Source organism: Paenibacillus sp. 23TSA30-6 (genome assembly GCF_014858585.1).
Lineage (GTDB): Bacteria > Bacillota > Bacilli > Paenibacillales > Paenibacillaceae > Paenibacillus.
Window position 1 is genome coordinate 1 of sequence record NZ_SLTL01000021.1, and the last position, 102,190, is coordinate 102,190.

101 protein-coding genes, 1 tRNA gene, 4 pseudogenes and 1 CRISPR repeat array are annotated in these 102,190 nt (G+C 47.3%); of the genes and pseudogenes, 37 read left to right on the forward strand and 69 right to left on the reverse strand.

The genetic code is table 11. From position 1 onward, the window contains the following. Positions 1 to 393 precede the first annotated feature (393 nt). The 13 genes from E0698_RS18150 to E0698_RS18210 all read right to left on the reverse strand — a co-directional run bounded on the left by E0698_RS18150 (position 394) and on the right by E0698_RS18210 (position 13,492). Positions 394 to 537: a hypothetical protein gene (locus E0698_RS18150; protein ID WP_192512466.1), complete on the reverse strand. Its 144-nt coding sequence runs from the start codon at positions 535 to 537 to the stop codon at positions 394 to 396. Positions 538 to 789: 252 nt separating this feature from the next. Further along, positions 790 to 1,254: a contact-dependent growth inhibition system immunity protein gene (locus E0698_RS18155; protein WP_192512467.1), complete on the reverse strand. Its 465-nt coding sequence runs from the start codon at positions 1,252 to 1,254 to the stop codon at positions 790 to 792. Between the two features lie 14 nt (positions 1,255 to 1,268). Continuing rightward, on the reverse strand, positions 1,269 to 4,322 hold the full coding sequence (locus E0698_RS18160; RefSeq protein WP_192512468.1) for a phage baseplate assembly protein V: 3,054 nt from the start codon (positions 4,320 to 4,322) through the stop codon (positions 1,269 to 1,271). Positions 4,323 to 4,369: 47 nt separating this feature from the next. Beyond that, a complete protein-coding gene (locus tag E0698_RS18165) occupies positions 4,370 to 4,804 on the reverse strand; it encodes a DUF4280 domain-containing protein (protein WP_192512469.1) in 435 nt (144 codons plus the stop codon). A gap of 30 nt (positions 4,805 to 4,834) precedes the next feature. Next, the gene (locus tag E0698_RS18170) at positions 4,835 to 6,259 is read right to left on the reverse strand and encodes a phage baseplate assembly protein V (protein WP_192512470.1); all 1,425 of its coding nucleotides are present in this window, start codon (positions 6,257 to 6,259) and stop codon (positions 4,835 to 4,837) included. Continuing rightward, entirely contained in the window at positions 6,256 to 6,915 is a 660-nt protein-coding gene (locus E0698_RS18175) for a hypothetical protein (RefSeq protein WP_192512471.1), read from the reverse strand. Before E0698_RS18175 ends, E0698_RS18170 begins: the two co-directional genes overlap by 4 nt. Before the next feature lie 22 nt (positions 6,916 to 6,937). Further along, a complete protein-coding gene (locus tag E0698_RS18180) occupies positions 6,938 to 7,486 on the reverse strand; it encodes a hypothetical protein (RefSeq protein WP_202894964.1) in 549 nt (182 codons plus the stop codon). Between the two features lie 30 nt (positions 7,487 to 7,516). Then, the gene (locus tag E0698_RS18185; protein ID WP_192512473.1) at positions 7,517 to 8,650 is read right to left on the reverse strand and encodes a pentapeptide repeat-containing protein; all 1,134 of its coding nucleotides are present in this window, start codon (positions 8,648 to 8,650) and stop codon (positions 7,517 to 7,519) included. A 524-nt stretch (positions 8,651 to 9,174) separates the two neighbouring features. Continuing rightward, positions 9,175 to 10,503: an ABC transporter permease gene (locus E0698_RS18190; RefSeq protein WP_192512474.1), complete on the reverse strand. Its 1,329-nt coding sequence runs from the start codon at positions 10,501 to 10,503 to the stop codon at positions 9,175 to 9,177. Further along, the gene (locus E0698_RS18195; protein ID WP_134911343.1) at positions 10,496 to 11,398 is read right to left on the reverse strand and encodes an ABC transporter ATP-binding protein; all 903 of its coding nucleotides are present in this window, start codon (positions 11,396 to 11,398) and stop codon (positions 10,496 to 10,498) included. Before E0698_RS18195 ends, E0698_RS18190 begins: the two co-directional genes overlap by 8 nt. Next, positions 11,395 to 12,303 (reverse strand): ATP-binding cassette domain-containing protein, encoded by a 909-nt coding sequence (locus tag E0698_RS18200; RefSeq protein ID WP_238354063.1) that lies wholly within the window; start codon positions 12,301 to 12,303, stop codon positions 11,395 to 11,397. The genes E0698_RS18195 and E0698_RS18200 overlap by 4 nt, the downstream gene beginning before the upstream one ends. Before the next feature lie 26 nt (positions 12,304 to 12,329). Further along, positions 12,330 to 12,731, reverse strand: coding sequence for a GntR family transcriptional regulator (locus E0698_RS18205; protein WP_192512476.1), 402 nt, complete (start codon positions 12,729 to 12,731; stop codon positions 12,330 to 12,332). 41 nt (positions 12,732 to 12,772) lie between these two features. Next, the gene (locus E0698_RS18210; protein ID WP_192512540.1) at positions 12,773 to 13,492 is read right to left on the reverse strand and encodes a hypothetical protein; all 720 of its coding nucleotides are present in this window, start codon (positions 13,490 to 13,492) and stop codon (positions 12,773 to 12,775) included. A 235-nt stretch (positions 13,493 to 13,727) separates the two neighbouring features. Here E0698_RS18210 and E0698_RS18215 point away from each other — a divergent pair, with 235 nt between their 5' ends. Continuing rightward, positions 13,728 to 13,955 (forward strand): DUF1858 domain-containing protein, encoded by a 228-nt coding sequence (locus tag E0698_RS18215; protein ID WP_192512477.1) that lies wholly within the window; start codon positions 13,728 to 13,730, stop codon positions 13,953 to 13,955. A 14-nt stretch (positions 13,956 to 13,969) separates the two neighbouring features. Further along, positions 13,970 to 15,229, forward strand: a complete 1,260-nt coding sequence (locus E0698_RS18220) for a DUF438 domain-containing protein (protein ID WP_134911348.1) — start codon at positions 13,970 to 13,972, stop codon at positions 15,227 to 15,229. Between the two features lie 116 nt (positions 15,230 to 15,345). Here the strand turns inward: E0698_RS18220 and E0698_RS18225 are convergent, their stop codons facing one another. Next, positions 15,346 to 15,855, reverse strand: a complete 510-nt coding sequence (locus E0698_RS18225) for a GNAT family N-acetyltransferase (RefSeq protein WP_192512478.1) — start codon at positions 15,853 to 15,855, stop codon at positions 15,346 to 15,348. A gap of 145 nt (positions 15,856 to 16,000) precedes the next feature. On the opposite strand from E0698_RS18225, the gene E0698_RS18230 reads away from it, so the two are divergent. After that, positions 16,001 to 17,287: a hypothetical protein gene (locus tag E0698_RS18230; protein ID WP_192512479.1), complete on the forward strand. Its 1,287-nt coding sequence runs from the start codon at positions 16,001 to 16,003 to the stop codon at positions 17,285 to 17,287. Positions 17,288 to 17,357: 70 nt separating this feature from the next. Here E0698_RS18230 and map read toward each other — a convergent pair whose 3' ends face one another. Both map and E0698_RS18240 read right to left on the reverse strand, forming a co-directional pair. Continuing rightward, positions 17,358 to 18,140, reverse strand: a complete 783-nt coding sequence (gene map, locus E0698_RS18235) for a type I methionyl aminopeptidase (protein WP_337916344.1) — start codon at positions 18,138 to 18,140, stop codon at positions 17,358 to 17,360. A 105-nt stretch (positions 18,141 to 18,245) separates the two neighbouring features. Then, entirely contained in the window at positions 18,246 to 18,434 is a 189-nt protein-coding gene (locus E0698_RS18240) for a hypothetical protein (RefSeq protein ID WP_007428354.1), read from the reverse strand. A 421-nt stretch (positions 18,435 to 18,855) separates the two neighbouring features. On the opposite strand from E0698_RS18240, the gene E0698_RS18245 reads away from it, so the two are divergent. The 3 genes from E0698_RS18245 to E0698_RS18255 all read left to right on the forward strand — a co-directional run bounded on the left by E0698_RS18245 (position 18,856) and on the right by E0698_RS18255 (position 21,060). Continuing rightward, on the forward strand, positions 18,856 to 20,031 hold the full coding sequence (locus E0698_RS18245) for an MGDG synthase family glycosyltransferase (protein ID WP_134911352.1): 1,176 nt from the start codon (positions 18,856 to 18,858) through the stop codon (positions 20,029 to 20,031). A 30-nt stretch (positions 20,032 to 20,061) separates the two neighbouring features. Beyond that, positions 20,062 to 20,343, forward strand: coding sequence for a hypothetical protein (locus E0698_RS18250; RefSeq protein WP_044649310.1), 282 nt, complete (start codon positions 20,062 to 20,064; stop codon positions 20,341 to 20,343). Between the two features lie 378 nt (positions 20,344 to 20,721). Next, the gene (locus E0698_RS18255) at positions 20,722 to 21,060 is read left to right on the forward strand and encodes a DUF4870 domain-containing protein (protein WP_044649309.1); all 339 of its coding nucleotides are present in this window, start codon (positions 20,722 to 20,724) and stop codon (positions 21,058 to 21,060) included. 317 nt (positions 21,061 to 21,377) lie between these two features. Here the strand turns inward: E0698_RS18255 and E0698_RS18260 are convergent, their stop codons facing one another. Both E0698_RS18260 and E0698_RS18265 read right to left on the reverse strand, forming a co-directional pair. Further along, entirely contained in the window at positions 21,378 to 21,539 is a 162-nt protein-coding gene (locus E0698_RS18260) for a hypothetical protein (protein ID WP_192512480.1), read from the reverse strand. Further along, the gene (locus E0698_RS18265) at positions 21,514 to 22,938 is read right to left on the reverse strand and encodes a DNA-binding protein (protein ID WP_192512481.1); all 1,425 of its coding nucleotides are present in this window, start codon (positions 22,936 to 22,938) and stop codon (positions 21,514 to 21,516) included. The genes E0698_RS18260 and E0698_RS18265 overlap by 26 nt, the downstream gene beginning before the upstream one ends. A gap of 352 nt (positions 22,939 to 23,290) precedes the next feature. Between E0698_RS18265 and E0698_RS18270 the strand changes: the two genes are divergently transcribed. Beyond that, the gene (locus tag E0698_RS18270; RefSeq protein ID WP_192512482.1) at positions 23,291 to 23,734 is read left to right on the forward strand and encodes a hypothetical protein; all 444 of its coding nucleotides are present in this window, start codon (positions 23,291 to 23,293) and stop codon (positions 23,732 to 23,734) included. A gap of 87 nt (positions 23,735 to 23,821) precedes the next feature. Then, positions 23,822 to 24,241 (forward strand): hypothetical protein, encoded by a 420-nt coding sequence (locus tag E0698_RS18275; protein ID WP_192512483.1) that lies wholly within the window; start codon positions 23,822 to 23,824, stop codon positions 24,239 to 24,241. Between the two features lie 86 nt (positions 24,242 to 24,327). Here the strand turns inward: E0698_RS18275 and E0698_RS18280 are convergent, their stop codons facing one another. Together E0698_RS18280 and E0698_RS18285 are read right to left on the reverse strand one after the other, a co-directional pair. Next, positions 24,328 to 25,257: a sigma-70 family RNA polymerase sigma factor gene (locus tag E0698_RS18280; protein WP_192512484.1), complete on the reverse strand. Its 930-nt coding sequence runs from the start codon at positions 25,255 to 25,257 to the stop codon at positions 24,328 to 24,330. A 19-nt stretch (positions 25,258 to 25,276) separates the two neighbouring features. Continuing rightward, positions 25,277 to 25,720: a carboxymuconolactone decarboxylase family protein gene (locus E0698_RS18285; protein ID WP_192512485.1), complete on the reverse strand. Its 444-nt coding sequence runs from the start codon at positions 25,718 to 25,720 to the stop codon at positions 25,277 to 25,279. Positions 25,721 to 25,871: 151 nt separating this feature from the next. Here E0698_RS18285 and mscL point away from each other — a divergent pair, with 151 nt between their 5' ends. Continuing rightward, positions 25,872 to 26,366 (forward strand): large conductance mechanosensitive channel protein MscL, encoded by a 495-nt coding sequence (mscL, locus tag E0698_RS18290; protein ID WP_192512486.1) that lies wholly within the window; start codon positions 25,872 to 25,874, stop codon positions 26,364 to 26,366. 93 nt (positions 26,367 to 26,459) lie between these two features. Here mscL and E0698_RS18295 read toward each other — a convergent pair whose 3' ends face one another. Both E0698_RS18295 and E0698_RS18300 read right to left on the reverse strand, forming a co-directional pair. Then, positions 26,460 to 27,161: a histidine phosphatase family protein gene (locus E0698_RS18295; protein ID WP_192512487.1), complete on the reverse strand. Its 702-nt coding sequence runs from the start codon at positions 27,159 to 27,161 to the stop codon at positions 26,460 to 26,462. Positions 27,162 to 27,209: 48 nt separating this feature from the next. Then, entirely contained in the window at positions 27,210 to 27,503 is a 294-nt protein-coding gene (locus tag E0698_RS18300; RefSeq protein ID WP_025682722.1) for a hypothetical protein, read from the reverse strand. A 173-nt stretch (positions 27,504 to 27,676) separates the two neighbouring features. Between E0698_RS18300 and E0698_RS18305 the strand changes: the two genes are divergently transcribed. Beyond that, a complete protein-coding gene (locus tag E0698_RS18305; protein ID WP_192512488.1) occupies positions 27,677 to 28,309 on the forward strand; it encodes an NUDIX hydrolase in 633 nt (210 codons plus the stop codon). A gap of 8 nt (positions 28,310 to 28,317) precedes the next feature. On the opposite strand, the gene E0698_RS18310 is transcribed toward E0698_RS18305, so the two are convergent. Together E0698_RS18310 and E0698_RS18315 are read right to left on the reverse strand one after the other, a co-directional pair. Next, on the reverse strand, positions 28,318 to 29,106 hold the full coding sequence (locus E0698_RS18310) for a TrmB family transcriptional regulator (RefSeq protein WP_192512542.1): 789 nt from the start codon (positions 29,104 to 29,106) through the stop codon (positions 28,318 to 28,320). A gap of 65 nt (positions 29,107 to 29,171) precedes the next feature. Continuing rightward, complete coding sequence (locus E0698_RS18315) at positions 29,172 to 30,026, reverse strand: zinc ribbon domain-containing protein (RefSeq protein ID WP_192512489.1); 855 nt, start codon at positions 30,024 to 30,026, stop codon at positions 29,172 to 29,174. 309 nt (positions 30,027 to 30,335) lie between these two features. On the opposite strand from E0698_RS18315, the gene E0698_RS18320 reads away from it, so the two are divergent. From E0698_RS18320 to E0698_RS27035, 3 genes are all read left to right on the forward strand, one after another. Continuing rightward, entirely contained in the window at positions 30,336 to 32,765 is a 2,430-nt protein-coding gene (locus E0698_RS18320; protein WP_192512490.1) for a UvrD-helicase domain-containing protein, read from the forward strand. 290 nt (positions 32,766 to 33,055) lie between these two features. Beyond that, on the forward strand, positions 33,056 to 33,244 hold the full coding sequence (locus E0698_RS27030; protein ID WP_238354058.1) for a hypothetical protein: 189 nt from the start codon (positions 33,056 to 33,058) through the stop codon (positions 33,242 to 33,244). Beyond that, positions 33,241 to 33,561: a hypothetical protein gene (locus E0698_RS27035; protein WP_238354059.1), complete on the forward strand. Its 321-nt coding sequence runs from the start codon at positions 33,241 to 33,243 to the stop codon at positions 33,559 to 33,561. Before E0698_RS27030 ends, E0698_RS27035 begins: the two co-directional genes overlap by 4 nt. 260 nt (positions 33,562 to 33,821) lie before the next feature. Here E0698_RS27035 and E0698_RS18330 read toward each other — a convergent pair whose 3' ends face one another. From E0698_RS18330 to E0698_RS18340, 3 genes are read right to left on the reverse strand one after another with little or no spacing between them, the layout of a single operon-like run. Continuing rightward, complete coding sequence (locus tag E0698_RS18330) at positions 33,822 to 34,703, reverse strand: MetQ/NlpA family ABC transporter substrate-binding protein (protein ID WP_192512491.1); 882 nt, start codon at positions 34,701 to 34,703, stop codon at positions 33,822 to 33,824. A 22-nt stretch (positions 34,704 to 34,725) separates the two neighbouring features. Next, entirely contained in the window at positions 34,726 to 35,496 is a 771-nt protein-coding gene (locus E0698_RS18335; protein ID WP_192512492.1) for an SDR family NAD(P)-dependent oxidoreductase, read from the reverse strand. A 5-nt stretch (positions 35,497 to 35,501) separates the two neighbouring features. Then, on the reverse strand, positions 35,502 to 35,963 hold the full coding sequence (locus E0698_RS18340; protein ID WP_025685885.1) for an S-ribosylhomocysteine lyase: 462 nt from the start codon (positions 35,961 to 35,963) through the stop codon (positions 35,502 to 35,504). 276 nt (positions 35,964 to 36,239) lie between these two features. On the opposite strand from E0698_RS18340, the gene E0698_RS18345 reads away from it, so the two are divergent. Next, a complete protein-coding gene (locus tag E0698_RS18345) occupies positions 36,240 to 37,034 on the forward strand; it encodes a GTP pyrophosphokinase family protein (RefSeq protein WP_192512493.1) in 795 nt (264 codons plus the stop codon). Positions 37,035 to 37,201: 167 nt separating this feature from the next. Here the strand turns inward: E0698_RS18345 and thrS are convergent, their stop codons facing one another. Beyond that, positions 37,202 to 39,115 (reverse strand): threonine--tRNA ligase, encoded by a 1,914-nt coding sequence (thrS, locus tag E0698_RS18350; RefSeq protein WP_192512494.1) that lies wholly within the window; start codon positions 39,113 to 39,115, stop codon positions 37,202 to 37,204. Positions 39,116 to 39,401: 286 nt separating this feature from the next. Between thrS and E0698_RS18355 the strand changes: the two genes are divergently transcribed. Then, positions 39,402 to 40,079 (forward strand): TetR/AcrR family transcriptional regulator, encoded by a 678-nt coding sequence (locus tag E0698_RS18355; RefSeq protein ID WP_238354060.1) that lies wholly within the window; start codon positions 39,402 to 39,404, stop codon positions 40,077 to 40,079. A gap of 12 nt (positions 40,080 to 40,091) precedes the next feature. Further along, complete coding sequence (locus E0698_RS18360; protein ID WP_192512495.1) at positions 40,092 to 40,421, forward strand: DUF3995 domain-containing protein; 330 nt, start codon at positions 40,092 to 40,094, stop codon at positions 40,419 to 40,421. Between the two features lie 2 nt (positions 40,422 to 40,423). On the opposite strand, the gene E0698_RS18365 is transcribed toward E0698_RS18360, so the two are convergent. Beyond that, a complete protein-coding gene (locus E0698_RS18365) occupies positions 40,424 to 41,575 on the reverse strand; it encodes a glycosyltransferase family 2 protein (RefSeq protein ID WP_192512496.1) in 1,152 nt (383 codons plus the stop codon). A gap of 181 nt (positions 41,576 to 41,756) precedes the next feature. After that, positions 41,757 to 42,179, reverse strand: a complete 423-nt coding sequence (locus tag E0698_RS18370; protein WP_192512497.1) for a MarR family winged helix-turn-helix transcriptional regulator — start codon at positions 42,177 to 42,179, stop codon at positions 41,757 to 41,759. A gap of 164 nt (positions 42,180 to 42,343) precedes the next feature. On the opposite strand from E0698_RS18370, the gene E0698_RS18375 reads away from it, so the two are divergent. Both E0698_RS18375 and E0698_RS18380 read left to right on the forward strand, forming a co-directional pair. Then, complete coding sequence (locus tag E0698_RS18375; RefSeq protein WP_192512498.1) at positions 42,344 to 43,813, forward strand: MFS transporter; 1,470 nt, start codon at positions 42,344 to 42,346, stop codon at positions 43,811 to 43,813. A gap of 139 nt (positions 43,814 to 43,952) precedes the next feature. Next, complete coding sequence (locus tag E0698_RS18380) at positions 43,953 to 44,453, forward strand: NAD(+) diphosphatase (protein WP_192512499.1); 501 nt, start codon at positions 43,953 to 43,955, stop codon at positions 44,451 to 44,453. Between the two features lie 105 nt (positions 44,454 to 44,558). Here the strand turns inward: E0698_RS18380 and E0698_RS18385 are convergent, their stop codons facing one another. The 9 genes from E0698_RS18385 to E0698_RS18425 all read right to left on the reverse strand — a co-directional run bounded on the left by E0698_RS18385 (position 44,559) and on the right by E0698_RS18425 (position 54,934). Continuing rightward, positions 44,559 to 45,635, reverse strand: a complete 1,077-nt coding sequence (locus E0698_RS18385; RefSeq protein ID WP_192512500.1) for a Gfo/Idh/MocA family protein — start codon at positions 45,633 to 45,635, stop codon at positions 44,559 to 44,561. Positions 45,636 to 45,864: 229 nt separating this feature from the next. After that, positions 45,865 to 46,278 carry a DUF350 domain-containing protein gene (locus E0698_RS18390; protein ID WP_025685894.1) on the reverse strand — a complete coding sequence of 138 codons (414 nt, stop codon included), beginning with the start codon at positions 46,276 to 46,278 and terminating at the stop codon, positions 45,865 to 45,867. Between the two features lie 229 nt (positions 46,279 to 46,507). After that, complete coding sequence (locus tag E0698_RS18395) at positions 46,508 to 47,908, reverse strand: glutathionylspermidine synthase family protein (RefSeq protein ID WP_192512501.1); 1,401 nt, start codon at positions 47,906 to 47,908, stop codon at positions 46,508 to 46,510. Between the two features lies 1 nt (position 47,909). Further along, entirely contained in the window at positions 47,910 to 48,239 is a 330-nt protein-coding gene (locus E0698_RS18400; RefSeq protein WP_192512543.1) for a hypothetical protein, read from the reverse strand. Next, on the reverse strand, positions 48,239 to 48,646 hold the full coding sequence (locus E0698_RS18405) for a hypothetical protein (RefSeq protein WP_202894971.1): 408 nt from the start codon (positions 48,644 to 48,646) through the stop codon (positions 48,239 to 48,241). The genes E0698_RS18400 and E0698_RS18405 overlap by 1 nt, the downstream gene beginning before the upstream one ends. 247 nt (positions 48,647 to 48,893) lie before the next feature. Further along, a complete protein-coding gene (locus E0698_RS18410) occupies positions 48,894 to 49,805 on the reverse strand; it encodes a M15 family metallopeptidase (RefSeq protein WP_192512502.1) in 912 nt (303 codons plus the stop codon). Between the two features lie 148 nt (positions 49,806 to 49,953). Next, positions 49,954 to 50,670: a phosphoribosylglycinamide synthetase gene (locus E0698_RS18415; protein ID WP_192512503.1), complete on the reverse strand. Its 717-nt coding sequence runs from the start codon at positions 50,668 to 50,670 to the stop codon at positions 49,954 to 49,956. Positions 50,671 to 50,690: 20 nt separating this feature from the next. Next, on the reverse strand, positions 50,691 to 53,816 hold the full coding sequence (locus E0698_RS18420) for a DEAD/DEAH box helicase (RefSeq protein ID WP_192512504.1): 3,126 nt from the start codon (positions 53,814 to 53,816) through the stop codon (positions 50,691 to 50,693). A gap of 179 nt (positions 53,817 to 53,995) precedes the next feature. Next, entirely contained in the window at positions 53,996 to 54,934 is a 939-nt protein-coding gene (locus tag E0698_RS18425; RefSeq protein ID WP_192512505.1) for a helix-turn-helix transcriptional regulator, read from the reverse strand. A gap of 104 nt (positions 54,935 to 55,038) precedes the next feature. Between E0698_RS18425 and E0698_RS18430 the strand changes: the two genes are divergently transcribed. Continuing rightward, positions 55,039 to 55,581 carry a dihydrofolate reductase family protein gene (locus E0698_RS18430; protein WP_192512506.1) on the forward strand — a complete coding sequence of 181 codons (543 nt, stop codon included), beginning with the start codon at positions 55,039 to 55,041 and terminating at the stop codon, positions 55,579 to 55,581. An 82-nt stretch (positions 55,582 to 55,663) separates the two neighbouring features. Here E0698_RS18430 and E0698_RS18435 read toward each other — a convergent pair whose 3' ends face one another. The 3 genes from E0698_RS18435 to E0698_RS18445 are packed head-to-tail and all read right to left on the reverse strand — an operon-like array spanning position 55,664 to position 58,730. Next, positions 55,664 to 56,962, reverse strand: a complete 1,299-nt coding sequence (locus E0698_RS18435) for an ABC transporter substrate-binding protein (protein ID WP_192512507.1) — start codon at positions 56,960 to 56,962, stop codon at positions 55,664 to 55,666. Between the two features lie 49 nt (positions 56,963 to 57,011). Then, the gene (locus tag E0698_RS18440) at positions 57,012 to 57,848 is read right to left on the reverse strand and encodes a carbohydrate ABC transporter permease (RefSeq protein WP_192512508.1); all 837 of its coding nucleotides are present in this window, start codon (positions 57,846 to 57,848) and stop codon (positions 57,012 to 57,014) included. Continuing rightward, positions 57,849 to 58,730, reverse strand: a complete 882-nt coding sequence (locus tag E0698_RS18445) for a carbohydrate ABC transporter permease (RefSeq protein WP_192512509.1) — start codon at positions 58,728 to 58,730, stop codon at positions 57,849 to 57,851. It abuts the gene before it with no gap. 208 nt (positions 58,731 to 58,938) lie between these two features. On the opposite strand from E0698_RS18445, the gene E0698_RS18450 reads away from it, so the two are divergent. Continuing rightward, on the forward strand, positions 58,939 to 60,753 hold the full coding sequence (locus E0698_RS18450) for a sensor histidine kinase (RefSeq protein ID WP_192512510.1): 1,815 nt from the start codon (positions 58,939 to 58,941) through the stop codon (positions 60,751 to 60,753). A 6-nt stretch (positions 60,754 to 60,759) separates the two neighbouring features. Then, the gene (locus E0698_RS18455) at positions 60,760 to 62,421 is read left to right on the forward strand and encodes a response regulator (RefSeq protein WP_192512511.1); all 1,662 of its coding nucleotides are present in this window, start codon (positions 60,760 to 60,762) and stop codon (positions 62,419 to 62,421) included. Here E0698_RS18455 and E0698_RS18460 read toward each other — a convergent pair. From E0698_RS18460 to E0698_RS18470, 3 genes are all read right to left on the reverse strand, one after another. After that, entirely contained in the window at positions 62,351 to 62,938 is a 588-nt protein-coding gene (locus tag E0698_RS18460) for a GNAT family N-acetyltransferase (RefSeq protein ID WP_134911380.1), read from the reverse strand. The two genes, E0698_RS18455 and E0698_RS18460, sit on opposite strands and share 71 nt — an antisense overlap. A gap of 110 nt (positions 62,939 to 63,048) precedes the next feature. Continuing rightward, positions 63,049 to 64,173, reverse strand: a complete 1,125-nt coding sequence (locus E0698_RS18465) for an NADH-dependent flavin oxidoreductase (protein WP_134911381.1) — start codon at positions 64,171 to 64,173, stop codon at positions 63,049 to 63,051. 246 nt (positions 64,174 to 64,419) lie between these two features. Next, positions 64,420 to 65,367, reverse strand: a complete 948-nt coding sequence (locus tag E0698_RS18470; protein ID WP_192512512.1) for a bile acid:sodium symporter family protein — start codon at positions 65,365 to 65,367, stop codon at positions 64,420 to 64,422. Positions 65,368 to 65,576: 209 nt separating this feature from the next. Here E0698_RS18470 and E0698_RS18475 point away from each other — a divergent pair, with 209 nt between their 5' ends. Next, positions 65,577 to 66,332, forward strand: coding sequence for a tryptophan-rich sensory protein (locus E0698_RS18475; RefSeq protein WP_192512513.1), 756 nt, complete (start codon positions 65,577 to 65,579; stop codon positions 66,330 to 66,332). A gap of 89 nt (positions 66,333 to 66,421) precedes the next feature. Here E0698_RS18475 and E0698_RS18480 read toward each other — a convergent pair whose 3' ends face one another. The 4 genes from E0698_RS18480 to E0698_RS18495 form a co-directional block, all read right to left on the reverse strand. Next, positions 66,422 to 66,802, reverse strand: coding sequence for a RidA family protein (locus tag E0698_RS18480; protein WP_134911383.1), 381 nt, complete (start codon positions 66,800 to 66,802; stop codon positions 66,422 to 66,424). A gap of 134 nt (positions 66,803 to 66,936) precedes the next feature. Further along, complete coding sequence (locus tag E0698_RS18485) at positions 66,937 to 67,656, reverse strand: NAD(P)H-binding protein (RefSeq protein ID WP_192512514.1); 720 nt, start codon at positions 67,654 to 67,656, stop codon at positions 66,937 to 66,939. Positions 67,657 to 67,710: 54 nt separating this feature from the next. Next, on the reverse strand, positions 67,711 to 69,156 hold the full coding sequence (locus tag E0698_RS18490) for an ATP-binding protein (protein WP_192512515.1): 1,446 nt from the start codon (positions 69,154 to 69,156) through the stop codon (positions 67,711 to 67,713). 174 nt (positions 69,157 to 69,330) lie between these two features. After that, on the reverse strand, positions 69,331 to 70,833 hold the full coding sequence (locus tag E0698_RS18495) for an HD-GYP domain-containing protein (RefSeq protein ID WP_192512516.1): 1,503 nt from the start codon (positions 70,831 to 70,833) through the stop codon (positions 69,331 to 69,333). A 381-nt stretch (positions 70,834 to 71,214) separates the two neighbouring features. On the opposite strand from E0698_RS18495, the gene E0698_RS18500 reads away from it, so the two are divergent. Continuing rightward, positions 71,215 to 71,460, forward strand: a complete 246-nt coding sequence (locus E0698_RS18500) for a hypothetical protein (RefSeq protein ID WP_192512545.1) — start codon at positions 71,215 to 71,217, stop codon at positions 71,458 to 71,460. 105 nt (positions 71,461 to 71,565) lie between these two features. Here the strand turns inward: E0698_RS18500 and E0698_RS18505 are convergent, their stop codons facing one another. The 3 genes from E0698_RS18505 to E0698_RS18510 all read right to left on the reverse strand — a co-directional run bounded on the left by E0698_RS18505 (position 71,566) and on the right by E0698_RS18510 (position 72,734). Beyond that, positions 71,566 to 71,874: a hypothetical protein gene (locus E0698_RS18505; protein WP_192512517.1), complete on the reverse strand. Its 309-nt coding sequence runs from the start codon at positions 71,872 to 71,874 to the stop codon at positions 71,566 to 71,568. Positions 71,875 to 71,977: 103 nt separating this feature from the next. Next, entirely contained in the window at positions 71,978 to 72,100 is a 123-nt protein-coding gene (locus E0698_RS27355) for a hypothetical protein (RefSeq protein ID WP_262384859.1), read from the reverse strand. Positions 72,101 to 72,440: 340 nt separating this feature from the next. Beyond that, a complete protein-coding gene (locus E0698_RS18510) occupies positions 72,441 to 72,734 on the reverse strand; it encodes a hypothetical protein (RefSeq protein ID WP_192512518.1) in 294 nt (97 codons plus the stop codon). Between the two features lie 169 nt (positions 72,735 to 72,903). On the opposite strand from E0698_RS18510, the gene E0698_RS18515 reads away from it, so the two are divergent. Then, the gene (locus E0698_RS18515) at positions 72,904 to 73,281 is read left to right on the forward strand and encodes a VOC family protein (protein ID WP_134911390.1); all 378 of its coding nucleotides are present in this window, start codon (positions 72,904 to 72,906) and stop codon (positions 73,279 to 73,281) included. A gap of 214 nt (positions 73,282 to 73,495) precedes the next feature. Here the strand turns inward: E0698_RS18515 and E0698_RS18520 are convergent, their stop codons facing one another. Beyond that, positions 73,496 to 74,788 carry a homocysteine synthase gene (locus E0698_RS18520; protein WP_149096015.1) on the reverse strand — a complete coding sequence of 431 codons (1,293 nt, stop codon included), beginning with the start codon at positions 74,786 to 74,788 and terminating at the stop codon, positions 73,496 to 73,498. Between the two features lie 152 nt (positions 74,789 to 74,940). After that, a complete protein-coding gene (locus tag E0698_RS18525; RefSeq protein ID WP_192512519.1) occupies positions 74,941 to 75,579 on the reverse strand; it encodes a flavin reductase family protein in 639 nt (212 codons plus the stop codon). 98 nt (positions 75,580 to 75,677) lie between these two features. Between E0698_RS18525 and E0698_RS18530 the strand changes: the two genes are divergently transcribed. Beyond that, positions 75,678 to 76,385, forward strand: a complete 708-nt coding sequence (locus E0698_RS18530) for an ArsR/SmtB family transcription factor (RefSeq protein WP_192512520.1) — start codon at positions 75,678 to 75,680, stop codon at positions 76,383 to 76,385. A gap of 4 nt (positions 76,386 to 76,389) precedes the next feature. Here the strand turns inward: E0698_RS18530 and E0698_RS18535 are convergent, their stop codons facing one another. The 3 genes from E0698_RS18535 to E0698_RS18545 all read right to left on the reverse strand — a co-directional run bounded on the left by E0698_RS18535 (position 76,390) and on the right by E0698_RS18545 (position 77,908). Continuing rightward, complete coding sequence (locus E0698_RS18535; protein WP_192512521.1) at positions 76,390 to 76,572, reverse strand: hypothetical protein; 183 nt, start codon at positions 76,570 to 76,572, stop codon at positions 76,390 to 76,392. A 20-nt stretch (positions 76,573 to 76,592) separates the two neighbouring features. Beyond that, positions 76,593 to 76,898 carry a hypothetical protein gene (locus E0698_RS18540; RefSeq protein ID WP_192512522.1) on the reverse strand — a complete coding sequence of 102 codons (306 nt, stop codon included), beginning with the start codon at positions 76,896 to 76,898 and terminating at the stop codon, positions 76,593 to 76,595. 194 nt (positions 76,899 to 77,092) lie between these two features. After that, entirely contained in the window at positions 77,093 to 77,908 is an 816-nt protein-coding gene (locus E0698_RS18545; RefSeq protein ID WP_192512523.1) for a DUF2935 domain-containing protein, read from the reverse strand. A gap of 189 nt (positions 77,909 to 78,097) precedes the next feature. Here E0698_RS18545 and E0698_RS18550 point away from each other — a divergent pair. After that, positions 78,098 to 78,731 (forward strand): annotated as a pseudogene (locus tag E0698_RS18550) (acetylglutamate kinase). Positions 78,732 to 79,050: 319 nt separating this feature from the next. Here the strand turns inward: E0698_RS18550 and E0698_RS18555 are convergent. Both E0698_RS18555 and E0698_RS18560 read right to left on the reverse strand, forming a co-directional pair. Further along, the gene (locus E0698_RS18555) at positions 79,051 to 79,236 is read right to left on the reverse strand and encodes a hypothetical protein (RefSeq protein WP_238354061.1); all 186 of its coding nucleotides are present in this window, start codon (positions 79,234 to 79,236) and stop codon (positions 79,051 to 79,053) included. Between the two features lie 90 nt (positions 79,237 to 79,326). Then, a complete protein-coding gene (locus E0698_RS18560; protein ID WP_192512525.1) occupies positions 79,327 to 79,701 on the reverse strand; it encodes a hypothetical protein in 375 nt (124 codons plus the stop codon). A 482-nt stretch (positions 79,702 to 80,183) separates the two neighbouring features. Here E0698_RS18560 and E0698_RS18565 point away from each other — a divergent pair, with 482 nt between their 5' ends. The 4 genes and pseudogenes from E0698_RS18565 to E0698_RS18580 all read left to right on the forward strand — a co-directional run. Continuing rightward, a complete protein-coding gene (locus E0698_RS18565; RefSeq protein WP_192512526.1) occupies positions 80,184 to 80,429 on the forward strand; it encodes a helix-turn-helix domain-containing protein in 246 nt (81 codons plus the stop codon). 432 nt (positions 80,430 to 80,861) lie between these two features. Further along, a pseudogene (locus E0698_RS18570) lies at positions 80,862 to 81,840 on the forward strand (SPRY domain-containing protein). Between the two features lie 451 nt (positions 81,841 to 82,291). Further along, positions 82,292 to 82,942 carry a hypothetical protein gene (locus E0698_RS18575; protein ID WP_192512527.1) on the forward strand — a complete coding sequence of 217 codons (651 nt, stop codon included), beginning with the start codon at positions 82,292 to 82,294 and terminating at the stop codon, positions 82,940 to 82,942. Positions 82,943 to 83,104: 162 nt separating this feature from the next. Then, a pseudogene (locus E0698_RS18580) lies at positions 83,105 to 83,317 on the forward strand (SPRY domain-containing protein); the annotation flags it as partial. A 157-nt stretch (positions 83,318 to 83,474) separates the two neighbouring features. On the opposite strand, the gene E0698_RS18585 reads toward E0698_RS18580, so the two are convergent. Together E0698_RS18585 and E0698_RS18590 are read right to left on the reverse strand one after the other, a co-directional pair. Further along, a tRNA-Thr gene (locus tag E0698_RS18585) sits at positions 83,475 to 83,546 on the reverse strand. A gap of 73 nt (positions 83,547 to 83,619) precedes the next feature. After that, positions 83,620 to 83,967, reverse strand: coding sequence for an MTH1187 family thiamine-binding protein (locus E0698_RS18590; RefSeq protein ID WP_192512528.1), 348 nt, complete (start codon positions 83,965 to 83,967; stop codon positions 83,620 to 83,622). Positions 83,968 to 84,496: 529 nt separating this feature from the next. Here E0698_RS18590 and E0698_RS18595 point away from each other — a divergent pair. The 4 genes from E0698_RS18595 to E0698_RS18610 all read left to right on the forward strand — a co-directional run bounded on the left by E0698_RS18595 (position 84,497) and on the right by E0698_RS18610 (position 89,668). Continuing rightward, the gene (locus E0698_RS18595) at positions 84,497 to 86,830 is read left to right on the forward strand and encodes a ribonucleoside-diphosphate reductase subunit alpha (protein ID WP_192512529.1); all 2,334 of its coding nucleotides are present in this window, start codon (positions 84,497 to 84,499) and stop codon (positions 86,828 to 86,830) included. Positions 86,831 to 86,851: 21 nt separating this feature from the next. Beyond that, positions 86,852 to 87,883, forward strand: a complete 1,032-nt coding sequence (locus tag E0698_RS18600; RefSeq protein ID WP_134911418.1) for a ribonucleotide-diphosphate reductase subunit beta — start codon at positions 86,852 to 86,854, stop codon at positions 87,881 to 87,883. Positions 87,884 to 88,162: 279 nt separating this feature from the next. Next, complete coding sequence (locus E0698_RS18605) at positions 88,163 to 89,437, forward strand: oligosaccharide MFS transporter (protein ID WP_192512530.1); 1,275 nt, start codon at positions 88,163 to 88,165, stop codon at positions 89,435 to 89,437. 90 nt (positions 89,438 to 89,527) lie between these two features. Then, positions 89,528 to 89,668: a hypothetical protein gene (locus tag E0698_RS18610; protein ID WP_192512546.1), complete on the forward strand. Its 141-nt coding sequence runs from the start codon at positions 89,528 to 89,530 to the stop codon at positions 89,666 to 89,668. A 236-nt stretch (positions 89,669 to 89,904) separates the two neighbouring features. On the opposite strand, the gene E0698_RS18615 is transcribed toward E0698_RS18610, so the two are convergent. Then, positions 89,905 to 90,741 (reverse strand): HAD hydrolase-like protein, encoded by an 837-nt coding sequence (locus tag E0698_RS18615; RefSeq protein WP_192512531.1) that lies wholly within the window; start codon positions 90,739 to 90,741, stop codon positions 89,905 to 89,907. A gap of 177 nt (positions 90,742 to 90,918) precedes the next feature. Between E0698_RS18615 and E0698_RS18620 the strand changes: the two genes are divergently transcribed. Further along, positions 90,919 to 91,428, forward strand: coding sequence for a hypothetical protein (locus E0698_RS18620; RefSeq protein ID WP_192512532.1), 510 nt, complete (start codon positions 90,919 to 90,921; stop codon positions 91,426 to 91,428). Here E0698_RS18620 and E0698_RS18625 read toward each other — a convergent pair. The 3 genes from E0698_RS18625 to E0698_RS18635 all read right to left on the reverse strand — a co-directional run bounded on the left by E0698_RS18625 (position 91,412) and on the right by E0698_RS18635 (position 94,362). Further along, positions 91,412 to 93,160 (reverse strand): NAD(P)H-hydrate dehydratase, encoded by a 1,749-nt coding sequence (locus tag E0698_RS18625; protein WP_192512533.1) that lies wholly within the window; start codon positions 93,158 to 93,160, stop codon positions 91,412 to 91,414. The genes E0698_RS18620 and E0698_RS18625 overlap by 17 nt on opposite strands. A 33-nt stretch (positions 93,161 to 93,193) precedes the next feature. Beyond that, complete coding sequence (locus E0698_RS18630) at positions 93,194 to 93,826, reverse strand: NAD(P)-dependent oxidoreductase (RefSeq protein WP_192512534.1); 633 nt, start codon at positions 93,824 to 93,826, stop codon at positions 93,194 to 93,196. A 62-nt stretch (positions 93,827 to 93,888) separates the two neighbouring features. Further along, complete coding sequence (locus tag E0698_RS18635; protein ID WP_192512535.1) at positions 93,889 to 94,362, reverse strand: GNAT family N-acetyltransferase; 474 nt, start codon at positions 94,360 to 94,362, stop codon at positions 93,889 to 93,891. A 144-nt stretch (positions 94,363 to 94,506) separates the two neighbouring features. Between E0698_RS18635 and E0698_RS18640 the strand changes: the two genes are divergently transcribed. Both E0698_RS18640 and E0698_RS18645 read left to right on the forward strand, forming a co-directional pair. After that, entirely contained in the window at positions 94,507 to 95,475 is a 969-nt protein-coding gene (locus tag E0698_RS18640) for a flagellar FliJ family protein (protein WP_192512536.1), read from the forward strand. Between the two features lie 273 nt (positions 95,476 to 95,748). Then, the gene (locus E0698_RS18645) at positions 95,749 to 96,705 is read left to right on the forward strand and encodes an ArsR/SmtB family transcription factor (protein ID WP_192512537.1); all 957 of its coding nucleotides are present in this window, start codon (positions 95,749 to 95,751) and stop codon (positions 96,703 to 96,705) included. 122 nt (positions 96,706 to 96,827) lie between these two features. Here E0698_RS18645 and E0698_RS18650 read toward each other — a convergent pair whose 3' ends face one another. The 4 genes and pseudogenes from E0698_RS18650 to E0698_RS18665 all read right to left on the reverse strand — a co-directional run bounded on the left by E0698_RS18650 (position 96,828) and on the right by E0698_RS18665 (position 100,820). Next, on the reverse strand, positions 96,828 to 97,886 hold the full coding sequence (locus E0698_RS18650) for a lactonase family protein (RefSeq protein ID WP_192512538.1): 1,059 nt from the start codon (positions 97,884 to 97,886) through the stop codon (positions 96,828 to 96,830). A 222-nt stretch (positions 97,887 to 98,108) separates the two neighbouring features. After that, a complete protein-coding gene (locus tag E0698_RS18655; RefSeq protein ID WP_134911426.1) occupies positions 98,109 to 99,308 on the reverse strand; it encodes an MFS transporter in 1,200 nt (399 codons plus the stop codon). A 500-nt stretch (positions 99,309 to 99,808) separates the two neighbouring features. Further along, positions 99,809 to 100,303: an SRPBCC family protein gene (locus E0698_RS18660; RefSeq protein ID WP_192512539.1), complete on the reverse strand. Its 495-nt coding sequence runs from the start codon at positions 100,301 to 100,303 to the stop codon at positions 99,809 to 99,811. 191 nt (positions 100,304 to 100,494) lie between these two features. Continuing rightward, positions 100,495 to 100,820 (reverse strand): annotated as a pseudogene (locus E0698_RS18665) (ArsR/SmtB family transcription factor). 241 nt (positions 100,821 to 101,061) lie between these two features. After that, positions 101,062 to 102,106: direct repeats of the CRISPR family, unit length 32 nt; unit sequence ATTTCAATCCACGCACTCATATAGAGTGCGAC. Positions 102,107 to 102,190 lie beyond the last annotated feature (84 nt).

Genomic DNA, 102,190 nt, shown 5'->3' on the forward strand with positions numbered 1-102,190 from the left:
GAGTCGGCATGAAGGATGTTTTCAATGGTTTCGCGTTCCTTCCACTGGAGTTGTACCTCGTATTTTTTGTTCATCTGCAAGCCCTCCCAAATTCTTCTTATATAGAGAGCTTAAAGATGAAATCAGACTCGGTCAAGGTACTAGTTCAATATACTCAGAATCAAATTTAATGTAGACATATGATAAATTTGGATAGAATCTTTTAGGCTCTTCATCGTCTGCAAAAAAAAACAGAAAGATAGAAATCTTCAATGTAATTTTCCTGTATTATCTTTTTCGGTAAAGTTATCATAACTTAACCTCCTGTTTAGTCTACTATTAGAATCTTTGTATCCATCCCAGTACCAGATTCTAATAAAGTATGAAATTCCCCATTTTGTTTTATGACAACCGTCATTCCGTATGGGATGGCTCAGTCATAGCTTTATTTAATGTTCCTAAACCTTCGTGCTTAACAGTACCATCATCTATTATTTTTTTGATATCTTCCAAAAACTCTGTAGCTTGTGTTTGTGACCATTTTGAATTTTTTTCCAAAAGACCTTTCCAAGATAATTTTATGATCCAGGAAATGGATCTTCAAGTTTTTTCCTGCTACGGTTTTTTTCGAAATTTGGTGTTTTAGGGACAAGTTCCCCCGTCCCCTAAGTTGTAATCTTAAACATAGACATAAAGAAGGTGGCAACTATTTACCAGTTACCACCCATTTTATAATCCAGGCTTGGCTCACCGCCTTGTATTCGGTCTGTGCCAATACCTACCGAAGCTATTATTCAGTTCAAAAAACTATCAATAGCCCACTTTTAATTTTCTATTAATTTTATTTATATATGTCCTATACTCATCCTTCTCATCTTCGTATAACCAAATGTCTGATTTATTAATTAGATCATTGTCTATGATTAAACTAATGATTTTAATTAAAGATTCTTTATTTACTTCTAAGATTTTATGATCAACAGATGATAACTTTTCCGTTAATTCTACTGTATCAATCTCTGCAAAAAAAGGGTTATTATCCTTTAAAATCCTTTGAATAATTTCAAAAACGACCATTTCCACAAAAATATTTTGTCTTATACATCGTATAAGATCAAAATTTTCTAAGTTTTCAAGCGTTTTATCAAGAATATCTAGATACCATTTGACTAAAGGACTATTAGGATTATCTATTGCATTTTGGACTGCTTCTTCATATGCTTCTTTAGTTATAAACAAACTAAGTTTTTTAGTTCTATCAAACACATTCAACACCGCCTTATTGATAATTATTTTGGAGGTAATATTCCTCCAAATGGAGCAAAAATATCTTCTATTTTATTCATAGAAGCATTTACCTCATTAATTTTACTAGTATACAATTGTCTCAATTCACTATCTAAATTAGGATTTTTAAGAATTCCTTCATAGCTTTTTTTAAGCTTTTCCAATCCTCTATATGAGTCTGAAACTTCTTGCATATGGTTAAATGGCAATCCATCTTCCCTCAATACTAGTGAACCATCCTCTCTTAAGAGCGGTATTCCATTTAATTCCTTTTCAGCTCCTAATAAATCATCTGGTGTTACATGAGTATAGACCCTGTCGTGTAGATTTAAAGTAGCTTGTTGGCTAGTCGTTATTTTTGATCTTGCAGCATCTGATAAATCATCAACACTTGAAACTATTCTAGTCCTACTACCGCCCGAACCACCATTATTCGTCTCCTCAGAAGAATGATCATCCTTCTTATGCGATCCTCCTGGTGAAGCACCGTCATCTTTGGAATGCTTCTTTCCTTTCCTTCCAACAATAAACGCAAATGCTGCATCTACTATCAGATGGGCATTTTCTTGTTTGGACCTGTTTTTTGCTTTTTCATAAGTAGCATCTGGATCCGTTATGACTTTAACAATTTTATCTGCTACGTCTTGTTTTCCTTCGAAGTTATCGACCACCATCTGACGAATATCTAGATTAGGAAAGTTACGTATTCGCTCCCATGTCGCCTCTACATTTTCATAAGCAGATTTTTTGATTTCATTGAACACAATCCGCTCAGTCTTATCCAGGTCTTTCATAAAAGGACTTTCCCTATACGGCCCATACTCTTTTCTATAATCGTCAATTGAATTCAGAAAATCAATTAGATATTTCTTCTGTTCCGTCGTGTATCCTTTCATATCATCCCGATACTTGGAACTCATCAAAGCTCTGTCACTATATCGAAAATGACTGTCTGTCTGCCGTTGATGTTCCATTAATGCGACTATATCTGTGAAGGGGTCCTGGTTATTATAATAGGCATTCAGCGCATCCTCAAACTGTTGATCCACATTTCTTTGATACCATCGTTCCCGTATATCAGAAGGAATATCGCTATAGGCTTGTACGGAAGCTTGATTGACTCCCTTTACATAGTTGATGAAGTCATGTATGGATTGGACTTCTCCATACCCTCTGGCACTCGTCCATACCTTACCAAGAAAATCCATCGTCGCATGCCGTTCACGAGCCCTCTGTTCCTCCGTGTGCGCATGTAAGGTTTGAGCAGCAACCTTGGCGCTCTTCCCCAACACCACTCCCCAGCCATGGGAAGGTACGCTGGCAATCATGGACAATCCGGCTGCCGCATATTTAACTATGGATGACGGTCCAGAGGAAGCGACCTCGGAACGAATCGAAGCTATTTTTTGACTTGCTGCTTTCGGTATGGCACCCAATACAGGAATAGACGCAGCTACATCGCATACTTTCTGAGCTAATCCCAATACGCCATCGAGTAGACTAGCCTTCGGTGAGCTGGGAGTGTTTACAGCTGACTTAACGGCTCCCTTATCTTTCGATGTAACGCTTGAATTGGAGCTTCCCCCTGTACTGCTGTTTGCTGCACTTTTCGCCGCTTGCGCCTCCGCATAAGCTTTCATAGACATTAGTGGTGGTTCCCAAATCGGTGCTAAATCAGCTACAAAAACCGGTCTTTTAACCGTGCCTTCCAGCTGTACTTTAGCGGACCGTATATCCGTTTCTCCATCCAACACCAAGCTACTGCTGCCCGCTTTGAAATAAATAGCCTCGGCAGCTTGAATATTCAGCTCCCCGTCCGCATGCAAGGAGAGCGTCTTGCCTGCCGACAATGACAATTCATGTTCACTGACGACCTGAATTCCTGAACCACTCATTGAAATGTGAACCTGTTCCGATTTAGCCGTCACCTTCAATTCACTGGCACTCAGCTTGATGTCCTTGCCATGAGGCGTCCCCCAATACTTGGTGGCTGGATCAGCTAGCTTGGGTGACGAGCTCCGTCCTTGTCGTATGGAACCTGCCCCATATCCATCCGCCTCATGCTCTGTAGGGAAGCGGACAGATACTTTATCTCCTCGTTCCGGCATGACGTACCAACCGCTATGTCCTTCGGCGGTATAACTGCTGGCATATGGAAACCACCATGCTTTATCCCGATCTTGTTTTTCATCCACTGTAAGATGAACACGGATTCGGCCCGATTTGGCTTCTAATACACGTCCTTCGAGCGAAGCTCCTGTGAGGTGAGGGCACAACATCTCTGTTTGCTGAATTCCCTGTTCGTGAACCAGTTTATATTCATGTAACAGCAACCCTTTTCGCAATTCAGAAGTGACTTCTGCCACCATCCATGGCTCACCATTCCAATTCGTGAGGTCTCCGGGCCGGGCAAGCGTTTCACTCTCCATCATATAGCTGAATTCCGCTATCCTTTTCGGATCAAAACTACGTCGAGTACGGTAAACCGGATGCTTCATCTCAACGTACTGCCCCTCAGGCATACCCAACCAGAGTTTAGGTCCATTCAATGAGATCTCTGGGATCAACACCGTTCCAAACCGGGAAGCCATCCGTTTGAGAAAGGCCCAATCCGTCTCTCGATATTGTAGAGTAAATTCATGCAAGATAGTACCGTCTGTTACGTTATCGATAACATCGGCCTGATTGTACTTCTGAATGATTTGCTTGATCAAATTTCCGTAGGGCATTAAGGTGTCCTGATAAGACCGCGTTACAGGTGTTATATCCAACTGAATCGTATGAGAAACGACTTCAAACTCCACATAATAGATGCCACGCACCATCCGTGTTTCTGCATGGACCAGTAAACCATGGAACAAAATGCGTTCAGGCTGACCATTCTTCGTTTTGGTACGGATAATGACCGGTTCGTTATCCTGATCCTGTTCTATGTATTGATCTCTCTGTTCTTCATCTAACCATCCACTGATCTTTAACCGGGCATGGTCATTTAATTTTCGTTCAATACGCAGTTCGTTTATCGTTTGAAGAGGATACGGACCTGTACATTCCAACTCCGTATACGTTAACATCGTTTGTGTATGATTCAACTTGTACCTCCTTACTCCAGCGTCTGGCCATCGTCTGTGATCCGAATCATTCCCCCGTATAGGCACGCATTTGAGCATTGATCCAGCAAGGCTGGTTCTCCTTCCACGAGCACATCGCTTTTGCCGCCGATCCAGGGTCCGGTGATGACCGGAACACAGTTCGCTTTCTTCACCCCGTAGATATCCACCATGTCACTGCTTTTGACCGCTGGATTAGCTGGACAGGAGCAACGACCGAAATTGCTGATATGGGTTCCTGGCAAGTAATCTCCAACGTTCATTTGGGCTTTCCCTTTTACATATACTCCGTGACTGAACGGACGTTTGAGACGTGTCGGTTGCGTACCAAAGCTGCAGCTTAAGATCGCTCCAGCAACAACATATCCTTGTTTACTTCCCCGTCCAGCTTGAATAGGTTCCTTATCGGAATGAGACTTATTTGCCATTCTTCTATTCCCCCTTTCATATGTCCTTTCTTAGTTCGTCTTCACTTCACTGCCCAGAACATTCGTCATTCCGCCCAGAGATACGGTGCTGCCTTTGCTGGTCATTTGGATTTCATCCCCTGCCGTGATTTTCACTTTACTGCCGGAATGAATGGAGATATTTCCTCCTGCGGAGAAATGAATCTGTTTGTCGCTTACAATATGAATACCATCTTTCTCATTTAACTGAATATACACGGCTCCCTCCTTACTGGTGATGACAATTTCATCGGGGGTTAATTTAATTTCCTTGCCGTGGGCCGTACGAAACAATTTGATGTCAGGATTTGCAAGCGCATGCTGCTCTACACTCTGATTCTTTTCACGCAAAGATGTACTTGCCATGCCTTCTTCCTCCCGATGGGCAGGGAAATAGAGCAGAACGGTATCCCCGAGCTCAGGCATCACGTACCATCCGCTATGACCTTCTGCAGTATAAGGAGATACATACGTGAACCAGTGGGCCTTCGCAGGTTCTTGAACGGCATCTATATTCAAATGTAATTGGATACGATCTCGCTCTACCTGAATGACTTTACCGGGTAAAGACAGACCGATAAGCTGCTCGTTAAACACCTCTTTGTGCCTCAATCCCTTGTGGGAAGTTAGGGTATACACGTGCTGCAGCATTCCTTTTTGCATGTGAGTGTCTACCTTGTACACATACAGGTTTTTACCTTTAAAGGTAACGGTACTGCCCAACTCCAATACCTGCTCCGCCTCAACCCGGTAATCAATAAAATCATGCTCGTTTACATGTGCTGTATCATTTCCGTTAAAATAACGATAATCTCCGACTCGCTTGCTGACGGTATAATGATAATTGGTTAGGTCCAGTCCGGACTGGGTTTCCTCGACTCCAAAATAGCACTTTGGTACTTCAAACACCGACGCAGGCGTGAGTGAAGTATGGTAACGCGAAGCGATCCGCTTGAGGAACTCCCAATCGGTTTCACGATATTGGACTGCTATACGGCCTAAAGCCGCTCCCCCTGTAGCCGAATCAATGATGTCAAAACCGGGATAATCTGCACCTACAGCCCGCAACAATTCCTCTACCTTCATATTTTTATCTTGAAAGGACCTATTTTTCTTGCGAATATCCAGTTTATACGTGTGTGATATCGCCTCGACCTCCAGGTAATACACATCTCTAACCACTTTGACTTCCATATGGAGCACCGTTCCGTTAAATAGAGGTGTTGGAGTGCCTGCCTCATCTAGTTGCGACACACAAACCGGGGAATCGGCTTCGATCAATTGAACATAACTGTCCTGTAATTCTTCAGGTAAAATAGCCGTGAAAGAGAGCCGGGTGTGCTCATTCAACCGCTTGGTCATACGCAATTCCTGAATGCTGACCAATTCAAATGGCGTAATTTGCAGCCGATCATATGTAATGTGGGTTAATGTCATAAGGGGTTACTTTCCTTTCGCTCAGATTCGATTTTCAACGTTAGCAGCATACTATGTGCCATGGGCTTCCAAGTCACCATTTCTTCATCCGTACAGTTAAAAGTACACATCAGCGCCCGTCCTTCCAGCACCGTAAAAAAGGATAGATTATACACACGCGCATTCCATACAGGCGTCATGAATTCGCAGTATCCAATTCGATAATCTCCTACCTCCAACACTTCATGACCAAACCATTCGGTCAACTTCTGGGTTTGTTTGACCACCTGAGCCATCTCATCCGTAAAGTTATCCAACTCTTCCGTCTGTAACGGACTCTCGGTATGCTTGAAGGTTAAGTTAATCGTGCCTGCGTCATTGGTAAAAATAAAATCTGGGCGATGGTGAGAAGGATATTTTAATCGTTGCTCGTGAATAGGCATATCCCGAAAACTCTTTGGCATCGTAATACTAATGCGTTCATCCAGCAAATGTCGCTGAGCAAAGACCAGTCTTTCTCCGCCAATTTGCATAAGTCTTTGTAGCGGCTGTCCAAACGGCTCCTTCCCGTGAGCGTGATTCAACCCTTCATGCTCAATTAAAGATTGATCATTTTCGGTATTTTCTGCTGTTACTGTGTGTAGCATCGAGACAATTTTCTTATCCAGATGTTCCATACATCATCCACTCCCATCTTTATTACTGCATGACGACTTCCTGAAAGGAGATACCACTCGTTCCCCTCCGCAACAGACTTTCTGCCAATGCCAGATTTACCAACGTGCAGGTTTCACGCAACCCTTGAACTTGCAATAGGGGTTTTCCCTTGGTGCGCTCTTGATCTACGACCAGCTTCATCAATGTTCCTCCAGGATGGAATTGACTTAGCTCACCTACACAATCCACTAGAGGGGGCTGAATCATCCAGTACAATTTTTGCTGAGAACGCTCCATATCCCGAAACAAAGCCATACGACTGAACAGGCTCGGCGTATAGACCTGTAACAACTCATGCACAGCATCAGATACCATCATCCTGGAACCCATCAGAATATCAGGGTAAACCGTGTATTCGTGACCCTTGACCTTAAACTGTGCAGCATAAGAAGAGGGCCATTCCGTCCAATCATTTATATTTACCATCTCTGCATTGGCTTCTTCGTCCCATACGGGAACAGCAGCATACAACATCCGATCATCATGTTGACAAAGAAAATACTCCACTATGCCACGTCCCTTCCATTCCATCTGTCCCACATGGTGTCATCCAAATGAAGTTCAATCCTGGGTAACTGGATGCATGCCTAAACTGAATCGGGTTCCATCCAGCACCGCTCCTTTGAAACAGGCTCCCTCTAAAGCTGCACCAATGAAGTTTGCCCCCTGCAATATGGCCCCGGTGAAATCCGCATCCTGTAAGTAAGCACCCTGAAATTCAGCTCCGGTAAGATCTGCTCCTGCAAAACTTACGGGTTGAAAACCAGATCTTTCCCATCGTTCAGACTGGTATATTCCAGGTACAGCTACTGCATCTCGAAAAGACGTTCCTCTTAAGTTGGCTTTTTCAAAACGAGCTTCTTGAATCAAGCAACTGCTAAAATCAGCTTCTTGTAAACATGCTCTATTCCAACGGGAACCAATCAAATTCCCTCCCGTAAAAACACCTTTTGTAAAGGAACTTTCACTCAAATCGGCATATTGCAAACGTATTCCCTCATAATTTCCTTGAGAACCATCGATCCCGCGGAAAACTTCATGTATGTAGTCATACGGCTTCTTTTCCTCTAGCCAGTCTTTCATCACGATGGAATCTTTGACACGTATATCCCGTTTATAAACGACTTCACTTTGGTCTAAATACTCTCCGACTCTTAGTTCGAACACATCTTCCAACTGTATTTCATGAGCAAACTGTATTTCGTCCAGCCATTCTTCTGTGATACTAAAACGCGCCAAAGCAATGATATATTGATGAACATGTACTGCCACGTGCAATTTCATCCTCTGAATATCATCCAATCCGATTCTTCCACCATATTTCTTAGCGTGCTTGCTTATTTCCGTCTCCCACTTGTCCAAATAGCGAAAGGCCCATTCTGCATCATAAGTGTCCCGGCAAGGATGGCGATCCATAAACCACGTCTTGTCCATCGCCTCCACTAAATAGGTCGCTCTTCCGTTTGCTAATTCGGTACGAAGCATGGAGTAAGATATATATCCCAACGCCTGTTTGGTACCTTCTTGCTGCATCAACTTGACTTTCTCAAATATCTGCTCCAGTGAATTGCGAAATGCCTTAGCCAAGGTATGCTTATGATTTTGAAAATAGGCTTCCAATGCGAATAACATTCGATGCTTTAGGGGGTCATAGATTTCATTTTTAAAATGTCGAAAAACCTCTTCACGATTCAAGTCCTATCTCCTTTCTGATTACTGCATTCGTATAAAGTTATGCGTATAAAGTAGCTGGTTATCCTTAAATGAAATCTGATATAAATGATATGTGAAATGATATTTTTCAAGGGTATATTTAACAATAAATCATCCTTATGTATGTATCGGACAAATTAGTGATTTTGTTTACAGAAAGAACCATAACTGTGTTCAATGGAAAAAGGTAGGTTCGCAATTGAACCCACCCATTCGAAGAAATTAAATATTAATTATTCTCTTTTACCGAACGACCACAGTCCCATGTAAGGATCCTAAGCCCATCATTCCTCCTTGAGTGGCTTGAACCTGTTGTACTCATGGCCGTCTCTTCAAATAGTTTATTTCTCTGCTACCTTCTTCTACTCAGACACCATACAACAACTCCACACTAATGTATATCAATGCATAAATATTCATTTCTCATCAATTGTGAAAATTTTTTCTCATTTGATCTGAAAATATTCCATTAATTATGACACCACACACACAAATCAAATTCAATCTTATATCTTGTACGCCTTCATGGCCTTTCTTAACTCTTTAAATGAAGGACGCTTGCCGTACATTAAGACGCCAGTACGGTAGATTTTGGCGGCTAGCCAGCCGAAGAACAGAATGGATGCAACCAGTATGGCAAGTGAAAGCCAGATTTCCAGCAGGCTCGCCCGTTCCAGACCAATCCGCAGCAGCATAACGGTCGGCGAGAAAAATGGGATATACCCGGCGACCTTGACGAACATCGTGTCAGGTGCGGCGATGTTGAAGATGCCGATATAAAAGGCCGCCAGTGACAGTACAGTAATTGGCATAATCGCCTGACCCAACTCTTCCGTACGGCTAACAATAGAGCCGACAGCGGCGAACAATACCGCGTACAGGAAGTAACCGAGGATATAGAAAACCAGGCCATAGCTAAGCACTGAGGTATTCAACTGCGACAAATCCAGCCCGGCCGAGCTGAGGATAACGCTGTTATGCGGCAGCATGAGGTTCGCACTCACCACAGCGGCAAAAACAGCAATTTGCAGCAGACCCACCAGAAAGATACCAATGATTTTCCCAAACATCTGGGTCAAAGGCGATACGCTCGTGATGAGAATTTCCATGATGCGTGAGCTTTTTTCCGAAGTCACTTCTGAGGCAATCATATTACCCGTCATCATCGACGAGGTGAAAAATAAAATCATGAGTACATAGACCAAACCATAGTTAATCATCGAAGCTTCTTTGTCCTCTGTTCCGGCAGCACGACCTGCCTCAGAGGGACTGTTCACTTCTCGGCTGTCCACGGTAACAGGCGTACTAATTTCACGGACTTGCTCACGGGTCAAGGTATTTCCGCCGATCATGGCATTGACCTTTGCCTCCTGAAGTCCGGTTTGTAGCAATGTGATTACAGCCGGGGACGGCTCTTTTTCAACCGATACGTACTCTACCTTGGGAAAAGTTTCTCCCGTTGCGGTAGGCCGCGTAAACTCCACATAGCCTTGCAGCTCCCCGTCTTTCAAAGCTTGCTGCATTGCGGGAGCTTGTGCGTTGTCATAACGCACCCAGGTAGCTGCCGGATTGGTCTGAGCCTTCGTAAATTGCTCCAGTTGACCCGCGATCTCAGTCCGGCTTCCGGCGATCAGTCCCAAACGATGATGCTCAGCAGCGGATTTACCGGAACCCCCTGCACCACCCATTCCTTCTCCCTTAAACAAAGAAATCAGATACGGCAGATTCATGCCAATGGTAATGAGCAATGCCAGCACCAGCGTTGTAATGACAAAAGATTTGGTTCTCGCCTTCTGGCGGAACGTAAAACCGATAACCGTACCCAGTCTATTCATGAGAATCACCCACCTCTCGTATGAAAATTTCATTCAGCGTAGGCTCTTTAATTTCAAAATGCTCTACATCCGTTTGCTCCAACGCCGTTTGTAAAATCAACTTGGCTGCATCCGGCTGTTCAATATGCAGCATCCAGCCCCGGTCCATTCGCTCTACACGGCGTACGCCGGGCAGTTGTTCCAGTCCGTTCACTTCGCCAGTCGTGATGAGACGAACTTTTTCACGCGGGTAGCGACCTTTAATCTCCTGCACATTTCCCTGCACAACTGTATTCGAACGATGCAAAATCGTAATATGGCGACACAGCTCCTCTACATGCTCCATCCGGTGAGTCGAGAATAAAATTGCAGCCCCGTCGTCCCGCAGCTCCTTCACCGTATCCTTAAGCAGCTCGACGTTCACAGGATCAAGCCCGCTGAATGCCTCATCCAAAATGAGCAACGTCGGGCGATGCACAACGGCTGCAATAAAGCCCATTTTCTGCTGATTCCCCTTGGATAACTCTTCAATCCGCTTATTGTAATATTCAGGCACGCCGAAGCGTTCCAGCCAATAGCGCAGACTTTTGTCCGCATCCTTGGACGACATTCCGCGCAGCCTGCCTAAATAGTTAATTTGCTCGCTCACCTTTACCTTGGGATACAACCCTCGTTCCTCAGGCAAATAACCCATCGTCCGTTGAAGCTCCTTGCTATATGGCTTGCCCTCATATTGAATGCTTCCGCCATCAGGGTAAATCAGACCGAGTACCATGCGCATCGTTGTCGTTTTGCCTGCTCCATTGCCTCCCAGCAGTCCGTAAATCTCTCCGCCGCTCACATCCAGCGAAATGCCGTTAACCGCCGTGTGGTTGCCATATTGCTTCACAACCTGCTCCAATTGCAGCATACTCATGAATCCCCAGCCCCCTTTTTCTCCCCTAAAATCTCAGTACCTCCCGGGATTTGTCCCGCAGACCAATGCCATAAAATATCATCCAGCTCCAAACTCCGCACACGGATCGGACGAATGCCCTCCTGCTCCAATATGGCGCTAGCTTCTCCGGCTGCCAACGTTACAATCCGCTGCAATCCGCCATCGCTCTCTGTCTCTATAACCCCCGGCAGCTCCGATGCTTCCTCTGGCGTCCCCTCAAACCACATTTCCTTGCTATTTTCGAGCAAGTGGTCCTTTTCCAGCTTACCGAGCAGCCTTCCTTCATGCATCAGAACAATATAATCGGCCAGGCGCTTGATCTCGTCCATGATATGAGTGGCAATAATAACCGTCGTTTTGCCGTTTTCCATACAATCCCGCAGTTCCTCCAGCATAATCTTCCATGCAAAAGGGTCCAATCCCGACGAAGGTTCATCGAGCAGCAGCAAACGGGGATGAGGTGCCAAGGCAGCAGCCAGCTCAAACTTGCGGCGCTCTCCCTTGGACATACGCGATAATCTCGTATGCTGCGGGACCTGAAAGCGTTCCAGCAACCGCTGGAAACGCGTTTTGTCCCAGCCCGGATACCACAACGCCCGAAAAGCCGCTGCTGCTTCTGCCGTAAGTCGGTCTTCCTCACGGGTCGGCTGTTCCGGCACATATCCAACCCACTGCCGCGTATCTATGGGCATACCATCCGGATACGCCTGACCGAACCAGCGAATTTCACCAGAATCCGGATGGACAAGCTGGGTTAGCAGATGCAGCAATGTGCTTTTCCCTGATCCGTTATGTCCAGCCAAAGCGACCACATATCCCGGTTCTATCGTCAAATTAATTGGTCCGATCTCCCGGTTTCCCCGCTTTTTATAGACTTGGCTCATCTCTATGATTGGTGTTTCCACGGGCATCACTCCTTCGCTTGGACTTCATACTTTCTCTTCACCATGTCTGCGAAAAGCTCCAACAATTCCTGTTCTGTCATCTGCACAGCGATGCCTGTGTCAACCGCCGTTTCCAACGCCTCGGTCACTGCTTTAAGGCGGTAACCTGAGCGCTTATCGTCCTCGACCAGAGCTACGAAGGTGCCCGTCCCCTGCCGGGTACGAAGCAAGCCCTCGTTCTCCAAATCCTGATAGACCCGCCGGACGGTGATGACGCTGCAGCGGAGCGTCCCTGCAAACTCCCGAATGGAGGGAAGCAGCGTTCCCGCTGCAATCTGTCCGGTTACGATGAGTGAACGAAGTTGCTTTTCAATCTGCGCATACAGCGGTTCCGCGCTATTCTCATCAATTTGCACTGGTATATTCACCTGCTTCCCACCCCTATATAGTTATCTTTATACACATACTGCTAAGCTAAATCCCGTTTCATGAGCTTACGCTGTGTCACCCGATAGGACACCCACATGCCCAGAGCTCCTGCCAGCAGCGCTCCCCACATCACCGGAGACAACAGCTGCCATTCCTTGCTGTAAGATGCCGTTATCGATACCAGATTGGTCCCACATACTCGAACTATAATTGTAACAATCCCGCAAATTAGCATGATGACAATAGATAGCCAAAAGTAGGCTTTTCCTTTTTTAAGAAATTCCAAATGAATATAAATGGCTTGAATCAGCATTCCGTAGCCTATCCAGGTAAGTGCAAACGATACAAAAAAGCCCGTGCCAGCATATACCCGAAGCGTACCTGAAATTGTAAACAGAAGGACAAAAAATACCACGCTATTCACGATAAACGCCAAAACCGCCTGTTGAATTCGGCTCATAATCACCGCACTCACCGGTATGGGCAATATGCGGAGAAAAGCCAGCATGTGCGTATAGGAATCTTCCTGCAAATATTTGAATGTACGTCGGTTATAAATGAATCCGAGAAACGGAATCAGCACCAGCATGATAAAATCGGCTGCTGGACTCAAGTCTCCACGTTCACCCCATTGCACACTTACAGCAAAACTCATGGTAAATCCCAAATACGCAATAAACAGCAATGTCCACAGCATGACATATGGATTGTTGCGAAAATCCTGACGGGTAATCTTCCATGCCTGCTTGATGATTGTCATTTTCTTATCCTGATCCCTTCTGCACTGCCTGTAATGACGACCTCGTTCTCTCTTCATACGAAGTTATTATTACAATAATCAGTGTAATTACTGTATATATCTTTATACACAGTATATAGACTGTGAATTATAACTGTCAACACCTGAATGTAAATTGTGCGTACAATCACAAAAGCTCGTCAGGACCTATGCTACTCTGTAAATGATAAACGTTCTCAATCTAGGGGATGAACAAATGGATAAGATACTGCACTGGGATGAGCCAATATTTAACCTTGTTAACCGCTATCCCGAAGTGAAGGACATTATGGTAGAACTGGGTTTTCACGATATCGCCAAGCCTGGCATGTTACAAACCGCAGGTCGTTTCATGACACTGTCCAAAGGTATTGCATTGAAAAAAGTAGCTATGGAAACCGTGCAGCGGACATTTTTGCAACATGGTTTTACTATTCAAAAATAAAGGAGCTAACCATCATGAGCGAGCTGATCAATAACCGCGAACACACAGCAAAGGAACTCACAGAACGCCAGCAAATATTAAAGGAAATTATGAAGGAACTACATGACGGGAAAAGCGTGGATGAAGTCAAAGCGCGCTTCGCAGTAGCAGTTGGCGGAGTAAGCGTGGCAGAAATTTCGGCCATGGAGCATGCATTGATGACCGAGGAGGGAATTCCCGTATCGGAAGTGCAGCGTCTTTGTTCCGTGCATACATCGATATTCAAGGGTTCCATTGAGGATATTCATCGTCCTTCAGGGCCAGAGGAACAACCGGGACATCCCGTTCATACCTTCAAACTGGAAAATCGGGAGATCGAACGACTAGTCAACTTCCAGCTCGCACTGCACGCAGATCAATTTCAAAAGGATGATAGCCCCAAAATCATTTACAAGCTGCTGGAGGATTTAAGTCTGCTGCTGGATCTTGATAAGCACTATAGCCGTAAAGAAAATTTGGTCTTTCCTTATTTAGAACGCTATGGAATTTTCGGCCCAACCAAGGTAATGTGGGGTGTAGACGACAGCATTCGTGCCGCGATTAAGGAGGCGAAGAGTCTGCTCGCCGAATATAACGGAGATCGTGAACAGATTGGAAAGGCGCTTGCCCATATCATGACCGAAGTGAACGAAATGATATTCAAGGAAGAGAATATTCTGCTGCCGATGGCGCTGGGTAAGCTGACAGAGGATGAGTGGCTGAAAATAGCCCGTGAAAGTGCAGAAATCGGGTTCTGCCTGACCGCGCCCGAGCGGGAATGGATACCTGAGCGGGCAGAGGAGCCTGTGGAAATGGATGAGCAACAGGAAGGAACATCAGGAACTCCCCAAGGCTTCGTGCGATTCGAGACGGGGATTGTATCCGTACAACAATTGGAACTGCTGTTGAACCATCTACCCGTTGACCTGACATTTATCGATGAAAATGATGTTGTTCGCTATTTTTCCCATGGTAAAGAACGAATCTTCGCTCGCACGAAAGCCGTCATTGGACGTACCGTGCAGAATTGCCACCCGCCGCAAAGCGTGCATGTCGTCGAGAAGCTGCTGGAGGATTTTAAGGCTGGCCGCAAGGATGCTGAAGATTTTTGGATTCCGATCAAGGACAAATTTGTCTATATCCGCTATTTTGCCATCCGTGATGCAGAAGACCGCTATCTGGGAACGCTAGAATTCACGCAAAACATCGCACCTATTCGTGCCTTGGAAGGGCAGAAACGGATTTTATCCGAGTAATCATTATCCGCTACAAAAAGATTACTCACCGTATTCCTGTCGCCTCCAGCTAACATCAAAGGAGTCTTTCTCCACTTTACATGTAGAGAAAGACTCCTTTCCATTTGTACAGTCCGCTATTTATGTTCCCACCCGTAAGCCACCATGTTCAGGTTCTTGTCACCCATTTTTATAAGATGCTGCTCTACTATAAGCTTGGCTCCCAGTTGCTCATAAAAATAGCGAGCCGGATTATCTGCTAACACCCACACGATGGCAGAGTGTATGTCCATACTGCTTAAATGTTGAAGAAGACGCATGAATAATTGCTTTCCCCATCCTAGACTGTGGTATTCTTTTAACACATAAATAGCAGTTACCTCTCCCTCATACGGGGGATATTCACCTGACTTTTCCGGCCCTCCACTCACAAATCCGCTGATTTCCCCCTTCTCATTTTCAACCACATATACCTGATGATCGTCTTCACTGGATATATTTGATTTCCACAGCTCTGTTCTTTGCTCATAGGAAAGTCGTTCCAGAACCTCGGCGGGTATGATATTTTTGTAGGTGGTTCTCCAGCAATCCACATGTACCTTGGCGATGCCTGTCGTATCTGATATCGTCGCTTCTCTGATCATCATGTTGGCTCCACTTCCATTTCCAATATTATGCTCTCTATTATACCGATGAGCCCATTCTTGATCTATAATAAGAATTACCATTGTTTACAGAAGCTCGATGCAACGACAATCCCTTTACTCATCATTCATTACTGGAGGATTTGACTTGAATAAAATCATTTCATTCTACGTTCCGCTTGGCATCTCATCATTGATTGCCGCGCTGACCCATGTCATCGTCAATGCTGTGCTCGCACGCTCGGAGCATCCTTCGTTCACATTGAGCAGCTATGCGGTGGCAGTCAGCCTGTGCCTGCTGCTGGAAACCCCGTTAACTGCCGTACGACAGATGACCACGAAATTCGGATATGACCGCCAATCCGTTCGCTCCATCGGTATTTTATGTGCGTGTGTAGCGGCGGCTGTACTGGTCATCGGCTGGAGCATTGGCCTTACATCTGCTGGAAACCTGGTCTTTGAATATGTATTCGGCGTATCTCCGGCCTTGATCGAACCCACCAAGAGTGTGTTTCAGGTGCTTACTTTACTGTACATATTAGTAGCCGTCCGCAACATCTATCAGGGGCTTATTATTAACAAGCACCGTACGGCCTGGATGACGTTCAGCTCGTCCATTCGTATTATCGCGATGCTGATTGCATCCTGGTTTCTAATTCGGGCAGGCTGGACGAATGACGGGCGAATTGGCGCTGCCATCTTTATTGCAGGTATCTTTATTGAACTGGTCGTTACCTTTTTGGAAGGCCGCGTTTTGAAAAAAAAGCTGCCGCCCGACAACGGCGAGCAAACCATCCACCGTGCAAGCCATCTGCTTCCTTTTTATCTCCCCTTGCTATATTCGGCGCTGGTGCTGGTTGTTCTGAATCCGTCCATACAGGCTGCGCTGAACAATACAATCGATCCATTATTGGCCGTAGCCTCCTTCTCCGTGGCTCTGCAAATCCTGAATCTGTTCGTCTGGTTTTGCAGTTCCCTGCATCAGATCGTCATTCAATTCTACACGAGCAGGCGTCGGGAGGTACTGATATTTTTGAGCGTTCTGTCCGCCCTGTCGCCGTTATTATTGCTGCTGCTGTCCTTTGAATTTGCAGGTGACCCTATTTTGCGGAATGTGTTGGGACTGGAAGGGGAGCTACTGGTGGAAACGAGAGGATTGCTTCGCATACTTTCAATCTATGTTGCATTTTATCCATGGGTAGAATATTTCATCGGACGGTCGATATTGATCGGCAATACCAAACCTGTTTTCATCGGCAGGCTGTTCTCCGTTTTCTTTGCGATTCTCGCGCTCATTTTATGCATCTCCTTTTTTCCGGGGCTGGACGGACAGGTGGCAGGAATCGTTATGGCTGTTTCCTCACCCGTCGAATTAGGTATCTATCTGTGGCTTTACCGGAAAATCTCTCTGAATACGATGAACGTGTCATCCTGAATAAAAAGCCCGCCAAGAGAGCCCTTTGCCCATGCCAGGCAAATTGGACTCCCTATGGCTGTACCGATCTTTATGCGGTCAAAATGTACGGGCCGTTCTTCGTGATCGCAATCGTGTGCTCATATTGTGCGCCCCAACTGCCGTCCGCCGAGGTGATGGTCCAGCCATCATCCTCCCACAATACAGCCCCCTCCGTTCCGAGGGTAAATACCGGCTCGATGGTAATCACCATCCCTTCGCGCAGCGGTAACCCCGTTCCGGCACGACCATAGTGCAAAACATCCGGCGGCTCGTGCATCTGACGACCAATACCGTGCCCGATCAAGGGCTTCACGATGCCGTACCGCCGCCATCCTGTCGCTTTTTCCACTGCGTGCCCAATGTCCCCCAGCGTCCTGCCTGGACGAGCGACTTCAATTCCGCGCACCAGTGCCTTATGCGTTTGCCGTAGCAGCCTCGCTACCGGACGACTGACATTACCTACTGCATAGGTCCAGCCCCGGTCGGCCAGCCAGCCATCCTTATTGACCACAATGTCGATGGTCACAATATCCCCATCATGAAGCACTCGCTCCGATGGAAAACCATGGCACACCACCTCGTTGACCGAAGCGCAGGTGGCATAAGGAAAGCCCTTGTAGCCTTTTTGCTCAGGCGTGGCTCCGCGCTTGCTTAAAAACTGCTCTACCCAAGCATCGATTTCAAGCGTTGTGATTCCCGGAAGAATACGACTTTCCAGCGCACGATGGCAATCTGCCAAAATACGTCCGGCCTCCCTCATATAGCCGATTTCCTCCGGTGTCCGTATGGCTATCTCTATTGGAATCCGCCTCCTTTGAGCATACAAATTCACTAAACCTATCCCATTGTATGCAGGACGGACACAAAAAAACCGTCTCCTCTGTGGATAGACGGTTTATAAAAGTCGTATTTCTAGTTTTTCGGGTCATCGAACCCTTTAAGATACTGAAGAATTTATGCGACCGAGTTCGTTTTCCACCACCATGGTCAACTCTTCCTCATACCCTCCTGTAATCCGGTATTTTCGCACATATTCCTTTACAAATTTTTTGGGATCCTTAGGCCGGAAAATTCGAGTCATTTCCCGCAGACTTTCCTTAACTTCATTGTGACCTTTCGTTGCCATGTAACTCCCTCCCAAAACGTTGAAAATAAGTGCTCCGTTGAAGAGAATGCCGAAAAGTATTGATGTCCTTATGCAGTGAAGTAGTATGTCTTAATGCAGCTTAGGTCGGGAATGCCTTATGTAAGGCGTGTACCTGACACTATTATTAACCGAATTTCTATTGGCTGAATCACTTCCCCATTATAACATATTCAGGTACAGCTTTCAGCTTTCCAGCAATTTTACATATATTTTACCCAAATTTTACGTTACACGTCATATCTGGATGTCCCTTTTGATTGGTGCAGGACAGTATACTCTATTTATCGGCTTTTGGAGTGTATGTGTTTGGGGTAAAATAAATAAACATACAGGGAGAATGGATGGGAATGTTCCTGAAATGAGCTACATGTGCTTATTGAATAATAGGGGGCTAGACATAATGGAAGCCGCAGCACCAAAAATTTTAATATTGTATGCCAGCTACGGAGAAGGCCATGTGCAGGCCGCCCGGGCGATTATGGACAGTTTGCGGAGACTCGGACGCTGCGAGGTTCAGTTACTCGACCTGATGGCTGAATCCCATCCCTGGTTGAACGGTTTAACCAAATTTGTCTATATGCAAAGCTTCAAAACCATTCCCGGGCTTTACGGTTGGGTCTATAACATAACCCGTGGAATGCAGGCAAAATCGGCCTTTGGCAGTGTGCTGCATTCCTTTGGGATGCGCCAGCTCGCGCTCACTCTGGAAGAGGAGAAGCCTGAACTTGTTATACATACGTTCCCGCAGCTCGCTCTCCCGGCGTTACGCCGCAAATTGGGGTTGAAGCTGCCCATTGTGAACGTGGTTACAGACTTTGACCTGCACGGGCGCTGGCTGCATCCCGATATCGATCGTTACTATGTGGCAACCGAGGATATACAACAGGAAGCCGCACAGCGGGGAATCCCTTCCGAACGGATTGTCGCCACAGGCATCCCGATTCATGCTTCGTTTTATAAAAGGCTTGCCGAAGATACTGATCCAGAAGATGCTGATGCTGATGTTGCTGAGGATTATCCAATTCCTCCGTCAGATCCGGGAACGACAACACTGCTCATTATGGCAGGTGCCTATGGCGTGATGTCCGGCATATTGGACATTTGTCGGCAATTGAGCCGTCTCCCGCAGCTGCGGCTACTGATCGTCTGCGGACGTAATCCGCAGCTAAAAGCCGAGTTGGATGCGCTGTATGCAGATCATCCCGGTATCCGCATCTTTGGATTCATCGACTATGTTCCCGCACTCATGCGTGCAAGCGATATGGTCATTACCAAGCCCGGCGGCATCACACTCTCGGAAAGCATCGCCTCTGGATTACCCATCCTTGTGTTCAAGCCTGTACCCGGTCAGGAGCTGAATAACGCCCTGTATCTGGAGCAAAAAGGAGCTGCTCGCATTGCCCGTAATACGCAAGAGCTAATTCAACTTTGCGTCGACCTGATCTCCAATCCCTCTCTCGCTCTAGGAATGAAACAGTCGATTGAGCAACTGCGCAAACCTCATCCCGCAGACCGGATTGCCGAGGATATTTTACACCAGCTTGTGGATAAAACCCCTTCCATACGGACAAATTAACGAAGAATAAGCCAGACGGAGGAGATACCAATGGAACGCAAAGGAAAGGATTTGCTCCCGCTTACGGGTGAGAAGGTAGAAGTAGACGGTATTTATGTCGATGAGGACGGACATGAGCAGCATTTACATCGGGGACAGCATTTTCCCTCTGATGTTGTTTTAGGCGATTCCGAGTGGAAAATGACCGAATACGCCTTTGACAATCATCATGACGGACGTACCGATGAACGACTTGTCCCCAAAGAGGATGACGAGGATAAAAAGGGTAAAATTACACATCCACGCCGTCGTTTACAACGCGGAGATCGTTAACATGGGAAAGTAAGTATCTGAATGAAATATCCACAGATAAGTATATCTTGTTGATATATTGTGCACAATTTGTGCATAAAGCGTGGGTATATTCTATGTTGTCTACAACTTGTGCACAAATTGTGTATAACAACTGTTTGTTTTGTGGATAAATATTATGAATCAGTGGATAAATTGCGTACAACATGTGCAAAAATTGTGGATAACGTTAAAAAGGGCTGAGCGAAACCTATTCGTTCGGCCTTTTTCGTGTTTTTATACACATGCTCGGCTTGAACTTTTTCTGCCGCAGGTTGGCATAACCTTAATTCCTGTCCTCATACCCTGTATAGTACGGAGCTTGCGCATGAAAAACTTATAAAGGGGGATTGGCCTTACATGTCAGTCTACAAGTCTTCCACAGGAATGGATGAAAATATAGCGGCTGTCCTGTGCTACCTGTTCGCATTCCTTGGTGCACTGGCCTTCGTGTTGCTGGAAAAGAAAAGTCGGTTCGTCCTGTTTCACGCGCTGCAATCCATTTTTCTGTTCGTAGCCCTCATGATCGGGCATGTACTTGCAGGACTCATTCCGCTACTCGGCCCTCCACTCGCTTCCCTGCTGACGCTGGCAGGCATCGCCTTATGGATCGTCCTTATCATTCATGCTGGACAAGGCAAGTGGCTCAAGCTTCCCTGGGTGGGTGATCTGGCCCTCCATCAAGCCCGGCAGTTGTGAAGATACAGCATTTACGAACCTTCTAACGATTTATGCGTAAAAATTAAGGCGGCTTTAGAATCAACGAACAGCCGTGTCTCGGACAAAGTCCAAGGCGCGGCTATTTTATAATTTGTGTATCAAGCAATATTAATATAATTATATTATATGCTGCCTTATCAATAGATGCTTCGTTAGTGTTAAGAGAAACTACTACCATTACTCAATATTTATTTATCATTCTAGTTGCAACGAGTATGAAAAACTAGTCACTCTCCATAAGTTTTTCGTACTCGTTGAGTTGACTATTCAATGTTTAAAGCAAAATGCATTATCCGTTAAGCCCCAGGACCATGACCGAGGTTTCTTGTCATTCCACCCGGTCCATGTCCCAATGTTCCAATATCGGTCCATTGATAGCCAACAAAACCTTGAATATTGGTATTTGGGTTTACAGAAATATTAATCCCAAAGCTAACCACCAACGCCAAAGAAATCACGACTATCTTGGCTATTTTCCCCAAGTTCTCTCACCTCTTTCAACATGGACTCATAAAGTATTTGCTGCTTGCTCGTAGCATAGATTCTGTGCTCTTCAAAAAGAGAAATACATCGAACAACATCTCTTTGCTTTATAATAATTGCCATTTCCATACTTTTCAAAACATTGTTTATGGCAGTATCATTACTCTTTTTATAAAAGTAATATAATGCTAATTGATAGCAGAGATCTGAGCATCTACTCAGGTTAAAGCGTTCTTCATAATACTCGCTTCTTAGATACTCACGATCTTTTAATAATTGAATTTCATCTGAAAATTCTAATAACACGTCATCTATGGAAATTTGGTGTTTATTAGCTGCATCTACAATGGTTATTAAACCCGGTAAAATCTCCTGTATGTGTTTATCCTTAAGAAAGGAAGTATATGAAGGTAGTATTTCAGCGTTTCCTAGCAACAAATGAAGAGTGTAACGGTTTGCCTCAGCCCACATGGTAAATTTAGCAACCTCTTTTTCTCCCACTTCACCTAAATTTTCAAACCAGCTTAGATCAGCGTAATTAGCAATAAGATCTAATGCTTTTTGGTACTTACCCTGATTTTCCAGAGATACAGATGGCATAAGAAAACTATAACCGTAATAAACAACTAAATGACGTTCCGTTTGTAAAGGCTCATATTTTTTTGATTTTAATCTTTTATGTAAATCCAAGCGATACAAAGTTTCCGACAAATTACAGAGTTCCTCTGAAAAAAACTCGACTTCTTTCCACATCCCTAAATTAAAGTACACATTAATCATTTGTAACAAACCATCCAATTGGTAATTCTCAGGAACACGATTCCTATAAGGCTCAAAACGAATAACCGCTTTCAAATTCGCATCGTTATCCTTTCCAAGAGCCGTCCTGAAAAGCCGATACTGACTGATCGCCAGATTTTCATCATGCTGGTGCCTCTCATTCTCCGCTACACACTCGTAGAACGGAACAGCTCCTTGTGGGTTTCCACCAGCATAAATTTCTTCTGCGATCTCAAATACAAGTGGAAGCTTGTCCAAGTCGTCCATCATGCGGGAAAGCACTTGATTGATCTCCTTCTGCTTCCCAAGCTCCGCACATCGAAGCATGAATGGTTTCACCCGACTTCGGTGTGGTTTTCCAGATATGAAACACTCGTCTACATACAAATCGTAGAAACAGCCTTCAGGCTTTCCCAAGGTCTGGTTAATTCTATCCAAGTGAGTCATACCTAGAGGCCGCATAAGATAATTATTCAGCACCATGCTAAGATGGGACTCGAAAATGCCTGATGCTTTGGAAAATCCGCGTAAAGTATAGCCTGCTTCCTGAATGCATTTTTTTATTTCTGAGCGAATATCTATACCATTTTTCACCTGCTCTCCTCCTCACACTGAGATATACAGAGCTGTCTATATCATCCTGTTTTTCACATAATAACTTGATTGTAAGCCTCCAATGAACACACTGTCAATTATACCCAAGGTTATTATTTGCAAAATATGCTGATTTTTAAAATTAAGAAAAGCCGTTAATATATGATATGTATTCAAGCCAACCCAACTGCGTCAAATGAAACAATTGCCTCCATCTTCTTTCTAGATTTAATCAATAAATTGAGAATAGATAAATAAATATGAATAATTTTTACATGGATATATTTACAATAACCATATTTTAAAATAATATATTATCTGTAGATAAAGAATGAGCAAAAGGAGAGTAAAAATGAATCCAATCAAAAACAAGTTATTTAAAACTATACTAACTGTCGCAATTGGTTTCTCTACTTTAGCTCCTACATACGCTTTCGCCTCAGAAAAAGAAGAGACTCAATCCAAGGTCACTAGCACTGTACCCTTGACTAATGTAATTGACAACAACCCTCAATCTACTCAAGGAACTATAGAAACACAGGGGCTAAAGAAGGATGCCCTTGTTTTTGCACTTAGACATGGAGGTAAAGCCCTCGATGATCTTTTGGACTTTTTAGGCGTAAGCTCTAAAGAAGCCAAATATGTCCTTCAACATGCTGATAAAATTGCAGACTTTTTGGAGTCTACGACTAATCAACTTGAACAAAGGCTACTCGATTTTTTAATCTTCCAGTGTGGAATTCCTCAAGGGTTTGCCAGAGTTATAACTTACGCAATTTCTGGTTTTGTTCTGTAATCTAAGTTAAAATAATGATGTTCATTCTTTATCTACGGCTCAAATCTATTAAAGAATAGGTGATATCTCCTGAATAATACAGATGAGATGATTCAATTATTGAAATACCAAATAAAATTAATGAAAATGTTTATTGATGGGGATACATATCCCTATTTTATGTATTTACTTGATCATGATATTCATGAAGAACAATCTAGCATAATAAATGACATTCTAATTATTTTCAATCATAGAATGAAGTCAGATTTAAGAGAATATATTAATGAAAACAGCGAGATGATCAATAAATTAACGAGCAAGCTCAAACATTTTAATATCTCTGAAGAAAGGTTATTTTCAGAAAATCCACCCACTTTTAACGAATTCAAGGAATATACAGATCAAATTATGCCTGAACATGTTAATGCAAAGTACCTGCTAATCAGTCTTGAAAGACAATCCATGTTTAAAGACCTATCGGCATTCTTACTTACTGATGCAGAAGATCATTTATCCACTAATTAGCAAAAGGATCTGCCATTATTTAGCGGGCAGATCCTTTTTATTGAATTATAATAGCCACAGACACATAGCTTGTCGCCTTTTTCAGCTCATACCCGAATATGCCCCAGCTTGTCCGGATTGATCATCAAGTAAAAATCCTGAATATGCTCCCCGTCCGGTGCCAGACTGATGCATAAGACCTCCCTCACTGTACCTTCTTTCAAGAATACGAGCTGTACCTCACCATTGATGACGGTGCGCACCAGCTCTCTCTCCCGTAATACGGTTAATACACGACGAGAGGTTAACAGAGCGAGGACACCCTTGCGCACGACCATCGGTCGCATCACCGTATGCACGTTGCCTCCGCCATCTGCTACAAATGCGGGCTGTTCAGCCAGTAGCTCCAGCATAGCGCTAACATCGTAGGCGAGAAAGGCGGCTGTAAAACGTTCCAGCACCTTTATTCTGGAAGGGTTCATCGTACTGCTGCTAACCGAATCGGCATGGGCAGATTCCTCGGAAGCGAGAATACGGCGGGAGCGACTGAACAGTTGACGACAATTACTCTCTGTCTTTCCCAGTAATTCCGCGATCTCTTTATAGTCATATTGAAAAGCTTCCCTGAGCACAAAAACAGCCCGTTCCATCGGCTTGAGCTGCTCCAGCAGAACCAGAAAAGCGTAAGATATCATATCTTTACGCTCCAACCAATCCGCTGGAAGATCTGCGCTCTCACCAAGCGGCTCCGGCAGCCACTGTCCAACATACGTCTCCCTTTGCTTACGGGCAGAGTTCAGAAGATTCAGACACCGATTCATCGTCATTTTGGCTACATAGGCTTTGGGATTCTGTAAGTCATACAAGGGCTTTTTCTTCAACTCGACAAAGCAGTCCTGAACTACATCCTCGGCATCCGTCACTGTCCCAAGCATTCGATAAGCAATGGCAAAAGAATATTTACGATATCTTTGATATAGCTCCTCCAGATTTAACGCTACCGATTCTTGTCCAATTCCATGTTCTTTGCCAGTCAAAGTATGGCCTCCTGTTCGATTAAAGACTGCCCGGATACATCCCTGTTGCAATAGCAATCCGGTTCCAACCATTAATGACGTTAACCGCCATAATTAAATCCACATATTCTTCCTCACTAAAATGTTCTCTGACCCGATTATACAAATCCGTAGGTACCCCTTGTTCAGAAATGCGGGCAACCGCTTCAGCTAATTCAAGCATAGCACGTTCTTTTTCTGAGAACAAAGGAACTTCCCGCCATAGGGCTAACTGCAAAATGTGATCACCATAATCCCCTAGTTTCAATAGATCCTTGGCATGCATGTCCAAACAATAAGAACACCCATTGATCTGGGATACTCTAATTTTCAGCAGCTCGTACAACACCTTGTCTGTAAAACGTCCGGAAATATATTTTTCCATCTCCATCATAGCCTTAAACGTACTTGGACTCACTGCCCTGTAATTCAATCTTAAACTCACGATCATCGCCTCCATTATTGGTTTACACCTAGAAGACAAGTGAACCTGTGGATTTGTGACAAAGTGCAATAGAAAGAATCTGGAATTGCCCTCAATTGACATAGCATGTATTATAGATAAATGATTTTATGTAAAGAAGGTGAGCACTCACATGAGCGGAAAAGGTTTTATTAAGGAGTTTAAGGAGTTCGCTGTACGGGGGAACGTTATTGATCTTGCAGTCGGTGTTATCATCGGTGGAGCATTTGGCAAGATTGTCACTTCTGTAGTAAACGATATTATTATGCCTCCGATTGGTAAGCTTCTGGGCGGAATGGATTTTGCCAATTTATATTATGCAGTCGGTGCTACCGAGCCTTATAACACAGACGGCACTCGCATGACTCTGGGACAAGCCAAGGAAGCAGGAATTGCGGTTATGGCATTCGGGCAATTTTTTAACGTTCTGCTCGACTTTATGATCGTGGCCTTCTGCGTATTCCTGCTGGTCAAAGGGATCAACATGCTGAAGCGTAAAGAGGAAGAAAAACCTCCTCAGGAAAAAACGATCAAGGAATGCCCGCACTGCCTGTCGGAAATTCCTGTAGCTGCTACCCGTTGTGCACATTGCACTTCCAAGCTGGAAGGGTACGTAGAAGCACGCTAACGGTTTAGTCGGCCAAAAAACACATATGACTACAAAAAGCGGCTTAGACGATGCAACGTCTAAGCCGCTTTGATTATAGTATTGAAGGCTTGATCAGCTAAAATTGGTGATAATGCCGCGGGGCCTGACGGGCAAGCCTTCTGCGTATAGATGGGAGACGTCACCAAAGCCGATGCAACGGGGAGTCGCCCACTCCTTGGAACGCTCATCAAACAAGATCGTGGTTACGGAGCTAGGCGGCATCCAGAAACCGGACCAGACCAGGGCCAGTGGCAGCTCCAACAGATGGGCAAGCCAGGTCAGTCCGAAGCCGCCATGGCAAAATACGGCCACCCGGTCTTCGGTATGCTTCAGAATCCGATATTTACCCCCCACCCGCTCAAAGCCTTGGCGCTTCAAGAATTCATCGGAATGAAGCTTTAGCTGCTCGAAGGTTTCGGGGCTTTGCGTTCCCTGATAATAGGAAATTTCCTTCCAGGAGTCATGAGTCGGCAGAGGCACCTCGGAGCGAATCACTTCACCGGGTAAATCCCAATGAGAGAGACGACCGTAGGGAGTTTCCTCCAGCTTCAAGCCCAGCTCCTGCGTCCAGTGCTCTACTTCATGAGTCATCCCGAGAGATTCGGCGGTGTATCGCATCGTATCCAGCGCACGTCCCATAGGAGAAGCATAAATTCGGTCCAGCCCGTGACTGGACAGCCTTTTGGCCAATGCCTGAGCCTCTAAGTGCCCTTCCGGAGTTATGGTATTGTTCGGATAATCAGGATCTGCGTGCCGAATGATATACAATCTCATATTTCTTTTCTCCGTTCCTATGAAATGACAACAGGATAGCTTGATCCCTTAATGCTTATTCAGCAAGGTTTCCAGGATCGCACGTAAATCCCGGTCTTCCTGATAGACTTCCTCACCCGTATCCAGCTCAATAACCCGGATATATGTATAATTCGCTCTGGCATCGACTGGCTTGAAAATCAGTTCCTCCGGATTGTCCGGACGGACATCATAACCCATATTTTTGAACATATCCGTGATTTGCTCGATACCCGGCTTGCCTCCGCTTTCCAGCATAATCAGCCCGCGCAGCTCCTTGGGTTCTTCCGGATGCATGACCCGAAAATGTACGATACATTCCATGTAAAATCGCTCCTTTCGATCGTATACCTATTTTATGGCGTAAATCTCCATGTTCCCAGCATACCCCAAACCCCACTCCACATTCCATAGCTGCCTTCATATCGTCAGGACGGAAAACACGTTATACTGTGAAATAGACCTTTTACATCTGCTTATAATGAGGAGGAACCACGATGACTAGCGAGCTTCTGGACATCTATAACGATGAAGATAATCCCCTTGGCACAGCTTCCCGCCAAGATGCACACGCCAAGGGATACTGGCACCATACCTTTCACTGCTGGCTGGCACGAGACACCTCAACAGGCCGCCGCTTGCTCTTTCAACAGCGCCAGGATACGAAGGACACCTTCCCCGGCTACTACGATATTACGGCAGCGGGCCATTTAACGGCAGGTGAAGATGTATCTCAGGCAGCGCGTGAGCTGGAGGAAGAACTGGGCATTCACGTTCCCTTTACCTCATTGACACCGCTGATGACCGTTCGTTATGAGAGCAAAGGAACGGCACAAGGCATATCTTTTTGGGACCGTGAGGTCAGCTCGGTGTTTGGTTTGCTGTCGAACCAGCCATTGGAGGCCTATCGTCTCCAGCAAGAAGAAGTGGCCGGGCTGTACGAAGCAGACCTCGAACAAGCACTTGCCCTCTTTGAAGGACGTATTCCTTTTCTCGAAGCCAACGGCATATCCTCGGGGCCGAACCCCGAACAATATCGCCACCTGATTACATCGGATCAATTCGTTCCTCATAAGGCCGGATACATTACATCTATATGCCGGGCTCTGATGGAACTTCCTGCTCTATAATTCTTATTTTATTCTCCAGCCGACATATATTTACCGATAATGCCCTCATACCGCCAGCCATACCGGGTCGACAGCTCGCTGCCCATGTCATGCTCCAGCTCATACAGAATCAGATCCTGGGCAAAATGATTCAGCAGCAGTCCTGTCATCACCGGATGCTCGGTAATGAGCGCCTGTGTCGGGCAATTCTCTCCCCGCATGCCCAGCATGCACCAGCGCCGATCAATGACAAAAGAAAATTTGCGTCCCGACGGCTCCTGTCCGTTGTTGCCAGACGCACGCGGCAGCCAAGGTCCAAGCACACTTTCTCCGTTATCGCAGGACCATAACAGGCGCACACCCCGTTTTTCGGCTTTTTCCAGCTCTGTCCGCAGCAGTTCAGCTTCCTCACGCCACAAATCCAGCACAATCTCATGCTCCGCCCGTTCCAGCTCACGTGTCAGGCTTTCCAGTACATTCCGGTCGCCTTCCGCGTTATAAAAGGTCGGCTTGGCCGGCTCTGCTCTCGGCATTTCCTTCTCGACCGCACGCAGGGACTCCTGTAACTGCCCTTCAATCATCCGGGTCAGCTCACCCGATGGCAGCATGCTGTAACGCACAGGTTCTCCCGCACTCGCCCTGAGATACCCCTGCCCGGCCAGACGCTGCAAAGCTGCGTATACGTTGGAGCGTGATGCACCCAGACGCTTGGCGACTTCATAGCCGGAGGCCGCATTTTGCCTCGATAGCTCGACCATAACCTTGGCTTCCATTTCCGTAAATCCCAGATTCCGCAGATGATGCAGCAAACGCTCCATATGTTCTGTTCCCCCTATGCTGCCCGGCGTTCTGTCCATGTCCTGCGGCAGCCTGTTCGGCTGCGTCAAATCTGTTCAGCTCCGCAACGCGGGCACCACTTGGAGCCTTTGGGCAGCTCGGCTGTACAAATTTGGCATTTCACATTCTCGCGTACCTGTGCAGCCGGAGTTGCCGGCTTTTCTGCCTCGGAGTTGTTAGCCTTCCAGTACCGAATGCGCTCGTCCAGCTCCTCCTGACGCTCCCGTTCACGTTCCAGCTCCTCCAGACGGCGATGCTCTTGCTCCAGCTCTTCCTGACGACGACGCTCCCACTCTTCATCGAAGGCCGCTTTTTCTTCCGGTGTAAAATCGGACACCGTATAGTTGCGCTCCAAGCTGGATGGTTCGTGCATTTCATGCAGCTTATGCTGCTCCAGTTCATGCCGATCATACGGCTCATGTTCTTCGTAATGGTTGTAAGCAGGCTCAGCACTCTTGGCTGGCTCCTCGTGCTTGCGCAGATCAAACGAATATACGCCCGTTGGCGCCTCTTCGCGCACAGCAGCTACTTGCTTGGAAGCTGCCTGTCCCTCATTCAGCTTGCGCCCACATTTCGGACAAAAGTTCGCATCCAGTGGCACAACAGCTCCACAGGTGCATAAATGAGCATTTTTCAGCTCTGCAATTCTGCCGCGCAGCTCGTCAATTTCATCCTGAAGCTCATCACAAGCGGTAGACAGCTGTGTCATTTCCTTTTCTGCCACCGACATATCGGATGCCCGGTAGCCTTCATAAAAAATTTGACCCATTCGCAAAAAATGAACATCCATTTCCTGCTGAATCGCTGTAATCTGTGAGTTTATTTTACTAATCTCGACAGCATGCTGTGCCTTTTCTGTAGCGCGATTAGCGCCTTCCTTAATACGTTGAATCAGCTTCATCGTGATTTCCTCCCTATATCCAGCCGGATTTCCCCGTACCGTGCATATATCCAAGTTTTTTTCTGTTGGCAAACCTCGAACTCCTGTATAATGGAATGCGGTCATATCGCCTTTTGAAAGGATGCAAGCATCCGCGGCAACGTTCTGACATTCTAACAATCTGTTCAGACCCGCATGCGTTTCAGCATATATTTCAGTCTATTGTCTTGTTCTCAAGGTCAGCTCATGCTGACTAGAACTCTATCATACCAAAAACTACCCCCATTTGTGAAAATGGAAGATTTTATAATCGAAAGGGGTTTCAGGATCATGGGCCCAAATCCTGCTTTTTACCCCCGACCTATCGGGGTTCCTTATTCAACGTCGAGCCCGCAGGCCCGCCGTGCTTCTATGGATACCAGCACAACACTGGTATCTGACAGTGACCGCGACTCGGCTTATTTTCGCGCTTTGGAGAACGCGGGCATTCACTTGAACCGCCCGCAAATTCAGGCGGTCCGCCATGGTAAAGGCCCCCTACTGACACTAGCCGGGGCAGGCTGCGGCAAAACCACAGTACTGGCCGCCCGTGCAGGCTACCTGATGGCGCTGCGGGATGTTCCTGCATCGTCCATCCTGCTGGTCACCTTCACCAGCAAGGCGGCTGCCGAAATGAAGCTGCGCATCGCAGGATTGCCCGGTGTGCGCCCGGCTGCCGCACGTGCCGTCCAAGCACGTACCTTCCACTCGTTCGCTTTGGCGATGCTGCGGCATCGCGGCGTGCAGGATGAAGTATTCGGCGAAACGCAGGCCCAGCACACCGTTATGAAAATGATGCTGCGCCAGCTCGGGCTTAGTGAGGCCTTCCAGCCTGAAAGCCTGCTGTCCGCCCTCTCCGCCTGGAAGGCGGAAGGCTGCAGCGCGGACGAGCTGCCGGAAACCGTACGCGAGGAATCGGATGCCAAGCGTGCCATGCTCGCTTATGAAGCGTGGAAACAGGAGCGCAATAAAATGGATTTTGACGATATTCTGCTGCGTGCCTCCGTTCTGCTGCGTGACCCGGATGTGCTTCAGCCGCTTCAGCGGCGTTTTTCCCACATCATGGTCGATGAGTTTCAGGATACGAATGCCCTGCAATATGAAATGGTGCAGCGATTGGCTGCCCGTCACCGCAATCTGATGGTCGTCGGTGATGATGACCAGACGATCTACACCTTTAACGGGGCACGTCAGGAATCCATTCTGGAGTTTGACAAGGTTTATAAGGATGCAAAGGTCATTACCCTTGATATTAATTACCGCAGCGATGCGCGGATTTTGGGGTTGGGCTCCAACATTGTCGCCAAAAACGTCCACCGACGCTCCAAGCGCCTGTCGGCTGCCGGACGTGAGGGCCTGCCCCCACAGTTTGCTACGCCATCCGGGCCGGAGGAAGAAGCGGCGCATATTGTTACACATCTGCTCGGACAGGTAGAGGAAGGTCGGCTTCGCTACCGGGATATCGCTATTTTGCACCGGACAGCCAGCGGAAGCCGTTCTATTTTTGAGCAATTAATCATGCGGGATGTACCGTTTATTCAGTATGGAGCCGGGGCGGTATTTTATGACCAATCCCTGATTCGTCCCTTGATGGATCACCTGCGTCTGTCGCTGAACCCCCGGCGGATGGAATCCATTCCGAGTACCCTTGGGCCGCTGTATGTCTCCCGTGAAGCAGGGATGGAATGGATTATGCGCGAGGAAAAGCTGCAGACTAAAAAATATCCGTTAATCCATCTCAGCCGCTGGGATCGGCTGCGCGACTTTCAGCGCGAACAGGTGAAGGAGCGTATTCGGCTGATTCGCAGCCTCACCACGATGAAGCCAACCTATGCCATTCAGGAAATGCGGCGCGTCTTCTATGATAAGTATTTGGAAAGCGGCGATACGGGCGCGTGGACTCATTATAAGGAAACGATGCAGGAAAGTCTGGAGGAGCTGGAAACGGCGGCGAAGCGTTTTGACACGGTGGAGGCGTTCGTCAGCTTTGCGGACGAGCTTTCCGAGCGCCACCGTCAGATGGAATCGCTGCGCAGAGAGGAAGACAGCGATGCTGTCCGCCTGATGACGATCCACCGGGCCAAGGGACTGGAGTTCCCTTGCGTCTACTGGATCGGCGCAAGCGAAGGCATCCTGCCGCACAGCTCCGCGTTGCACAGCGAGCTGCCAGAGGATCGGCGGGCAGGCGCAGCCCCCGCAGCAGCCGTAGATAACGACGCGGCGCTGGAGGAAGAGCGACGCCTCGCCTACGTGGCCGTCACCCGGGCGAAGGAGCTGCTGTACATCACCTCCCCTGCCTCCAACCACGGCAAGCCTGCCGCCGTGTCGCGGTTTCTGCTGGAAGCCTACGGGGTCACACCCCCTGAGGCTTCCAAGCCGGAAACGCGGCGCACCAGCTTCGGCCAGCCGAAGGGGACTTCCGGGCAAGGTGGCCGCGCTAACAGCGGAACGAACGCGTCCGGCACGGCTACCCGCGTGAGCAGCAGGCCCGGACCGGGCAGCGGGCCAGCGCGGACGGCCTCGTCGGTGGCAAGTACACGGGAGGAGCCACGCATCAGCGTGCCCGTGTGGAAATGCACCGACGACGCCTGCAAGGCGTGGATGCGGCGTGATACGACAGGCGCCCGCCGAACGGCTTCGGCTGGAGCAGGCACGCCGCCGGTGTGCCCCCTCTGCTCATCCCCGATGACTGAGGGGACACGCAGCATCCCGGCTAGATAAACACGAGGCGAATAGCCTATACCGTTAAGGCATGCGGTGATGGACGTAAAGTTTACTCTATGGTTGCCTTGCGATAATCTCAGAATAAAGTAGAGGGCGCTCGCCAGCTTCCTCTTCACCTTAAAGATGCCGCACATGCTGGGACATACAATAGAACGAAGGCATCATTCGATTGATGTCTTCGTTTTTTTTACATAATTTTAAAAATAGAGTAAATTATTATAAAGGCATTGCAACTTTCTTCAACATAGGATTCGTTATAGAAAGAGAAAGGATGTGTTAATCTAAATATGAACAAGCCTGCTCAAATTATTTCTATTCTTATACTTTCTGCAAGTGTAAGTGTGTTTGCTGGTTGTGGAAAGCAGGAAACAACAGGTACCTCCATCAATGAAACAGTACCGACAACCTCAGAATCGGTCGTAAAAGAAGGACCAGATCAATCAGCTGCCCTACAAAGCTTGGACGAAATCAAATGAATGAAGTTAAAGACCCTCTGATTGAGGATGCCATGATAACAAAACTCAAATCGGCAATAGCCGCCTTCGTGTCAAAAGATTTGGATCAATTCCATGCTGCGCTCGCTCCAAACGTTGGAACAGCTCACGATTATCTCTTCGATCATCCGGTGAAGTTTACTGGTATTGCCGAAGCTGTAAAAGAAAATGATCGGATATTGGTACCTGTTATAGGCGAACGGCTTAATAAAGAAGAAGGATACTCACCTGATATACGGTATACCTTCTATTTTGAAAAAAATAAAGATGGAGTATGGAAAATTGTTTCAATTGACTAATTAATTCTCATTCCATGCCAAGCAAAAAGGTGAGGATAAATTACTTACTCCACGTGGACTACACAAAAATAAGTCTTGATAATCGAATAAAGTGGTCCATCAATTACGTACGCATCTGGTTTAGGTGATTCGTATTCATATTGGCAAGCATGTATTTCAAGCGTGCTTCTGCAAGGAATGACAACTTGACAGTCTCCAACTGTATTTTTGCAACAAAATAGTCCAAACCATGATGAACATGATTTGAACTATGCTTTTGCTCATTTTGAGGACTTTCCTTCCAAATAAGAAACAGGCTCTTTAACCTCTACCTTGGTGCCGCCAAATTCATCTTTAATGTATTTTTGGGTATCCTCGCTATGATACAGATCTGCCAGCTTTTGAAGTCCTTTGTCATTCGCCTTATCGGATGAGGTCACCAGGACATTGATATTATTTTTAGTCGCCTGACTAATCTCTTCGTGGAACAAAGAATCTTTAAGTACATTCAGGCCACCTTCCAAAGCAATCGTGTTCCCGATCAACACCAAGCCTACATCCTGAATCACACGAGGACCTGTTTTATCGTCGATCAGCTCGAATTTCAGGTTTTTAGGGTTGCTGGTGATATCTTTGACCGTGCCTAAAGCATCATCAAAATCTGCTTTCAGCTTAATTAAGCCGGAAGCCTCCAACAGCTTCAAGCCTCTTGCCGTATTGGCCGGATTATCTGCCAAAGCCACCAAAGCCCCGTCCGTCACTTCATCAATGCTTTTGAATTTTTGTGAGTAGATGCCCATCGGCTCCAGATAGGTTGTGGCAATAGCCCTCAAATCCGCCTTACTTTCCTTGTTGTAGGTAACGAGATACGCCCACGACTGGAATGCATTCACATCTACTTCGCCTTCCTTGGTGGCATTGTTCGTTTCGATCCCGCCGTTAATTTCCTTCACTTGAATATCCAGCTTGGCATCCTTAACTGCTTGAGATTGGGCAATATGCTTCCAGATCTGTGCGTCCGAGCCCATGGAACCGATGACTATTTTCTGTGTTTCCGAACCGGAAGTGGAGCTGGCACCACTACTGTCAGAGCTTTTATTGCCACATCCTGCAGCTACTAATAATAAACTGATTCCTAATAGTAAAACGAATGATTTCTTCATCTCTACTTCCCCCCAGATCTTGCTAGTGCATCGTCATTCCGCCTGTAACATTAATCGCTTGTCCTGTCATATATGCGGAGAGCGGACTTGCCAAAAACAGCACCACATTGGCGACATCCTCCACCTCAGCCGTTCTTCCCAGAGGTACCTGAGAACAATCTTCCTCATATATTTCTTGAGCGGTCATTCCACGAATGACGCCCCCCTCAATCCGTTCCCGATGCTTCATCGGCGTTTCTACAATGCCGGGACACACCGCATTAACTAAAATATTTTGGGGCGCAAGCTCAATCGCCATAACCTTGGTTAATCCGAGAACCGCGTGCTTGGAGGCGCAATACCCCCCCATCGCCCGATATCCATTTTTTCCAGCCTGCGAAGCGATTTGAATAATTCGTCCCGGCTTATGAGCGTTCACCATTTCTTTGGCAAACCGTTTGGACGTCACATACAATCCGGTTGAATTTATAGAAAATACCTTCTCCCAGTCTGCTAAATCGCTATCAATCACATAGTCCATCGTGGAAGTGCCCGCGCAGTTTACCAATATGTCAGGGACTCCCGTTTCACTGAACAGTACATTGCACCATCTCTCAATATCTTCCGGCTTGGAAATGTCCAAATGAGTTTCAACCAACTGCGGATTGACCACTCGATACGGCTCCTCATAGGAAATATCAGCAGAAATCACTTTAGCCCCGCTTTTCATGAAAAGCTCCACAATTCCCTTGCCTATACCTGACTTGCCGCCTGTCACTACCGCTGTCTGATGAGATAAGTCAATCGAAATCATAAATATTAAAATACTCTTTCGAAAGGATCTCGGCTAATGCCAGCTTCCAATACAATTTTCACATATTCCTGTGCCGAGAAAAGAGAGTGGTCCTTGTAGTTCCCGCATTCCAAAGGCGTCACAGCCGGAACCTCCGTGGTTTCCAGAATTCTTTTCAAGGTTTTTTCCAAAGCGACTGCAATTTCCTCGGGCTCATGTTCATTCCAAAGAATCAAATAGAACCCGGTTCTGCATCCCATCGGAGAAATATCAATAATCCCTTTAATTTCATCTCTCAAATACGTCGCCAACAAGTGCTCCAGCGTATGTACAGCGGCTGTTGGAATTGCATCTTCATTTGGCTGTAAAAATCTCAAGTCATACTTTTGAACTGTGCTTCCTTTTTCGTCATGCTCTACTCCAGCTGCTCTTACATAAGGGGCTTTTACAATCGTGTGATCTAATTGAAAACTTTCTACTTTTGCCATTTCACTCAACCTCATTTTCTGTAATTTATATTTTTAATCTAATGACGGATACTCTACATTCGTGCTAATTTTTTAAAATTAAATGCTCCAAATCAGCATTTTTGTAATTATACATCGGATTACTCGGTTTTACCACAAAAATTCTTGTCCTATTTCTCCTTTCTTTGACCTTCTCTCCTTTGCCTCTAGGTTTTGACATAGTGTACAATATATACGGGAATGCATATTTACGAAATAGATCGAGGACATCGTAAGCCTCATTTAGGAGAATGCCCTGTGAATGAACCGGATTGGAAGCACTTGAATGCTGTCCCTTTGCCCTTACAGGAATTTCAGCTACAGCTGGAGCAGAACGGAGTTAACGCCAAGCAACTGGAAGAATGGAGAAAAATCCCTGTCCTTTATCAGCTGGCTCTGGAGGAATTAAAGAACAAAATCAAGCTGATTCAGACGGAATGGAAGCTGTTGGACGGCTTTAGCCCGATTGAGCATATCAAGACCCGAATCAAAGAGCCTCACAGCATCGTGGAAAAGGTTCGGCGCAAAGGGTATGAAGTCACTCTGGACAATATATTGCGTGAAATTCATGATATCGCGGGAATGCGGGTCGTGTGTGCTTTTGTTAAAGATATTTACCGCCTGATGGATCATCTGCGTACACGGGAAGACATCCGTATTCTGGAGGTCAAGGACTATATTGACCAACCCAAGCCCAACGGCTATCAGAGCCTTCATGTCATTGTAGAAGTTCCCCTGATTCTGTTTGAAGGTACGCGCTGGATCAAGGTTGAAATTCAGCTTCGCACACTGGCTATGGATTTCTGGGCCAGTATGGAGCATATTTTGTACTATAAGTTTGATAAGAAAGTGCCTGAGCATGTCGTCAATGGGCTGTCCGAGGCTGCGCGTGCAACCTATGAGCTGGATCAGAAAATGCTAAAGCTGCGCGGCGAAATCTTGTCGCTCAGCGAGGATCAGGAAGAATCGTCTGCGCAACCGCCTGCGGCTTCAGCTCCGAGGAAGCACGCTCTGCCTACAGATCACGCCGTATCCCGGCCGCAGACCTGCTAGAGCTTCACTACTTATCTGATAACCTGAGCAATTCGTCGGTCAGGGGGACAACCGCCTTGGCTCAGCTTCGCTAAAACCTACGCATTCTGTAATGTATAAAAAAAGAGCCATCAAAACCACGTTCATCATGGTTTTGATGGCTCTTTTGCTCACTTTTCAATCAAATATTACTGCTTCTCACGGATCTCTGTGCTAATTTTCTCAACGATGTCCGCAATGCTGAGTGATCCCAGATCGCCTTCGCCCCGTTTACGAACCGCTACAGTACCGGATGTTTTTTCATTTTCCCCGATAACGAACATATATGGAACCTTCTCCAATTGCGCCTCGCGGATTTTATAACCAAGCTTCTCATTACGAGTATCCACTTCGACGCGCAGACCTGCTTTCAGCAACGCATCCCGTATCTCATTGGCAGTCTCGATATAGTTCTCGGATACCGGCAGCAGCTTCGCATGTACAGGGGCCAGCCACATTGGGAATGCACCTGTAAAATGCTCAGTCAGGATGCCCATGAAGCGGTCAATCGAACCGTAGATGGCACGGTGAATAACGACTGGACGGTGCTTCTGGTTGTCCTCGCCCACATAAGTGAGTTCGAATTTCTCAGGCATTTGGAAGTCCAATTGGATCGTTCCGCACTGCCAGCTGCGTTTGAGCGCATCGAGAATGTGAAAGTCAATTTTCGGACCATAAAATGCTCCATCTCCCGCATTGATACGATAGCTGATACCCAGGTGATCCAGCACGTTTTGCAGAGCTTGTTCCGCTTGATCCCACAGTGCTGGCTCGCCCATAAAGTCATCTGGACGTGTGGACAGCTCCACTGTAAAATCAAAGCCAAACACACTATACATTTCGTTAATCAGCTTGATTACATCTGTAATCTCTTGTTCAATCTGACCTGGTGTTACAAAAATATGCGCATCATCCTGGCAGAATGTACGAACACGCATCATACCGTTCAACGCACCGGACAGTTCATGGCGATGCACTTGTCCAAATTCGGAAATCCGAATCGGCAGATCGCGGTAAGAATGAAGCTCATTTTTAAACACAAGCATATGCCCCGGGCAGTTCATCGGTTTCAGAGCAAATATAGTTTCATCCACTTCGGAGAAGTACATGTTTTCCTTGTAATGCTCATAGTGTCCTGATTGTTCCCACAGACGATTGTTCATCATCAGCGGTGTGCGTACTTCCTCATAGCCATGCAGACGTTGTGTTTCACGGGAGTAATCTTCCAGTGCAGTACGGACAACCATACCTTTCGGCAGGTAGAACGGCATACCTGGTGCTTCTTCGGAGAACATGAACAGCTCCAGCTCTTTACCCAGCTTGCGATGGTCGCGTTTTTTCGCTTCTTCCAGCAAGTGCAGATGCTCGTCTAGCTGTGCTTTTTTCGGGAATGCAGTTCCGTAAATACGTTGCAGCATCTTGTTGTTGGAATCGCCTCTCCAGTATGCGCCTGCTACACTCAGCAGTTTAAAAGCTTTAATGCGGCCTGTAGATGGCAAATGCGGCCCGCGACACAGGTCAAAAAATTCGCCCTGATCGTAGATCGTAATTTCCGCATCCTCTGGCAAATCACGAATCAGTTCCAGCTTCAACGGATCTTCCAGCTCTCCGAAAATACGAGTTGCTTCCTCACGGCTAACGACACGACGTGTAATCGGCAGATTTTCCTGTGCAATCTTCGTCATTTCCTTCTCGATCTTCGCCAAATCGTCAACGGACAACGGGTTTTCGATATCAATGTCATAGTAGAAGCCGCTGTCAATGACCGGGCCAATACCAAGCTTCACGTTTTTCTCGCCATAAATGCGTTTGAGGGCTTGTGCCAGCAAATGCGCTGTGCTGTGACGATAAATTTCCAGACCGTCCGCACCGTCCAGCGTAATAATTTCAAGGTCGCTGTCCTGATCCAAAACGGTGTTCAGATCCACAGCCTTCCCATTCACTTTACCTGCGACTGCGTTCTTTTTCAGCCCGGAGCTGATCGAACCCGCCACGTCTGCGATCGTTACGCCCTGCTCGTACTCGCGTACGGCTCCATCCGGTAATTTCACTTGAATACTCACGATTAAAGCCTCCATTCAAATTGTAGGTTGCATGCTATATATCAAAATTGAACGCAAAAAAAACGCCTCTCTCCCTCAAGGGACGAGTGCGTTCAGCTCGTGGTTCCACCCTAGTTCGGCCCGCTCCTGTGCGTACATTCATGTTCATTAAACATGTTCATGCACGACATGCGTGACCCTCCATTGGTATCCGTTAACGGGGATAAATCGGTAGGCGCTTACTGATGTCACTGTCACATTGCACAGCTACATGTTCAACGTCACGGCTACAAAGGGGTAACTTCACATGCGGTTGCCGGAAAAGCTCTCAGCCTCGTCTTTTCTCTCTGAACGGCCCTTCAAGGAAATCATGTCTTTGGTCAATGCCTTGAATATCACTATATGCTACAGCATTATAGATCAAATCCGCAGGTATTTCAAGTGGGAGTTTATGTATCAATGGATTCAGAAAGGAATCGAACGGTTTGAACAGGGCGGCATTGAGCAGCTCGTTATTGAAAAAATGGCCATTTCCTTAGGATGCAGCAAAAGCAGTTTTTATTGGTATTTTAGCAATCGCAGCAGCTATATTAGACAGATTGTTGAGACGTGGAAGGAACAGACAACACAACAGGTTATTGCATCGTCCATTGTCCATGCTACCGCAGACGAACGAATCAGAGACGTGCTGACCCGGATGTTCGGGACGACGAAACGAGGAGATTTCTTGTTTTATCTACGGAAACTGTCATTGAAGGATGATACGTATCACTCCATTCTGGATGAAGTGGAACAGATGAGAATTGAGTTTATGCAGCAGTTATTTATCCAAAAAGGGATGCAGCCAGAGAAAGCCTTTCGGACATCATGGATGTTGTACCATTATTACTTAGGGTGGTATGAACGCCACAAACAAGAGACGTTCAATGACGAAACGGTTCAGCAACATGTTCACATGATTTGGACGGAGTGGATTTCAATTTAAGGAGGATGTCACATGTTGGAGTTACTTACATGGGCAGTTGGCGGGAAAAGAGGATCTAAGGCAGCGATCCCGAGCACAGGAACGGCTTTGCTCTTTGAGCCCTCTAAAACAGGTACAGCGATTGTAGCCATTTTATTAGCTGTAGCAGCCTGGTTCGTCTTTGAACTGGGGGGAGTTAGGCGATTATTGCTTCTCGATTCCTTCTATTCCTACGGAGCAGGCTTGTTGTCGTGTTTGTTTATTTTACGTTCTATCGGAGATTTCAGATGGGTAGGTTTCTTCAAGAGAAAGAAGGGAACAGCCATTTTAATGATTATGTTCTTGCGTGTTGACATCCAGTAATGCTACTCCACCAGCTTTTCAGACTTTAACACCATGTCTCGTAATACCTGAGCGACTCGGCTTTTTCGGCCCTCTGCATTCTTTTTTATCCATCGTAATGATTTTTTATACGCATGAGTATGGTTTGGTTGAACGAACTGCTTGGCTGCCATGCGCAATGTTCTCCTCAACAACAGTGCTGACGAACGTGTTTGCTTGGATCGGCTTCCCCTGCGCAGTACCCGCAGCGTATTTTTGTAAGCCTCCAAATCCTGGGATGGAGGTACAAGGGCGAATAAATTTAGCGAGGAGTCATTGAATCCGTAGGTTTCAAACATGATTTTCAGATTTTCCGTATTTAAAATGTTTCCTCTGAGGTGGGTTGGATGCTCCTGGTGATATCCGACTACCTCTTTGATGCAATAAAAAGGGATTTTCAATCGATGCAGTCTGTAGCCAAGGTCCCAGTCTTCGAGTCCATAAAGTACAAACCGTTCATTGAAACCTCCAATACGAGTCAAATGGCTGCGTCTGATGGATACACAACGAGTAACTAGTAACATCCAGGGAGCTACATCCGTTTTGGCAAATTGCTTTTTGACATTGGGGGGAACTCTTGAGGGGATAATAACTTTTGACAATGCATCCGTTTGATGAAGGATATCTTCTGGCGTTATTAACGGAATAATTTCATTCGCTGCTTCAAAGTCCGGACTCCATAAGTTGGATTGTGTAAGTGCATTACGACATTGTTCTTTTTCCTCTGGGGAAAAGTCAGGGTAATAATGGGTATAAGCATCATCCCACGAGTGAGGGAAGCCTGAAAGCACGGCTTGGGGATATTTTCGGTGATAACGGCTCACAACTCTAATGAATTCAGGTAACAACAAAAAATCAGCATCGCAGAAGATGATATATAGCCCTTTCGCATGGCGCAGCCCCAAATTTCTAATGGCAGATCGACCGCGTTGTTCCTGATGGAATACATATTGAAGTGCATAGGATGCCTGGAAGCCCTCGACCATTTCCTTTGTCCCGTCTGTAGAACCGTCATCAGCTACAATTACTTCAAATAAATGCTTCGGATACGTTTGTGTTTCAAATGAAGCGAGCGTGAGTAACAACTGCTGGGCTCGATTATAGGTTGGAATGATGATACTGTAGCGGATTGCCAATGTAATCCCCCCGACCATTTTTTTTAGAAAACCCTTTAATAACATGAATGATAACAATATATTCAATGGCTTTAGCGTGGTCTGGTCAAACACCCTCTAAGGTTCGAAACAGGCTTGATCTTATTGGAGATGTATTTTTAAGCCGTACGGGGGGAACGGCCCATGATCTCACTGTATACCTTTATTCACCAGGGTCTATACTAATCTTTTGCAGTAGGGCAATAAGCAGGTCTTCTTCCTCATCAGATAAATTCTGGACGAGATCGGCATTGAACTCATCCAGAATTCCTTGCAAAACAGGAGAGAAGTCTAATGCCTTGACCGTTGGGGACAAAAGATAGGAACGACGGTCATTCGGGTCTGTTTCTCGCTCAATGTAACCCGATTCCTCCAATTGCTTCACAGAGCGCGCAGTGGTTGCTTTGTCAAATTTGAGTTCATTCGTCAATTGTTCCTGTGTAATGCCCGGACGCTGTAAAATAAGCTTTAAAAAGCTGTGCTGGCCGCCGCTGCCGATCCCATAAGGAGTCATTTTCCTGGACAATATTTTTTGATTTCGACGATACAGGTGGGAAATCAGCTTTCCAATCGGTTTTTTTCTCATTAATTACACCCCAGTAGCTTAAAATGGCAAATCCGCAGGTAGAACCCAAGCAAATTCTACAACAATATGGTTGCGTGCGCAACTAATTTACTATACACTAGAACTATTCATTTAGTTGCGCGTGCAACCAAACAGTCATCGTCAACGATAAAGAGGTGCTTATCATGAGTTCAACTGCTACAACCACTGCAACGTATCAGGAAAATAGCGAAATCCAGAAGAAACGTTGGATGATTTTGATTGTATTGAATTTGTTTACGTTTATGTCCACGCTGGATGGAAGCATCGTCAATATTGCTCTACCCGTGTTGTCCCGCACGCTAAATTTACCCGTAGCACAGATTGAATGGGTCACAACAGCCTATTTGATGGCTATATGTACAGCCATTTTATTTTTTGGCAAGCTTGGGGATATTGTCGGCAAAATTAAAATATTCAAGTTCGGCACGATCGTGTTCATCCTTGGCTCACTGCTGTGCGGTCTCAGCCATTCATTGCCCATGCTGCTGATCTCCCGAATCATTCAGGCGCTTGGAGCATCCATGACCATGGCCAACAGCCAGGGAATCGTCACGGATATCTTCCCTTCCACTGAACGAGGCAAGGCACTCGGCCTAATCGGAACCTTCGTTTCCCTCGGCAGTATCGCGGGACCCAGCTTGGGTGGTATTATCGTCTCTTCGCTAGGCTGGCAATATATTTTCTGGGTCAATGTACCGATTGGTCTGGTGGCCGTTTTTCTCGGCTGGAAGCTGCTCCCAAAGGATCTGATCAAGGTGAAAGACAAGATCGACGTTCCCGGCAGTCTGGTGTTTGCTGTTTTTATCCTCACTTTGTTCGCCGGATTACTACTGGGACAACAGGTCGGATATGGAGACAGCCGCATCATTGCTCTGCTGGTGATTGCTGTGATTGCTTTTGCGGTATTCCTTCGGGTGGAAATTCGCCGTCCACAGCCATTGTTGCAGCTCACTTTATTCAAGAATCCGTTGTTCTCGCTCAGTATTCTGTGCGCTTTTCTCGTATTCGCCGCTAACTTCTGCTTTAATATCATTTCGCCTTTCTATGCGCAGAATATGCTGAACTTGTCGCCTTTTTATGCAGGGTTCCTGCTGATGCTGTTTCCAATCTCCATGGTTATCGTTGCCCCTCTCAGCGGTGCGCTTTCAGATAAAATCGGGTCTGAACTGCTCACCTTTGCCGGGCTGGTGGTCATGGTAGTCGCCCAGATTGGCTTGGCTCGTCTCCATGCAGGCAGTCCCGTTCCGTTCGTGGGTCTTTGGATCGCTATGCTGGGTATCGGCAGTGGTTTATTCCAATCGCCGAACAATTCGCTAATCATGTCCAAGGTGCCCCGCACGCAGCTCGGCTCAGCCGGGAGTGTCAATTCACTGGTCCGCAACGTCGGCATGGTGGTGGGGATTACCTTGGCCACGTCGATCCTGTTTTATATCATGAGTAAAGAGGCTGGTTATCGGGTCACCGGATTGGTTCCGGGTCACCCGGAAATTTTTCTATCAGGAATGCATGTGGTCTTTATGACTTCCGCGTCCATTTGTCTGGTGGCGGCACTGCTGACAGGCTGGCGGCTGATCGGGTCCAGACGGGCAAAGGTACAGGAGGAAAAGCAATAAAGGAGTCGAGAGGAACGAAAACGCGCATAGACAGAATAGTTATTGTGGAATTAAGATGATGAGTATTCCGTACGAAGTACGAACATGGAATAACAAGCAACATTTACAATTTGAAAATGTGATATAAGGTGGCGCTTAGATGAAGTATTGCTATGAATGTGGAACAAAACTAATGGTGAAGGAGTGTGAAGGAGAAGGCCCTATTCCCTATTGCAATACATGTCAGGTCTTTCGGTTCCCGATATTCAGCACTGCAATTAGCACCGCTGTAATCAATCGGCAGAGAGATAAAGTGTTGCTCATACAGCAGTACAATATCAAGGATTTTATTTTGCTGGCTGGTTATGTGAACAAGGGCGAATCCGCCGAGCAGACATTGGCGCGCGAGGTAATGGAAGAAGTAGGATTGCAAGTGGATGAGTATAAATATATGCGCAGCGAGTATTTTGAACGAACCCATACACTGATGCTGAATTTTGTATCCATTGTAAACGATGACAAGCTGGATGTTCTCAGCGCAGAGGTGGATCAAGCACGTTGGTTTACGCTGGATGAAGCCAAGCAGGTTATTTTGAAAAACAGCTTGGCTGAATCCTTCCTGCTGACCATTATTCAACAGATCGAAGCAGGATTCATTTGAAGTGATTACAAGCGGCGGTACCGACGTCGGCACAGGTTACCGCTGCCGTGGGATCGTCTTTTTTTTGCTACAGATGAGGTCTATATTAGGGTTATTCGTATTGCCTTACACTTCTACAAGACGTCCGTTTTCTTTCCACGATTGCAGTATTTTCTCAAGCACCCACTGGTTTTTGTAGCCATCCTCGAATACCGGGGCTCGATCCACGGATTTTCCCCTTGCCAGTTCAACAAAATCTCCATAGGCCGTATGATCATAGATTGCAGGGACAGCCCAAGTCTCGTATTCGGCATCCGGATGTTCCGGGTCACGCAGCACGATGCGTACATTTTCCGAGTTGTTAAGGCTGGCATGCAGCGTACCGAGTTCGCCATAGATATCGACTTCGATATCGTGGCGTTTGCCGATGGCATTTTTGTGAGTGATGAACGTGCCAACCGTATTATCGCCTACGATACCGTGGAAGGTAGCGAGGTCATCCACATCCACTTTTACAGGCAAACCCGTGACCGGATCAGGCCGTTCAGGTGTGATCGTATGCAGCAGAGCTGCGACACTTTTAAATTCACCGACCAGAAAACGGGCCAGATCAATAATATGTGAGGCTGTATCGCCCACGACCCCGGAGCCTGCCTTGGCTAAATTATGGCGCCATGTATACGGATGCTGACGGTAAGGAGAGAAGCTATCCATCAGATAACGGAATTGAATGTTGTAGATTTTGCCCAGCTTTTGTTCATTCAGTAGTTGCTTGGCATATTGGAAAGCAGCGCCGTAACGATGCTTATAATGAACCAGAAAAGGCACCGGGTTCGCTGTATACAGCTTTTTCAACTGATCCGCTTCCTCCCACTTGAGTGTCAACGGTTTTTCCGCCAGTACAGCTTTGTGTTCTTCCAGAGCAATACGAATAATGTCAAAATGCACATCATTGGGTGTCAGCGACAGAATCGCATCTACTTCAGGGTCTCGGATTAGCGCTTCATAATGGGGATACTGCTTGGAAGCAGGCAGCTCCAATTGCTCACCGATCAGGTGAAGGCGATTTTCATCCACATCACTAACGGCGACAATGGAAACCCCCGAGATGGTTTGTAGTGATCTAATGTGATATTCAGCGATACGACCAAGACCGATGACACCCATACGAATGGGTTTGGTTGGGGAGATGGAGGTATTCATGTGTTCAGGCTTCCCTTCTCTTCAAATTGTTTAATATCTGCAGCAAATTCCTTTTTGCTATGCAGTATCACCCGTAGCTTTGTAGAATAGTCTCCACAAAAGCGATAGTCGTAATCTTCAATTCAACAGACCGATGGCGGACAGTGAATTGTGTTTTCCCATACAAAAAAGGATCTGCATCTCCGTTGTCCGGTTTTGCAGATCCTTTGTATACCTTTTCTATATCGAGCTACATTAAAAATGTACCTACGACAAAAGCCACCCCGACAATGATCGAGCGCAGCAGTTGCGCCAGAGCCACATTGCCTTTGGCAATTTCCTCACATACCTTGGTACGCGGTGTCACCAGATCAAAAATAATATACACCAGACACAGCACCACAATGCCCACAGCCGACCAAATCAGCATATCGAGCCATGAATGACTGCTGTAGGACACCATCCCCACAATAATACACAGACCTAGCAGCTTTGCCCCCATATAGATGCCTGCCGCCTCATTGCCGCGTGCAATTTCTTGATTATCGTTATAACGTGTCAGCAAGCTGAACACAAAATACCCTACGATTAAGATGGCAAACAGGATAAGCAGGCCGATGCCTACATTGCCCAATGCGTTGCCTAAGCTGATATGTGAGTCCAATCTTCTTCCTCCTTATGGATATTATCAATGTGAATAGATATGTTCGAATATATAAGCTGAGCTTAAAAGTTACCTATCGCGCCACTGCGCAGACGGATGGTGCTTCCCATCGCCACCGCCCCCGGATTTCTTGAATTAAGCCTCTAATAAGGGTAGAAATCCGGGGACAGAAGCGACCGCTTCGCTTGTACAGCACCATTCCGCCTACTCCGTTTTTATGTTCATTTTTTCAAGTTCGACTTATATAGTTGTTAGCAGGGGGCTTGGGAGATGCGGCGGGAATGGCGGCGGCGCAATAATAGGCCATATCGCCAGTTACCTTTTCCCCAATTCGGGGCAGAATGCCCGCAAAACGTCCGCCAATCACGAATACGCCTGTCAGCACGTAGCCGCGATACAGTCCTTCTTCGGTCTGCACCTCCGCGTCCTGCATCGGCCATAGCTGCTGATAAATCTTGGGCTGAGCTTCGTAATAGGCGGCAATATGTGCGGCCTCCTCCTGCTCCGGCGTTAGCGCAGCATCGGCATCCGCCATTTCCACTTCGGTTTTGATATGCTCGATCAGGTGCGTCCCTTTGCCCTCCCGTCCCCATATGCCCTTGGCTACATAAGGCTCTCCTGTCCGCATAAACACCGATGGTTCAAAATACGTGGGCAGCAGGTAGGTTCGTATGATCTCCAGCTCCCGGTCGTCGAACAGACGGAACCCGCAGAACTCGGGCGTCTGCTCATTGCGCTCATACAGTGACCATATGGTAGCGGTGAATCCCTTGCTCTGGGTAATGATATGCTGCGGCGGATTGATCAGTCCTATTTTCCCGTCCGCCACCATATCCATCAGCGCCTGCCCCACCTCCAGTCCTGTATCGTCCTCACGGTCTTCAATCAGATATTCCAGCGGATACAGGCGATAGAGAATGTGTATCTGCTCTCCCCGATGGTACAATCCTTCGTGCGGTACAATCTCCAATTCTTCCAAAGGCGCATATGCCACTTCAAACCCGGCTTGTTCACACAAACGCATAATGTATTTCGTGTTCGTCTGATCCTCGATATGCCAGTCATAGCAGGTGAAATAGACCTTCATCCCTAATCCTTTGCCGCTATAAAAATGAATCAAATCCGTCATCGCGGACTGGATCGCCTCATCCATACCAGTCGACGGTCCATATAGCGCAGCAGTATCGTCCCCGGATGCTTTCAATCCTCTCAACAGCTCCAGCAGCTTTCCTTCGAGGTAGGCCACCTCGGGAATTCCAGTGGGGGTATCGGTGTTGTTCTCAATACACTTGATACCTGCTTCACTCACAATCCAGTCCTGACGGGTAATACCGTCCGGCGCAGCCTCCATACGCGCAGCACGCAGCAGACCCGGATGAATACCCAGCCGTTCCACCAGATACTCATCCGGCATATAACGCTGGACGAATTGCTGAACCTTGCGATAAATGCTATGTACCGCCTCAGATGCAGCCTGAAGCTCTGCCAGCTCTGTTTCCTGATAAAGCGTTAGCGCAGGCAGGCAATAGGGTTTGCCATACATGCGATGGTATGGAATCCTGTGACTGATTTCACCTTTAAAAAGCTCGTCATGCTCATAAGGCAGTTGCTGAATGGTACGCATATTCATCTTAGCCACCGGAATAAGATCCGCTACGCGAGCCGCTGCTGCCAAAACCGCTGTACGAGCTGGAGGACTTGCTCTTGCGGTAAGAGCTGGAAGAATGGTTGCTGTTATAGGAGGATGTTCCATAATAATAAGTCGAGCCGCCATAGGAATAACCGCTGCTGCCAGAATCCCGGCACGCTGTCTGCTCCGATACGGGAAGCTCATCGCAGTCATAATACTCGTCGTCACCGCAGCCCGTCAGAGCGGCTGGCACAGCCAGCATCAGGGCAAAGGTCGCCATCCGTGTACGAGAGCCGGGTCTGGATTTCATTTGCTCCCAAGAGTGCTCCATCACAGGTCAACCTCCTTCACAAACAGATGCACCTTTTTCAGCTGCGCGTCCAGTACCGAATAAATAAACTCATACGTTTTACCGCCCAGCACCGTATAATGGTCGAGCAAGCGTTGAGCCAGCTCCAGGGTAAATACCGAGCCTTCCCGTTGTTCCATCCTGCGAAATGCAGGTTCATGCCATTCCCAGTAAAACGCGCTGAACGAGGAAGCATAGCCACCCTCACCTGCCAGCACGAGGTCCGTGATCGACGCACCGTAAGGCTTCGCTCCTTCTCCTGTAAACTCGGTCACATACACGGAATGTTCTGTATGATCCTCGCTCTCATTCGAGATATGCGCCCACAATCTGCCGTCGAGCCGTGTGGCATCTACAAGCTTGCGCAGAAACAGCTCATCTCCCGACACGGATTCCCGTATCAGGCTACGCAGTTCCTTTTGACTGTCTTCCGACCATTCGCGATACGTTAATGAATAATAAATGATGATTCCCTTCCCTTCCTGTACGCTTCTGTGATGAGGCTGTTTGCGTTACGAATCAAAGCGCTGCTGTCGTCGTTCACTATACGAGATTCTACCGTGAAAAGGTTCATTTTGGAAGGAAAACACACCAAAAAAGCCGCAATCCCCAGGATTACGGCTTTGTTCTCAACTACTACAGCTTGATATTCTTCTCATCAAAATATTCCTCCAGCGTCATCCCCTGCTTGGCTACATCCTCCGCGAGGTCTGTTCCTACATAACGAATATGCCAAGGCTCGTATACATAGCCGGTTACATCTTCCTTGCCCTTCATATAACGAATAATAAATCCGTATTCCGGCGCATGCTTCTCCAGCCACTCGCCTTCCTTGGAAGCTCCGAAGGATTGTTCCAGCACATTGCCTACGCTTGGACTGGACACATCAATCGCCAATCCTGTCTGGTGCTCGCTTGTACCCGGTACAGCACTGACTTTAGAGGCGTATTCCTGCCCCTTTGTCTTCACATTGTTGTTAAAAATGGAAACCTGACGCTTATAGGAACGGTATCCCGATACAGCACGCAGCTCAATGCCGTCCTTCTTCGCACCGTCGAACAGCTTCTCCAGCGCTTCTGCTGCTTCCTTACGCATATGCCGCTTCTCATGTGGACCTTTGAAGGAAAAAGGCACCTTCGGCTCCACCAGATCATCCGGGGCATAGCCTACAGGCAAGCTGCGCTTTTTGTTCACCACGACTGTATCAGACGTCGCGTTAGTGACGATCGCCGTACCACCATCTTCCCCCACCGTGGCTTGCAACGCACTCTCGCTTCGCAGCGCCATCACGGGATCTGCCTGTTCGCTTCCTGTACCCGCCGGGGCTTGTCCAGTACCCGATTCAGTGCTACTATTGCTCGCATTCGACTGGGTAGCAGGTTGCACGCTCTCCTGCGTCGTCGGGGATGATTTCAGCGGCTGGCTTTCCTGTCCGCCCGAACCTCCCTGTTGGCAGGCCGCCAACAACAGCCCCGGCAGAATCAGTCCCGGGATAAGCGCCTTGGTCCAGTGCTGAGAGGTTCGTTTCTGTTGCATATGTTGTTTCATACGGGTATCTCCTCCAATATTACATTTGATGCATGGCTTGCTATAGTTTTCGTTCCCCTATTGTAACTGAATTTTCGACACTCTTCGAAGCTGTATCCGGTTCGATGAAGCTGAATAGGCGCGAAAAAGAAAGGATAGCCCCTAATTATTACGGAGTATGACGTTTTTGCGGAATTGTGGCCCGGGCGCGTTCAGCTACACGCTCACGTATGAGCTTCAGCGCCTCTTTTGCACGGGGCAGTCCCGGCAGCAATGCCGTAATATCCGCTTCATTCACTGGAGCAAGCTTCTGCGGCAGGCGAATCTCAATGGCATGAAAGCCCGCGCCTGGACGGTGCAATGCTCCTTCGGCGGCAGATTCAGCAATCCATTCGCTGATCGCCACCGATCCGCTACGTGCGCCCTCTGACCGCGAGGTCGGCTCAAGCGCGGGAGATGCCCCCTGCACATGGGACAGTTCACCTGCCCAAGCGCTGAATACGAATTCCAGCAGCGCTTCGCGCGTCATGCCGATCAGCTCCAGACCGAGTAGCGGATCGCTTTCCAACCCGGCCTGGAGAGCCTTCCTGGCTTCTTTGGCGGCACCAACGCCGTCCTCCAGGCTGGATGTAGCCGTATCGGCTGCTGCCTGAACGACTTCATCCAGCGAGGGGCAGGCTTCCCCCTGCATAAAACGGTAAATGTCCCAAGGCTCCGCCTTTAGCTGCTCCAGCCACGCCGTTCGCTGTTCCGGGTTCAATACAGGCACGGAGCCAGTCCAGCGGACAGCCTGAGCAGTCGCCGAATCGTTTTCCGTTCCGTACCCCTCTACATCCGCCTCCCATTGACCGTCAGTTACCCGTAGCTTCACACTCGGCCTTGTCATCGTCTTCATCCTTTCTGTGTTTACTCAATCCATATATCATTTTGCAGCGCAATCAGACCGCGCAATTCATCGTCAGACATTTCCGTCAGCCAATGCTCACCAGAGCCGACAACCTGCTCGGAAAGCGCCTTTTTGCTCTCGATCAGCTCGTCAATCCGTTCCTCCAGCGTACCTTGGCAAATCAGTTTATGCACCTGCACGTTGCGGCTTTGACCAATGCGGAATACTCGGTCCGTCGCCTGATTTTCCACCGCAGGATTCCACCAGCGGTCATAGTGAATAACATGACTGGCACGCGTCAGATTCAAGCCGACGCCGCCTGCCCGCAAGGAAAGCACAAATATATTCGGCCCTTCCCCCTGCTGGAAATTGTGGACGATTTCGTCCCGTCTGGTTTTCGCCAGCCCCCCATGCAGGAAATACGGTTCTTCCCCGAAAATCCGGGCCAGCCGTGCTACCAGCAGCTCTCCCATAGACACATATTGGGTGAAAATCAGAGCGGATTCTCCATTCTCCCGAATAGTTTCCACCAGCTCCAGCAGCCGTTCCATTTTACCCGAATTTTCGGTTTTTCCTGTGTCAGCGCGGCCCGGAATGATCAGACCCGGATGGTCACAAATTTGCTTCAGCTTGGTCAACGAAGACAGGACAAGTCCCTTGCGGGCGATACCGATCTGCCCGTCCAGTGTCCCCATGAGTTGATCCACCACGCCGCGATACAATCCAGCCTGCTCCGGTGTCAGCACACAATACGATTTCAGTTCCAGCTTCTCCGGCAAATCCTTGCGTATATCCGGGTCGCTTTTGAGTCGACGCAGCATGAACGGCGAGACGAGACGATACAGCTCGCGCAGCGCGGCCCCTCTTTCCTCTCCCGCCATACTGTAGCGCTGACGGAACGAAGAAGAAGTGCCGAGGTAACCCGGATTCAAAAATTGAAAAATGGACCACAGCTCACTCAGCCGATTCTCCACCGGAGTGCCCGTCATGGCAATCCGATGCGGTGCCGACAGCTTCATCACACTCTGAGCCTGCTTTGTCCGTGCATTTTTAATATATTGCGCCTCATCCAGCACGATGGAGGACCAATAGACCGCAGATAAATCACTGCCGTCCCGGCCCGCCAAATGGTAGGTCGTGAGGACGATATCATATTCGCGGACGCTTTCTTGAAATACCTCCCCGTGAAGTCGCTGGTTGCCGTGATGAATATAAAGTGACAAGTCCGGCGAAAAACGCTTCAACTCCCGCTGCCAGTTACCAAGCAGCGAGGTCGGACAGACGATCAGCGCTGGACGCTGATCCGCGGCCCCGATGCCGCCATCGAGCAGGCAGGTAATCACCTGAATTGTTTTACCGAGCCCCATGTCGTCTGCAAGGCAGACGCCGAAGCCCAGCCCGCGCATGGCAGCCAGCCATTGGAAGCCGCGCTCCTGATAAGGACGTAATGCGCCATGCAGCGTCTTCGGTACAGGGCGCGGCTCCACAGAACGAAGCACGCCGCCCTCAACGAGAGAGGCCAGCAACCCGGCGGATTCCGCGCCGAAGATGGACAGGCCCTTCCATGAGGCCTCGCCTGCACCTTCATTTTCCGCGGCCAGATGCATCCACTCGGACAAGGTCATTTCACCGTCTTCGCCGCGCTTGATAAAACGCAGCACCTGACGTATTTCCTTCGGATCGACCTCAATCCATTCGCCTCCCAAACGTACATACGGCAAATTGGCCGCGACGATGCTTTCCAATTCCTCCACCGTCAAGGTCGTATCGCCCAGCACAGCCTCGGCATCAAAGGAAATCATACGGTTAATGCCGACCGTCGATGTGTCGGCAATCACGCCTTCCGGCGGTGCGCCGCGCTCCGCCGAACGCATTTTGAGCCGCAGGCCTGCGCGGCGGCGGCCCTCCCGGCTCCAGCGTGAAGGCATTTGCACGGTGGTGCCGTTCTTTTGCAGAGCGGGCACGGCTTCCGTCAGGAAGCGAAAAAACAGCTCTGGCTCCAGCGTGAGGCCCTCGGGATAAGGGCGACTTAACGCTTCTTGCAGTATCGGCGCCGCTTCGGCCGCCTGTCCAAGCAGCAGCAGCAGCTGTGCCTGAACTTGGCGATACACGATGGTTCCACGCACCAGATCGCGCTCGGGATACGCCCACAGCGCCAAAGCAGGCAGTCGCAACCCCGGCTCGGCATCGCTTTCCGCCCAAAAGGTAATACGCCATTCCTTCACATTCTCTTCCAGTGAAGGCTCCAGACGAAGACATAGACGAACCTGCCCTTCGATCGGCTCCTGATCCTTCCGTTCCGTGACTGGCATTGCGCTTCCTTCAAGAGAGGCCGCCTGGAGGACCAGTTCCTCCATCTCGGCAGGCGTTCCCTGTATCGCAACCGGACGGGAACCTGTTAGCAGACTGTTCCACCACAGTTCTGCCAGCGGCGATCTCCCGCGCCGATACTCTGCGCGATATCTGCTCAGCTCACGGTCTGAGGCTGCCAGTACCGCAGTCGTTTCCGCATGGATGACCGCACACAGGAAGGAATAGAGCACGATCCCCGCTGCGTCCTCCCGTGTTTCCGGCTCCTTGCCCGCGAAGACGGCGGGAGCCGCCATGCAGACGGCAGGCATCGCCGAAGCCAGCTCATGAAAGCGGCGAACGTCCTCTTCCAGACGCAGCCGGGGAATCCACACCCCAACCGCCGCCTCCGGGCCACGACGGCGTGGTCCCGATGGACGCGCCTCTGTAAGCGATGGCGCAATTTCGCCTCGCTGCATCAGTTCCAGCGCAAAATGAGCGGCTTTTTGCCAATATTGCATTTCCTCTCCCAGCGTAATGCCCGACGCGACACAGCCCTTCTCGTCCATACGGGTCAGCAGGGCCAGCGTTTCGCGCGGTTCCAGCGCCAGGCCCTCCAGCGTGCGCCCCAGCATGGAGCGTCTTTTGCCTCCTCTGCCTGCGACTTCCACACGAGCGGTGTTCGGTATCCGCACCTCAGCAAGACGCAACGCAGCCTGCCGAAACGGCCGAAGGTCTCCCTTCAGCGTCAGCCTGCGGACCACACTGCTCCACGCATCAATACGTGGTTCCGACGTCTCACCAGAAAAGCAAAAAAACACATCTCCGAGCCATATTCCATAAAGCGGTTGATTCATATCTGTCTCCCGTCCAGCCTTTTGAATTATTACTCTTCATCATATACGAAAACGGGCTCTTTTCAAAACTTTATCGCAAAAATAAATGGAAACTCATAAGTTAATAACCTTAAATATTCATGTGATTAACTATAAATATTCATGTGGTTAACTATAAATAAGAGACTCCATCTATTGGATCAATTCTCTTTTTCTTCATCATCCGCTTTATCATCTTTCAGATAAGGATTCAGGCTATCTTGAAGCAGTTGCTTGACTCGCATACGCAGCTCTTCCGGATATATGACCTCGGCCTCTGGCCCATACTTTAGCAGGAGTCTGGATACATATTTAAATTCTTCGAACGGAATATATCCCTGCCATTCCAGATGGGAGACATTCTGGAAGAGGGGATCTGATTCCGCCAGCCGGGCACCAAACGCGGTAAACTCTATTTTTGACGGAATTCCCGTACGAGAATCATCCGAAGCCATCCATTCCCGAAGTGTGGGAAGGCCGGGTAAGGTTTGTTCCAGCATGGTCATTGCGATTACCCGATCTGAACGGTACAGGATAATCCGGCCTTTGCTATGCGCTGGCATGTACCAATATCCATGATCAAAATATAGCCCAACCGGATATACTTCAGTCCACTTTTCCCCGGAAGCGGAGCGGTAATGCATCTTCACCTGGCGCTTATTCAACGCAGCCTCCAAAATGAGCGAGGTGTAGGGCGACTCTGCGTGAGTAGGCATCATGCGAAAAGAGATATAGTCCTTCAATTGATCAATGCTATCCTGCACATCCTGTGGAAGCCCGGCATAATATTGCTCGGATACATGCCCACGAACCGATCCGAAAGGAATATCCGGAATGTCTTCCAGCAGTTGCAGCATGAGAAAAAGACCGAGGGCCTCGTCGCGGGCAAGATGAAGAGGCGGAAGAAGTCGATTGGGAAGCGCCCGGTACCCGCCATGAGGGCCAGTTTCGGTATAAAGGGGTAACCCGGTCTGTTGCAAATAGTCGAGATCTCTTTGTATCGTCCTGACGGAGACGTCAAAACGCTCGGCAAGCTCACGTGCCGTATATTTTTTTCGGGAATCCAGTATCCTCATAAGGGCAATTCGGCGTTCGTTCATCAGAGACTCCTTTTATTAAAAATTCAATCGGGTACGCAATTTAACTACGACATAATATGTCATAAATATATTGTAACATAGGAGGTAGAAAGGAGTGATGAACGATGAAGGATACAAAGCCTCGCAACAAAATCGTGCTGTATATTGCCATGAGTCTCGACGGGTATATAGCGCTGCCGGATGGCTCGGTGGACTGGCTATATGATGTCAAAGGAGATGGCGGGGACAATGGATATGCCGACTTTTACGACACCGTAGGCACGGTGCTGATGGGCAGGTTAACGTATGAGGAGGTATTGAAGCTTTCAGATGATTTCCCTTATGCCGGCAAGCCGTGTTATGTACTCACCCGGTCATTAACGAAGCATCAGCAAGCACCGCATGTTACGTTTACAGACGAAGCTCTGTCTGAGCTTGTTCCGCATCTACAAGAACAATCGGAAGGTGCAGTATGGCTGGTGGGTGGAGGACAGTTAGTTCAGGACTTCATGCGAGAGGGACTGCTGGAGAAAGCTATCATTGCGATTATTCCTAAGGTACTCGGACAAGGAATACCGTTATTTCCGAAAGGAACACCGCCAAGTACGTTTGAACTCAAAGAAATAGAACGCCGCGGGGATATCGTTATGCTTCATTATCATATATAACTCTGTTTACAGAAAAGCCTTCGTATTTCAGGATCATGCAATCTCCCTGACATACGAAGGCTGTATCGCGTGCTTTTGTTCATTATTTGGTCTTCAAATTATCCCACGTGCTCTGGAAATCCTCGAACAGCTTCCCGGCATCCGATTTACCCGCCACATAGGCTTGCATCTGACTGCCGAATTCCTGCTGCGCTCCTTCAGGATAGCGGGCAAAGAACCAGCCCAGCAGCTTATTTTCCTGACTGTATTTCACCACTTCGGCACCCAATTGGCCCATATCAGCCTCTGACCCTTTGATGCTCTTGAACGCCGGAATGAATTTGAATTCCTTGGTGATATATTTTTTACCCTGCTCGGATGTCACCATCCAGTTTAAAAACTCCTTCGCCTCGGCTTTGACAGATGAATTTTTGTTAACCACCCAGTTGTTGGCGACTCCTACAAACAGCTTATCTCCGGCTGCGGCGTCTTCACCAATCGGCATAGGCAGAATACCCAGATTCAGCTTTGGATTAATCCCGTCAAGTTGTACCTGGGTCCAGTTCCCTTGCTGCATCATGGCAGCCTTGCCAGTAGCAAAATTCGTTACCTGTGTGTTGTAATCAGTCGTCAGCGGCTTGGAGCTGCCATACTTGAGCGTCAGATCGAACAGCTTGATCCACTCGGCGAATACAGCGTTGCCCGGGATTTTCGCTGTTCCATCATTCAGCCCTTTCACGAAAGCTGACGGGTCCGGTTGATTGGCAAATGCCACGTTCAGCAAATGATTCCCCAGCACCCAAAACTCCTGATATCCATTAGAAAAAGGGGTAATGCCTGCGGCTTGGAGCTTTTGGGCAGCCCCTTCCAGCTCGGACAGCGTTTTGGGTGTCTCGGTAATGCCCGCTTTCTTGAATAAATCCTTGTTATAAATAAAGCCGTAGCCCTCCAGATTCATCGGTTGACCGTACAGCTTGCCGTCCTTGCTCATGGGTTCCTTGGCGACATCGACCACGTCACCGACCCAAGGCTGGTCAGACAGGTCCTCCAAATACTCCAGCCACGTATCCAGCTCCCGGTAGCCTCCTACGTTAAAAATATCCGGTTGCTCCCCGGAGGCAAACTTCGCCTTCAAGGCAGCCCCATAGTCGCTACCTCCGCCCACGGTCTGAATATCGAGCTTGATTCCCGGATGGGACGCTTCATATTCCGCCTTCATGCGATTGAGCGCTTCTGCAATTTCCACTTTGAACTGAAAAATATGAATCGTCTTTTCCTTAGCTTCCTCTTTTCCTGCACTTTGTTCACCGCCGCTACTGTTACAACCTGCCAGAACAAGTGCAAAAGCAGCGAGAAACAGAATCAGAGCTTGGGCTTTCTTTTTAAAAGTATGCGTTTTCATAATTATGTTCCTTTCTATCCAAAAAGTGATAGTAATTCTCAGGGTACACTCAGCCCTTGACTGAGCCAGCCATAATACCTTGAATAATATATTTTTGCATAGCCAGAAAGAATACGATCACTGGCAAGATGCCCAGTACCAGTGCAGGCAATGCCAAATCCCACTGCTTGGTGTATTGCCCGAAAAAGGCATAGGTCGCGATTGGAATCGTTCGCAGCTCCGCCTTTTGCAGCACAAGAGAAGGCAGCAGATAGTCATTCCAGATCCAGAGTGTATTCAAAATAATAACCGTTACCATCATCGGCAGCATCAACGGATATACAATGCGGAAAAACACACCGTAAGGCGTACAGCCGTCTACCGTAGCCGCCTCCTCCACCTCAACTGGTACGCCTTTAACAAACCCGTGAAAGAGAAAGATGGACATAGGCGCCCCGAATCCCAAATAACAGATAACCAGACCACCGATGCTGTTCATTAAATCCAGTGTACTGACCACCTTGACCAAAGGAATCATCACGGATTGAAAAGGAATGACCATGGCAGCCACAAACAGGGTGAACAACACCCGGTTATAACGCGTCGGATGCCGGACCATCCGGTAAGCAGCCATCGAGCTGATCAGTGCGAGCGACAGATTACTGACCACCGTAACCACGAGTGAATTCCATAAGGCCTCGGGAAAACGCGTAATGCTCCATGCTCTGGCATAGTTACTCCATACAAACGTTTGCGGCCAGGCCGCCGAATCGGTGAGCAGATCACCAAAGCTTTTGACCGAATTGACGAATAAAAAATAAAACGGAACGAGGAATATCAAAGCGACGAGTATCATCACCAGCTCGGTCACCCATGTTCCGACGCGATAACGCTTGCTTGTTTCCATTTACGCCTCCACCTCCCGGCTTTTCGTCAAACGCACCTGAAGGCTCGTAACAAGCGCAACAATGATAAAGAATATGAGTGCCTTGGCCGTTCCCAGCCCATAACGATTATTCACAAACGCCTCGTTATAAATATTGAGTGCGACCGACTCCGTGGAACCGAAGGGGCCCCCTTTGGTCAGTGACAAATTGAGATCGAACATTTTAAACGACCACGAGATCGCCAGGAAAAGACATACCGTAACGGCAGGCATGATCAAAGGCAGTATAATCGTCCGCAATATTTGCATCCGGCTTGCTCCGTCAATTTCGGCTGCCTCCAGCATATCCCGGGGCACATTGGTCAGGGAAGAAATGTAAATGACCATCAAATACCCGGCGGTTTGCCAGATAAACACGATCACTATACCCCAGAAAGCCGTGATCTCATCTCCCAGCCAGGGCAGATTGAAGAAGGACAAGCTCGTACTCTCTCCGATCGCTGCAAATCCTTTGACAAAAATAAACTGCCATATAAATCCCAGCAACAGCCCTCCAATCACATTGGGCATGAAAAAAATAGTCCTCAGCACATTTTTTGTTTTCAGCGGCTTGGTTAAAAAATACGCCAGCAGAAAACCAATCATATTCGCAGCCACCACTCCAATCACCGTAAAACGGATCGTAAACCAGAACGCTGTCCTAAACTTGTCATCATCCAGTAAAACGTGACTGAAATTATCCAATCCGACCCACTTCGCCTGATTAGCAACTCCATTCCACTCTGTAAAAGAATAGTACATTCCCAGCATGAAAGGGATTACAATAATGATAACGAAAAATAACGTCGACGGCCCTACGAAAATCCATTGCTGGAGCCATTGCGACGATTTGGCGCGGTTCAAGCCGATCCCCTCCTTTGTTGTCTGTTGGTGTCTGGAGCGCTCCTTACGGCTTCCTCATCAAGCAGCATGAGCGCTTTGACCATTCGATTTGCGGTTCACATGTTCATTATGTCGAATAAGCGCTCTGGAGAACACGCAAGATCGTGAACCATTCAGGGGGAAAATATTGACCTCCGGCTTGCCTTGAATTGTGAAAGGAGCTATTCGCATGAAATTCCACAGCATTCGTTCCCGCTTGATCTGGTTTCTGTTAATTGCGGTCACTCTGCCTCTGCTGCTGTCGATGACCATGACCTTCATTCTTACCAAGCAATCCTTGCGAGAGCAGGCCACACAAGAAAATGAACGGCTTATTTTTCAGGGAATTACGAATCTGGATAACTATTTACAGGGATTAAACCGCGCGTCCATTGGAGTCTATAATGATCCTCATTTCCTGCGCAACCTGGCTAAAATTCCGGATGATTACCGGGCCGTCGCCGAAATTCACACCACGCTGCAAACGATGATGAATGCTTCGTCAGGCATCGACCAGGTGTATTTGCACTCTTTTGAGGCCAGGCAATCTACGCTGATTACCAGCACAGTCCCTCTACGGGAATTCCGGCTGGCCCCCTTTCCCGGCTCTATTCATTACGGCTCTTCCGGATTGTTTATTCAGCCTTCACATACGAAGCATTTGTACGGCTTTTCGGCGGTTTCCTATACGGAGCACAACACACAGCGACAGGTATTCACACTCCATCGGGCGATTCGGAACATTCCTTCCTCAGAGACGCTTGGGGTACTTGCTATGGATGTTCGTCTGGAGCCGCTGCGCAGCATTTGCCGTCAATTGTACGATGCAGATACAGAGGAGCTGTTTTTGGTCGACCGGAACGGAACGATCATATATAGTGGACAGGAAGAGGCGATTGGAACACACTGGAAGGAATCCGGTCTGCTTAATCGAATTTCTAAAGAAGGCGAGCACGGTGTTATTGAAGACGATACGGCATTGCAGGTGTATGGCAAGCTGGATGCCAACCTGTCAGGCTGGACGATCGTCAAGAAAATCCCTAATCGCACGCTTTATTTACGGGCCACTCGCCTGACCCAGATCAATGCAGTCATTACAGGCGCTGCATTGCTGCTCGTCATTGTCGCCACCTTGTGGATTTCCATCAAAATCACAGAGCCCATCAAGCGACTGACCCGCTACATAAACCAGATTCAGTCCGGTCAACTGGATGTAGATATTCGGGCCATGAGTAATGATGAGATCGGAGTGCTGTCACGCCGCTTCAGACAGATGATGGATACGATCAACAACCTCATTTTACGGGAATACAAGCTCGAACTGGCGAACAAGACACATCAATTGAAAGCGCTTCAAGCACAGATTAATCCTCATTTTTTATACAATACGCTACAATCTATCGGAACGCTGGCTCTACAGCATGAGGTGCCGCGAATCTATTCTCTGCTCTCTTCCCTTGCCAAAATGCTGCGCTATAACATGCGGGATCATACAGTCGTTACACTCAAGGAAGAAGCCGAGCACGTAAAGCAATATCTCGATTTACAAAAAGAACGCTTTGGCGAGCAATTAGAGGTTACTTACCAGTGGGATGATGGGGTCCTGGATAATCAAGTGCCCAAAATGATTCTCCAGCCATTAGTGGAAAATTACTTTAAACACGGTGCTGATCCTCGGCTGGGACATGGTGAGATTCGAATTGCAGGCTGCCGGATTCGGGAAGGAATCGTGAAGATAACAGTGGAAAATAACGGAACTTCCATTCCGCAGACTGAGTTGGAGCAGCTCCAGCATATGCTGAAACGTCCGCTGAAAGCCTATGAGGAACCGAACACCAGCGAGTCGGATTCTATCGGACTCCGTAATGTGCTGCTGCGCATCCAGCTTCACTCTGAAGACGGCTCTAATACCCTGTATGTAGACAATATTCTGCCTCATGGCGTTCGTTATACACTCGAAATTCGTACCGAAGCCCATACCGAAATTCATATTAAGGGAGAGTGACCTGTCATGAAAGTGCTGATTGTGGATGATGAAAAGCATGTGCGCCATGCCATTCGAATGCTTGTACATTGGGAAGCTTGTGGCGTGACTGAGGTCATTGAAGCTGAGTCGGGCGATCAGGCGATTGAGGTCATCACCGCCTTTTCGCCACCTGTTGTACTCACGGATATGCGGATGCCAGGCAAGGACGGGGTGGCCCTGATGGAGTGGATTCAGGTGAATTCCCCCGCGACCAGAGTCGTGGTGGTCAGCGGCTATGACGATTTTGAACTGGTCCGGCAGGTCATCCGTCGGGGAGGCATGGACTATATTCTCAAGCCTGTGGACCCGGTGGAGATTAACGAGGCTTTAACCAAAGCCACTCAAGCCTGGCAGACAGCGGAGCAAGACCGGAACAGGCACACGATGCAGGCGATTGAGGTGAACCGGATGAGGCCGCACTATGCCGACAAGCTCCTGACCGAGCTGGTGTCCGGCACAGCGAATACCCATCTTTCCATCACGCCTTTACGTGAGGAACTGCATCTTCCTGCGGCTATTCATATGTGCAATGCAGCGGTGATGAGCACCACTCAACTGGATGCCGATATACTGGACAAATACAAAACGCGGCACACGCTTCTGGGCTTCTCCCTGATTAACATCTGCAACGAGTTTCTCGGGAATTCCCAAACCGGGATTGCGTTCCGTCATCTGGAGCGTATGGACGAAATTATTCTGCTGTATTGGGGCGAACCGTCCCGCTGGCCGCTGCTCTTGCAGGATATACACACAGGGATAAGAGCGGCGTTGCGGTGCTATATGCATATTGGAATCGGCTCTTTCGGTGCCTTTCCCGTGGCGGCGGCCACAGCCTACCAGGAAGCGCGGCAAGCATTGTGGAAACGGGATGTGCTGCAAGCCGCCGACTGGCTGCACCATAGCTCTCTTGCACGGCAAGCCGTACGTCTTCCTCAGCTTCCCGAGATGGAGGAGGAGCTGCGGCTTAGTGCGCTTAGCTGCAACGCCAGTCGTATAGCTGCGGCGGCAGGAGGCTGGATAGCAGCCGTAGCCGAGCTACCTTCGGTTACGGCAGAGCAACTGGTCGGCTGGAATCAGGAGCTGGACTGGATGCTGGCTCGCTGGCTGAATGACAGACCCGGAGATGCCGCAGGCGAGGAACTGGCAGACGAGCACAGCTCCATCCCTGCCCTGCCGATCGACAACCGGGGCTTGCTATCCCTGCCCCTATGGCAGAAGCAGGTTGAAAACCGACTGCTTGCAGCCGGGCAGGCCCTTACACCAAGCCATAGCCCAAGCAATCCTGTTATCCGTGATATTGCCCGCTATCTGGACGCTCATTACGATGAGGACATTTCCCTACAGGATATGGCGAGCCGTTTTTACCTCAGTCGGGAATATATCTCTCGTAAATTCAAGCAGGAATACGGCGTTAATCTGTCCGAGTATCTATGTCGGATCAGGATGGACAAAGCGAAGCTGCTGCTGTTAAACGACAAGCTACGCCTTCATCATATTGCCGGTATGGTTGGTTATCAGGACGAAAAATATTTTGGCAAGGTATTCAAAAAACTGGAGGGCATCACGCCCGGCGAGTTCAGAAAACGACATTCTGTAGATCCTCAGCCGTTAACGCATACAGCACATGATCTTCCCAGACACCATTAATCTTCAAATAGTTTATAGCCAGCCCTTCCCGGCGAAATCCGGCCTTTTCCATCACTCGATTGGATGGTGTATTTCTCGGCATAACCCCGGCCTGTATACGGTGCAATCCCAATTCATTGATGGCGTAACGTACAACATCCTTTACTGCTGAGGTGGCGTAGCCTTGTCCGTGATGTGCAGGATCTACGAAGTATCCCAGATTCGCATTTTGAAAAGGGCCTCTGGCTACGCCCGATAGCTCCATTCTGCCGATCAGCTTATCATTTTCCGGCAAAAAAAGTCCAAACGTATATCCCTGCCCGGCTCGTGCAGCCTCAAGGCCGATGGAAATCAGGCGGGCCTGTTCTTCCAGCGTAAAGTAAATTTCAGGCCGTTCCGGCTCAAATGGCTTAAGAAAATCAAAATTTTCGCGTCTAATCTCCAATAATCGTTCTGCATCACTTACTTGTAAAAGCCGAATCTGTAGCCCCGGATGGGTGGAAGTGATCAAACTTGCGCCATTGGATTCATTTAACATTGTCATTTCCCTTCTTTCTCTGTTTTTCGTATGCATGTATTTACAGGGCAGAAAAATACCCCAGGTGCATGAAAGCAACCCAGGGTATCCTCATCCATTTCATTCGAGATTCAGTCCGTAACAGGCATCCAGCCAGGCATCGTCGTCAACGCACCCCACAGGTAGTCCGGAATGACCAGCTCCTGTTGAGCTTGCTTGGACAATGTCGTGCGGATCGTATCTTCAGTGCCGTGTTGCACCTTCTGAACCCATTGCGGTTCCATCAAAAGCGGACGTCCCAGTGAAACCAGCGGTACACCTGTCTCCAGTGCGCCGAGAGCTTCGTCAGGCGTATTCAGCGAGCCAACGCCCATGACAGGCACACGGTCGCCCACCTTTTCATGAATAATAACGGTACGGGATTGTTCTGCACTACGATCACGAATGGACCCGCCGAAGAAATGATTGACGGAAATGTGCAGGTAATCCAGACCTTGATCTGCCAAGCGGTCAACGAGCACCAACGTATCGTCCAGTGTAATGCCCGGCGTGGTTCCTTCTTCGGGAGACAAGCGATATCCAAAAATGAAAGGCTGCTTCGCATGCTCTGCGATCACTTTCTTCACTTCATGAACAATCGCCAGCGGGAAGGTCAAGCGCTTCTCAAGGCTGCCTCCCCACTCATCGGTACGAAGATTGGAATGCGGGGAGAAGAACTGCTGTACCAGATATCCATTCGCTCCGTGAAGCTCCACACCATCATAGCCCGCTTCAATCGCGCGGCGAGTAGCTTCGCCATAGGCACGGATAACGCGGTGAATATCGTCGGTAGTCATTTCACGCGGCACAGGTGCGCCTTCTTTTTCCTCAGCCACCGCGCTTGCGCTGATCGGCTGTCCGTCCGGTATCTGATCCGGTGGGCACAAACGACCGCCATGATAAATTTGCAGAATCGCTTTTGCGCCCTCCTGATGAATCGTGTCAGCTAGACGGCGCAGGCTCGGAATCATTTCATCCTTGTCCGCACCAAACTCATTTACAAAGCCTTTACCATCTGGAGTCACGTACACGCAAGCGGTAATGACCGCACCTACACCGCCGGAACGCTCACGATAGTAAGCCAACTCCTGATCACTGACTTCACCATTTTCATGAGACGCAAAGTTAGTCATCGGTGCCATCGTAATACGGTTTTTCAACGTAACGCCGGATGGCAGAGTAAAAGCTTCAAATAACGGTTTATATTTTGGATTCATTTCGGTACTCTCTCCTTTAATGTAAGTCAGATCAAAACGAATATGGGCTGTTACCATGATGCCGAAAACGAATTCAAGGCAACTTTACTCTTATGAAGCATGTGTAATATTGCTTACTTAAATACAGTGGTTATAATAACCACAGTATAATGATCCGCTCATATAAAGTCAAATAAAACCCTTCTGATCCTCCCTAAAAACCATTCGGTGAGCCTGTACAATTCCAAGTGCCTGACGGCGTTTTAGCTATCTCCCTGCTGTGCTGTCCTTTTCTTCCCGACGGGAAAACCAGGTCGCAAGCAGCGAGCCGGAAATATTGTGCCACACGCTGAAAATTGCACTCGGCACAGCGGCAATCGGATTAAAATGAGCCGCTGCCAGCACAGCGCCCAGCCCGGAATTTTGCATCCCTGTTTCCAGCGTAACGGCTTTGCGTTTGGACAGATTCATTCCGAACAGCTTGGCAAACCAATACCCGAGCAGGAACCCGATGCCGTTATGCAAAATCACCACAGCAAAAATAATCGGGCCGGTTTCCAAAATCTTGCCTCTGCTGCCTGCGACTACAATAGCCACGATCAGCACAATAGCCAGCGTCGATACGAGCGGCAGTGCCTTGACACTTGCTTCAGCCTGTTTACGGAACAGCGATTTGACGATAACCCCCAGCACAATCGGTACAATAACCACGACGAGAATATCCATAATTAGCGACTTTGCATCAATATTCATCCACCGTCCAGCAAGCAGGCTGATCATGGCCGGGGTTGCCAGTGGCGCGATCAGCGTCGACACCGAAGCAATGGATACTCCCAGCGCCACGTCGCCTTTTGATAAAAGGGTCATCACGTTGGAAGCGGTGCCGCTTGGGCAACACCCTACCAAAATAACACCAACAGCAATATCTGGCGGTAGCTGCAATACCAGCGCTAACGCAAAAGCCAAAAACGGCATGATTAGATAATGCCCGACTACACCAATAGCCACATCAACCGGACGCCGGAATACTTCACGAAAATCAGCCGAGGACAGTGTCAGCCCCATACCGAACATCACGATGCCAAGGAATAGCTGTATGTATCCTTTCAGTCCTGTAAACGCCGCAGGGAAGAAAAATCCCAGACACGCAAATAAAAGTACCCAGATCGAAAAGGTTCCTCCTACGAACTTCCCCGCTTTTTCCAAACCATTCATTCTCCTATCTCCTCACTTCTAGTGCTTAAAATTTTTATCATTGGACTACATATGACTGCATATAAATACACCTTTTTAATAAAATATTTGTAGCATGAAACTTTTCCCGGCAAGGACATATTTGGTAGCAAAGTGGGTATATTCATAGTAGAAGATTGTGACCAGTCGGTCATTCCACGGTTCATTATTCATTGAGGAGGAGATGCCCTATGTCACGAAGCCATTCATTGAAATGGTGGACTATCATTGCGTTTATCGCTGTCATCGTCATTAACATTCTGGCTTCCACACTTCCCATCGGCGGAAGAAGCACCGCTGCCGTATCCAACATGTACCCTACCCTGCTGACACCTGCGGGTTATGCCTTTTCCATCTGGTCGGTTATTTACTTGCTGCTTGCCTGCTTTATTGTGTATCAGGCTACATCGGCAGGACAAACCAAGACGAGCGTTCAGTCTATCGGTTTTTTCTTTATTTTAAGCTGTATCTTCAACATGATCTGGATTTTTTTGTGGCAGTATGTATATGTAGAGTTGTGTGTGATCGTCATTATCCTGTACTTGCTCTCTCTGGCTGTCGTATATGTACGATCTCGTACGCCGCAACCAACCCTCGGGGAAATGTGGTTCGTCAAGCTACCGTTCAGTCTGAACCTTGGCTGGGTATCCGTCGCTACCATCATCAACATCGCGGTGGCACTGGAAAAGAACGAGTGGAACGGCTGGGGACTCAGCGATACCACATGGGCGATCATCTTCCTGTTCATTGGCACCGTGCTTGCTATCATGGTCAGCTTTCCATATCGTGACAGCATTTATCCACTTGTGTTCGTGTGGGCTTATGTCGCCATCGCCATCAAGCATCCGGACAATGAAAACGTGCGGCTGGCTGCATTCATTCTGGCCGCAATCATCCTGGTGTACTCGCTTTGGCTGTTCTTTGCCCGTAACCGGGACCGGGACTAAAGGAATCTCATCACGTATACCACAGGCATAAAAGAACTTCCATTTCCACATCATGTGTGGATTTTGGAAGTTCTTTTGTATTCCTTAGCCTATTCGCCCTTCAAGGCGATAACTTCAATCTCCACCAGTGCATCCTTCGGCAGACGAGCTACCTCCACCGCACTACGAGCCGGATACGGTTGTTCGAAGAAAGAGCTGTATACTTCATTTACGCTGACAAAGTCGTTCATATCTTTCAGGAATACGGTCGCTTTCACGACTTGGTTCAGGCTGCTTCCAGCTGCTTCCAGAATAGCTTGTACGTTGCTCAAGGACAGACGAGCCTGCTCCTGTACATCTTTACCGAACTCACCTGTTGACGGATTCAGTCCAAGCTGTCCTGAGGTGTAAATAAAACCGCCCGCCTCCACAGCTTGGCTATAGGGTCCGATAGCGCCGGGCGCTTTTTCAGTAGCAATTGTTTTTTTCATATGGGTTGAATGCTCCTTCCTAATACTGGTTCTCCGTATTATAGCACGGGAAGTCCAAAGCCACTATTCCGCATTAATGGATTACAGCATAACGGGTCCCCCCCAAGGTACCCTGTTATGGCTGTGCTTTAATTTTACACATTTTTATCGGCACCCGTTTTTGTTTCGGGTTCATCCTCACCGGGTGTCAGCTCAGCTCCGATGACCCGAATGATATCATTCGGATAAATATGTACGCCGCTCGCATGCGCGAGAGCGATTCGTACCATAGCCCGTGCGATCACCGAGGCCGGGATGGCGCGGTAGGAAGCCAGTTTGCCTGTCATCACGCCATCCAGTGCCTTCATCACGACGGCCGCGGCGGCTTCGCCAAAACGACGTTCGGGCCTTGTGCCTAAAATCAGCGACGGACGGAACAAATGCAACGCAGGCAAGCCAATATCGGCAAGCGCCTCCTCAGCCTCACCCTTCGTACGGTTGTAAAACACGCGCGATTCCGGGTCCGCTCCCATCGAGGAGATGGCGAGCATCTGCACCGCACCGGCCTCTTTGCCCAACCGGGCGGTCAGAACCGGATAGTCCAGATCCACCTGACGAAACTGCTCCTTGGAGCCAGCCTTTTTCATCGTCGTCCCGAGGCAGCAAAAAACATCATCAACCCCCTCGAAGGCGGATGCCGCTTCCTGCGGATGCTCCCAGTCGATGAGTGCCTGCTCCAGCTTGGGATGCTTGATTTCCAGCGCACGTCTGCCCACAACCATGACGCGGCTGTATTCCTTTTGCACCAGCAGCTCCCGTACAACATAACCCCCGACAAGCCCCGTTGCACCCACAACGACCGCTTTACGCTCCACGATAGACCTCCTTATGCCTGTCACCTGTAACGCACCTGCTCCTGCACTTGTTTACTAGGCTAATTTAAACGGCTGTTCTCCCGCCTCCCTGCTTTCAGAAGGACACATGGGCAGGTACAGGGAAAAAGTGCTTCCCTTGCCCTCCTCACTCTCCAAACGTATAAAACCGCCCAACAAGCGGGATAAATCACGGCTGATCGATAGTCCCAGCCCGGTTCCTCCATATTTGCGGTTAATGGAACCGTTCGCCTGCTGGAATGCCTCAAAAATAACATGCTGCTGGAGCTTGGAAATACCGATGCCCGTGTCTTTTACCGCAAATACAACCCAATCTCCCTCCTGCCCCTTTCGTTCCAGATGCTGTGTGCTGATCTCCAGCAATACACGTCCCTCATGAGTGAACTTAAAAGCATTAGATAACAAGTTGCGCAAAATTTGCTGTACACGTTTGGCATCGGATCGAATTTCATCCGGTATATCGCCATGCTCGTTCAAGCTGAATTCAAGCTTCTTGTCCTTGGCAGTGACTTCAAAGTGCATCATCATCACCTGCGCAATCTCGCGCACACTGATCGGCTCACTGACGATTTCCATCCGCCCTGCCTCGACTTTGGACAAGTCCAGAATGTCATTGATCAACTGGAGTAAATCATGCCCCGAAGCATAGATCAGCTCGCTATACTGGTAAAGCTCGTCCTCATCCAGTTCTTTTCCCTGCTCGTTGATGATCTGCGCCAGATTAATAATGCTATTAAGTGGTGTACGCAGCTCATGCGACATCGTTGCCATAAAATCCGATTTATATTGGGAAGCCACCATTAACTGTCTGGCCCGTTCTTCCAAAATGATTTTCGTCTTCTGTAACTCATCGCGTTGTTCCGATAATAGCTGATTGGCCTGTATAATCTGATAATTACGCATCTGCTCCATCTGGAAATCACGTAAAATCAGCGCAAATAAAAAGCTAAGTACAATACCAATAGGCAAAGTGAGAGGAACAACCTCCGCCACATAATAGCGCCATGGAATGACGCCCAGAAAGGCAATATTCAACGTATTTACGATATTAACCGCTAAAATAGTCACTGATGCCTTAATAATCAGACGGCAGGTGGAACGGCGCATCCAGTAGTTCAATCCGGCGCACAGCACGCCCAGAATGCTCATATTCAGAAAGCCGACCCACGCCGCCATATTCACCCCGAAGGTAAACCTTGTAAGCCCGATCGCTACCCCGATAATAATAAGTGTATAGGAGCGGGGATACACCAACGCCGCGATAATCAACGGAACAAAGCGCAGGTCAAAAATAACCGTCTCACTAAAGTTAAAACCGAAGCAAGAGCTAACCCATCCGCCAAATACCACCAGCAGTACCGAGCTGATATATTTAAATCGCGAAGAGGTACGACTCAACCCATATTTATAAATCACGTTCGCCACATAGGCAACGGCAATCAGCATCCCCAGATTCATTAGAAACATCATTGAAAACTGCATGGACTCACACTCCCATAGCGCGAAAAATTGGATGCCAGGCCTATGCTGACCGCTTTTGCTTTTCTCGTATATCATAACATGAAGCTTCAGCTTTCGACATGTCAAAGATGCGTACATCCCTATATAAAAAAGACGAACCGCAACGGCTCGCCCTGGTGGATATACAGTATAGGGTCAACTCATGATGCCCTTGTTCCGGCGCCATTCTTCGACAAATAATTCAGCAAAGTAAGGGTCCCACTGGGTTCCTTTTCCCTCTTCCAATATCATAACCGCTTTTTCTTTCTGCATACCCTTCCGGTATGGGCGGTCAGACGTCATCGCATCATACGCATCCGCTACCGCGATGATCCGTCCAAATAGCGGGATATCCTCCCCGCAGAGCTGGTCTGGATATCCTTTGCCATCATAACGCTCATGGTGCGAACGCACGCCGGGCAAATAAGGAGCCATGGCATCGGCCGGCTCCACCTGGCGGAGAATGCTTTCTCCCATGACCGGGTGCATTTTAATCTGGTCAAATTCCTCATCCGTCAGCTTGCCATCCTTGAGCAGCACGGCATCGGCTACGCCGATTTTGCCGATATCATGCAGTAATGCCGTTTTGCGCAGCAAATCGAGGTCTGTCTCATTCAAACCGCCCCGCCGTCCAATGATCACCGAGTATTCAGCCACACGCAAAGAATGTCCTGCGGTATAAGCGTCCCTCGCATCCAGTGCTGCCGCCAAGGTGGCGAAATAACTTTCCTGTAGCTGACTGTTTTTGTCTTCCCGTTCCTTCAATCCCTCAACCATGATATTAAAGCCTTCAACCAGCTTTGCAAATTCGTCAGAGTACAAATCGCTAGCCTTATCGTTCAGGCGGCCTTCCTTCACTTCATTCATCTTTTCCAGCAAATGGCGAATTGGCTGCTCAATCTCACGGGTTAACAGCCAACCTCCCAGATAAGCAAAGGCCACACCAAATAGTAAAATCGTGCCCGCCCATACCCAATAGGAGCTGGAAAGCGTCTCATCCAGACGTTCCAGCCGAATCTGCGTAGCCAGGCAAAACAAAAACAGCGGAAAAGCACCAATCAACGTTGCACTCAGCTGAAATTTGTGCCGGAGCGATAGTAATACCCGTCCCCGAAGCGATATGTTAATTCCATATTTCTGATAAGTTCGGTCTCTAATTTCTATCAGCAACGGACGGATCGCCCTCATCGTCAGGAAAAATTCAATCATCGCGTGCATCGAAGCAACCAGACAAGCCCCTATACAGGCAATTCCCACATAATAGAAGGGCAGGGTGAGCTGTCTGGTATGAATCATCCATATGGCCATACCAGCTGCCGGGATGGAAAAACCGAGCAAATGCGGTCCCATAATACGTAACACAGACAGAATAGGCAGACGGTGAATCCGTATATACATCGCTTCTACATCCTCGAACGTCGTCCGCTTATCCAGAAAAAAGTGACGAACTGGTCCCAAATGCATCCTAAATACCAGCGTTTCGCAAACAATCATAATAATACTGGAAAAAGCAATGATCTTCATAAGACCTAAAAATTCATAATGGGCTACATTTAACGTGGAAAATAAAAAAATCGCGCCTACCAACAGAACAGCTATAAACGAACCTATAATATAGTTCAGGATAACATGCTGAATAAAACGCTTATAGATCGGCAAAATGCTACCCCTCTTTTCATCCGTACACTCACAAAACATCTTGTTTATTCAATATCGGAGTCCGGTCGGCAAAAGTTAACCTTCTTGCTTGAGCAATTTGCATAAATCCTATAAGCGAATTTTAATCAACCATATATAGATTGAGAAATTGCAGCCTTGCATTTTAGAATCGTTCTTGCTATACTATTAAAGTATGTATTAAACCCCATAGGATTCCGCGCAACAAGCTATACTCCTAATCACCGCATGGAGCTTCTCCAAATTTTATGTATAACCCTAATGTAGAATTTTGAGCTTTTGCCGAAGATTTTCACATTCACACTGGCGCGGTCATCGGAGCCGCAAGGACGAAAGAGAGGTAGGGCTTTTGTCGTTTGGAAAATGAGCAGTGGAATCGGACTGCCCCTTATGAACATGCTGACCATATTATGCAAGGCAGCAGGGGTTGAATATATATTATGCCGTCGAACCATGAAGTTCGAGCAGGCCGTGCAGTTCACGCAAGCTGCACCCATCCTCCGGATGATCCCCGGGGGATTTTTAATGTACATAGGTATTCTGTTAAGCACCATCGAAAGCATTATAGCCAAAAAAATGACCCTGCCAATACATCGGCAGGGTCTATAGCTTGATCAAAAAGGGGTTAATAAGGTCATTATAGTCACTCTTTCTTAAAACTAAATGATATGCACCTTAAAAACTCATTAATTTTTTCCAGCTTTGAGTTCTACTTTAATAATTCGTCCAGTATTCTGTGCCGTCCTGCGGCGTGGTTGGAGTAGTTGTACGCCCTGTTTCCGGGCGGGTGAACCTATCCGTTGAAGGACGCTCCCACCCTTCCAGCAAGACCACATGCTGAGTACTGGAGTTATTTTCCCATGTAATATAACGCTCCTGTTCCATATGCCGCAAAGCGGCTGTAATCTCGCCGTCCCTCTTCCCCGTTTTGATGGTCAATTCCGTCATCGTCGGCATATGGCGATGCTGGGCAAAATAGTTATACAAAATCCGTAACAGCTTTCGTTCCAAATCAGGCAACATCGTCTTTCCTCCCATTATAAAGAACATATGTTCCCATTATAGCACATGAAAATGCACCCTCCTACTGGAAGCTGCATTTTGGACTTTTACGTCCGTTTCAAATTCAGTTTTTTTCTTTCTCCTGACGACCGACAGAACGCAGCCACCAAACAATTCCACCCACGCTTCCTAGTGCAAGAACCGTCAGGAAAATAATATAGAACAGATGAAATCCACGATCACTCATGGCAATCGCCTCCTTACTTTATGTATACACTTCCCAACTAATCCTGTAAACCTCTTTTTGGAGCTCAGCTTTATTTTTTTCCAAACGCTCCACAACAGGTATCTTCTTGAGGTAAATCGGTACATGCTAATCAAATATGGTTAATACCAAATAAGAGACAGACCAAGGAGGGTATCGAATATGAAATTTCTATTGATCGTCATCATCGTCGTGCTGGTTGTTGTATTGTTCATGAGAAGACGCAGATAAACGAAGACATCCCGCATTGTTGAAAAAAGGATACAAAAAGGGCTTTCGGCCAAAGACCAAAAGCCCTTTTTCATCTGAGGTTAAGGCTCAATTACGCCTTGTTTTTCTTGCTATATTTAATGAAAGCAATCACAATCGTCACGGCAAACAATATTCCAGTAACTACCCAAGTTGTTAAAAATGCCATGTGCGAACCAACATTAGCTCCCATCGTCGGGTGCTTCATCGCTGTAAATACTGAACCTTGCACCATAAATATCGTACAAAATAAAATGATGGGCACCAGAAGAATTGTACTCGCAGTCCTCCGGTTACCTGATACCGCAATCACGCTTAGAGCGGAAATTACCAAAATCACAAAATATATAGTCGCTTCCCACAGCATAGAAGTGCTCACCGTCCGATCTTTTTTCTATCCATTTGTAAATGTCACTTCTATTGTAACAGACGTCACACAGTGAACCAAGCCATAATTTGAAATGAAAAGGGGTAAATCCTGCGGCAACGTAAATAATGTATAGTAACTACATAAAGACCCCAAAGGAGATGAACCCATGAGAAGTGCAAGTCCCTTTGTCATTGTTAACGATGTCCAGCAAACGGTGGATTACTATCAGTCTGTTTTGGGCGGAGAAATTAAAGTACTGAACAAGCAGGAAGACAAGCTTTTACACGCTGAGCTTCACTTGGGCAGCAGTCACATCCATTTTTCCGATTCCTATGGTAAACCGCTGAGAGCGCAACATGTACAAATCATTCTCGATTTTGACAGCGAAGAAGAGCTTAAACAGGCTTACCATGCACTGGCAGAAAAAGGTGCCGTTGACGTAGAGCTTCAAGATACTTTTTTTGGTGCCCTGCATGGCGAAGTGACAGACCATCTCAATCACATTGGTTGGGTTATGAACTATTTTAAAAACCGCCGTCCTTGATCTGTTGTACAAATAACCACAAGTCTCTTTCATTTGCACGGCTGAAAACGAGCCATTGCAGGACACAAAACCTGGCAGATTCCAAGCAAAAAAGGACAGCATTGGCGCTGTCCTGCTTGTATTCTTCTACCACCACTAATGACCGTTAACAGCAGATTCCATCTACCAATCTTGCCGCCGCAGAAGCTCCACCTGCTACCCTCTGCTCACTTAACTACTGCTGGCTGGCCGCGATCGCCTGCTCCAAATCGTACAAAATATCGTCTATCGCTTCCGTCCCGACAGACAAACGCAACAGCTCTGGCTTGACTCCAGCAGCAACCTGTTCCTCCGCATTCAACTGTTGATGGGTTGTGCTAGCCGGATGAATGATCAGAGATTTGGAATCACCTACATTCGCCAGATGGGAAAATAGCTTCACATTTTCAATCAGCTTGCTTCCCGCCTGACTGCCGCCCTTAATACCGAAGGTCAGGATCGCCCCTTGCCCTTTCGGCAAGTATTTTTGGGCTAACTTGTAGGATGGGTGGCTTGGCAATCCAGTGTAGCTGACCCATTCCACATCCTTGTGGCTTTCGAGATATTGCGCTACCTTCAAAGCATTCTGGCTATGTCTTTCCAGCCGTAGATGGAGTGTCTCCAAGCCCTGAAGCAGCAGCCATGAGTTGAACGGTGAAATAGCTGCTCCCAGGTCACGCAGTAGTTGTACCCGCGCCTTGATAATGTATGCAATAGGCCCCACCGCCTCGGTGTATACAACCCCATGATAGCTTGGGTCCGGCTCGGTCAGTCCAGGGAAACGGCCACTTGCTTTCCAGTCAAACTTGCCGCTGTCCACGATCACCCCACCGATGGACGTTCCGTGTCCGCCAATGAATTTCGTCGCAGAATGCACGACAATATCCGCTCCGTATTCAATGGGACGCAATAAGTACGGGCTTGGGAACGTGTTATCTACAATTAACGGAATACCGTATTCATGCGCAATCGCTGCTACAGCTTCCACATCCAGCACATTGCCCTGTGGATTGCCAATCGTTTCGGCAAATAACGCCTTCGTTTTATCCGTAATGGCTTTGCGGAAGTTCTCCGGGTCATCCGAATCCACAAAATGCACCTTAATGCCCAGCTTCGGCAGCGTCGTGGAAAACAAATTATATGTACCGCCATATAGACTGGATGCCGAAACAATTTCATCCCCTGCTCCCGCAATGTTCAGGATGGAAAAGGAAATGGCTGCTGCTCCCGAAGCCGTTGCCAACGCGCCAGCCCCTCCCTCCAGAGCTGCGATCCGCTGCTCGAACACATCCGTGGTCGGATTCATCAGGCGCGTATAAATGTTGCCGAACTCTTTTAGCGAAAACAAATCAGCCGCATGCTCGGCATCCCGAAATCCATACGAGGTGGTTTGGTATAACGGAACAGCGCGGGCAAAGGTAGTAGGATCAATTTGTTGTCCGGCATGGACAGCGAGAGTTTCGAATGACAGCTTGCGATCTTCTGACATGGTTATTTCCTCCCTTGTTATACGTGCTGTATGAATCTTCTCTTTCTGTATGCGCAATCATGAATGATTTTTCAATCATTCTCGCACAAAAAGAACGATTTGGGAAGATAATTCTCATTATTCAGGTAGGAAATTATAGATTTTCTAAAACATCAGGTTTCAGACCGGAAGGTTTTGCCCAACTGCTCACCAAGGCCGAAATAATGGCGGAAGTTATAGATGAGTGGGCTCCACTTTGCCGGATCAATGTGGTTATCACCGAGGATCATATCCTGATGAACATGCACCTGTACAGCTTGGGTTTCAACGATTGCAAAATAAGGAGAATGATCAGGAATCCGTACATCCCTCACCTTCGCTTCAATTTGAATAGGGGATTCCCTAATTCGAGCGGGCTTGACCACATTAGAGTCAATCGAAGTTAGTCCGCTAATCTCATACTTGTCTTTCTGATAGGTAAAGCCATTTTGTTGCTTATCCTCGGGTACGGGATTTTTGCCCGTGTAGGGGGCCAACCGCTCCACATGCTCCCATAAGGCAGGTCCCGGAATGTTAATCACACATTCGGGATGCCGCTTCATATTTTCAAATGCTCTCCCACCTATTCCAATACCCAGTACGACACAATCTCCCAATGCCCATGAGGAGGAAATAGGGCTGATATTGGTCGTTCCATCCTCATTCAGCGTGTTGAGTAAAATCACAGGGGTTCCATAATATAAAATGCTAGGCTTAATCGTTTTGATGTCTGGGCTGAAATTCATCTGATTTATTTGATTCATTTGGTCCATTATCCCTTCTCCTTCTGTTCAGATCTGCCTCCTTATTGTAGAATATAAATACTTCAATCTTCATCGAAGTATGGATTACAAAGGAGGATAACTGTGCCATGAGCGCCAAATCAAATGTAGCCATGATTGCTTCTCTCGTCAGCGAGCCTTCCCGCGCAGCCATCTTAACCGCCTTATTAGACGGCAGATTTCATCCTGCAAGCGAGCTGGCCCATATGGCACGCATCAAACCGCAAACCGCCAGCTTCCATTTGGCTAAATTGACCGAGGCTCAAGTCGTTACTGTAGAGAAACAAGGGCGTCACCGTTACTACGGCATTCAAAATCCCGAAGTTGCCCGGGTAATGGAGTCATTTTTATCCATAGCTCCACCTGTTCCAATCAAGTCATTCCAGCATGCTTCCGAAGACAAAGCCATACGTCAGGCAAGAACCTGCTACGATCATCTGGCAGGTCATTTAGGTGTACAGCTAACGGCTTCTCTCATTCAAAAAGATTACATTTCGCAGGATCGGGACGGGTTCTCTGTTACTGAAAAAGGGAGGGCGTTCTTTGCAGACTTTCAAATTGACCTTGAAGCAACGAAAAAAAAGCGCCGCTCCTTCTCATATAAATGCATAGATTGGAGTGAACGACGCCACCATCTGGCCGGAGCCTTGGGGAATGCTCTTTTGGACAGATTATTAGAATTAAACTGGATTCAACGCCTGCCCAAAACCCGGGCAATATACATTACAGCAGATGGTGAGAGAGGTTTTAAAGAAGTATTTTCGATAGAGATCGGGAAGGATAATTCTGAGCTGTAGTCCTTTATTTGGCGTATATTCGTTTACGTTGTTCTTCCACAAGCTGAGCCAGTTCAGGAGTAGCATATCCGGCAGGATAGAAGGCTTTAGATTGGATATGATAGGCAAGGTTTCTCGTTGATCCGTCTTTCATTTCAATTTGGAGATAGTAGCTGTTCCCGGCCAATCCCTTGGTCTGTTTGTACATTTGGTCAAATGGAACGTAGTTCAGTTTAGGATAGGCTTCGGAAAAATGCGATATAAAATTGCGCCAACTTTCTCCCCTTTGTGCAAATTACTATTGTCGTTCTCATAGCTGGCCCTATAGGTAACGCCATTCCATTTTGCTAAAGATGCGTAATCAATAGTTACATTTGAACACTCTTTTTCGTGCTTATCCGATGGCCCCACTTGTGTGGATTCTACAGACGATTTTTCATGTTCCTCGTCCTTCGCTGGCGTGCAGCCGGATAATAGTAACACTGCGGTACTAGCTACTGCTATAGTTCGTCTAAACAACGTGAAGCTGTTCATTGATCATCCCCCCCTGAATACTCAGACGGGTTCACATCCTGAATGGTTACTAACCACTGGACTGATTAATAAATTTCGACACCTGTTTAGGATTTAAAAGATATGGTCTTGGCGCACCTCCTGTTGGGGAATACTGTGTCCCAGTCTGAAGGATTACGTTTTAATTATTTAGGCTACACATCAGCGACAGCATATCAGTGCATGATTTCTTTCTTATTCACCTTAACACCTGATAAAGATTGATCAAACATATCGAGAATAAAAAGGAAGCGCTCAGCTTCACGAAATACATGATCGGCTAATAAAGGATGGATAATACTTTTTATTCGGCATTCGTCGATTAAATCACGCGCTGTTTTCTTAAAATCACGCAAGGACTTAACAGAGACACGGTTTTCATCAACAAATTGACTCAAGAGTGGAACGGTCTGCGACTGTGGCCGCATATGACTTAAATCAATTGCTTGAAACATCAGTGTATCAAAATCATTGCTAAACTCCCTAGCTTGTTCAACCAGTTTACGTTCGGATGGATCAAGCAAATGGCCTATAAATTTTGCGTGATCGGCCATGATTTTTAAGAAAAATACATTTTCATCAATAATTGCATCGGGTAATGGTTCGAGCTTTCCCGAATTGAGTTCCTCTAAACGGTTTCTGAAATAATTCGCTTCCCGGCTTACATGATCTACCAGTAAAGGGAAATTGGTTTGTCCGGGAAGCTTGCATTGCAATATAAGGCCCAATACCATTCTCTTAAACGCCCAAATATGAGTCGCTGCATTCTGGACCTCCGTATTAAACTCTTTGATTGTATGAGGGTCAGTATCGATATTAAAATCGTGTGATCTTCTCTCAATATCCTCAAAAATAGCATGAAACTGATTGGCTTCTTTAATGAGTTGAGTATCTTCCGCTCTAAAACCTAACCCCAGAAAAAATGAATGCTCCTTCATGATCCTGGACCAAAATCGTATCTCATCTAATGAGCGCGCAACGAATGCATCCAATCCTATCCCTCCTCTGTGTGAGCAAAAAGCACTTACTTAGTCATATGGAATATGCCTTGTCATTATGATTATCGAAGTCCCGCGTCTCATACAAATCTAATTCCGAAGTTGTTTAGAAGTTCTGCTAGAAGATGACTTTTTTTAGGGACATTCACCCAACAATATGAGTTCGAATAATGTAGCACTATTATGCAGATACATTCGGTAATACAACCATACGATCATTATTGGCGATCGGATCAAGTAACACCTGCTCATCTAATGACCAAAAATCCCCATTGTGTAAGCAAGGCGAAGGTTGAATTGAAAAGCTTCATGCGTATGCTGTGGGAACAACATATAGCCTGGACCAGGATGACCATCCTTAGCTTGGTCTTTCATCTACCTGATGTGAACGTGGTTACCGCCCGGCTTCTTCAAAATGCAACAGATATGGGGAATTCACTTCGGCCTTTGTATGGTGATCATGTAGCTCAAACATACGGTAACTTAATTAGGGAGCATTTAGTGCTTGCTGCGGACTGTTAAAGCAGCCATAGCAGGAGATCAAAATCTGGTTGCAACTACAGAAAAAAAGTGGTTTTCCAACGCCGATGAAATTTCCGAGTTTTTAAGCCGTATCAATCCCTATCTACCTAAAGAAGAATTTAGGAAAATGTTCTACGAACACTTAACTTTAACAAAATCAGTGGCTGTCTCAATGATCACCAACGATTATAAAACAAGTGTTCAGATATATGATAAAATTGAGGCGGAAGCGTTAGAGATGGCGGATACGATCACTGACGCAATCGCTAAACAATTCCCTGGAATATTTATGTAATTCCACTTATTTTAACAAAAAAGCACAACCTTCAAAAGGCTTGAAAGGCGTACTTTGCACATCGGGGAAGTTTAAAAACCTTTTAACTTATTGAAGAACTTGGATTCGACGCTATAGACGCTGGCGGTTTAAATGAATTCTGGCGACAACAGCCTGAAACCCCCAGCTATCGCGAACACAACGCAGCAAGTGTCCGCCAAGCTTTGTCCAAAGCAAGTCCCGAACGCAGCGCTGAATCTAAAGCCTAAGTATTTCTTGGGCGGGAAACTAAGACGAAAGGACGCCGTACCCGGCTATAAGCCAGCGGAGTCTTTTAGGTCTACCCGGAATTCAACTGTTCTCGTATAAAATCTTTACGGGCGATCTTAACCGACTCTGGTGTGATCTCCTCCACCACTCCGCCATAATCCTCAAATGTCACACGTAATTCTTCATCGACGGATACAACGTATACATGTACCTGGGTTAAAGCCGCTCCAAATAGCTCCATGTCTGTTTTCAACATTTTATATGTATGCTTCAAGACGATCACCTCGAATATTTCATTCGGTGAACAATATAACAATTCCTTCTACGACAAAAATCCCTGTAAATGCTATCCCTTGTTGCTTACGAGATTCAACTGGATGTCACAGCGCCCTTCCCCTTCCAACCATAGCAGTTCATTAAGCAAAAAAGTCATGCCATCCATAGAGCGTAGCTGGTCAATGGTTTCTGAAACAACCTCCATGAGATCACGCTGAATGCCTTCTGCCAGTTGCAACCCACCACTGTCACCATCGACGAATAAGTGTGTATGTTCGGGATGCTCCAACCTCCGCACATGACGCATCCACAAACGTCCGTCCTCAATGTGAAAGAAGTAGCGTCCATCATAAAGCACACCTTCATATATTTCATACATATGTAAATGGTCAAAAGGTCCATATACCATTGCCACCCATTCTAGTATGGTTGATTTAGTCTCCATTTTTATGCACTCCTTCTTAGTGTTTATCCGTCCAACTTGGTAAGGGCTCCTGACAATTCCCTTATTACCTAATGGGTGGGTTATGTAGCAGCGATTCACTATCATTACAAAACATATTTATATCGCAAATACATTGTTATACACAAAATTGGAATTTAAATTTCTAGCATCTGTGTTCTTCACATCAAGAATATATACTGCTTCATGTTTACTCACGTAGAATTGCGGATTAACTTGCTGTACAATAATGAAGAACCACTTTGATTAGATGCGAATTTTTGTACTATCTTATCATCAACTATGTCAATAACGAGATTGTTGCCGTGGTCATAAATCAATATTCCGATTTAACGTTATTTCGTTATTTATAATATAACCATATAACGTTATTGTCAATATATTTTTGCGTTATTTTTTAGTTTCACTTAAAATCAACACAAACATAACTAAGCAAGAATCAAGGGGAAGGAACGGTCGATTATATGTCAAAAAAAGCTATAATCGTAGTCAAGCTTGGAAAGATTCTGGAGTCAAAGGGAATGACACAAGGGACTTTATCTCAGTTAACAGGGCTACGCCCAAGTACCATTAGTGAAATTGTCCGTGGTTCCCGTAGTGTTTTGAATAAAGACCATCTGGCAAAGATTATTGAGGTACTTGAAATTACAGATATCGGGGACATAATTGAAATTGATTACATATTGAATGCCAAAGAAAGTACTGAATAATCCAAAAAGGACCAGAGCTGCTGAGGGTCCTTTTTACGTTGGGACAGAGTTTCTATTGGTGCAGAGGGAATGTTAAAAAATCAGCCACTATAAGAAACGAGCTCCAATGCAGTTTTAGTCTTTTTGTTGGGAGCCGTAAAACCTCAGCTTATATATTCCACTTGCATCAAAATTGTTTAAGAACACCTCTGGCATTCATATATCACTGTTACGTTGGATACTACTCTAACGCACTCCCAAATCTTCAGGAAGCAGTTATTCAACAGAACATTGGTGGCCCTATCATAAGTATAAGGAAGAACTAACACTTCACCATAGAAATAAACATCCTAAAAATCAACATTTATTTATAGATATAGACTTTAATGTTTAGACAATCCTTCTAACCCCGTTTTATAATTCAGTTGTCACTACATATATTAGGAGGAAGTCATGAAAAATATCATGTTTAAAAAACTAGGAACAATCATGTTAGCTCTTATCATTGGGGTTTCAGTGTTCTCATTGTTCCCTACCGTTACAAAAGCTGAGACTACAAATGTAACTTGGAAAAACGGATCTGTAGTAACTTCTCTAGGGAGCGTAGGACAAAGCGACAAAGCGACAGTGGGAAAAACAAAAGGAAAATGGTATTGGGAAGTAAAGGTTAGCCACAGTATTTCATTAGTAGGAATAACAGGTGAATCTGGTCCGAAATATCAAGGATACTACGGTTATAGTGGTCAAATTATAAATAACATTACATCAGACGTACGAACAGCTTATGGTCCTACGTTTGGACTTAATGATGTTATCGGTGTTGCACTGGATTTAGATAGCGATAAAATTGTTTGGTACAAGAATGGTGTTTCCCTGGGAGCCAACACCGTTAAACCATCTGAACTAGAAGGGTCTCAGGTTTTCCCGATGGTCATGAATGGAACATCTGGAACAATGACTTGAAGCCAATTTTGGAGCAAGCGCTTTTAAATATTCTGTACCAGAAGGTTTTTTACCTTATCAAGCTACTGGCGAATCTACAAAACCTGACCCATCTACAAAGCCTGATCCATCTACAACACCGGATCCGTCTACAAAGCCTGATCCGTCTACAACACCGGATCCGTCTACAAAGCCTGATCCGTCTACAACACCGGATCCGTCGGATACAGATGAGTCCTCCCAACCAACTGGTGACCGCGCTATTCTGACTGTAACAATGGACAATGGATTGGATAAAGAATTCGATCTGAGTAAGAAAGAACTGAGTGCCTTCATCGCTTGGTATGACGCAAAAGATGCCGGCAGAGGCGCTTCATTCTTTGCCATTGATAAGCATAATAACAACAAAGGTCCATTCAGCAACCGGAAGGACTACGTAATCTTCAATAAAATCCTTACCTTTGAAGTAAGCGAGTATTCAACTAAATAAACATTATGAAGGACTTCATATCGGCTAACATGCCAATGAAGTCCTTCTTTACAGTTACTCTAATCTCGAAATCACGCCTAAATTGCACTACTGGACGATACATTTTTTCTAGACTAAAGGTTTGCAAATCGTTTTATTTCAGGTCTCCAAAAGCGTAGAGACCGCGCTGTGCTTGAGGTTGTAATGTGTTAGTGAAGGGAATTAAACCCCCGGCTTTGCGACATAGTCTGATCTGACAGACTGAATCGTTTATACAATTTTTAGCAACGCATTACGTCCGATATCACATATTAATGAAATGCCTTTAGAATAGAATGAGCCACTGTTTATTATCATTGATGTAAAACTTGAAAAGTATTACATATTCAACACTAATATTCGATAATAAAAGGTAACAAGATAAAATGAGCAACTACCTCAACCGATGAGGATACTCACAGGAGAATTCATCATGCCAAAGAAAGTTTTATTGATTACTCTACTTTCTGTAGCTCTAACAGCTTGTGGAAGCAATATAAAAGAAGAAACAACAAAAGCAGGGTCTAATTCTTCAAGTACATCCTTTGCTACAGAACAAACAGCGAGCAATGAGAATACTGCTCAGCAAAGTTCTACAAATAATCAGGTCACAGATCAACAATATTTATTTGCCGAATTCATGAAAAATGGGACACCTGTTTTAACAGAAGATCAAGCTTCTATGGAGCAAGCATCTTACGACTTCATTGTTAAAAACAGTGACTTATTTCCTTCAACAGATAAAAGCAAAGTCATTAATCTAGTAGACAAATCTGTAACAACAAAACACTTAAATAAAAATCTGAATTTATACTTAAACAAATTTGTAAAAATAAGCGGCGATGTAATAGATATAGAAGAAGATAACATTGCTGCAGGGACAATGGCTATCGTTTATATTAGTGATGAAAATGATAATACAGTAATGGCAGTATATCCAGGTGCAAGTGGAGAAATCTTTGAAGGAGACGTTGCTTCAGTTATTGGAGTTCCTATCGCTAATTTTTCGTATGAAAATGTTTCAGGTGGTTATACGAATACTACACTGTTAGCAGCTTCTTTTCTTTCAAAAGAAAATCAATAATTTTAACAAAGTAAGCCCTTCGGGGCTTTTTCTTTTAAATCACAACAGAATTGGTGAAATTAAGTGCGTTCCGGTAAAGTTCCCGTAAGATACTTAATTTTTTAAGAAATTGTATATTCACTATGAAAAGCGATCTTTCAGGTGAGATTGTGACTCCTTCCGATGGACAATGGATTGGATAAAGAGTTCGATCTGAGCAAAAAAGAACTGAATGCCTTCATCGCTTGGTATGATGCTAAAGATGCCGGCAGAGATGCTTCATTCTTTGCCATTGATAAGCATAATAACAACAAAGGTCCATTCAGCAACCGGAAGGACTACGTAATCTTCAATAAAATCCTTACCTTTGAAGTAAGTGAGTATTTAACTAAATAAACAACAAGAAGGACTCTATCCGGCTAAATGCCCATTGAGTCCTTTTTTTACATTTACTGACTAAAGGTTTGCAAACTGTTTGCATTCTCCTCACTCCAACAAAAAAGCGCGGCTTCCAAAAAGCTTGGAAGCCGCGCTGTGCTTGAGTTTCATAGAATGCTGGTGAAGGGAATTGAACCCCCGGCCTACGCATTACGAGTGCGTTGCTCTACCCCTGAGCTACACCAGCAGGTCAGTGTAACTGACAACAAAAACTATTATACTCTTAGTTACATAAAAATCAATCACTTACATCAACTTTTTCAACTAGGATTTGGATTTAGTTCGGTAACATTTCCTGTCGCGGTGCCAGATAGTTTATCTGCGACGGAACGGAGCTTTTGGTGACTGGAGGAAGGCTTGTCACGGCGATCATCAATTTTGACCGAGGTGGAAACGCGCTTGGCTCCTGACAGGAATGGCGCTTCGTGCAGCGCAGCAATGGCGGTGAACACATCGTCCAACGAACCTTCAATAATTGTACTCATGGAGGTAAGCTCATAGGTAATTCCTTTTTGCGTCTTCAACACTTTTTGCATCTGGGCAACGTAGTCGCTCAGGCTTGTACTCCCCGTACCAATCGGGATCACTGTCACTTCTGCAATAGCCATCGCCAAGTTCCTCCTTTAATTTAAAATCGTCACTTCTTTAAAAATCTAAAACCTCAGTCCGATAGAGCGAGCAACCTTATTTCACAAAAAAAGTTCATATGTATGCTGCTTGTTTCTGTAGGAAACATCTTTATCATTCATTGTACCGTTCAAACAGCCTCAATTCAAATACAGCCCGCGACTTCTCTGCATATTTTGATTTTCCATTCCTTTTCCTTTACGTATGGCTTCGAATGTTGCTATAATACTCCTTGCACTTATTTGAAATTTTAAGTTTATACACACAATATGTTGGGTTAAATATTCATAACACGTCTAAATATAGTGATGTAGCCGATAAATCGTACGGGAACCATCTTTTCCCCCTTCATTGGCAGGTGCATCGCTATTTCTATGTTATTGGATTACATACAGCCCCCAAATGCTGTCTGAACCATCGCTTTTTCATCATTATCTTTTTCATCATGATCATTTTCATGCCTATTCCCTAAGTATGAATTCCAAATCAGGAAAGCGAGGAATTAATCCTATGCCACAACTCGTAACCAAACCAAACAATCGCCAGTTGGCTTTTGATGAAATACGCATTTCCGTATATGCCGACCGTGTACTCAGCGGGCTGGACAAGCTGGATAAAGATCGTCTCATTCGTGGTGTAACCAGTAAGCTGCGCCGGGACGAAGTGACGGGAGATGAAATCAGCAACGCGTTTGCGATGGCTGCCCTTGAACTGGTTAGCAAAGAAGAACCAGACTGGAAATTCGCTGCTGCGCGTGCTTTGCTCACTTCCTTATATAAAAAAGCGGCTACTCACCGCCGTTACAAATCCTACGCAGACGAGCCTTACGGTGCTTTTTATCCACTCATTACCGAGTTAGTCGAAAAGGGAATCTACCGTCAAGAGCTGCTCGACTACTATACCAAAGAGCAAATTGACGAGTTAGGCGAAGCCATTTTGCCACAAAATGATTTGCTGTTCGATTATATCGGGCTATTGACGCTGTCTGAGCGCTATTTGGCAAATGATTTTGATGGACGCGTGATGGAACTGCCACAGGAACGCTATATGATCATCGCGATGTACCTGATGCACCAAGAACCTGCCGACAAGCGTATGGAACTGGTCAAGGAAGCATACTGGGCGATGAGCAACATGTACATGACGGCAGCTACACCAACCATGTCCAATGCCGGAAAAAAGGTGGCCGGACAGCTCTCCAGCTGCTTTATCGACACCGTAGACGACTCGCTGGAAGGCATTTTCGACTCCAATACCGATGTAGCCCGTCTCAGCAAAATGGGCGGCGGCATTGGCGTATACCTCGGTAAAGTACGGGCACGTGGCTCCGACATCCGTGGACACAAAAATACAAGCTCCGGCGTCATCCCGTGGATTCGCCAGCTGAACAATACAGCGGTCAGCGTAGACCAACTGGGTACACGTAAAGGCGCGATTGCCGTCTATCTGGACGTATTCCACAAAGATATTCTTGCGTTCCTCGACCTGAAGCTGAACAACGGCGACGAGCGGATGCGTGCGCATGACGTGTTCCACGGCGTATGTCTGCCCGATCTGTTCATGGAGCGGGTGGAAGCACGTGGCGAATGGAATCTGTTCTGCCCGCATGAAGTGAAGAAGGTCATGGGCTGGAAGGATGACAACGGCCGTCCACTGGGGCTGGAGGATTTTTACGATGAAGCCTTTGGTACAGGCTCCTTCCGCGAGAAGTATGAGGAAGCGTCACAGCATCCAATTCTCTCCCGCATTACGGTGCCTGCTATCGACATCATGAAGCGCCTGATGAAATCGCAGTTGGAAACAGGTACTCCGTACATGTTTTACCGCGATACGGTAAACCGTGCGAACCCGAACCGCGCCCACGGTATGGTATATTCCTCCAACCTGTGCACGGAAATTATGCAAAACCAATCTGCAACTGTAGTGGAAAAAGAAGAACTGGTCACCAAGGACGGACAAACACGCATTGTCATTTCCAAAATTCCTGGCGACTTTGTTGTATGTAATCTGAACTCCATCCATCTGGCTCGCGCCGTTCCGGCAGGTGTGCTGGATCGTCTCGTACCGATTCAGGTACGTATGCTGGATAACGTTATTGATATTAACAATATTGAGGTGCTGCAAGCACAATATACGAACAGTCAATATCGCGCAGTCGGTCTGGGTACGTTCGGACTGCATCATCTGCTCGCACTTGAAGGCATCCGTTGGGAATCCGATGAAGCGGTAACTTATAACGATCATTTGTACGAAAAAATTAACTATCTGGCTGTAAAATCAAGCATGGAGCTCGCGAAGGAAAAAGGCCGTTATGCCAAATTTGAAGGCTCTGACTGGTCTACCGGGCATTATTTCACATCCCGTGGCTATACGGACGGTACACGTGAAGGCAAATTTGTCACCACGTCCGAGTGGAGTGAACTTGCGGAAGAAGTCAAACAAAACGGTGTTCGCAACGCATGGCTGTTCGCCATCGCGCCTAACGGTTCCACCTCTATCATCGCAGGTTCTACGGCCAGCATTGATCCATTGTATGAGCTGCTTTCCTATGAAGAGAAAACAACCTACAAGATCGCTAACCCTGCACCGGACTTAAACGAAAAAACGATCTGGTACTACAAAACGGCTTTCCTGCTGGATCAGCATGCTTCGATCAACATGGCTTCTGCCCGTCAGCGTCATATTGATCAAGGCCAAAGCTTTAACCTGTATGTGCGCCCGGATATCAAAGCTACTGAATTTCTGGAACTGCACATCCATGCCTGGAAATCAGGTATGAAATCAACCTATTATGTACGCAGTCGCGCACTGACGATTGAAGAATGCGATAGCTGTGCATCCTAAAATAAAAGGAGAGAATCTCCCATGCAGTTACAAAAGATTTTTAACACGGAAGCACCTAACCGCTCTACCCGCATTATTGAAGGCGAAAACTCCGGCATTCTGAACTGGAACGATATTCGGATGCCGCATATGTACAAGCTGTACAAGGTGCTGCTGCTCAACCACTGGATTCCGGATGAAATCCCGATGTCCAAGGACGCATCCCAATTCCCAACACTGGATGCCGAAGAACAGCGCACGTTCAAAATCAACATCGGCCTGCTGGCCGTGCTGGATTCCATGCAAACGATGTTCGTCGGGGATGTAAAACGCTACTTTACCGATTCTTCACTGGAAGCTGTGTCGGCCATTATCGGGCAGCAGGAAGTCGTGCATAACCAGTCCTACTCTTACGTGCTGTCCTCTCTGGTATCGGATCAGGAGCAGAAGGAAATTTTTGAATACTGGAAAAATGATCCTGTGCTGCTGGAGCGTAACACGTTCATCTCAGACATTTATCAGGAGTTCCGTGATGAGCAGAATCCGCAAACCTTTTTCCAGGCGATGGTGGCGGACTTGATTTTAGAGGGCATTTTCTTCTATAGTACGTTCGCTTTCTTCTATAATTTGGCCCGTGATCAGAAGATGATGTCGACCAGCCAAATGATCTCGTATATCCAGCGGGATGAAAATCAGCATTGCTACTTTTTTGCCGAAGTGTTCAAGCAATTGTTGTCTGATTTCCCTGAGCTGGACACGAAAGAAAATACGGATTATGTATACCGCATGATCGACCGTGCAGTCGAGTTGGAAACCAACTGGGCGCACTACACGCTCAAAGAGGTTCGCGGCATCGACCTGAACGAACTGGGCGATTATATCAAGTATATGGCGAACATGCGCCTGAGACTGCTCGGTATGGACAAAGCCTACGAAGGTGTAGACGTAAATTGTATGCCTTGGATCAAGCCGTTCTCGGATGAAGCGCTGAACGCGACAAAAACTGACTTCTTTGAAGCAAAATCGCGCAATTACGGCAAGGTCGGAGACGACAACGGATTTGACGATTTGTAATTAAGCAGATACAGCCTTAACTCGGTATTTACCGGGCTAGATCTTTTAATTAATTCCCTATACTCACCCGATTACACAAAAACAGCCTAACGATGTATATACGTCGTTAGGCTGTTTTGTGTTTCTACAGAATCCAGCAACTGATTGCGAAAAGCACAGGAAATCTTGGAAAAGTGCCCTATGGATTCAATGGAATAATCCTTACAATTAATAGTAAAGACAATGCATAATCACGTTTGCAACACATTGAGCGGCTACACTTTGAAGGGGTGCTTGAACATGATAAATTTGGCAAAACGCAACTATTGGTCTCTTAGTATTTTTAACTTCGCTTATCTGTTTACATGGTCTGCGGCCATGTCTTTTTTTGTCATTTGGCTGGGGCAAAGCCTGGGGATTTCAGAAACCTACACGGGGTTTCTATACGCGGCTAATTCAATCGTCGCCTTGGTCATGCAGCCCCTGTTCGGTTACTTATCCGACAAGCTGGGCTTGAGAAAACATCTGCTGTACATACTCTTTACGATCCTTTTGCTCGTCGGACCCTTTTTTATCTATGTGTACGGTCCATTGCTTCAAACGCAGTTCGTCATTGGTGCCATTGTCGGTGCGCTATTTATCGGCCTGGTGTTTAATGCAGGTAACGGTGTCGTCGATTCGTATATGGACAAAGTTTCGCGCAAATACGGCTTTGAATACGGACGGGTTCGTATGTGGGGTTCACTCGGGTGGGCGGCGGCTACTTTTGTTGCGGGACGGGTCATCAATATCAATGTAAATCTGACCTTCTGGATTGCCTCCGTATCCGCCGTTGTTGCTATGATCTGTATCTTCCTGACCAAAGTCGAAATTTCCGGACAGGAGCAGCAAAAAACAGAATCGTTGAAGCTAATGGATGTGCTGCATCTCGTACGTACCACAAAGTTCTGGTTTCTTATGCTATTTATGGTGGGTGTGACCCAAATTTATGAGGTATATGACCAGCAGTTTGCCACATATTTCGTATCGCAGTTCAGTTCCAAAGCGGAAGGAAATCAATTCCTTGGCGATTTGAGCGCTGCGCAGGTTTTCCTGGAATTTGTGTTCCTGTTTGTTACCCCTTGGTTTGTGAACAAAACGACCGCCAAATGGGCATTGATTATTGCCGGGGCGATTATGTCGTTGCGTATTATCGGTTCTTCGCTGCCATTCGGTTCCATATGGGTGGCTGCGATGAAGATGATTCACTCCCTGGAGAAGCCGCTTATTCTGGTGGCCATTTTCAAGTACATTACCGTTAACTTTGACCAGCGGTTGTCCTCCACCATGTACCTGTTGTATTTGTTTATGGGCTCCCTGGTGGTTTCCGTTTTCTCGCCAATTGTCGGACATATGTATGAAGTTATGAATTTCCCAATTACTTATTTAATTCTGGGTTCCATTGCAGGTCTGTTCACCATCATTTCCTGCTTTACGCTGACAGCAGACAAGAAGAATGGGGAGCGATATTTGGAGGAACGTCGCAAGCAGGACCTGAAAAGAGCAGTTAAAAAAGCTGAAACAGTTCATTCGTGATCTAATGGTGACATCGACATCCAAATCATAAGGTTTGTCCGCAAGGCTTCATTTGCTAAAAATACACTGGAGCAAGTAGCCGATGTCTCTATGAGCCAAGCGGATCAGACAGCCAGCACGGCGCAGCAGACTGCCGGAATGACGGAAGATGTATCGGCAAGCGCCCAAAAGCAGGCCATTGCGGTAAAAGAATTATCCGAAGTATCACGTAATCTGACCCATTCCGGGTGAAGACCAACGAACAATAGATATTTATTTAATCACTACCTATTTTTAAAAGGGGATGAACCTAACGCCGTTTGTGGCAAGGTCATCCCCTTTTTTAGTTTCAGCCGAATCTTCGAGATACAATTTTAAAATAGTCTCCTGCCCAGAAGCTGAGAAGTTCACCTTCGTCCGGCGTGGCGCATACATATAACCTAGAACCGTGTAATCCAGTTCATAGCTCCGCAGTATATCAACGCTACTCACGACGGAGGCATCAACGCTGTTTTTACTTGCTTTGTATAGGAAGGATAGCCGCCCGTATGCTGGAGCATTTCGATTTCACGCAAAATACGCGGCAAGTCAGCGACCGAGTTCATGACGATGTGGGCTCCTGCCCTTTTTAATCCGTATACGTTCTGTCTGCGCCGTTCCTCAGCCACTCTGTCGTCGGATTCACGGTTAGTTGCTTGCGGCGCGGTCAGCGCACCTTCGCTATGATTCAGCACACCTATTGTCCACACACCAGCATTCCTGCCCTCTTGCATATCTGCTGCCGTATCTCCTACTTTTACAATATCGCTAAGCGGAAAAACCTGTAATCGGTGTGCAATCTCATAGATCATCCATGGATAAGGACGCCCTTGTGAAACTTCACAGGGAGCTACTGTGCAATCCAGTGCATATGGGGACTGTTCAGGCGTAAAAACGTTGCCCAGCATCTCCATCGGGCAAGATGCGGTGGCACCTGACTGAATCCGCCGATCCTGCAACTCATTCAGCGCTTTATCCATACCGAAAGTGGGTTCAGCTCCCTGGATCAAGGAACGGAGAACAGGGACAAGCTCAAGGTAAATATGCTCAATATCCGCCCTCCCGGGGTGCGTACCGAAGCAATCCAGCCATTTTTTCCGAACCTCTGAAAGTGCCAGCACATTCGCAATATGATCACGGATCGGTAATCCTCGCCCATGAGATGCCTGTTCTTCGGTTACCTGCACACCCTTCCATCTGAAAATATCGCGTATTCCCTGGATTAAGCCTCGTCCTCCGGGGTCCAACAATGTACTTTCGAGATTAAAAATAACCGCTTGTATCATGCAATCCCCGCCTCTCCGTAACGCGGCTATCCGCTGTCATTATTTCTTAGGACCATGATACACAGCTAACGTAAAATGAAGTGCCGTAAAGCGTCAGCGGAGTGTAATTGAAAATAAATTCCTTGATTGGTTGTGGATTACTGATTGTGATGAAGTGTACTAAGGAGGAATCGCAACATGAGACATCCATGGAATGAATATAATCCCAAGATGCCTTGGCGAATGGAGTTGGGTTGTTATGCGCTGAACAAACTGGCTTGCGGAGGACTGGTGTTCGGCCTGTTATGGGCCTATTGCTATATAGCAGAGGCAATTACGGGGATTCCTGTAACCATAGCAGGTAATGGCGGTGAGCTGACCGCGCAGCTATGGGCATATGGTTTTGCCCTACCGGCCGCTCTTGTCGCCGATGCACTGCACGATCTCTTGCCCTGGCTGCGAAAACCGGAGCTGCTCACCCTGTACCTTGCCGCAGGATTCAGTATCTTCCTCCTGCTCGGTTCTTTTATATCGCCCGAAGGAACGGGAGTCTCATGGAATAACGGCATCGCGGGTACAGTGATCACATTACTATATTACCGGGGAAGGCATTATGCAGGAAGACCTTGGCAGAGCCGTGAATTTGGGGTACAGATCATCTTGGCCTTCCTCCTGCCCTTACTATTATGGATTATAGGGCTTCAATAATGTCACCCGCAATGACCGAGGCGGCATGCTGGCGATGACGCGCTGCTGCTTCTCCAGCCCTGCCGTGCAGGTATACTCCAAAGGCTGCTGCCTGCGAAGCACTCAAGCCCTGCGCCAGCAAGCCTGCAATGATGCCTGTCAGCACATCACCTGCACCGCCTGTCGCCATCCCGGCGTGGCCTGTCGTGTTGACATAAGCCGTTCCGTCCGGGCACGCAATGACGGTACGCGCTCCCTTGAGCACCAGCGTCACCCCGCGTGTTTGGGCGTACTGCCGGGCATGGGCGATGCGGTCACGCTGCACCTCGGCCGTCGATATGCCCAGCAGACGGGCCATCTCGCCGGGGTGCGGCGTCAGTACAACCGCCGCGCTTCTCGGCTTCCAGGCATCAAGCTCTGGCCCCGCTGCAGCGAGGATGTTCAGAGCGTCCGCATCAAGTACGAGCGGGCCGCCGTATTCTTCCCACAGGCGGCGCAGCCAGCCGGTGTCTCCTGCGAAGCGGCCGAGGCCGGGCCCGACGGCCAGCACATCGCGCGTCTGCGCAAGCTGAAGCAGCTCGTCCGCGGAGTCGGCGTTCCACTCGCCGTCTCCACCTGCGGCTGCGGCAGCGAGCATCAGCTCCGGCGCGGCTCCAATGAGGCGCGGCAGCAGCGCTTCGGGCACCGCCCACGTGACAAGGCCGCTGCCGATGCGCAGGGCGGCACGTGCGGCCAGCAGGCCCGCGCCGCTCATGCGCAGGCTTCCCGCGACGACGAGGACGTGTCCGTAGGTGCCCTTGTGCCCATCCGGCACGCGGCTGCGGCTCACGTCCACGCCCAGCGCTTCGCGCAGCGTGTCGCGGGTCAGGAGCCGTAGCTGCACGCCGTGCTCACGGGCAAGCCCGGGCGGGATGCCGATGTAGCGTACCACTACATCGCCTGCGTTCCCGGCGCCCGGGTATTGGACGAGCCCACGCTTCAAGTAGGCGAGGCATACAGTGACGCGTGCGCGAATGCACGGCTCGTGCAGCACACCTGTGTCGGCGTCGAGGCCGCTAGGCACGTCTACCGACACCAGCGGCACGCCGCTGGCATTGGCCTCGCGAATCAGCGAGGCGTAGGGTTCGCGCGGCGGGCCTTGTGTGCCCGTGCCCAGCAGGGCATCTACGATGCCGGAGGCGCCGCGCAGGTCAAGGGCATCCCGGCCGTAGACCAGGGTCGGGATGTGCAGAGCCGCGATGGTATCGCGTTGCACCGCCGCTTCGCCGCGCAGCGAGTCCGGCGACTCAGCGTACACAACGGTGACGCGCAGGCCCGCATCCGTCAGATGACGGGCCGCCACCAGACCGTCGCCGCCATTGTTGCCTTTGCCGACGAGAATATACCAATGCTCCCGTGCCCACATGGCATGCCGCCCGTGGCTCCAAGGCTCCGTCCGAATAACACCGCCATATCCCGGCGTATCCCCAGGCCCTGAGTGGGCGACCTGTTCACCATAGAATGGACCCTCATCATATCCTTGCTTGGCAGCATCTTGCCCCACTATATATCTGCGTTCCGTACCGTATGCTGAATCCACATGGCTTTCCGAGAAGCTCTTATAGCTCCATCCACTTTCCACAGCGTAGAGCTTCAATACCTCGTCAGCTACCGTACGCCCGGCATTTTCCATCAAGGTAAGGGCCGGGATGCCCAGCTTGTCAATCGTATACCGATCCAGTTGCCGCATTTCTTCGGCGGTCACCATATACATGCTTCTTCGCCTCCCGTATTGCCATCCCTGTTTTTAATACCCGACCGTAAAACGGGAATTCACAAATTCCCCTTCCACCAGCTCATCAATCAAAGCAACCGCATAATCCTCAACCGAGATGCGGCTGTGACCCAATTCATCAACAACTACATGGTCCAAGCCAATGCGAAACTGTCCTGTACGCCGTCCCGACTCAATGATTGCGGCAGGACTGCAATATGTCCAGTCCACATCCGCAGCACGATACAGCTCCAGTGCTTCGGCATGTGCGGCTGCCAGTGGCTTGACTTCCTCTGGAAACTCGGCGGTATCCATCAGACGTTCACCGTTTTCCGTTTTCAGGCTGCCAGCCCCGCCGACTACCAGTATGCGCTCTGCGCCGGAACGCCGGGTTCCTTCCAATAAAGAACGGGTTGCTTCGAGCAATTCTTCCTCGGCTCCAAACTTAGGACCGTAGGCGCTAATAATGGCATCATGTCCTTTCGCCACGGCTGTTACGGAATTGGGATTCAAAATATCTGCTTGAACGACCGTCAAATACTCACTTTGCTCCGTCACACGCTGCGGATCACGCACCGCCGCCGTCACCTGGTACTTGCGCTTGATGGCCTCCTTCACCAATGCTTGCCCAATGGTTCCTGTTGCTCCAAAAATAATGATTTTCATATGTCCTTGCCTTCTTCCTGTCTATAATTTCCTTACTATTACTTATCCACTTCGGCCCTTGCTCAAACCCCGCCCGGCTGCCGCCAGTACATCCCTTCCGATCCAGGGCTGGTCAATTGGAAGCCGAATTGCGCATACAAGCGGTCGGCTGGCTTGTCTGCGATCAGCGTCGCAAAGCTACCCGCTGGAACCTCACGTTTCAAATAGGCCATAATCTCTTCCATAAGCTTACGCCCGTAACCTTTTCCCTGATGGGAGGGCTTGACTGCAATATCCGTCACCAAAAAGAAAACACCGCCGTCACCGCTCACCCGGCCCATGCCGATCAATTCCTGCCCGATCCGTAGCGTCAACCCAAACAGGCTGTTCGGCAGGCCCTTGGCTGCTGCTGCTTCTGTAATCTGCGTCAGACCCGCCTCCTTCCGCAGTGCCCGATACTCCTCAACGGATGGAACGACGTACTCCACGCGAAGCTGCCCGTCCGGATGATTCGATCCTCTATGATGTTCTGCGGTATTTTCTATATACTCGTTCATGCTGAATCTCCCCTCCCTGCTTATCATCTTGTCTATTTTACCAAAAAATACTTCATATATCTCTGTCAGACGTGACCAAGCCCTTGAAATGCCTGTGTGGTCTGTGCAATAGTGTAGAAAGAACAATGGAAGGAGGGATTGCGGGTGTCCCCGACGGACTTCGCGGCATTGGCCGCATATATCTCACCCGGTCTGATTGCCGTCCTGCTGGCATTGTCTTTGCTGGTGTGGCTGTATGTTCACAGCGCAGCCCAGCTTCGAAATTCACGTCAGCAGCGGTTGAATGAATTACAGGAATCGCTGCGTATCTACGGACGATTGGCAGGCTATCTCCAAACCTCCACTCAGAACGGCATAAGCAACAGTGAAACACGCCAACATCAGAGTGGACTGATTCATGCCCTTCAGGAAGCGAAGGCTGCTCCCTATTTAACCCCGCACCTTCAGGAACAGGTTCAGGCATCTCTAAGAGAATGTGACGCATTCCGCAGGGAATTGCTTCTCAAATCACTGGAGCGCGAAATGAACAAACTAATCGACGAACGTCGACTTGTTCTGCTGGAATCGCATGCTCCGGGCTGGGGTACGGCTTTATGGAAGCTGCTGCGTCCCGCTGCCGGGCCTTTGGCGCTGACGGGTATAGTGTGGCTAATCTCACGGCTGATTGTGGAACTTATGTCGTATAGTACAATCTATAATAGTCTGCCCGAAGCTGTCCCATCTGCATCCTGGCTCATATGGTGTACATGGATGAGATTTGCTTCCGGCTTGATCGCCCTGCTGTACGTATACCGGTTGATGACCCTGCGCAGACAAAATGATCTGGATGTGACGGCATCCCATTTCCCGACAAGCCTGTTGTCCATTATGATCGCCGCCGTTGCCCTGTTTCAATGGATCGGACCGGAGGCTTCTCCCTACATACTGGCTGTGCAGCTTGCCCTGTTTTTGATCGGCTTCCGACTCACCCGAGGCCGCTCACGGAGTGATCGCCCTTATGTCGGTCATCCCGGCTTGATGGAGGCCGATCCTTCTCAATATCCGGAAATGCACACAGCAGACAGAGACAGAACGTCCGACTCTTCTTTGGCGGAGGAGCATAGCCGTTCCTAAACGGCAAGCGAAGCAGGATCATATACAGCATGAACGTTCAACCGCATACCCTCGCAGGACATCCCGACAGACACCGAATGGTTTTTATGGGGTGTCCTGTTTTTTGAACAATTTTAGGCTTTTTGATGGGTTAAGCTTGTGCCGACAATCAAGGAAAGGGTATATTGTTTATATAAATGTAAATCATATCGTTTTTTATGTATGAATATTGAAAAAAATCCATATATGTTAAACTATCATCAATTGTTGATGTGCGTTAGAATTGGAGGAACTATGCAACTGGACATTTCTGAAAAATCACTTCCCGTATATGAAGCACTGGCCAGCGAGGTACGGCTGAACATGATTGTTCTGCTTGCGGAGAAGCCTATGAATATACGCGAGTTGGCGGAAGCGCTGGGACTAAGCAGTGCCATCATGACCATGCATGTTAAAAAGCTGGAGAGAGCGTCCATTATTTCGACCAAAATGCTGCCCGGACGCGGTGGCGTTCAGAAAGTATGCTCACTGGCTACGGACAAAATTGAAATAGCCATGCCCCGCTATCAGCAGGATGTACGGCAATTTCATCATACGGAGATTTCCGTCGGGCACTTTACGGATTTTGAAATTCAGCCGACCTGCGGGCTGGCTACCGTCGAGAAAATTATCGGAGAATTCGACGAGCCTCGTTCATTTCTGGACCCTGAGCGCTTCAATTCCAAAATTCTGTGGTTTAGCCAAGGATATATGGATTATAAAGTACCGAATTTCCTCCTGTCCAGCCAAAAGGCCGAGGAGCTGGAAATTTCGATGGAGCTATCGTCTGAGGCCCCTTTTACCAATGACAACTGGCCTTCGGACATTACCTTTTTTCTGAACGATGTGAATCTGGGGACTTGGACCAGCCCGGGAGATTTCGGCGATAACCGGGGAAAATACACACCTGCATGGTGGCCTGATTTTATCAACCAATACGGTCTGCTCAAAAGACTTCGCGTTACGTCTGAGGGTACCTTTATGGACGGCAAGCAAATATCCAATGTGACCTTAAGCCAGGTGCTGATTGATCAGAAGCAATGGAAATTCCGCATTGCCATTCTGGATGATGCCAAGCATGTTGGAGGGGTTACCCTGTTCGGTACCGGATTCGGTAACTACAATCAGGACATTCTGTTCCGCTTGTACTACAAGCCTGCGGAAAACCATACGAAAACAGCAACGGTAGAAGCTGGCGACAGCAGCAAATAAACTTTCAGACCATTTTCCTTCTCAGACCCTAAAACACGGCGCTTTGCCCCATGCGTTCATGGCAAGCAAAGCACCGTGTTTTTATTTTTTCATCTTGTTCTAACGTGCCTTTTTGCCATACGTTATGACTGCCGCACAGGTTCAATGCATACGGGTGAAGGAACTTCCAGCACATATCCTGTTCGAGTCAAGCGTCCGTCATCGCCGTGAATAGCAAAGGATACGATATTATTCCCGTCCTGATTCGCGACAACCAGATACCCGGACAGGATGTTGAAGTTACGCGGCGTGCTGCCAAAAGTCTCCACCCATTCAACCGTCTCCAGCTTGCCGCTGTCCAGATCGACATGGTACAGCACGATGCTGTTATGCCCCCGGTTTGACACGTACAGATAGCGTCCACAAGGCGTAATCCGAATGTCCGCGGCTGTATTTTCCACATCTATGATGCCTTCCGGCAGTGTGGACAAGCTTTGAAGCAATTGAAGCTCCCCGTTGCGTTCGTTGTAGCTAAATACAGCGACAGTATTATTCAGCTCGTTAGCCACAAAGGCATAGGGACGCGAAGGATGAAAGACCAGATGACGCGGACCGGAACCGGGCGGCAGGTCTGCCTCACGATGGGTCACCAGTTTCCCGTCTTCCGTCAAACGGTATACCACAATCTGATCCAGCCCCAGATCACATATCATTGCATACTGTCCTGAAGGATCAGGAATAATCGAATGCGGATGTGCCGCATCCTGACGGTCCTGACGAATACCTGAGCCGGTATGTTGAACCTGCCCCGACATTTCCCCCAACCCGCCAGCTTCCGTCACCGGGAATACCACAGCATTACCGCCTGAATAATTGGAAGCCATTACATACCGTCCATCTGCTGTCACTGAGACATAGCAAGTATGCGCCCCTTCTGTCCCTTTTCGATCCAATGGGTGCAGCTCTCCCGTCTGCGCATGTACCTGATACGCGTACAACTCACCTTCCTCTGTTTCACTGGCGGCATACAGCTTCGTTCCATCCGGGTGCAGTGCCAGAAATGAAGGCCGCTCGATTCCTTCCACGCCTCCAATGATGCGCAAATCACCGTTTTCCACATGTAAAGCGCATATATAAATACCTCTATCATCGCGAGACGCATAAGTTCCTGTATAAAATAACTGTTCATTTCGCTCTTCCATCGGCCCTCGTCTCCTTTGGGCTGTTGCCCATATTTTATCGAGCTGTATTTCATTCCTGCGTCTTCTTCATAAACTCATCATGCATTATTACCCAAGATTCAGTCGTTTCATTTACGATTTCGCTATGTATACAAAAAATAGTCTCCTTCGGCGCGATCTGTGGTTCACAAGAACAAATCACATTTCACGCCAAAAGAGACTATGTTTACAGGAAAAATAACATTAAACCGCTGTCGTTTGCGTACCTTTGCTGTTCCATTTTACAGCCAGCCCCAAACTAAGAATGAGAATGGCCGCCCCGAAAATGTACGGCAAATTGATATGCACCTCAAACAGCGTACCCGCCAGCGCAGGTCCCAAAATATTACCGATACTCATATAGGCATTGTTCATTCCGGCTGCAACTCCCTGCTCATCCCCGGCCATTTTGGATAAAGCCGTATTAATGGCTGGTCGCAGTAGCGACGTGGCGGTAAAGAAGATGAGCGATACCCCCAGTACATAATAAAAGTTCCCGGAGAGCAGCATAAGCACAAGAGAAATCGCGGAAAACAGAAAGGAGCCGATAATGACACCTTTTTCCCCAAAACGATTCAACAACGGACTGATCACAACCGCCTGAATCACCGTTCCGACCAGCGCCCCTACCGTAATAATGATGGCAATATCACGCTCATTATAATGAAACTTGCCTGTCACGAAGAAAGGAAACATCGTTTCAAAATGCGTCAGCCCGAAGGTTAGGGTGAAAATCATAATCAACAGCATGAAGTACGGCTTGCGAAAAGAAAGTGCAAACTGCTTAATGACATTGTCGCGTTTGACTTTGACATTCCGGAATTTCAACTGTTTCTCCATCGACAAGGTTTCGGGCAGCAAAATCAACGAAACCAGGGCAGCCACACCCGATACTCCAGCCGAAACGTACAAAGGCGTGCGTATCGAAATATCTGCCAGCAAGCCGCCCACACCAGGGCCGATAACAAACCCAAGAGACATGGCCGCGCCCAACAAACCCATTCCCCGACCGCGATTGTGTACCGTCGTAATGTCGGCAATATAAGCCATCATCGGAGGAATCATAAAGGCAGCCCCTGCGCCTCCGAGCAAACGGGATATATACAGCATCGTCAACGAATGCCCAATGGCAAATAATACTGAAGAAATCGTCATGATCACCAAACCGATAATGATCATTTTTTTGCGTCCGTATTTATCGGACCATTCACCAGCCAACGGTGAAAACAGAAACTGGGTCAAGCCGAACACGGCAACCAGGTAGCCTCCCGTTTCACCAGTGCCTCCGAGGGAACCCATGAATTTGGGGAGGATCGGAATGATGAGGCCAATTCCCAGCATGGCAATAAACATATTAATCATCAAAATGACCAACGGCCCCATTTTCAATTGTGACTCTGACATGTTGCGTGTTGTCCTCCTAAGGTTATTTATTTCGCATACGAAAATCTTATTTTGCAACTATTAGTTCAAAACTCTCCACTATATTAATAGACCCACGAGCAAATAACAATCATAAATCACACTAAAATATTATCAATAATCTGAAATAGTCTTAGCAGCTTGCATTTGGCATCGTGGAGTACGTAGATAACTCTTCTGCATATATTATATACAAACATGCGTTCTATATTCAATGCATAAAAAAAGGAACTGCCAGTATAACATTAGCAGAATCCACGCACTCATATAGAGTGCGACACAAAGCAGTCCATTTTATTCGATTATCAAGACTTAATAATGCGTCCTTTGAGTTATAGGAAAATTAACGGCAACTATCTTTCAAAAGATGACCTCATCGCAGGCATATGACCACCAAAATATGGCGGATAAGCGATACTCCATAGAGGAAGGATAGTTATAAATAACAAAAAACACCGGTGGACGGTGTTTTTTTGCTACTGCTATATCGAACTGTTTTTTAAGTATTCGGCTAATTGATCGAACGTCCCGGTAAATCCGTTCTGAACCATCTCTTGTGAAGAAAAGTAGGTTTTGAACTCTTCCTCAGTCGGGGATGAAGGAGCCATAATCATTGTAAGGGTTGTTTTTCCTTCGTTCTCGATGAACGTCATGTTATTCAGGGTTTCCAGAGGCCAGTTTGCATCAAAGGGGGCACGTACTTTGTTACCTTCCTCATCAGAAAAGAAACTGGCGTAAACGATTTTATCCGTTGCAACTATTTCACTGTATAAAAATTTAACCCACATTTTCTCGCCGTCAGCAGGTTGCTGGCTATAGTGAAAGACACCCCCCGGACGGAAATCTGCTTTCGCAACATGAAACATCCATCCTTTTGGCCCCCACCAATTTTGTAGATGTTGTGATTCGGTGAATGCCTTAAACACAAGTTCTCGTGGAGCATTGAAGGTATAAGTGATTTCGATTTGATTTGACATTGTAGATCCTCCAATAATTTTTGTTGTTTTTTATATCTCTCTTTTGCAGATCCTACAAATCCCATTCCGCCATTCCCTGTACGATATTACATTATTTATCAGAAAAGGAGTCGACGCAGACAATCCGCTCCGGCACCACAATTTCGTGGTTCCTGCTTACTCGAGGCTCCATTGCTAGCCGTTTTTCATAATTACTTTGCTTGTAGCTCACTTAAATAATCATCTAAGCGCTCGAATCTATCCTCCCAAATGGTTCGAAAGGAACCAATCCAGTCGTCCAGATATCCAAGAAAGGCTGTGACAGCAGCTTATAGATGCGGCGATTCGCACTTGGATGTACCTCAACGAGCCCGGAATCACTAAGTATACGTAGATGTTTAGACACTTGCGGCTGACGAACACCAAGTCGATCAGCTATTTCTCCTACAGTAAGGGGCCTGTCACGTAAAAGCTCGACAATGTGTAATAATCGGTTGGGTTCGGCAAGTGCACTCAAAGTTTTCATGCTCACGCCCATATAATGTGCCTCCTTTCGCTTTGAATATATTCTATAAGGAGTATACCCGTCAAGGTATACACTATAAGCAAATTTCATCATCTTGGTCATGTGTTTCCTCCTATCAATGCACACGTTGAATACTATGATAAATAGATCTTGATATTCTGTATGTGCTGAAAGAAAATGAGAGAGCTGCTAACGTAGAATACGTCAAAGCCCTCCCATATTATAGACTTGATAATCTATGGCCAAAGATCTTTTTTCAATCTACGCACTCATATAGAGTGCGACGTAACGTTTTTAAGCCGCACACGATACGCACCATTTCAATCCACGCACTCATATAGAGTGCGACTGACACTTTCAACCATTTCACGACTGTTAATGAGGATATTTCAATCCACGCACTCATATAGAGTGCGACAACTACTTTGCCAATAATTTTAACAGTTTCAGCAGATTTCAATCCACGCACTCATATAGAGTGCGACGTGAAACATGGCGGCTCCTCAACCCGAACCAGGGAATTTCAATCCACGCACTCATATAGAGTGCGACCTAACAGCATATTTATTCTGGCTATTATTTCATTATATTTCAATCCACGCACTCATATAGAGTGCGACCCATTGAAATTCCAGTCGGTTGAAGAGTTGCAAATATTTCAATCCACGCACTCATATAGAGTGCGACAACGTTGAAAACGAAAGGGGATAAATAACATGATTATTTCAATCCACGCACTCATATAGAGTGCGACTGTATCTCAACTGCCTGAAACGAACGCTTCTCATGATTTCAATCCACGCACTCATATAGAGTGCGACACTATCCAGACGGTACGAAGGTTGAATTTATAGTATTTCAATCCACGCACTCATATAGAGTGCGACCTGAGTTTCCAACAGATAAAGATACTTCGGTCCAAGATTATTTCAATCCACGCACTCATATAGAGTGCGACGTCCAGTACAGACATCATCCTAGACCCCAAGTATTCCATATTTCAATCCACGCACTCATATAGAGTGCGACATGCCACTTCCTAACCGCCTTACCTTGGACTGCTCTATATTTCAATCCACGCACTCATATAGAGTGCGACAGGAATTTGAATGGGCGTGTCGATGGGGCAGGGGAATTTCAATCCACGCACTCATATAGAGTGCGACATGAAAATCAAACCATAGACAATACACAACGGAATTTCAATCCACGCACTCATATAGAGTGCGACAGGAATGCGAGTTTATCGAGGAGGTACTATGATATATTTCAATCCACGCACTCATATAGAGTGCGACTTAATACGGCTCTTCGCTCTATTGGATGGGTAACGCCGTATAGAAATAGGTTCATAGTCAAGCTTGTTTCAGTAGATTCTTAAA

Coding starts and splice junctions, on each gene's coding strand:
- E0698_RS18165 (WP_192512469.1), bottom strand. CDS start 4,804: ATGGCAAATAAGTCTCATTCCGATAAGGAACCTATTCAAGCTGGACGG.
- E0698_RS18170 (WP_192512470.1), bottom strand. CDS start 6,259: ATGACATTAACCCACATTACATATGATCGGCTGCAAATTACGCCATTT.
- E0698_RS18175 (WP_192512471.1), bottom strand. CDS start 6,915: ATGGAACATCTGGATAAGAAAATTGTCTCGATGCTACACACAGTAACA.
- E0698_RS18180 (WP_202894964.1), bottom strand. CDS start 7,486: ATGGAATGGAAGGGACGTGGCATAGTGGAGTATTTTCTTTGTCAACAT.
- E0698_RS18190 (WP_192512474.1), bottom strand. CDS start 10,503: ATGAATAGACTGGGTACGGTTATCGGTTTTACGTTCCGCCAGAAGGCG.
- E0698_RS18195 (WP_134911343.1), bottom strand. CDS start 11,398: ATGAGTATGCTGCAATTGGAGCAGGTTGTGAAGCAATATGGCAACCAC.
- E0698_RS18200 (WP_238354063.1), bottom strand. CDS start 12,303: ATGAGCCAAGTCTATAAAAAGCGGGGAAACCGGGAGATCGGACCAATT.
- E0698_RS18210 (WP_192512540.1), bottom strand. CDS start 13,492: ATGACAATCATCAAGCAGGCATGGAAGATTACCCGTCAGGATTTTCGC.
- E0698_RS18215 (WP_192512477.1), top strand. CDS start 13,728: ATGGATAAGATACTGCACTGGGATGAGCCAATATTTAACCTTGTTAAC.
- E0698_RS18220 (WP_134911348.1), top strand. CDS start 13,970: ATGAGCGAGCTGATCAATAACCGCGAACACACAGCAAAGGAACTCACA.
- E0698_RS18225 (WP_192512478.1), bottom strand. CDS start 15,855: ATGATGATCAGAGAAGCGACGATATCAGATACGACAGGCATCGCCAAG.
- E0698_RS18240 (WP_007428354.1), bottom strand. CDS start 18,434: ATGGCAACGAAAGGTCACAATGAAGTTAAGGAAAGTCTGCGGGAAATG.
- E0698_RS18245 (WP_134911352.1), top strand. CDS start 18,856: ATGGAAGCCGCAGCACCAAAAATTTTAATATTGTATGCCAGCTACGGA.
- E0698_RS18250 (WP_044649310.1), top strand. CDS start 20,062: ATGGAACGCAAAGGAAAGGATTTGCTCCCGCTTACGGGTGAGAAGGTA.
- E0698_RS18255 (WP_044649309.1), top strand. CDS start 20,722: ATGTCAGTCTACAAGTCTTCCACAGGAATGGATGAAAATATAGCGGCT.
- E0698_RS18270 (WP_192512482.1), top strand. CDS start 23,291: ATGAATCCAATCAAAAACAAGTTATTTAAAACTATACTAACTGTCGCA.
- E0698_RS18275 (WP_192512483.1), top strand. CDS start 23,822: ATGATTCAATTATTGAAATACCAAATAAAATTAATGAAAATGTTTATT.
- mscL (WP_192512486.1), top strand. CDS start 25,872: ATGAGCGGAAAAGGTTTTATTAAGGAGTTTAAGGAGTTCGCTGTACGG.
- E0698_RS18295 (WP_192512487.1), bottom strand. CDS start 27,161: ATGAGATTGTATATCATTCGGCACGCAGATCCTGATTATCCGAACAAT.
- E0698_RS18300 (WP_025682722.1), bottom strand. CDS start 27,503: ATGGAATGTATCGTACATTTTCGGGTCATGCATCCGGAAGAACCCAAG.
- E0698_RS18305 (WP_192512488.1), top strand. CDS start 27,677: ATGACTAGCGAGCTTCTGGACATCTATAACGATGAAGATAATCCCCTT.
- E0698_RS18310 (WP_192512542.1), bottom strand. CDS start 29,106: ATGGAGCGTTTGCTGCATCATCTGCGGAATCTGGGATTTACGGAAATG.
- E0698_RS18315 (WP_192512489.1), bottom strand. CDS start 30,026: ATGAAGCTGATTCAACGTATTAAGGAAGGCGCTAATCGCGCTACAGAA.
- E0698_RS18320 (WP_192512490.1), top strand. CDS start 30,336: ATGGGCCCAAATCCTGCTTTTTACCCCCGACCTATCGGGGTTCCTTAT.
- E0698_RS27030 (WP_238354058.1), top strand. CDS start 33,056: ATGAACAAGCCTGCTCAAATTATTTCTATTCTTATACTTTCTGCAAGT.
- E0698_RS27035 (WP_238354059.1), top strand. CDS start 33,241: ATGAATGAAGTTAAAGACCCTCTGATTGAGGATGCCATGATAACAAAA.
- E0698_RS18330 (WP_192512491.1), bottom strand. CDS start 34,703: ATGAAGAAATCATTCGTTTTACTATTAGGAATCAGTTTATTATTAGTA.
- E0698_RS18335 (WP_192512492.1), bottom strand. CDS start 35,496: ATGATTTCGATTGACTTATCTCATCAGACAGCGGTAGTGACAGGCGGC.
- E0698_RS18340 (WP_025685885.1), bottom strand. CDS start 35,963: ATGGCAAAAGTAGAAAGTTTTCAATTAGATCACACGATTGTAAAAGCC.
- E0698_RS18355 (WP_238354060.1), top strand. CDS start 39,402: ATGCGGTTGCCGGAAAAGCTCTCAGCCTCGTCTTTTCTCTCTGAACGG.
- E0698_RS18360 (WP_192512495.1), top strand. CDS start 40,092: ATGTTGGAGTTACTTACATGGGCAGTTGGCGGGAAAAGAGGATCTAAG.
- E0698_RS18370 (WP_192512497.1), bottom strand. CDS start 42,179: ATGAGAAAAAAACCGATTGGAAAGCTGATTTCCCACCTGTATCGTCGA.
- E0698_RS18375 (WP_192512498.1), top strand. CDS start 42,344: ATGAGTTCAACTGCTACAACCACTGCAACGTATCAGGAAAATAGCGAA.
- E0698_RS18380 (WP_192512499.1), top strand. CDS start 43,953: ATGAAGTATTGCTATGAATGTGGAACAAAACTAATGGTGAAGGAGTGT.
- E0698_RS18385 (WP_192512500.1), bottom strand. CDS start 45,635: ATGAATACCTCCATCTCCCCAACCAAACCCATTCGTATGGGTGTCATC.
- E0698_RS18395 (WP_192512501.1), bottom strand. CDS start 47,908: ATGAATATGCGTACCATTCAGCAACTGCCTTATGAGCATGACGAGCTT.
- E0698_RS18400 (WP_192512543.1), bottom strand. CDS start 48,239: ATGGAGCACTCTTGGGAGCAAATGAAATCCAGACCCGGCTCTCGTACA.
- E0698_RS18410 (WP_192512502.1), bottom strand. CDS start 49,805: ATGAAACAACATATGCAACAGAAACGAACCTCTCAGCACTGGACCAAG.
- E0698_RS18415 (WP_192512503.1), bottom strand. CDS start 50,670: ATGACAAGGCCGAGTGTGAAGCTACGGGTAACTGACGGTCAATGGGAG.
- E0698_RS18420 (WP_192512504.1), bottom strand. CDS start 53,816: ATGAATCAACCGCTTTATGGAATATGGCTCGGAGATGTGTTTTTTTGC.
- E0698_RS18425 (WP_192512505.1), bottom strand. CDS start 54,934: ATGAACGAACGCCGAATTGCCCTTATGAGGATACTGGATTCCCGAAAA.
- E0698_RS18430 (WP_192512506.1), top strand. CDS start 55,039: ATGAAGGATACAAAGCCTCGCAACAAAATCGTGCTGTATATTGCCATG.
- E0698_RS18435 (WP_192512507.1), bottom strand. CDS start 56,962: ATGAAAACGCATACTTTTAAAAAGAAAGCCCAAGCTCTGATTCTGTTT.
- E0698_RS18440 (WP_192512508.1), bottom strand. CDS start 57,848: ATGGAAACAAGCAAGCGTTATCGCGTCGGAACATGGGTGACCGAGCTG.
- E0698_RS18450 (WP_192512510.1), top strand. CDS start 58,939: ATGAAATTCCACAGCATTCGTTCCCGCTTGATCTGGTTTCTGTTAATT.
- E0698_RS18455 (WP_192512511.1), top strand. CDS start 60,760: ATGAAAGTGCTGATTGTGGATGATGAAAAGCATGTGCGCCATGCCATT.
- E0698_RS18460 (WP_134911380.1), bottom strand. CDS start 62,938: ATGTTAAATGAATCCAATGGCGCAAGTTTGATCACTTCCACCCATCCG.
- E0698_RS18465 (WP_134911381.1), bottom strand. CDS start 64,173: ATGAATCCAAAATATAAACCGTTATTTGAAGCTTTTACTCTGCCATCC.
- E0698_RS18470 (WP_192512512.1), bottom strand. CDS start 65,367: ATGAATGGTTTGGAAAAAGCGGGGAAGTTCGTAGGAGGAACCTTTTCG.
- E0698_RS18475 (WP_192512513.1), top strand. CDS start 65,577: ATGTCACGAAGCCATTCATTGAAATGGTGGACTATCATTGCGTTTATC.
- E0698_RS18480 (WP_134911383.1), bottom strand. CDS start 66,802: ATGAAAAAAACAATTGCTACTGAAAAAGCGCCCGGCGCTATCGGACCC.
- E0698_RS18490 (WP_192512515.1), bottom strand. CDS start 69,156: ATGCAGTTTTCAATGATGTTTCTAATGAATCTGGGGATGCTGATTGCC.
- E0698_RS18500 (WP_192512545.1), top strand. CDS start 71,215: ATGAGCAGTGGAATCGGACTGCCCCTTATGAACATGCTGACCATATTA.
- E0698_RS18505 (WP_192512517.1), bottom strand. CDS start 71,874: ATGTTGCCTGATTTGGAACGAAAGCTGTTACGGATTTTGTATAACTAT.
- E0698_RS27355 (WP_262384859.1), bottom strand. CDS start 72,100: ATGAGTGATCGTGGATTTCATCTGTTCTATATTATTTTCCTGACGGTT.
- E0698_RS18510 (WP_192512518.1), bottom strand. CDS start 72,734: ATGCTGTGGGAAGCGACTATATATTTTGTGATTTTGGTAATTTCCGCT.
- E0698_RS18515 (WP_134911390.1), top strand. CDS start 72,904: ATGAGAAGTGCAAGTCCCTTTGTCATTGTTAACGATGTCCAGCAAACG.
- E0698_RS18520 (WP_149096015.1), bottom strand. CDS start 74,788: ATGTCAGAAGATCGCAAGCTGTCATTCGAAACTCTCGCTGTCCATGCC.
- E0698_RS18525 (WP_192512519.1), bottom strand. CDS start 75,579: ATGGACCAAATGAATCAAATAAATCAGATGAATTTCAGCCCAGACATC.
- E0698_RS18530 (WP_192512520.1), top strand. CDS start 75,678: ATGAGCGCCAAATCAAATGTAGCCATGATTGCTTCTCTCGTCAGCGAG.
- E0698_RS18535 (WP_192512521.1), bottom strand. CDS start 76,572: ATGTACAAACAGACCAAGGGATTGGCCGGGAACAGCTACTATCTCCAA.
- E0698_RS18540 (WP_192512522.1), bottom strand. CDS start 76,898: ATGAACAGCTTCACGTTGTTTAGACGAACTATAGCAGTAGCTAGTACC.
- E0698_RS18555 (WP_238354061.1), bottom strand. CDS start 79,236: ATGTTGAAAACAGACATGGAGCTATTTGGAGCGGCTTTAACCCAGGTA.
- E0698_RS18560 (WP_192512525.1), bottom strand. CDS start 79,701: ATGGAGACTAAATCAACCATACTAGAATGGGTGGCAATGGTATATGGA.
- E0698_RS18565 (WP_192512526.1), top strand. CDS start 80,184: ATGTCAAAAAAAGCTATAATCGTAGTCAAGCTTGGAAAGATTCTGGAG.
- E0698_RS18575 (WP_192512527.1), top strand. CDS start 82,292: ATGCCAAAGAAAGTTTTATTGATTACTCTACTTTCTGTAGCTCTAACA.
- E0698_RS18590 (WP_192512528.1), bottom strand. CDS start 83,967: ATGGCTATTGCAGAAGTGACAGTGATCCCGATTGGTACGGGGAGTACA.
- E0698_RS18595 (WP_192512529.1), top strand. CDS start 84,497: ATGCCACAACTCGTAACCAAACCAAACAATCGCCAGTTGGCTTTTGAT.
- E0698_RS18600 (WP_134911418.1), top strand. CDS start 86,852: ATGCAGTTACAAAAGATTTTTAACACGGAAGCACCTAACCGCTCTACC.
- E0698_RS18605 (WP_192512530.1), top strand. CDS start 88,163: ATGATAAATTTGGCAAAACGCAACTATTGGTCTCTTAGTATTTTTAAC.
- E0698_RS18610 (WP_192512546.1), top strand. CDS start 89,528: ATGAGCCAAGCGGATCAGACAGCCAGCACGGCGCAGCAGACTGCCGGA.
- E0698_RS18615 (WP_192512531.1), bottom strand. CDS start 90,741: ATGATACAAGCGGTTATTTTTAATCTCGAAAGTACATTGTTGGACCCC.
- E0698_RS18620 (WP_192512532.1), top strand. CDS start 90,919: ATGAGACATCCATGGAATGAATATAATCCCAAGATGCCTTGGCGAATG.
- E0698_RS18625 (WP_192512533.1), bottom strand. CDS start 93,160: ATGTATATGGTGACCGCCGAAGAAATGCGGCAACTGGATCGGTATACG.
- E0698_RS18630 (WP_192512534.1), bottom strand. CDS start 93,826: ATGAAAATCATTATTTTTGGAGCAACAGGAACCATTGGGCAAGCATTG.
- E0698_RS18635 (WP_192512535.1), bottom strand. CDS start 94,362: ATGAACGAGTATATAGAAAATACCGCAGAACATCATAGAGGATCGAAT.
- E0698_RS18645 (WP_192512537.1), top strand. CDS start 95,749: ATGCAACTGGACATTTCTGAAAAATCACTTCCCGTATATGAAGCACTG.
- E0698_RS18650 (WP_192512538.1), bottom strand. CDS start 97,886: ATGGAAGAGCGAAATGAACAGTTATTTTATACAGGAACTTATGCGTCT.
- E0698_RS18655 (WP_134911426.1), bottom strand. CDS start 99,308: ATGTCAGAGTCACAATTGAAAATGGGGCCGTTGGTCATTTTGATGATT.
- E0698_RS18660 (WP_192512539.1), bottom strand. CDS start 100,303: ATGTCAAATCAAATCGAAATCACTTATACCTTCAATGCTCCACGAGAA.